We start from the raw sequence: 91,663 nt of genomic DNA, 5'->3' as shown, positions 1-91,663 counted from the left end.
GCGATTTCGTCAGCCTGGACGAGCGCCAGCTCATGCGTCCGCGCCAGGCCAACGGCGACCTACCCATCATCACCTTCGCCACCCTGGCACCGGGTAGCGCGTTGATCGACGCCGGCGCCGATACCGGTGAGGCCTTCAACGGGCGTGCACCGGACCTGGGGGCATTCGAGGCGCGTTGATCCGGACGATGGCGTTGACCGCCAGCCGCCTGGCCGGCGGTCAGCACCATGGTGCCCGGTGGCAGGGTTTGGTCGTTCTGTCGCTCAAAGCGTGGGAGCGGTCGTGCCGGTCATTGCACGCGGCCGCACCCGTAGCGGCTGGCAGGACGTATGCGTTGAGTGCATCATCGTGCTGCCGTGCGTCGCAATCGCCGGTCCAGTAGATAGCCCAGTGCCCCGCCCACCGCAATGGGCAGCAGTGCATAGATCGGGATGAAGATCAGCGCCAGCGCCGACTGCGCGTCGGCACGCAGATCCAGCGTGGCGTGCGCCCAGGCCAGCGCACCGAAGCCGAATGCGCAGGGGACAAGTAGCGAGATCGGACGCCGGTACAGGAAGCTGATGCCGAGCAGCGCGCCCCATGCAATCGCATTGAACGCGCCAAAGAACAGCCAGCCGCCGATAGCCGTGTCGGTGTATTGCGCAAGCCATTGCGCCCCGCGCGGCAGGCGCGCCGCATAGGGCAGCAATACGCCAACCAGCACAATAACGAAACGGGCACTCCGCATGGTCATTCGCACGCCATCCCTGCCTGTAGGAACGCGGTTGTTGGCTCTCAGCATCGCATCCGCGTGGTGAGACAAGTCACTTCTTGAACTCGGTCGGGCGTTCCAGCTGGTAGATCGACTCTCCCAGATCGTCCAGTTGCTTGGCGATGATCGCCTGGGCATCGTAGACGCCGCGGTTGTAAAAGTACGCTCCGACTTCCTCGGCAAGGAAATCGGGCAGGAACTCTGCATCGAAGCGTCCGATCTGCTGCTTCAGTTCTTCGCTGAAGTAAAGCTGGACCTTGCGGATGATCGCCGCCCGCTCGCCTTCGGTGAATGTGATGTCGGTCATGGAGGCTCGGCTCACCTACGGTTTCGGGACGATTTGCGTTCAGACACAGGCAGCTTGGGGCGACTGGTGCCTGTTGAACCCAATCGCTTGCCTGGCCGGTATCGAGATTGAGGCTCAGAGCGTGTTATGTACCTTGAGCTGAGTGCGAAGCGTCCCTGTGGCGCGTCGAGACAAGGCGTGCGCTGCGGCCCAGGCTGGCCGCCTGGGCAACAAGGCGCGCAACGCGGTATCGGCGCACCACAGGGCGCTTCCCGGAGGGTTGGCATCTCATCCCAGGTGCATAACACGCTCTAGGTGGCAACCGGCCAACGGGAAGGCCGGCCTGCCCGAATGTAGTCAAGGTATTCGGACTCGGCAATCCCGAGGTTGGTCCAGCGACTGGGATCCGCCGCCAGGAATGTGCTGGCATACGTCACGGCAGAGGCAGCGTCCGCAAAAATCGCAGCAGGGGCGTCCGGTCCATCCGGATCGACATATGTGAAGTCATGTAGATCCGAATAGTCTTCGCTGCCAATGTCCTCGACGTCATGGATCCACACCTCGATGGAATCGTTGGCCGCCCGCAACTCGATATGGCGGATGTATGTTGCATCGACTGGACTGCTTCCGAGGAACTGCTCGACCAACATGTTGCGCCGTAATGTGGCTGGAATATCAATCGGCAAAAGATGTCGCATACAGCCTCCCTGCGTTCGAACTACCGCTGCTCCAAAATACATCGAGCCGCGCCGCCGTGCGGCGTGGCTCGCCAGTGCTCACTTGGTCTGACTTGCCGCACGCTTGAAATACGCCGTGCGCATCACCGGGTTGCCGTCCTTGAAGTACGCTTCAATCTCGGTCATGACCTTGCCGTCGGCACTGACCGTATAGGTGCGTGTGGATGCCGGGACGCCCTGATACATCAACTGCATCACCAGCACGCCGGGCTCGGGCATTTTGACTGCGGCGCGATCGACCAGGTAGGTGCCCGAGGCCTTGCCCGGTGTGCCGTCCAGCAACAGCGTGGATTGCGCCTGCAGCGTCTTGTTGTCGTGGTCGACGATCTCGGCGCTGGTTGTCCATTTGTTGCCTGGAACCTGTTTGAACTCCAGGGCAACGCGTTTGGGTCGTACAGCCGGTGGCATCGGCAGGCTGCTGGTGTCCAGCAGCCAGGTTCCGACCAGTGGCGACGGCGCAGTTGGCGCGGAGACGGCGGGCGTGGCTTGCAACATGACGGCAGCCACCAGTGCAACACATGCGGTCTTCATGTGAACTCCCTGATCGATATGTGATCCCTGCGGGCAGTCAGGCGACTGCTTGCAAGGCATTGCGCGTAGAGATCGATTTCCCGTAGACCGTCCCACCCCGGCCCGAAGGCGATACTCACCGCCGAACGGTGGTGAGTCAACTCACGGCAGGATGTGGCTGCTGGGGCACTGCTCGTCGCTCTGCAGACCATCATTGACTGCGTAATCTGCCGTCGTCACAAACAAAGACACCCGCACGGGGCGGGTGTCTGGCGTGCGTCAGCGCGGCGTGTGGCTTGCGCCGAAAGTTCAGCCCTGCGCCTTGTCGAACTCCAGGTGATAGCGCGTGGCTTCGGCCACTTCGTTCTTCGAGCCCAGGAACACCGGCACGCGCTGGTGCAGCTGTTGCGGTTGGATGTCGAGAATGCGCTCGCGCCCGGTGGTGGCGGCGCCGCCGGCCTGTTCCACCAGCATGCTCATCGGGTTGGCTTCGTACATCAGGCGCAGCTTGCCGGGCTTGGACGCGTCCTTCTTGTCCCAGGGGTAGATGAAGATGCCGCCGCGGGTGAGGATGCGGTGCACGTCGGCCACCATGCTGGCGATCCAGCGCATGTTGAAGTCCTTGCCGCGGGTGCCGTCCTTGCCGGCCAGCAGGTCGCTGACATAGGACTGCATGGCCGGTTCCCAGTGGCGCTGGTTGGACATGTTGATGGCGTATTCGGCGGTGTCGTCGGGCACGCGCATGTTGGCCTGGGTCAGCAGGAAGCTGCCTTCCTCGCGCTCCAGCGTGAAGGCATGGGTGCCGTGGCCGAGCGTGAGCACCAGCATCGTGCTGGGGCCGTAGATGCAGTAGCCGGCGGCCACCTGTTGGGTGCCCGGCTGCAGGAAGTGTTCGTCGCCGGGCTTTTCGGTGCCCTTGGGCGCGCGCAGTACCGAGAAGATGGTGCCGACCGAGACGTTGACGTCGATGTTGGAGCTGCCGTCCAGCGGGTCGAACAGCAGCAGGAAATCGCCGCTGGGGTATTGGTCGGGCACCGGCTGGCTGTGATCCATTTCTTCCGACGCGCACGCGGCCAGGTGGCCGCCCCAGGCATTGGCTTCGAGCAGGATGTCGTTGCTGAGCACGTCGAGCTTCTTCTGCGCCTCGCCCTGCACGTTGCCGGTGCCGGCATCGCCGAGCACGCCGCCCAGGGCGCCCTTGCTCACGGCGATGGAAATGCGCTTGCAGGCGCGCGAGACGATGGTGATCAGCTGGCGCAATTCCGGGTCGATACGGCCGGCGTGTTGCTCTTCGATCAGGAAGCGGGTCAGCGAGGGACGAGTCATGAAAGGTGTGTCTTCGAGTCGGTGGTTCGAGTATAGCGAACCCGTATAGAGGCGTTACGAAGACGAAAGTCCATGGTGTAGCATAGGCAACGGAGGGTAAAATGAGGCGCGTTGACCGTCACTCCAACGCTGACACACTCGGATCATTAATGCGAAAGTTTTGCGTAAAAAAACTACTTGCATTCAAAGTGCATAGTTTTTTGTGCCGACAAAAATGGCAATTACTAGAATCGTAACGGCTGAGATCATTTCAAAGTGCCGGAGCCTACCTTTCTCTTGAATGCTTATCAATGCAATGGAAGCAATTGAGAAGAAGATAGGTAAAAAGTAATAGCTATTAAGTTGTTTGAACTGGGTGGCCCACAGTGAGACGAGGGAAAGTAGCACTGCTATGATGCAGAGACTCTGATTGTTCCTCAATGCCGGTTCTCCTGGCCGTCGCAGTCCTCGGCTTGGGCGGGACGCAGCGTACCATCTTCAAGCGTGGACATGAAAAGTTTTTCATAATTCAGTGGTTTGGTCCAGCGGCGCTGCAGATCACCTGCCATGACTGCGGAGGCACGGATCGACGATGCACTGAAGCTGGATTCCATCGCCTTAATAGATGTCAAAGCAAGTTCCCTGACGCGGTCCTCCGCTATGGAATGGATTGGTGTCCGGGACGGGACACCTTCAAGATAGTAGAAGATGGCCAGGGACTTGGTCGGGTCCTTCTTGACGACTTGAGATAGCTTCGGCCCAGCCGGCTTGGGGCCACTTTCATAAGCATGAGCCAAGGCAAGCACTGCATTAACATCACCTTGGTCTGCCAGCTTCCATGCAAAAACTTCTGCTGATTGAGAATATTCCTGAAAAGCTCTCCGGTATTCAGCGGCATCCGAAATGCCCAAAAAGGCAGATCCACTGACGTAGCCCCTCATGGCGTTGAAATTTCCTTTCTGCGCAGCGTCTTTCCATTTATCGACGGCATCGCTGGAATTTATCGATATACCAGCGCAGTAATCGGATCGCGAGCGAAGTGCCTCAAAGTATCCGGCAGCACCCTGATTTTTCGACTCAATCATTGCTACCACGTCGTCATATTGTCGTAGCAGCAGTAGGCATTTCTCATAAATAACTGCCACATGGCATGCTGCTGTAGCATCCCCCTGTTTGGAGCGCGCTTCCATATCGCTCAGAGACATCCTGGCGGGAACGCCACTGACTGGAGCATTGCTGGCATATGCGCCGTCTAACTTCAGCTTGGACCGTGCGTCAATGACTTGATGAGCGGGTGCTATCGATTTTTGTCCAAGAGCTGAATTTTTTGAACCGCGGAACAGAAAAAAAAGAAAGATAGCAGTAGCGCCCGATAAAAACAGCAGGAACTTCCAGGTCCCAGCTGATTTACTCGGAAGTCTCATTAAATTAATAAGCAACTATATGACAGGTGACGCCGTCTTTTGTACTCACGCAGGTTACGCCAGTTCTAGTTCCGGATCCCGTAGGCTGCGAGAAGCTGATGCCATTTCGAATTGCCCAGTTATAGAACTTATCCATATTTTCTTGGCTGTTAGTGAAATCATAAGTGCGTATGCTACCCTCGCCGCCTGAAAATTCAGATTTCTTTGTCGGCACTATGTTGCCGCTCGAGTCGCGTTGGCTGTCTTTAACGCGGTTCCATACGTTTGTCTGACTATCAAATGTATACGTTGCAATGCTCTTATCGTCAAAAACAAACTTAACAGTCAAATTGACACCGCCTGGATTGAAGCCAGGAAGGAGGGAAAGGGGGTTGATAACTTTCGCGGCATCCCCTGCTCTTTGAAAAAAGTCAGCCTTGGAATTCTCGATTGCGCTCACTACCTGTTGTTCGCGCGACGGGTTATCTATGACATCGTAAATAGAAGTTGGGCGATTTGAGTCAGCCAGACCTACAGAACTACTGGTTAGTATTCTTTCGCCATATGCGTCAGCTAGAGTACTAACAAATCCAAAAATCTGAGGCTCTACAGTGCCTGTGCTGACATTCTGAACGATAGTTTCACCATCTGCTTCATAATTCCAGCTATAAATTCCTTTTAGAACATACTTGGACTGAGGGTTTGCAACATAAGCGGGCTGGCGGGCATTCCTATAGCTCCCACTTTCGAAAACCAGTATGTTCCATATCATGGATTTCATTTCTGCCTCTGTACAACCATCACATGTCCTGGTCACTGCCATCGCAGGGGGCAATGAGAAGACAAGAGAGAAATAATGATGTTCTGAATCGCATTTTCGTATCCTTACGTTAGTTTACTTTCGTATTTTTAATAATCGCTGTGCTGAGATCAAGTGGGATTTTGGTTAAAATCACGCAAGAAAATTGCATCAAAACTTGTAAGGAAAGTCTGACACTCAGACCCGACTGACCGTGGCCACGGCCTGTGCCACGTAGTCCAGGTTGCGCTGGCTCAGCGCGGCCACGCAGATGCGGCCGGTGCCGACGGCGTAGATCGCGAATTCCTCGCGCAGGCGGTCCACCTGGGTCCTGGTCAGGCCCGAGTACGAGAACATGCCGGCCTGGCGCTGGATGAACGCAAACTCCGGCGCGCCCAATGTGTCCAGCTTGGCCACCAGGCCCGCACGCAGGGCGTGGATGCGCTCGCGCATCTCGGTCAGCTCCTGCTCCCACAGATCGCGCAGCTCCGGGCTGGTCAGCACGCCGGCCACCAAAGCGGCGCCATGCGTGGACGGGCTGGAGTAGATCGTGCGGATGATGCGCTTGACCTGCGATTGCACGGCCTTGGCTTCGGCCGCGGTGGCCGAGACCACCGACAGCGCGCCCACGCGCTCGCCATACAGCGAGAACGACTTGGAGTACGAGCTGGCGACCACGTAGCTGTCGATGCCTTCGGCAGCGAGCAGGCGTACCGCGTAGGCATCGGCCTCGATGCCCTTGTCGAAGCCCTGGTAGGCGATGTCGACGAACGGGAACAGGTTGCGTTCCTTCAACAGCCCGGCAACCTGCTTCCACTGCTCCTTGCTCAGGTCCGCGCCGGTCGGGTTGTGGCAGCAGGCGTGCAGCAGCACCACCGTGCCCGGTTCGAGTTTTGCCAGGTCGGCGAGCATGCCGTCGAAGTTCAGCCCATGGCTGGCGGCATCGAAATAGGTGTAGTCCACGACCTCGAAGCCGGCCGCGCCGAACACCGCGCGATGGTTTTCCCAGCTCGGGTTGCTGATGGCGATGGTGGAGGTGGGCAGCAGCTTCTTGAGCAGGTCCGCGCCCACGCGCAAGGCGCCGCTGCCGCCGACGGTCTGCGAGGTCGCCACGCGGCCGGAGGCCAGCAGCGCCGACTCGGCGCCGAACAGCAGCTCCTGGGTGGCCTTGTCGTAGGCGGCCAGGCCGTCGATGGGCAGGTAGCCGCGCGGTTTGGCGTCCTGCGCGAGCTGCTGCTCGATCTTGTGCACGGCGCGCAACAGCGGGATGCGCCCGTTTTCGTCGTAATAGATGCCCACGCCCAGGTTGACCTTGTTGGGGCGGCTGTCGGCGTTGTAGGCCTCGGTCAGGCCCAGGATGGGGTCGCCTGGAACCTGTTCCACGTTTGCAAAGAAGGACACGGCATGACTCGCTGAAGGACGAAAGAGTGAGGGACTTCCAGGATGCTCGGCCGCGGCTGGGCCAAACCACCTCATCGTAGCAGCCCATGGCCGGCGTAGCATGCTTCGTTCCGTACGCAACGATGCGGCCACAGTACGGATGAGGGACACTACGCCCATGTCCAGACTCACCTTGTTGGCCGCCGCCTGCGGCCTGTTCGCCACGAGCGCCGCGCCGCCCGTCCTGGCCGCCGATCCGGCGCCGCCTGCCGCCACACCGATCCAGCGCTTGCCCACCGTGCAGGTGGACGCCGCACGCGTGCGCGGGGTGGACGACTTCGACCTGCCGGCCTCCTTCACCGTGGTGGCGGCCGACGACGACAACCGCCGCGGCGCGCAGGTCTCCGAGTTGCTGGACGGCATTCCCGGGCTGGTGGCGCGCGACCGCCAGAACTACGCCCAGGACACCCAGCTGTCGATCCGCGGCTTCGGCGCGCGCTCCACCTTCGGCGTGCGCGGGGTGCGGCTGCTGGTCGACGGCATTCCGGCCAGCATGCCCGACGGCCAGGGCCAGCTGTCGCACTTCAACGTGCTGGGCGCCGAGCGGGTGGAAGTGCTGCGCGGGCCGTTTTCGGCGTTGTACGGCAACTCCTCCGGCGGCGTGCTGCAGCTGTGGAGCGCCGACGGCAAGCCGGGCGACCCGTGGCGGCTGCGCGCCACCTATGGCAGCAATGCCACCGTCAACACGGGTGCGCAATTGCTCGGCCAGCAGGGCGCGGTGCATTACAACCTGGCGGCCAATCATTTCGAAACCGATGGCTTCCGCGACCACAGCCGCGCCAAGCGCGACTCGGTCAATGCCAAGCTCGGCTTCGATCTGGCCGAAGGCAGCCGGTTGGATCTGATGCTCAATTATCTGGACGCACCGGATGCGCAAGACCCGCTCGGCCTGACCCGCGCCCAGTTCAATGCCGATCCGGCGCAGGCCACGTCGGTGGCGACCCAGTTCGATACCCGCAAGTCGGTGCGCCAGTCGCAGGCCGGCGCCATCTTCACCCAGCAATTCGACAGCCAGACGCTGCGGCTGATGGCCTACGGCGGGCAGCGCAGCGTGGAGCAGTTCCTGGCGATCCCGGTGGCGGTGCAGCGCAATCCGCTGCATTCGGGCGGGGTGATCGATCTGGACAGCAATTACGAAGGTGCCGATGCGCGCTGGGCCTGGCAGGGCGAGGCGCTGGGCCGGCCGTTGCAGCTGACCGTGGGCGCAAACGTCGATCGCCAGCGCCAGCACCGCACCGGCTATGAAAACTTCGTCGGCGACACGCTGGGCGTCAAGGGCGCGCTGCGCCGCAACCAGCGCGACCAGGCCGAGAACGTGGACCAGTTTGCGCAGCTGTGGTGGCAGTGGAGCGAGCGCTGGTCCGCCTTGTTGGGCGTGCGCCATAGCCAGGTGCGCTTCGACTCGGACGACCACTACATCCTCGGGCGCAATCCCGACGACAGCGGCCGGCGCGATTATTCGGCGACCACGCCGGTGGCCGGCATTGTGTTCCGTGCCGCCGAGGACCTGCGTTTCTACGCCTCGGTCGGGCGCGGTTTCGAAACGCCCACCTTCAACGAGCTGGGCTACCGCAGCGATGGCGGCGCTGGCCTGGCGCTGGATCTGGGCGCGGCGACCAGCCGCAACTACGAGATCGGCAGCAAGTGGCGCGCGCAGAGCGGCGCAGCGGTGGAGGTGGCGCTGTTCCGCGCCGATACCGACGACGAACTGGCCGTGGCCAGCAATACCAACGGCCGCAGCACCTATCGCAACATCGGCGCCACCCGCCGCCAGGGCGCGGAGCTGAGCTGGAATCAACCGGTGGGCACCACCCAGCAGCTGCAGCTGGCCTACACCTTCGTCGATGCCAGCGTGCGCGACGGCTACCTCACCTGCGCCAGCAGTGGCTGCGCCACGCCCACCGCGCCGGTGGCGAGCGGATCACGCCTGCCGGGCGTGCCGCGCCAGCAGCTGTTCGCGCGCTGGCAGTGGCAGCCGGCGCAATGGCAGTTCGCCGCCGAAACGCTGGCCTCCGACGCCACCGTGGTCAACGACCTGGCCACCGAGCGCGCCCCCGGTTACGCGCTGGTCAACCTGGAAGCCTCCCGGCGCTGGACCACCACGCTGGGTGGGCTGCGCACCTTCGCCCGCATCGACAATGCGCTGGACCGGCACTACATCGGCTCGGTGATCGTCAACGACGGCAACGGGCGCTATTACGAGCCGGGTCCGGACCGCACCTACACGATCGGTCTGCAATGGGATTTCGGCGGCTGATCCGGCCGCCGGCGGCGCGCAGTCAACGACACGCGCACCGCCCGTAGGAGCGCACCCGGGCGCGACAAAGCCATCCCGCCAACGCACGGTTTGCCACCGACACGCCACACCAGCAGTTCAAACGGGTCAAGCTGCAAGGTGCGCTCGTGTGGCATCGGCATGCCGATCCCGACGTCTTCAAGCCGGCCGCACCGCGCAGCTGAGGTGCGTGCTGCGCATGGCATGCAAGTCACCCATCGCGCGCTGTGGTTGCTCGCATATTGCGCCTGGCCGTGGTCGCAGGCGATGACGCGCCGCAGCGTGATTCCGCCGCTGCCGCATGCTGCGGCGGCAGCGCTGCAATGACGCAGCGCAACAGCGCGTGACATGACATTGCGCTGGCGCTTGCGCGGGTATACACGTGCGCATCGGACCACCTCCGCAGGAGACCATGATGAACGCGCTTGCCTCTGCAAAACCGCTCAACACCGATCCGCACTCCATCTTCAAGCCGCGCTATGACAACTTCATCGGCGGCAAGTGGGTGGCGCCGCACAGCGGCCAGTACTTCGACAACACCACGCCGATCAACGGCAAGGTGTTCACCTCGATCGCGCGCTCCAACGCGCAGGACATCGAAGCCGCACTGGATGCGGCGCACGCGGCCAAGGACGCCTGGGGCAAGACGTCCACCACCGAGCGCTCCAATGTGCTGCTCAGGATCGCCGACCGCATCGAGCAGAATCTGGAGCTGCTCGCCTATGCCGAGACCTGGGACAACGGCAAGCCGGTGCGCGAGACGCTCAATGCCGATGTACCGCTGTGCGTGGATCACTTCCGCTATTTCGCCGGCGCCATCCGCGCGCAGGAAGGCGGCATCTCCGAGATCGACGGCGACACCATCGCCTATCACTTCCACGAACCGCTCGGCGTGGTCGGGCAGATCATTCCGTGGAACTTTCCGCTGCTGATGGCGTGCTGGAAACTGGCACCGGCGCTGGCCGCCGGCAACTGCGTGGTGATGAAGCCGGCCGAGCAGACCCCGGCCTCGATCCTGGTGTTGATGGAAGTGATCGGCGACCTGTTGCCGCCGGGCGTGCTCAACGTGGTCAACGGCTTCGGCCTGGAGGCGGGCAAGCCGCTGGCCAGCAACCCGCGCATCGCCAAGATCGCCTTCACCGGAGAAACCACCACCGGCCGGCTGATCATGCAATACGCCAGCCAGAACCTGATCCCGGTGACGCTGGAGCTGGGCGGCAAATCGCCCAACATCTTCTTTGCCGATGTGATGGCCGAAGACGACGATTTTCTCGACAAGGCGGTGGAAGGCTTTGTGCTGTTCGCCTTCAATCAGGGCGAGGTGTGCACCTGCCCGTCGCGCGCGCTGATCCAGGAATCGATCTACGACAGGTTCATGGAAAAGGCGCTGGCGCGCGTGGCCGCGATCAAGCAGGGCAATCCGCTCGATCCCAACACCATGGTCGGCGCGCAGGCCTCCAGCGAGCAGCTGGAAAAGATCCTGTCGTACATCGACATCGGCAGGCAGGAAGGCGCGCAGGTGTTGATCGGCGGCGAGCGCAACACGCTCGATGGCGAGCTGGCCGAAGGCTTCTACGTCAAGCCGACGGTGTTCAAGGGCCACAACAAGATGCGCGTGTTCCAGGAAGAGATCTTCGGGCCGGTGGTGTCGGTGACCACCTTCAAGGACGAGGCCGAGGCACTGGCGATCGCCAACGACACGCTGTACGGCCTGGGTGCCGGTGTGTGGAGTCGCGATGCGTCGCGCCTGTACCGCATGGGCCGCGCGATCCAGGCCGGGCGCGTGTGGACCAACTGTTACCACGCCTATCCGGCGCATGCCGCGTTTGGCGGCTACAAGCAGTCGGGCATCGGCCGCGAGAATCACAAGATGATGCTCGACCATTACCAGCAGACCAAGAACCTGCTGGTGAGCTATTCGCCCAAGGCGCTGGGCTTCTTCTGACATGCTGCCGGGCCGCGTCGCTGCAGATTGATCTCGATCAAGGCGTCGCTGCCACGCCTCGCCCATCCTGGCCCAACCAGACACGCTGCGGGGACACCATGGACACGACGATGAAAGCCGCAGTGGTGCGCCAGTTCGGCGCACCACTGGTGATCGAGGAAGTACAGGTGCCACGGCCCCAGGCCGGCGATTTGCTGGTCGACATCCAGGCCTGCGGGGTCTGCCACACCGATCTGCACGCCGCGCAGGGGGACTGGCCGGTCAAGCCGAATCCTCCGTTCATCCCCGGCCATGAGGGCGTGGGCTATGTGGTGGCGGTGGGTGCGGGCGTGCGTCACGTCAAGGAAGGCGACCGGGTGGGTATTCCCTGGCTGTATTCGGCCTGCGGGCATTGCGAGCACTGCCTGGGCGGCTGGGAAACCCTGTGCGAGGCGCAGCAGAACAGCGGCTACTCGGTCAACGGCGGCTTTGCGCAGTACGCGCTGGCCAATGCCGATTACGTCGGGCATCTGCCCAAGGGCATCGGCTTCGTCGAGGTCGCGCCGATTCTGTGCGCGGGCGTCACCGTCTACAAGGGCCTGAAGGTCACCGATACCAAGCCGGGCCAGTGGGTGGTGATTTCCGGCATCGGCGGGCTCGGCCATATGGCAGTGCAATATGCCAAGGCGATGGGACTGAACGTGGCCGCCGTGGATGTGGACGACGCCAAGCTGGCGCTGGCCAGGCGCCTGGGCGCCACGGTGACGGTCAACGCGCGCACCACCGATCCGGTGGCGTACCTGAAGAAGGAAATCGGCGGCGCACACGGCGCCCTGGTCACCGCGGTATCGCCCAAGGCCTTCGAGCAGGCGATCGGCATGGTGCGCCGCGGCGGCACGGTGTCGCTCAACGGCCTGCCACCGGGCCAGTTCGCGCTGGACATCTTCGGCATGGTGCTCAATGGCGTGACCGTGCGCGGCTCGATCGTCGGCACCCGGCTGGACCTGCAGGAGTCGCTGGCCTTCGCCGAGCAGGGCAAGGTCGCCGCGACCGTGGCCACCGACACCCTGGACAACATCAACGACGTGTTCGCGCGCATGCACGCCGGAACGATCGAGGGGCGTATCGTGCTCGACATGGCGGCCTGACCGCGCCGCAGGAGGCAGACGATGCAGGGCACCACCACGCAGACAGACCCACCCTTGCAGGTGACGGCCACGCTGGCGGCGTTGCAGTTGATCGACACGCTGCGCGCACGCCACGGCGATGTGCTGTTCCATCAATCCGGCGGCTGCTGCGATGGCTCCTCGCCGATGTGTTTCCCGGTGGGCGACTTCATCGTTGGCGACCGCGACGTGCTGCTGGGCGAGATCGGCGGCGCGCCGTTCTACATCAGCCGCGCGCAGTTCGAATACTGGAAGCACACCCAGCTGATCATCGATGTGGTGCCGGGGCGCGGTGGCATGTTCTCGCTGGAAAACGGCGAGGGCGTGCGCTTTCTGGTGCGCTCGCGCCTGTTTGCCGATGAGGAATTTGCCCAGCTGCAGCGGGCGGGCCGGGCGTGACCCTGGCCCGCCTGGCGGTGCTGCGGGCGGGGAATCAGCCGGCCGGTTTCAGCGGTCTGCCACGGTGGACGGCGCGGTGCCCGGCGTCTTGGCCGGGGTGTCGCCATCGGCGGGAACCAGCGTGTCGGGCGCATCGCCGGCACCGCGGTCTTCGTAGTGTTCGGCATCGCGCTTGCCGTGCTGTTCGCCCGGCTGGGTCGGTTGGTCGCGCAGTGGGTCGCGGGACATGCGGTGCTCCTGGTCATCGGGATGGATGCGCAGTTCACCGCGCGCCGGGTGAAGGGGGCGCAGTGGCAGCTGCAGACGCACGGCTCACGCATGGATCACGGTGGCCGCGCTACAGCTATGGGGCAACCCACACAACACCCGGAGTCACCCGCCGATGGCACGACCGATCTGGACCGGAACGCTCTCGTTCGGCTTGCTCAATGTGCCGGTGTCGCTGATGTCGGGCGAGCGCAAGGTGGATCTGCATTTCCGCATGCTCGATTCGCGCGACAAGAAGCCGATCCGCTTCGAGCGCGTCAACGCCGACACTGGCGACGAGGTGCCGTGGAAGGAGATCGTCAAGGCGTTCGAGTACGACAAGGGCAGCTATGTGATCGTCGAGGAGCAGGACATCCGCTCGGCCTCGCCGGAAAGCCATGAAACGGTGGAGGTGGAAACCTTCGTCGACGCCGCCGACATCGACCCGCGCTATTTCGAAAAGCCCTACATCCTGGTGCCGGGCAAGAAGGCCGAAAAAGGCTATGTGCTGCTGCGCGAGACGCTGCGCGACACCGGCAAGGTGGGCATTGCCAAGGTGGTCATCCGCACGCGCGAATATCTGGCCGCGGTGATGCCGCAGGGCGATGCGTTGATCCTGCTGCTGCTGCGCTATCAGCAGGAAGTGGTGGACCCGCAGGACTTCAAGCTGCCGGCCGGCGCGGTGGGCGAGTACCGCATCACGCCCAAGGAACAGGAGATGGCCAGGCAGCTGATCGAGTCGATGTCCGGCACCTGGCAGCCGGAGGATTACCACGACGAGTTCCGCGGCAAGCTCGAGCAGATCCTGCGCAAGCGCATCCAGGCCAAGGGCGGCACCACCACCGTGGACGTCGAGCCGCCGCAGCACGAAGACGCCAGCACCAACGTGGTCGATTTCATGTCGCTGCTGCAGAAGAGCCTGCAGGCCAATACGCGCACGCCGGCCAAGAAGAGCAGCGCGCCGGCAACGGGGGCGGCCAAAAAGACCGCCGCCAACACCGCCGCCAAAAAAGTGACCAAGAAGGCCACCAAGAAGACCGCGGCCAAGACCGCCAAGACCACCGCCAGCAAGGCGGCACCGCGTCGCAAGGCCGGCTAGGCCCCGCCCATGTCATTGCACGACTACAACGCCAAGCGCCGCTTCGACCAGACCCCGGAACCGGCCGGCGGCAGGCCGGCGCGCGCCAGCAAGCAGCCGGTCTTCGTCGTGCAGTTGCACCACGCCAGCTCGCGCCATTACGACTTCCGTCTGGAGGTCGACGGCGTGCTCAAGAGTTGGGCCGTGCCCAAGGGCCCATCGTTGCGCGTGGGCGAAAAGCGCCTGGCGGTTCAGGTGGAGGACCACCCGCTGTCGTACGCCAGCTTCCACGGCGATATTCCGCAGGGCCATTACGGCGCCGGGCATGTGGAGGTGTTCGACCACGGGCATTGGCAGTGCGACGGCGATGCGTTGGCGGCACTGGAAGCTGGCAAGCTGGAATTCGAACTGCAGGGCACGCTGCTGCGCGGCGGTTTCGCATTGGTGCGCACGCAGATGCGCGGTGGCAAACCGCAATGGCTGCTGTTCAAGCGCAGCGATGCGTATGCGGCCGATCTGGATGCCGATGCGCTGGTGGCGCAGCAGGCCGCCGGCGCATCGGCTGCGGCGGCGCCGGCAACCCGTGCCAAGGCCAGCCGGGCGCGGCGCGCGCCGGCAGCAACGGCGAGGGCCGGGACGACTGCAGCCGGCAAGCGTACGCGCCCGGCGCACGCAGACACCAGGCAATGGCGTACCCGCGCCCTGGCGCTGGACGGTGCGCGCGATGCGCCATGCCCCACCGAGCTGCGCGCGCAACTGACCTTGCTGCGCGAGCAGGCGCCGGATGGCGAGCGCTGGTTGCACGAGATCAAGTGGGACGGCTACCGCCTGCTGGCCGACCTGGTCGATGGCCAGGTGCAGCTGCGCTCGCGTAACGACCAGGCCTGGACGCAGCGTTTCCCGGACGTGGTGCGTGCAGTGCAGGCCTTGCCGGTGCGCGATGCGCGCCTGGATGGCGAGCTGGTGGTGCTGGACGCGCAGGGGCGCAGCGATTTCTCGGCATTGCAACGCGCGCTCGATGGCAGCGTCACGCAACCGCTGCGCTACCTCGTGTTCGACCTGCTCGGCGTGGCCGGGGTGGATCTGCGCGACACCCCGCTGCTGCAACGCAAGCAGTTGCTGCACGACGTGCTGGGCGATGTGCCGGGCACGTTGGCGTTTAGCGACCATGTGATCGGCCACGGCCCGGAGGTTTTTGCGGCCAGCGCCGGCACCGGCTGGGAAGGTATCGTCAGCAAGCTCGCCGATGCGCGGTATCGCGAAGGGCGCAGCGCCGATTGGGTCAAGACCAAGCACGAAGACAGCGACGAGTTCGTGGTGGTGGGCTACACCGATCCCAAGGGCGCGCGCAGCGGCTTCGGCGCCTTGCTGATGGCGCAGCGCGAGGGCAAGACGCTGCGTTATGTCGGGCGCGTGGGCACCGGCTTCGACGATGCCCTGCTCGGCAAGATCAGCGCGCTGTTGCAGGCGCTGCATAGCGACACCGCCACGCTGGAATTGCCGACGCACATCCCCGGGCGGCCACGCGATGTGCATTGGGTACGGCCGGTCTTGATCGCCGAGGTCGCCTTCCGCGGCTGGGCGAAGCAAGGCCTGCTGCGGCAGGCCGCATTCAAGCGTCTGCGCGAGGACAAACCCATGAGCGAGTTGGGCGGCGACCGCGCCGCGCCAGGCAAGGCGCGTGCTGCAGGTATAGGCGGTGCTGCGGCCACGGCCGCCGCGCCTGCGCGCAAGGCGACGAGTAAAAAAACGTCGAAAACAACGGTCCAGGCATCCACCAGCACCGCCAGCAAGCGCGTGCGGTCGACGGCAGCGAAGACGGCCGCCAGATCCAGGGCTGCGGCGTCCACATCCACCGGACCGAAGTCCACCGCATCCAGATCCACTGCATCCAGATCCACCACATCCAAGTCCACCGCGTCCAAGTCCACTGCGTCCAAGTCCACAGTTACGTCGACGGACGGCATCACCATCACCCATCCCGAGCGGGTGGTGTTTCCCGCAGCGGGCATCAGCAAGGGCGATGTGGCCGACTATTACCGCGCAGTGGCGCCGCTGGTGCTGGCAGAGATCGCACGCCGCCCCTTGTCGCTGCTGCGCTGCCCCGATGGCGCCGGCGGCGACTGCTTCTTCCAGAAGCACGAAGGCCGCCACCTGGGCACGCATATCAAGGCGATTCCGCTGCAGCAGAGGAGCGGCACCGAGGACTACATCTACGTCGAGGATGCCGCCGGCCTGCTCGAGCTGGTGCAGATGAACACGCTGGAGCTGCATCCCTGGGGCGCGCAGGTCGACGACGCGGAGCATCCGGATCGGCTGGTGTTCGACCTGGACCCGGGCGACGGGGTGTCCTGGGCCGACGTGGTGGCGGCCGCGCGCGACATCCGCGCCAAGCTGCGCAGTGCCGGCCTGGAGAGCGTGGTGCGCCTGTCCGGCGGCAAGGGCCTGCACGTGGTGGTGCCGATCGTGCCGCAAGCGGACTGGGAACAGGCGCGCGATTTCTGCGAGGCCTTCGCCCAGGCGCTGGCGACGCACGCCCCGGACCGCTACGTGGCCACCATGAGCAAGGCCAAGCGCCACGGCGTGATCTTCGTCGACTGGCTGCGCAACGGGCGCGGCAATACCAGCGTGTGTTCGTGGTCGTTGCGCGCACGCGAAAAGGCCACCGTCGCCGTGCCGCTGCGCTGGGAAGAACTCGGCAAGATCAGCGGCCCGGACGCCTTCCCGATGGACAAGGCCCTGCAACGCGCCAGGCGTCAGCGTGCAGATCCCTGGGAATCGGTGCTGGCGTTGCAGCAATACGTGCCCACCGGCGACGATAACCACTAATAGCAGCCAACAAGACCACTGCGCCGCCACCAGGCGGGCGCGGCCGATGCCCGGAATCGGCATGTCCCCGCGTGCGCCGATGCTCCTCCCACGGGGCCCGCACCCACCCGACGACTGCTCGCTTATGCGATCAGATACGCATCACACATATAGCCTGACCAAACCCACCGACCATCTCGACAGGTCCTTGCCCGCTCACCGTCGCGGGACCTTACGCAGCGTGGATGCCGCGTAAGCGCCTACAAGGACGTACTTGCGGCCTGTCCTACGATGGTGAGCGGGCAAGGGCCGTGCAGCCAAGTCGCAGATCACCCGCTCTCTGCTACCAACGCATCCCGAATTCCGAATCCCGAATCCCATCAAGGCGAAACCGCGTTCTCCCGCGTCACCCGGCTCAAGGCATCGCTGCTGATCTCGGCAATCGAATGGGTGCCGGTCAGGGTCATCGCCACGCGCATCTCGCGCTCGATCAGGGTCAGCAGATTCTCCACGCCGGCCTGGCCACCGGCCGCCAGCGCGTAGACGAACGCGCGCCCCAGCAGCACCGCGTCGGCGCCCAGCGCCAGCATGCGCACCACATCCAGGCCGCTGCGGATGCCGGAGTCGGCCAGGATCTTCAGCTGCCCCTTCACCGCATCGGCAATGGCCGGCAACGCGCGCGCGCTGGACAGCACGCCGTCGAGCTGGCGGCCGCCATGGTTGGACACCACGATGCCGTCGGCGCCGAAGCGCACCGCATCGCGCGCATCGTCCGGATCCAGGATGCCCTTGATCACCATCGGCCCGGTCCAGAACTCGCGGATCCATTCCAGGTCCTTCCAGGCGATGGACGGGTCGAAGTTGGCGCCCAGCCAGCCGATGTAGTCCTGCAGGCCGGTCGGGCTGCCGCGGTAGGTCGAGATATTGCCCAGGTCGTGCGGGCGACCCCGCAGGCCCACGTCCCAGGCCCAGCGCGGATGCGTCACCGCCTGCAGCATGCGCCGCAGCGACGCATGGGGCCCGCTCATGCCCGAGTGCGCATCGCGGTAGCGCGCGCCCGGCGTGGGCATGTCCACGGTGAACACCAGCGTGGTTACCCCGGCGGCCCTGGCGCGCTCCAGCGCATTGCGCATGAAGCCGCGGTCCTTGAGCACGTACAGCTGGAACCACATCGGCCGCGCGATCGCCGGCGCCACTTCCTCGATCGGGCACACCGACACCGTGGACAGCGTGAACGGAATCCCGCGCGCGGCCGCCGCACGCGCGGCCTGCACTTCGCCACGCCGCGCGTACATGCCGGTCAGCCCGACCGGTGCCAACGCCACCGGCATCGCCAGCGTCTCGCCAAACAGTTCGGTGCCCAGGCGCAGGTCCGACATGTTGCGCAGCACCCGCTGGCGCAGCGCGATATCGGCCAGATCGGAGACATTGCGCCGCAAGGTGTGCTCGGCGTACGCGCCGCCATCGATGTAGTGGAACAGGAACGGCGGCAGGCGCGCCTGCGCAGCGGCACGGTAGTCGGAAGCGGCGGAAATGATCATCGAAGACGCACGGCAGCGGCGGGGTAGCCGCTGAGTGTAAGACCATCGGTGTGGCCGGTGGACCGCTGCGCGACCGGCGCGGCAGCAGGCCGCGAGCGCTGCACGCGGCGTTTCGTCGGGCGCACAGGCGGTTTGGTCGCATCGCGCTGGCATCGGCACGGATCGGTTGCAAGACTGCGTGCGCTGCCGCTGCCGCAGCGGCGCTGGCGCTTGCCGGTGCCGCCCACGCGGGGCATCTGCAGCAACCACATCACGGACGGAGGGCGCCATGCGTGCAGGCACAGCAGCGGGATGGACGGTAACGGTCGGGCTGGCGATCGGTGCGCTTTGCAGTGGTCAGGCGTGGGCGGGCGGGCCGGGTCAGCCGCCCGCGCCGGACGCCATCACACGCACGCTCCAGCAACACATGGACGCCGCCGGCGTCGTCGGCCTGGGCGCGGCGATCATCCGCGACCGCAAGGTGGTCTGGACCGGCGGCGTCGGCTTTGCCGACCGCGCGCGCGGCACGCCATTCACGCCCGACACCGTCATGAACATCGGCTCGATCAGCAAGACCGTGACCGGCGTGGCGCTGATGCAGGCGGTGCAGGACGGCAAGCTGGCGCTGGATGCAGACATCAACACCTATCTGCCGTTCGCGGTGCGCAACCCGCAGTTTCCGCAGGTGCCGATCACCCTGCGGCAACTGGCCACGCACACCTCCAGCCTGACCGACCGCTGGGAGGTCTACCGCGACACCTATCGCTGGCAAGGCCTGCCGGTCGCCCCGTTGGGCGACTTCTTGCGCGGCTATCTGGCGCCCGGCGGGCGCGACTACCAGGCGCAGAACTATCTGCCGGTCAAACCCGGCACGCATCGCGAATACTCCAACATCGGTGCCGGCCTGGTGGGCTACATCGTCGCGCGTGCGGTGGGCCAGTCGCTGGAGCGCTACACGCACACGCGCATCTTCGCGCCACTGGGCATGCAGCACACTGCCTGGCATGCGGCCGATCTGCCGGCCGCCGCGCAGGCCACGCTGTATGTGAGCCAGTTCGGCGTGAGCGTGCCGATCCCGCCGTACGAACTCACCACCTATCCCGACGGCGGCGTGCGCACCAGCGTCAACGACCTTTCCAGGCTGTTCATCGCCCTGCTCGATGGCGGGCAGTACCAGGGCGTGCGCATCCTGGACGCCACCACCACCGCGCAGATGCTGCGCTTCCAGTACACCGCCCCCAACACGCCCGATAACGTCGCCTTGAACGAGAAGAACTCCGGCATCTTCTGGTCCACCAAGTACAACGTCACCCGCATCGGCCACGGCGGCTCGGACCCGGGCGTGCACACCGAGATGCTGTCGGACCTGGCGCACGACACTGCGGTGGTGCTGATCAGCAACACCTCCCTGGACAGCAGCGATGCCAGGGTCAATGCGCAGCTGTTCGACGATCTGTGGGCGTATGCATTGGAACTCAGGCAGCAGGCGGCGCCCGCTGCCGGCCGTCACCGCCCCGCACCGGAGTGAGCGCAGGGCGCAGACCGGACGCGGGTAGGGCCTGGCCCGGGGCGATGGGGTGGGTTAGCCAATGGCGGACGCGCCGCATCGATGGCAGGGGCCGCAGGTCGCCGCACTCCACCTGCCGGAAGTCACTTTCTGCAGCCGCGGCATTGCCGAGTGGCCGCGCGGCCGTCAGCATCGCCGCATGCATTCTTCCCTGAGTCATCTCTCGCATCCGCTGCGCCTGGCCGGTGCGTTCACCATTGCGGCGGTGGCGTTGTCGTTCATGCCCGATGCGTCAGCGCAGGGCGCCTGGCGCTGGGGCGTGCTGGCCGGCTTCACCGCGTTGTTCCTGCTGCACACCGTGTTGCCGTCGCTGCACGCCTTGCGCACTGTCGCCACGCTGCTGCAGGCGGTCCTGGCCTTGCTGCTGGTGTGGATGGAGCCGCGTGCCGGCACCGCCCCGGTGCTGCTGGTCATGCTGGTGGCACAGGCGGGCATGAGCTGGCCGCCGGTGCGCGTGCTGTTGCTGGCGCTGGCGTTGAACGCGGGCATGTATGCGCTGCTGGTGCAGGCCGGGTTCGAGCGCCCGTGGTTGATCGTCGGCATCTACGCCGGTTTCCAGGCCTTCGCCGCGCTGACCGCGCATTACGCGCGCAGCGCCGAGCGCGCGCGCGATGCGCTGGCCTACGTCAATGCCGACCTGCTGGCCACCCGCGCGCTGCTGGCCGACAGCGCGCGCGATGCCGAGCGCCTGCGCCTGGCGCGCGAGCTGCACGACGTGGCCGGGCACAAGCTCACCGCCATGCGCATCAACCTGCGCCTGCTCGGCGCCGACCCGGTGCTGGCGCGACGCGACGAGGTCGCGGTGGTGGAGCAGCTGTCGGCCGAACTGCTGTCGGACATCCGCAACGTGGTGCAGTCGCTGCGCGACGATCAGGGCCTGGACCTGCACACCGCCTTGCGCGCGCTGGCCGCCCCGTTCCCGCGCCCGGCGCTGCGCCTGCAGATCGATGCCGATGTGCGCATCACCGACGCGCGCGTGGCCGAGCTGCTGCTGCGGCTGGTGCAGGAGGCGCTGACCAACGCGGTGCGGCATGCCGATGCCGACGAAGTGGCCGTGCACCTGCATTGCGAAGGCACGCGGCTGCAGGTGGAGATCTGCGACGATGGCCACCGCGCCGAACGCATCTGCGAAGGCAACGGCATCACCGGCATGCGCGAACGCCTGGCTGCGTTGCACGGCCAGCTGGACCTCGGCCGTACACCCACTGGCGGCATGCACCTGATCGCGAGACTCCCGGTATGAATTCACGTCGTATTGCCCTGGCCGACGACCAGGTCCTGGTCCGTGCCGGCCTGCGCGCGTTGCTGCAGCAACAGGGCGTGGAGGTGGTGTGCGAGGCCGACGACGGCCAGGGCCTGCTGGATACGCTGGTCGTCCACACGGTGGACGTGGTGCTCAGCGACATCCGCATGCCCGGCGTGGACGGCATCCAGGCGCTGCAGCAACTGCGCGCCCGCGGCGACCGCACTCCCGTGCTGCTGCTGACCACCTTCGACGACAGCGACCTGCTGCTGCGCGCCACCGAGGCCGGCGCGCAGGGTTTCCTGCTCAAGGACGCCGCCCCGGAAGACCTGCGCGAGGCGATCGAGCGGGTCGCCGCAGGCGAGACCCTGCTGCAGCCGGTCAGCACCGACCCGGTGCGGGCGCGCTACCAGTTCCGCGACCAGCAGCCGCCGCGCGAGACCTTCGGCGAGCGCGAGGTGGCGATCCTGCGCCTGCTCGCCGGGGGCTATTCCAACAAGGAGATCGCCCGCACCCTGTTCCTGGCCGAAGGCACGGTGAAGAACTACGTCTCCACCATCCTGGAAAAGCTCGGCACCCGCGACCGCACCCGGGCGGTGTTGAAGGCGATCACGTTGCGGGTGATCTGAGGGCGGGGAATCGGGATTGGGGAATCGTAAGGGCCGTTGGAGCGCTGCGCCGCAAGCGCGGACCCGGGCGCGCAGCGGGGTCTAAAAGCCCCTCTCCCCGCGGGGCGAGAAGGCACGGTTCGCGCGCCACCGGCGCGCGTGCCTTGGAGCGCCCGCGCCGCAAGCGCGGGCTGGGGCGCGGAGCGGGGGTTGGGGTGAGGGTACGGGGCGAAGCCACCGATGGCTTTGCAGTACTTCCTCACGATCTGCGTCGACGACAGGGTGCGCTCGACATGGCAGGCCTATGCAATTGTTCCATAGGGATTTTCCAGCATCCGTCAGGTTCGGCCAGCAACCGTAAGGTTGCCGTCAGGTCAGCCGCGCGGCCACGCACGAAGGTGATCCGGCGGCCACCGAGGCCGCCCGGGGACGCGCCGCGCTCCGGTCTGCTGCGGAGTCCGTCATGCGCCAATCCTTTCCCATCGCCCTGCGCGCCATTCTGCTTGCCATGGTGGCCTGGACGGGTCCAACGCAGGCCGAACTGCCCGCACCCTGGGTCCAGGCCGCGTTGCTGATCAAGCCGTCGGCGGTCGATCCGGTGCTGAGGATGGTCGTCGGGCCCGGCGAGCCGCAGCTGCAGCGAGCCGCAGTGCGGGCATGCGACAGGCATCCATGCACTGCGCTCGGCCCCGAAGTGCCCCCGGCCTGGCTGTGACCAACCGCGGGGCGAGCATCCATCCGCTGGCAGGCAGCGGCGCCTGCACTGCCGGGAGCGCCTGGGGCCGCTAAAACGTAACGAGCAGTCGCCAGGTGGGTGCGGACGGCACAGCAGTCGCCATGTACGCGTGTACATGCGGCACCGAGCGCCGGCCGCTCCCGCCTGACGGTAAGCGCAGGCGTGGTGTTATTTGCCCTTGTTGATCGGCGGTACTTCCTGCGGGTTGATCTTCGGATCGTTGCCGACCTGGGGATCACAGCTGAACCAGACTTTATTGCCCTTCTTGTCCGTGCGGGTCGGGTCTTCGACGATGATGGTCAGAAAGATCAGCGTGGGGACGCTATTGGCGTTGACGATTGTGACGCTGCGGCCGTCAGTGGCAATATCGGGGTCGCCGATTTGTTTGAATACATCGGTCGTCAGCAGGCTCTTGATGACGAAATGCTTCGGGACAACGTCTTCATCGAAGTAGTAGTGCAACGTCGAAACGCCGTCGTGCTTGTCGACAATCAGCAGATCCGGAGCAAAGCTGTAGAAATACTCGCCAGCACCCGTATTTCCTCCGAATCCCACCCGCGCGACTGTGAGCTTGATACTGAATTCCGTCATGACTTGTCCTGTTCCTTGAGCGGCGGGGCATAGAAGGAGACAAACCCCGGGTGGCGGTAGCCCGCCTGGTACAGCCATCCGAGCTGTTGCGTAACGGTAGAGCGCTGGCCCAGATGCACGTGGGCGCGAATCCAGGGGTCGAGCAGGTTCTTGTCGCGGCTGTTGCCGACGTCCTTGCCGAGCAGCGTCACCGCGCGCTCCCACGCTGCACGCGCGCCAGCGTGATCGCCGCTTGCAGCGCGTTGTTCGCCCTGCCAGACCAATGCAAGTGCCAGCGTCGAGGTGGCCGACAGATCGTCGGGTCTGGCGCGATGCAAGGCATCCACGCGCGCAACGATCTGGTCGAGTCCGCCCGCGTGACCGGCGTGAATGCGCTGCAGCCGCATCCCGATGATGGCATCCAGCAACTGCCAGTCCGGCAGCGGCTGCGCGTGTTGCAGCAGGCTGTCCATGGTGTGACGCGCCTGACCGAGTTGCTGCGTGGCCTGATCCGCATGCCCGTCCAGTGCGGCGATCCAGCCGGCCTGCGCATACGCATGCGCCAGATCGCTGCGCCAGGTCTGATTGTCCGGCTGCAGTGCGACCAGCGACTGCAGCATGCGCACGCTGTCCCGTGCGTCGCGCTGGGCCTGTATCAGTTGGCCCTGCACCAGCGCCAGATTGGAGACGCGGATCAACGACACCGCCAGACGCCGTCGCCAGGCATTGGCGTCGGGGTCTTTTTCCACCAGTACGCGCAACATCGCGATCTGGTCGCGGTAGCCCTGCTCGGCAGGCGCCAGCAAGCCCTGGTTCTCCTGCGCCAGGCTCAGCCACGACAAGCTGTCGATCAATTCATAGCGCAGCGATGCGTTGTCCGGCGAACGTGTGATCAGCACACGCTTGAGCGCGATGTCGCGCGCAAAAAAACCGATCGCCGTCGTGGTGTCGCCGCGGGTCGCGGCAAGCGTGCCGAGATTGTTGAGCGCGTACGACAACTCCAGTTGCCAGCGCGGGTCGTCCGGCGCGGCACGCACCAACCATTCACTGGCAGCCAGGTACTGCGACCAGTGCGTGTGCGCCAACGGAAACTGCTTGCCGCGATAGGCCATGTTGCCCAACCAAAAGGCCGCCTGACCTGTTTCCGCATGCGCCTCCAGCAGCGCGGGCGCCTGTGCGCGCGCCTGTTCGGCGGCAGCGGCGGCACGCGTGAAAGCGGCATGCGCCTCCTTCAGCTTGCCCTGGTTCATCAACACTTCGCCGGTGGTGCGCAGGGCGCGTGCGTGGTTGATCAGATCGCCGGTGTGCATGCTGGCGCTGGGCAGATCCTCAAGATAGCGCAGCGAGCGGCTGCCCACGCTGTCGAGCAATTTCAGGTTGCCCACCGTGCGCAACTGCTCGGCCAGATCGCCCAGCATGTAGCTCACCAGTTGCTGCGCCTGGTCGCGGCGTTGTTCGGCCACTTGCTGCGCCTGGCGTGCCTGCCAGCCCAGCAGCAGCGAGGCGCCGGCCAGCACCACCAGCAACGCCGCGGCGGCGGCGTACAGGCCGCGGCGCTGGCGTTGCGAGCGTTCGCACGCATGCAGGAAGGCGTGATCCAGCGCATCCAGATCCTGCGGCATGCGCCGCGCGGCTTCGCGTGCTTCGCTCAGCGGGCGCCCGCTGTTGAGCAGGTGATCGCTGCGCCGGCCTTCGGCGGCCCAGCGCTGTGCGGCCAGCTGCAACCGCTTGCGCGCCTGCAGCAGGCGGCGGTTTTCGTGGATCCACTCAGCCGCGCGTGGCCACTGCCGCAGCACCGCTTCGTGCGCGACCGCAAAGCCCGGCTCGCCGGCCACCAGCTCGCTGACGAACAGCCGCGCCTGCACGAAGGCATCCACCAGCACGCGCGCTGCGCCGTGCGCCGGCAGGGCCGACCACAGCGCACGCCGCGCGGTCACCGCATCGCTGTCGGGGTGGATCACGCTCAGCAAGCTGAGCACCTCGCCCAACGCCGCCTGTGCGGCAGCCGGCAGGGCACGGAAGGTGTGTTCGGCATGGTGCGCCAATGCGCCTTCCAGCCCGCCCAATGCGCGGTAGGCGGCGAAGGTCAACAGCCCGTCGTCGCTGCGTTGTGCGTGCAAGGCATGCAGCAGATGCTGCAGCAACGGCAGGGCATCGGGCTGGCGCGCGGTGGCATCGCGCAGCACATCGTCCAGCCGGCTGGCGTTGTCGCGGTCCTCTTCGAAGCGCAGCCCGGCCATGGCCGCCGGCACGCGGATGATCTGGCCGATCTCGCCATCGCGCGGCGCCAGCAGATCCACATGCCCGTCGCCGCGTTTGAGCTCGACGATGTCCGGCAATGCATCGATCAGGCGCGGATAGAAATCGCTGCGGGTGAGCACCAGCACCGCCACCTGCGCGCTGCTGCACAGCGCCTGCAGGGCCGCGGCCAGTGCGGCGCGGTCGGCATCGGTGATCCCGGGCGTGGCCACCAGCGCTTCTGCGTGATCGATCACCAGCAGCAGGTGGCGCTGGCTCTGTGCGTGATTGCGCGCGGGTGCGCGCTGACGCATCGCCTCGTCAATGGCCGCATGCAGCGGGGCAGGGCGCTGCAGCCACGCGGGCAACGCCGCCATCTGCGCCGGCGAAAACACCGCGCGCCCGCCGGCCGCCCAGTCGCCGAGTGCGCGCGCCAGCGTGTCGAGCACATCGCCGCCACGGCATTGCGCCAGATTGCAATACGCCACCGCGATGGCTTCCAGCCCATCCAGGCCGCCGGGCTGCGCCAGCACCGGCACCACGCCGGCGCGCAGCAACGAGGTCTTGCCGCAGCCGCTGGCGCCGCTCACCAGCACCAGCCCGCGCTGGCTGTGCAATTGCGCGCGCAGCGCGCCCAGCACCTGCGCGATCGCATGGCTGCGGCCGAAGAAGACCTCGGCGTGCGCGGGATCGAACGCCTGCAGCCCCACGTACGGGCTGCCGTGTGCCCACACCTGCGCGCCGATCACCGCGCCGCGGTAGTCATCCGGAAACACCACCTTCGGCAGCAACCGATACCCGCGCTTGCGGATCGTTTCGATGTAGCGCGGTTGGCGGCTGTCGTCGCCCAGCTTGCGGCGCAGTTGGGCGATGGTCTTGTGCACCGGATTGTCGCCGTAGAAGCCGCCGTGCCACACCTCGATCAGCAACTGCTCGGCGCTGACCACCTCGCCGGCACGCTCGGCCAGTGCGATCAGCACTTCCATCATGCGCGGTTCCAGCGCGATGGTCTGGCCGTCGTCGAGCAGCACCAGCCGTTCCGGCTCGACCAGCAAGGGCCCCAGCCGAAACCGCGGGACAGAGCCCAGCTGCGTGACGCGCTCGCTTCGAAGAAACATTCGCTCGGATACCGGTCGCACGGTGGGAGGAGCCTTGACGATCGCCATCAGGCGCGGCCAGGCACGGCACGGCAGGCGCAAACGTAGCACAGCCGCTGACGCAGGAAATCGATGGTGATCGCTGTTCGTTCGTGTCCGTGCGCGGAAGATGCCTGCCTGCCGGCGTGGCGGGCCAGACGCTTTCGGGGGCCTTCACGCAGGCCCATACAGCGGCGTGTGTTGTGCCGCAGGCTGTTTCGCCAGCAGGGCAGCGATTAAGATGCCGCCAGCATCTTGCTGACCAGGAGTCCACGTTGATCATCCATCCCAAAGTGCGCGGCTTCATCTGCACCACCACGCATCCGCTTGGCTGCGAGCGCAATGTGCTCGAGCAGATCGCCGCAACGCGTGCGCGTGGCGTGCGCAGCGACGGCCCGAAAAAAGTGCTGGTGATCGGCGCATCCAGCGGCTACGGCCTGGCCTCGCGCATCACCGCCGCGTTCGGGTTCGGTGCGGACACGCTGGGCGTGTTCTTCGAAAAGCCCGGCACCGCCACCAAGGCCGGCACGGCCGGCTGGTACAACTCCGCCGCGTTCGACAAGCACGCCAAGGCCGCGGGCCTGTACAGCAAGTCGATCAATGGCGATGCGTTTTCCGATGCCGCGCGCGAGAAGGTCATCGAGCTGATCAAGACCGAGATGGGCGGCCACGTCGACCTGGTGGTGTATTCGCTGGCCTCGCCGGTGCGCAAGCTGCCGGGCACGGGTGAAGTGAAGCGCTCGGCGCTCAAGCCGATCGGCAACACCTATACCGCCACCGCCATCGACACCAACAAGGACACCATCATCCAGGCCTCGATCGAGCCGGCCAACGCGCAGGAGATCGAAGACACCGTCACCGTGATGGGTGGGCAGGATTGGGAGCTGTGGATCGACGCGCTGGAAGGCGCCGGCGTGCTCGCCGACGGCGCGCGCAGCGTGGCTTTCAGCTACATCGGCACCGAGATTACTTGGCCGATCTACTGGCACGGCGCGCTGGGCAAGGCCAAGGTCGACCTGGACCGCACCGCGCAGCGCTTGAACGCGCGCCTGGCCACGCGCGGCGGCAGCGCCAACGTGGCGGTGCTCAAGTCGGTGGTCACCCAGGCCAGCGCGGCGATCCCGGTGATGCCGCTGTACATCTCCATGGTCTACAAGATCATGAAGGAAAAGGGCCTGCACGAAGGCACCATCGAGCAGCTCGACCGCCTGTTCCGCGAGCGCCTGTACCGCGAAGACGGCCAGCCCGCCGAGGTGGACGCCGAAAACCGCCTGCGCCTGGACGACTGGGAACTGCGCGACGACGTGCAGGATGCCTGCAAGGCGCTATGGCCGCAGGTCACCACCGAGAACCTGTTCCAGCTCACCGATTACGCCGGCTACAAGCACGAGTTCCTCAAGCTGTTCGGCTTCGAGCGCGACGATGTGGATTACGACGCCGATGTGGAGACGGACGTGAAGTTCGACTGCATCGAGTTGGGGTGATTGCCGGGATTGGGGATTGGAGATTAGGGATTCGCAAGAGCGGTGGGTGGCTGCATCGCTGATCTTCGGCGGATCCAAATGCGTTGCGGCAAGGACAATCGGCACCCGATGCCGGTTGCCCTTGCTGTTACGAAACGCGCTGCGCTCTGTGGGCAACCAATCCGGAAAGAACGAGGAAAGCCAGCGCTCTTAAGCTCTTACGATTCCCCAATCCCGACTCCCCAATCCCGGCGCGTCAGCGCCTCACATCAAACCGCGCATCCCCCACGCAGGCCTGGACATCGGCCACCGACAGCGGATTGAAATCGCCCGGAATCGAGTGCTTCAGGCAGCCGGCCGCCAGGCCGAAGCGCACCGTGTCGTCCAGCGACCAGCCTTCGATCAGGCCGTGCAGCACGCCGGCGGCGAAGGCGTCGCCGCCACCGATGCGGTCGATGATCGGGCTCAGTTCCTCGCTGGGCGCGCGCGCCACCGCACCACTGCGCGGCACCAGCATCGCGCCCAGGCTGTGGTGGTCCACGTTGTGCGCCACGCGCTGCGTGCAGGCCATCAGCTGCAGCTGCGGGAATGCGGCAAAGGCCTGCTGCGCGGCCGCTTCCACGCGCGCTTCCAGCGTGTCCTGCGGGAACTCGCCGCCCAGCACCACGCCGATGTCGCGGTAGTCGGCAAACACCACATCCGCACAGGCGAACAGCTGGTGCAGGATGCCGCGCGCATCGCCCTGCCAGCGCTGCCACAACTTCGGCCGGTAATTGCCGTCGAACGACACCTTGACCCCGGCCGCCCGCGCGGCACGTGCCGCCGCCAGCGTGGCCTGCGCAACCTCCGCGCCCAGGGCCGGGCTCACCCCGGACAGGTGCAGCCACTGCACCCCGTCCAGCAGGGCCGGCCAGTCGTAGGCATCGGCCGGGGCCAGCGCAAACGCCGAATCGGCGCGGTCGTAGACCACCTCGCTGGGGCGATGGATCGCGCCGGTGGTCAGGAAGTACAGCCCCATGCGTCCATCCACCCGCCGCACATGCCGGGTGTCCACGTCATGGCGGCGCAACTCGCCCAGCACCGCCGCGCCCAGCGGGTTGTCGGCCACCGTGCTGACCATGGCCACCGCGTGGCCGAAATGCGCCAGCGACACGCCGACATTGGCCTCGGCCCCGCCGCAATGCACGTCCAGCCGCAGTTGCTGCAGCAGCAGCTCGTGACCAGGCGCCCCCAGGCGCAGCAACAACTCTCCATAACACAGGATGCGGGCTCGACTCATGCGGCAGTACCTCGGCTGTGTGGTGCGTCACGGTGCGGGGGGACCGCTGCGCGTCAGGATGACCATCGGTGTCATTCTAGCCGACGCCAAACGCGCCCGGCGAGGCCCATGATGCGACGCGCAGTGATCGCTTGCACCCCTTTAAGGCAAATTGGCTGAGGTTTTCTGCTGCGCTGCAAGATGTTACGGGAGGATTCAGCTGGTAACGTCGTTTTGACCAGCGGTGTCATTGCCGCTCACAACCAGACTTTCATGTTGTTCATGGACCCTTGGGAGGGGAGGACATGCAATTTCGGACCACCAGCCGGAAGACACCGGTTACCTTGCTGGCGTTGTCGATCGGCCTTGCGCTGAGCGGCCACCTGGCAGCACAAGAAACCACCCAAGCGCCCGCAGAACCGGCCGTCGACCTGGACACCGTCACGGTGACCGGCTATCGCGCCTCGGTGGAAAAGGCCCTGGACATCAAGCGCGGCGAAGCCGGCGTGGTCGATGCCATTGTCGCCGAGGACATCGGCAAGTTCCCCGACCTCAACCTTGCCGAATCGCTGCAGCGCATCCCCGGCGTGGTGATCACCCGTGACGCCGGCGAAGGCCGCGCCATCACGGTGCGTGGCCTGGGCCCGGAGTTCACCCGCGTGCGCATCAACGGCATGGAAGCGCTCACCACCGTCGGCGCCGGCGACCAGAGCGGCGGCACCAACCGCGGCCGCGGCTTCGACTTCAACGTGTTCGCCTCGGACCTGTTCTCGCAGCTGATCGCGCGCAAGACCGCCTCGGCCGATGTGGAAGAAGGCTCGCTCGGCGCCACCGTCGACCTGCGCACCGCGCGTCCGTTCGACTACGAGGGCTTCACCTTCGCTGCGAATGGCCAGGCCGGATACAACGCCATGGCCGAAAAAGCCAATCCGCGTATCGCCGCACTGATTTCCAATACCTGGGCCGATAACACGTTCGGCGCGCTTTTCTCGGCGGCATACACCGAGCGAGAAGTGCTTGAAGAGGGTTCCAACACCGGCCGTTGGGCCAATGGGCCCAGCAACGGTGGTTTCAGTGCGGCCTCGCCGTTTGCCGCCGCGCGTTCGGCTGACGTGTACCACCCGCGATTCCCGCGCTATATCCAGCTGGAACACAAGCAAGAGCGTTTGGGTCTCACTGGTTCCTTGCAGTGGAAGCCATCCGATCGCACCACGGTGTCGCTGGACATGCTGTACTCCAAGATCGATGCCAAGCGCGACGAGCACTATATCGAAGCGATCTCCTTCAGCCGCGGCCGCGACAGCGGCATCCCGCGCCGTGCCGATCGCGACGGCAAGCCCGTCACCATCGTGCGCAACGGCGAGATCCGCAACAACGCGCTGGTCTATGGCGAGTTCGACAACGTCGACATCCGCTCGGAGAACCGCCACGACGAGTGGAATACCGAGTTCAAGCAGATCAGCTTCGACGTGGAGCATCGCTTCAACGATGCCTTCAGCGTCAATGCCCGGGTCGGCACCTCGCGCTCTGCGCACGAGAACCCGGTGCAGACCACCATCATCATGGACAAGTACGACGTCGACGGGTACAGCTACGACTATCGCGGCAACAGCCGCGCGCCGGTGCTGAACTACGGCATCGACCCGACCAATCCCGCCGGATGGGAACTGGCCGAGCTTCGCCTGCGTCCGCAGACGGTGGACAACGATTTCGATACGGCACAGATCGACTTCAACTGGAACATCAGTCCCGGGTTCCGCCTCAAGGGCGGCGCGCTGGCCAAGGATTACACCTTTGATACGGTGGAACTGCGTCGCGCAAGTGAAGTGGCGGTACCGACCTTCGCTGACGGCACACGCATCGTGCCGGTGGGCCTGACCGAACAGGCTGGTCTGAAGGGCATCAACGGCAGCCCTGGTGCATGGGTCGTCCCGAATCTGGATGCGGTGGCTGATCTTTTTGGCATCTACAGCAACAGCGGTACGTTTGCCGTGGCCCCGCGTGTCAACAACACGCGTAGCGTCGAAGAAAAAGATCGCGGCGTGTGGTTGATGGGCGAGTTTTCCACCGACCTGGGTTCCATCCCGCTGTCAGGCAACTTCGGCGTTCGCTATGTCCGGACCGAGCAGGAGTCCAATGGGTCACCTGTCATCAATGGCGTACCAACGCAGGTGACCGTCAGCCGCAAGTACAACAACACGCTGCCCTCGTTCAACCTGGTCGCCGAGCTGTCCCCTGACCTGTTGCTGCGTCTGGGTGCGGCCAAGGTCATGAGCCGTCCCGGCCTGGGCAGCCTCACTCCTGGCGTGACCGTGGCGGTGGCTGGCGGCGCGCGCACCGTGGCGGGTGGTAATCCGGACCTGGATCCGATCGAGGCCACCAATGTGGACCTGGGCCTGGAGTGGTACTTCAACGAAGGCGCCATGCTCGGTGTCGGCCTGTTCTACAAGGACATCGAAGGCTTCGTCCAGACGGCGCGGGAAGTGCGTCCGTATTCCACCAGCGGCCTGCCTGCCGAGTTGCTGGCCGGTACGGGCGCCAGTGTCAACGACGACTTCACTTTCAGCATCCCGCTCAACACCCCGGGAGGCGAGTTGAAGGGTGTCGAAGCCAACTACGTGCAGCCGTTTACCTTCCTGCCGGGCAAGTGGGCCAACCTGGGCGTGCAGCTCAACTACACCTGGGTCGATTCGCAGATTCAGTACCTGGGTAGCAACGGCGCGCCGGTGATGAAGAACGATCTGCTCGGGCTATCGCGTACGTCGTGGAACGCGACGCTGTTCTACGAAGGCGAGTCGTTTGCCGGCCGCGTGTCCGCCACCAACCGCGACGACTATCTCACCGCAGCGCCGGGCCAGGAGCAGGGATTCAACCTGGATGGCGTGCACGGTATGACTGGTACCACCATCCTCGACGCCTCGCTGCGCTACAAGATCAGCAAGCAGCTGGAGCTGAGCCTGGAAGGCATCAACCTCACCAACGAAGCCTCCGACGAGTGGGTATCGTCGCCGCGCACCGGCCAGCTGCCGCTGCAATACACCGAAACCGGCCGCCAGTACATGCTGGGCCTACGCTACAAGTATTGACCGTTTTCCGCCCGCTGCGCGCACGCGCAGCGGGCCTCATTTCAACGCCCGATCGCACTGCAGCCTGCGCCCGATATCCGTGAGCGCATGCAACGCGATGGGCGTACTTCAAGCAGCTGACACCGCATCGCGCGGCACATGAAAGTCGCGCAGCACGGTGGCCGGTTTGTCTATCGAGTCGACGCCGGTGGCCCGTGGGGAGGCTGAGCGCGTCATTGCAGCCAGTGCCATTGGAGTGAGTGCATCATGCAAGCCCGTTTGCGTCGTCCCGCCGCCGAGGCAGGCGTCAGCCTGTCCGCCGCACGTTTGTCGGTGGCCATCGTCCTGGCCTTGCACGGTGTGAGCGCTGCCGCGCAAACCGTCGTCCCGCCGGCCACGCCCACCGATGCGGTCGACCTGGACCGCGTGCAGGTCAAGGCCACCTACCGCGAAAGCCTGCAGCAATCGCTCGATGCCAAGCGCTACAGCGTGGAGCAGGTGGACGCGATCTATGCCGAAGACATCGGCAAGTTTCCCGATCTGAATCTGGCCGAATCGATGCAGCGCATCGCCGGTGTTTCCATCGACCGCGAAGGCGGCGAGGGCAAGCAGATTTCGGTGCGCGGCCTGGGGTCGGACTTCACCCGCGTGCGCATCAACGGGCTGGAAGCATTGGCCACCGCCGGCAGCGGCAGCGACGGCGTCAACCGCAGCCGCGGTTTCGACTTCAATACCTTTGCCTCGGAACTGTTCAGCCGCGTCACCATCAGCAAGACCCAGTCCGCGCAGATGGACGAAGGCTCGCTCGGCGCAACAGTCGATCTGCGTGGCTCGCGCCCGTTCGATTTCGACGGCTTCGAAGCGGCGACCTCCACGCAATACGGCTACAACGATCTCTCGCGCGAAAAAGACCCGCGGTTTTCCGGGCTGATCAGCAACATCTGGGCCGACGGCCGCGTCGGCGCGCTGATGTCGGTGTCCTACAGCGAGCGCCACCTGCGCGAAGAAGGCTACAACCCGGTGCGCTGGGAGCACGGCAACTACCGCAACTCCAACCAGAGCACCGCCACCAACAACGGCACCTACGGCTTCTGTTCGCCGGTGGGCTACAACCCGCAAACCCCGCGCAACCCGCTGGCCAACGAAACCCCTGCCGGGGTCGGCTCGCAGGCCAACCAGGACCGCAACAACGGCTGGGGCAGCTACGGCATCAGCGCCACCACTTGCGGCGCCGGCATCGCGCGTCCGGCCAATACGCCGGACAACATCCAGGCCTACGAAACCGCCACCAATGCCTGGATTCCGCGCTACCCGCGCTATATCCGCACCGATCACGAGATCAAACGGCTGGGCGTCACCGGCGCGCTGCAATTCAAGGTCAGCGACGACACCCTGCTGAACTTCGACATGCTGTATTCCAAGCTGGACAAGGACCAACGCGAAGACTCGGTCGGCGCCAACCTGCACCGCACCGCCAACTTCGGCGGCAAGACCCAGATCGCGGTGCGCGAGGCGCGGGTGGACGACCAGAACCGCCTCACCTACGGCGTGTTCGACAACGTCGACTTCCGCACCGAATCCAGCAACATCGAAGAATCCACCGAGTTCAAGCAATTCAGCCTGGACCTGCAGCACCGCTTCAACGACCAGGTGCGCGTCAATGCACTGGTCGGCCACTCGACCTCGGACTACGAACGCCCCGAGTTTTCGATGGTGAGTTTCGACAACACCAATCTCGATGGTTTCGTGCTCGATCGGCGCAACGGCGGCGATTACCCCAGCATGAGTTTCCCGTTCGATGCGGGCAACCCCAACAACTGGCAGTGGCTGGGCTACGGCGCAGTGCCGGTCAACAGCAACGGCACCGCGCGCGGCAGCAACATCAGCGAGGTGCGGCTCAACCCGCAGTCGGTGGGCAATACCTTCGACACCGCCAAGGTGGATCTGGAATTCAATATCAGCCCCACCTTCACCTTCCGCACCGGGCTGGCCTACAAGAACTACGACATGGACACGTCGGAGTCGCGCAACATCTCCTACGGGCGATTGGCGCAGGCCTTGCCGGCCGGCGTGGGCGTAGGTGATCTGAGCACCAACCTGGACGGCTTCGGCCGCAGCTTGAACGGCAGCTTCCCCACCACCTGGGCGATTCCGGATTTCCAGAAGGTCGCCGACCTGCTCAACATCAATTGCGACTGCGACACCGGCGTGCCCGGCGGCGACTACCGCCTGGCCGATGTCGGCCACTTCGGTTCGTCCAACAACAATTTCGCCGTCAACGAAAAGAGCCTGGGCACCTACCTGCAGCTGGACTTCAACACCGACCTGTGGGGGCGCGCGCTGCGTGGCAACCTGGGCGTGCGCTATGTGCAGACGCAGATCGCCGCCAGCGGCTACGCGCCATGCACGGCCACCGCGGCTGGCGCGATTTCGCCCAACTGCGAATCGTTCTTCGGCGTGGCCAGCGCCACTGCGGCGGCCGGCGAGCGACTGCTGGTGCCCACCACCGTCAACCACAATTACCGCGATGTGCTGCCGTCGTTGAACCTGTCCTGGGATGTCAGCGACGAGGTGGTGCTGCGCTTCGGTGCGGCCAAGACCATGGCGCGCCCCACGCTGGCGTATCTGTCGCCCAGCGTCAGTGGCGGCCCTACGCAATTCTTCGATGACGGGAGGTTTTTCTCGATCAACCTGGGCAACCCCAAGCTCGACCCGTTCCGCTCCACCAACTACGACCTCAGCGCCGAATGGTATTTCCGCGAAGGCTCGCTGCTGTCGGCAGCGGTGTTCTACAAGGACATCGACAGCTACGTGCAGCGCACCCGCGTGCTCAGCACCTGGGAAGCGATGGGCTACTCGCTGGACCTGCTCCCCGCAGGCTTCACGCCGGACACCATCTTCAACGTGCAGAGCTACTTCAACACGCCCGGCGGCCCGCTCAAGGGTTTCGAGCTGACCTACCAGCAGGCCTTCGATTTCCTGCCTGGGTTCTGGCGCAACTTCGGCGTGCAGCTCAACTACACCCAGGTCGATTCCAAGATCAATTACCTGTTCAGTACCGCAGGCAACAGCAATACCAGCATCACCACCACCGCCACCGAGCGCGACCTGCTCAATCTCTCGCCGCAGTCCTACAACGCCACCGTCTATTACGACGACGGCCGCTTCAGTGCGCGCGTGTCCACCAGTTACCGCGATGGCTACATCAACAACATCCTCGCCCAGGAAGACGTCTACGACCTGGATGGCAAGCGCCTGGTCACGGCCGACGTGACCGGCAAATACAGCGTTGAAAACGTCGATTTCAACATGTCCTACAAGCTCAACGACCAGCTGTCGCTGACCTTCGAGGCCATCAACCTGTTCGACACCCCCGACCGCCGCTACGTCGATTCCACGCTGGAACTGCCCGACAAGTACACCGTCACCGGGCGCCAGTACTACATCGGCGCGCGCTACAAGTTCTGACCAGGAGAGCGACATGCAACCGCATCGCAGAACCGTCTTACGTCAGTTGGCCGCCACCGCGTTGGTAGCCGTGGCAGGCCTGTGCAGCAACGCCGCCATCGCCGCCGACCCGGTCTACACCGTGGTCAAGCAGGGCAGTGCCAGCTACCGCACCGTGCAGGCCGCCATCGACGCCGCTGTGCAAGGTGGCAAACGCGCGCAGATCAAAGTGGGCGCGGGTGTGTTTCAGGAGCTGATCGTGGTGCCCGCCAATGCCCCCGCATTGAAGGTGACCGGCGCCGGCGCCACCCAGACCGTCATCACCTACGACAACTACGCCTCACGCATCGATCCGGCCGCCGGCACCGAGTACGGCACCTCCGGCTCGGCCAGCGTCATCATCGCCGGCAACGACTTCACTGCCGAGCAGCTGAGCTTCGGCAACCACGCCGGCCCGGTCGGGCAGGCGGTGGCGGTGCGCGTGGATGGCGATCGCGCCGCGTTCCGCAACGTGCGCTTTCTCGGCTACCAGGACACGCTGTACCTGCGCGGCGCCAAGCTCTCGTATTTTCTCGATTGCTATGTCGAAGGCACGGTGGATTTCGTGTTCGGCGCCGGCACCGCCTTGTTCGAGAACGTGCAGCTGCACTCGCTGGGCGACGGCTATCTCACTGCCGCCTCCACCCCGCAGGAGGCCGCACACGGTTTCGTGTTCCGCAATGCACGCGTCACCGCTGCCAGCGGCGTGACGCGCGTGTTGCTGGGCCGCCCATGGCGCCCGTATGCCAGCGTCAGCTTCATCGGCAGCCAGCTCGGCGCGCACATCGTGCCCGAGGGCTGGAACAACTGGGGCAACACCGCAAACGAGGCCACCGCCCGCTACAGCGAGTACCAGAGCAGCGGCGCCGGCGCCAACCCGTCGCGCCGCGTTGCGTGGTCGCGTCAGCTCAGCGCCGCGCCGCGCAAGCCGCCGAGCTGGACCGCACCACCATCCTCGGCAACTGGAAGCCATTCTGATGCGCACGCTCACCACATTCGCACTCACCACCGCCCTGTTGCTGGCGCCATTGTCCGCACTGGCCGACAAGATCGCCGACAACATGCTGCTGCTGCAGACCGCGTCGGGCGGTTGGTCCAAGCAGTACAAGGGCGTCGCCGTCGACTACAACCGCACCTTGACCGCTGCGGAAATCGCCGAGCTGCAGCAACCCGGGCGCAAGGACGACGCCACCATCGACAACAAGGCCACCACCTACGAAATCGGCTATCTCTCCACCCTCTACAAGACCGAGAAGAACGCCAGGTACGTGGCTGCCGCCAAGCGCGGCGTGGAGTATCTGCTCACCGCGCAATACGCCAACGGCGGCTGGCCGCAGTTCTACCCGGACCTGTCGTCCTACCATCACCAGATCACCTACAACGACGATGCGATGGTGCGCGTGCTCAACCTGCTGCAGGACATCAGCAAGGGCAAGAACGACACCGGCGCGCTGCTGCGTGCCAGCCACGGTGCACGCGCCCGCCAGGCGGTGACCAAGGGGCTGGAATGCGTGCTCGCTACCCAGGTCAGGATCGGCGGCACGCTCACCATCTGGGGCGCGCAGTACGACGAGGTCACGCTCAAGCCGGCCAAGGCGCGCGCGTATGAGCTGGCCTCGCTGGCCTCCGGCGAGTCGGTGAGCATCGTGCGCTTTTTGACGCGCCAGCCCAGCCAGTCCGCGCAGATCAAGACATCGGTCGAGGCCGCTGCACGCTGGTTCGACGCCCACCGCATGCGCGACCTGGCCACCAAGAAGGTCGACGACCCCACCCAGGAAACCGGCCAGGACGTGATCCTCGTCGCGCAACCGGGTGCCTCACTATGGGCGCGCTTCTACGACCTGCAGAATCAACGCCCGCTCTATGCCAATCGCGACGGTGTGGCCTTGACCGAGTACATGCAGGTGCCCAACGAACGCCGCGTCGGCTACGCCTGGCACGGCACCTGGCCGGACAAGCTGTTGAAGGACGACATTCCCAAGTGGCGTGCCGCCAACGGTCTGTAACAGTGAGAGCAGCTAACAAAACGACTGCGCAGCCGCCAGACGGGCGCGGCCGGTGCTCGGAATCGGCATGTACCACTCGTACACTGCGGTTCCTGCGCGCCGTCCACACCCGCCGGACGGCTGCTCGCTACGTTTTGGTAGCCGCTCTAAATACCCGCCGCGCGGTCACCCCGGGCGGCGATGCTTTTCGAGGAGTAAGGCAGTGAGCGTGTTGAAGTGTTGGATGGGTGTGCTGTTGTTGATCGCGTTGCCTGTGAGCGTGGCCGCTGCCGATGCACCGGAGTTGTTGTTCCGCGTCTCGGCCGACCGCGGCCTGGATGCCGATGTTGCCCGCGGCGACGGCGTGCCCAACTTCCGCGACAAGATCGCGCTGGTGCCCACCGGCAAACGCGGCAACGCCATCGAATGGGCCGACGACGGCGTGCTGTCGTGGAATGCGCCCGGCAACCTCTACACCCAGCGCGGCACGCTCAGCTTCTTCTGGCGCGCACGCTACCCGGTCGGCGAAGCGCCGTTCGTGATCTTCCGCGTCGGCTACGCCGACCACACCAGCTGGGACATGGCCTGGCTGCGCATCGACTGGAACGGCCACGGCTTCGATGCCTTCGTCACCGACGCCAACCTCGCGCGCACCCGCGTCTCCTTCAAGCTCGACAAGAATCCGGCCGCCAGCGATTGGACCCACATTGCGTTTGCCTGGGATGAAACCCGCGGCGTGCGCCTGTATGTGGATGGCAAGGAAGCCGCACGCGTGGATTGCGGTGCGCCCTGCGCCAACGGTGGCGCGCTCGACTTCGACGCCGCACTCGACCAGTTCGGCCTGGCCGGCCGCGTGATGTCGCCGCACCAGGTGCAGAGCCGCTACAACTTCCTGCGCGGCAGCGACTTCGACGAGATCCGCATCTACGACCGCATGCTCGACGCCAGCGCCGCCGCCGCGCTGGCACGCCTGCAGGAGCCCACCACCGCTGAAGCACCCACCGGCAACGCGCAGCACGCCGCCTTCCTGCACCGTTACGGCTGGGACAACGGCCACGCACCGCCGCTGCTGGACGCACCCATCACCCGCATCCGCAAGGTGGAGTTCGCCGACGCGCGCGACCTCAAGCAATGGATGTGGAAGGCCACCGACGGCATCGCCGAAACCACCTGGCCCGGCGTCTACAACCGCTCTCGCCTGCCCGGGCGCGACGACTACTTCCAGCTACCCGACTGGAACACCTATGTCGAAGGCGGCAAGGCGCTGGACCTCACCCTGCCGGACGAGCCGGTCAACCGCATCGAACTGCGCGGCGCCGCCTACGGCCAGGCCACTTACGCCGCGCCCAACGCACAGGCGCAGCCGCTGTTCGCACGCAGCCAGGGCGTGGTGCGCAGCGTGGACCAGTTCGCCCAGCGCCGCGGCGGCACGCTGCGCTTTGCCAACACCGCGCAGGAAACCCCCATCCAGGAAATCTGGGCCTACAACGTGCAGCCGGGCGAGGTGCCCAAGGGCAGCGCGCAACTCAGCTACACCGTGCGCAGCGACATCCAGCCCGACTACGACAACCTCGCCCCCTTGCGCGATGTCATCGCCGGCCGCTACCCGCCAGGCGAGCACCAGACCGTCATCGCGCTGCCCACCAAGGCACCGGCGCGCAAGCGCCCCAGCGACAAGGCCGCAGCAAGCGCGCAGCAACCCATCGTGCACATCCTGGTGCCGTCCAGCCTGGGCGACCCGCCGCCGGACCAGGCGCTGATGCGCAGCTGGTCCTACGGCTGGGAGAACATGCACGACGGCCTGGACGGCATCGCCATCACCCTGCCGGCACTCAACCTGCCGGCCACCCACAACGGCAGCATCCCGCTCAACATCCGCATCAAGGACCCCATCTGGCCCGCGCGCGACATGATCGATGTCTCGGTCGCGGTCGCCCCCGGCCAGGCCCGTACGCTGTGGCTGGACCTGCGCGACAGAATCCTCAGCAACGACAGCCTGATGCTCAGCATCGCCGCCGCCGCGCCCGGCTTCAACGCCAACGCGCTCGACGGCACCCAGCTGCAGCTGGTATTCAAGCCGCGCGCCGAGGCCCTCACCGAGCACGTCGCCGACCGCTTCAACCAGGTGAAAGACAACTGGGGCTTTCTGGTGGAAGAACACACCACCTCCAAGCGCCAACTGCTCTACAAGCGCCTGGACGCGGACATCACCGACCTGCTGCGCGTCGACCCGGACCACGCCCTCGGCCGCCAGTACTGGAACGACATCAGCTACGCCAACCAGGGCGCGTTGCCTGTCGAGCTGCCCAGCGTGCCCAAGGGCGTGCCCGCCTGGGCGTTCTGGCAGCTGCAAGACCTCAGCGCCACCCGCCGCTACATCCGCTGGTGGATCGAGCAGCGCCAGGTGGCCTACGGCGATTTCGGCGGCGGCATCTCCGACGATTCGGACCTGGTGCAGCAGTGGCCCGGCGTCGCCCTGATGGGCGTGGACCCGGACATGCTCAACGCCTCCATGCTGGCTTTGTCCGATGCCAACTACCGCAACGGCATGTTCACCAACGGCCTGTCCACCATCGAAACCGACGAGCTGCACTCGTATGAGGAGGGCATCAACCTCAACAGTGCCCTGCTGTACCTCAACTGGGGCGACCCGCGCACCGTCGAGCGCCTGATGCAGACCGTCAAAGCCTTCGACACCATCATCCAGGTCAACCCGCAAGGTCACCTGCTGTTTGCCAGCAACTGGTTCGGCGGCCGCAAGGTCTACCGCGAGCCCAACTGGCAATGGCAAAAACCGTACTCCTTCCCCATCGTGCACCCGGCCATCCTGCTGGGCGGCTATAACGCCGACCCCAACAGCCGCCGCATCGTCACCGGCCTGGCCGACGGCTATCTGGCCCACGCCTACACCAACGCCAAGGGCAACTGGGCGCTGCCCAACGAGATCAACTGGCAAACCGGCAAAACCCGCGGCGGCGAACTGTTCGAAGGCAGCGGCGGCGCCGACACCTTGCATACCTTCTGGGCCGCCTACCGCTTCACCGGCGAGCAGCGCTATCTCAAGGCCATTAACTACCGCGTCGCCAATAGCGGTCCCAACGGCCTCTCCCTGCTCAACGAAAACTTCCTCGATGTCATGGGCAAGCGCAGCGACTGGAGCGGCAAGCTCATCGACGCCGCAAATAAAGACGACGGCAGCGCCCCGGACTTCCCGCACCACGTGGCCTGGGAGCAGACCGGCGATCTGGATTATCTCGCCGCCATTTACCGCAGCGAGGCGCGGGAGAAACTGCAGAACCTCTACATGAACACCGAAGGCCACTGGTGGAGCGACCGCGTGGAATCCCCCACGGTCAACCTGCAACGCGCACGCCTTGGCGGCGTGGCCCTCAAGCGCAACCAGACCTACCCCGGCCACACCGTCAGCTGGCGCTTCAATGACCCAGAGGCCGCCACCCAGGTCGCCATCGCCATCCCCGCACCCCAGCAAGACCGCTTTACCGTCATCGCCTACAACACGTCGAATAAAAACCAGCGCGCCAGCATGACCGGCTGGAACGTCGCCCCGGGCCAATGGCGCATCACCCAAGGCGTGAGCAAAGGCAATGACGGCAAGCTCGACAGCAACGCCAAGACGCAAGAGCTCGCTTTCGAAAAAAGCGCGGCCATCGACATCGACTTCCCCGCAGGCCGCACCACCGTCCTGCAGCTCGAACGCATTGCAGAAAGCAGCCCAGTCGAACTGCGCCCGGACCTGGGCATCGGCCACGGCGACGTGCGCGTGATTGCAGATGGGGTCGAAGTGACCGTGCACAGCCTTGGCCATGCCGATGCACCGGCGGGATTTGTGGTGTTGGAGGATGCGCGCGGGAATGAGCTGGCAAGAGCCGCGTTCCCGGCACTCGCGGCCCCACGCAATCTGCAACCGATCACCACGCAGGTGCGCCTGCCGCTAACCAACGCCGCAAGCGCAAAAGCCGCGCAACTACGCGTCATCACCGATGGCAACACCGCAGAGATTACCGACCTCAACAATAAACTGCCGCTACCAAGCCCAACCAAAGCGCCAACGACAAAAAACAGCCCATAACCAAACCCACCAATCCCTTCTCCCGCACGCGGGAGAAGGTGCCCGCAGGGCGGATGAGGGCAAAGCCGACAAAGCCAACGATCACTCCCGCAAGCGCATTGACGCAACCCAAAAACTCGGCGAGGATCGAGGCACGCAGTAATTAATGAAGCCGCAAAGCCACACATTTCTTCAGGGGGAAGAAACAATGTTGAGCAAGGCATGGAGCATCGTGGCACTGTCTGTGGCCGCACTGGGATTGTTTACCGCATCCGCGCAAGCGCGCGTCAGGGCCGCCGGTTCGCACCACACCACCAGTCACGGCGGTCACTACAGCGCAGGCCACGGCGCCTCGCACAAGGGTGGCAGCTACCGCAGCACAAGTACCAACAACCACTATCGGCGTCACAAGTCCTAGCAGGCCTCAAGCCAACGCCACTCGGAAGTGCAGCGTAATGCCAGAACTAGGACGCAAAGAATGCGCTATCAAAAACTCCTGAAGCTGCTCGCCGGTCTTGCCGGTGTCATGCTCGCAGCGACAGGCGCATTGCTGGTGGCGCTGGTTGCAGCAGGCCAGGTACGTGAAGGACAGGCGGGCGCATTGATCAGCGGCATTGGATTTCTGGTGATGGCCGCTCCTGCGCTAGCAATGCCGTTTTCCTTACGCGCTGCCAAGCGATTGCTGATGCTGACACTGTGCTGCCTTGCCGCACTCGCGATCTGGCTTTGCTTCTGGCCGAAGGAGGGCGTTACGCCGACGCTACACCTGCGAGCCGCTGTACTTGCGTTTCCGTTGCTCTTGATGTTCCGGTTGCTTCTAGCTCGCCGCAGCAAGATGACGAAGCTTAGTACTGACAATTGATTCAAACAGCAGCCCCGATGTGGTCCCACTTAATTCAAGCGATAGGAAAATCGATGGATATGATTCGCGTAGCCTCGTCAGCCATCAGCGCTATTGGCTACGACCCGGCTGGTATGCGTATGAAAATTCAATTCGTGCAGGGTCACACATACGACTTCTGCGGTGTGCCCTCGCACGTTTTTCAGGGGCTTCGCGATGCGGGCTCAAAAGGCCGTTACTACAACGATCATATCCGTGACCACTATCAGTGCTAGCCGCTTGACTTTAAGACGTATCACATTAATTAATTCAAGCGGAATTTGCTTCGCGGATCGGTTTGATTCAGCCATAAATCAACGTGCCAAATTTACAGGGGCAATCCATGTACTTAACAAATGACGTCTTTGGCGTTCGCAGTAAGCTCATCGCGTCCTATATTGAGCGCGAGAAAGTTGACGAGCTTTTTACTGATGCGCTCCGACATGGGAACGAGCTCATTGTCTATGGGTCTTCAAAACAGGGGAAGACCTCCCTCTTGCTAAAAAACCTTAGAGAAGATCAATACGTCAAGGTCGAATGCTCTCCTCAAACGCAACCGATAGATATATATAAGTCAATTCTGCGCCAGCTTGATATTTCTTTTATTGAGAGTGAAACCGCCTCAAGTTCGTCAGAACAAGGCGCAAAAGTAGGTGCTGGTTTTAAGATCAAAATTCCGATGATCGGTGAAACAGGAATAAATGCTGAGACTGCCGATAAGTCTACAGCCGCTACAACTCAGGTTTCGCGATATATCGAATACAACTTAGCTCTTGCTCAGGACGTTGCGGAGATCGTGTTATCGAATAAGATACGTAAATATCTCGTCCTCGAAAATTTTCACTATTTGCCGACCGAAGTTCAAGAGTCGCTCGCATTTGATTTAAGAGCTTTTCAGGACCATGGTATTATTTTTATAATTCTCGGGATCTGGCGAGAAGCCAATAGGCTTGTTCAGTTCAATGGCGACCTGCTTGATCGTATTACAGAAATTCCAGTAGAACCATGGGATCCTGAGGACTTCAAGCGTGTTATACGGAAGGGTGCGTCACTTCTGAATGTTGATTTTTCTTCTGTTGAGGACGATTTAATAACTGCCGCATTTGATAGCATTGGCGTGGTTCAAGAATTATGTAAGCACGCTTGTCTTGCAGCTGGCGTTTTTTCAACCGCAAAGGATCGAGTGTCTATCACGCCTGCACACTTGTCGGAATCAATAAAGCGTAAAGCCAACGAGTATGGCGTTCGTCATATCCGCAATTTCGAATCTTTCTCAGATGTAATTAGAAAAACGAGTAACCAAAGTGGAAAGCCGTCATTGGCCTTCCCATATTACTTTATCAATGTTTTGCTGATAGCGGATTTTGACGCCTTGGAGCACGGGCTCTCCCGTGGCACTTTGTTAGAAGAAATAAGAAAGATTCATCATCGTCCAGAAGACGTTCGCTCTGCCGACTTGGGGGCATTTCTTCATAATTTGACGCAACATCAAATCAACAAAAAAATTCAGCCGCCATTTGTTGATTATGATCGGGGTGGTAAAATAATGAAGATAATTGATTCTTCACTATATTTCTTCTTAAAACATTGCGATCGGCAGCAAATTTTGGATGATTTGCCGGATCCTCTTCAAATTTCGGATTCCGATGGCAATAATGAGTAAAGGTGTAGTCATAAATGATGGCATAATTTCTTCTTAGACTAGAATGCGAGCAGTTTCATTATCGATTTAACTGGCTTGTCTCTCATGACGCTCAGAGGCTTAGACCGATATGAAGGTCAAGAACGACCTGGAAAAATTCCAAGAACTTTTGATCGATTGGATTTCGTCCGTGGTCAAGCCTGACGATGCATCGAATCCGGCCGCACATAACGCAGAAGAGCTGTTGCTTATCGACGCCGTCTTTCGCCGCTTCACCGAGCTAACTGATGCAATCGATCGCCTAGACCTTTGTCTGTCATTCATCAAAAGCCGCGCGCCTCGCAGGAGAGACCTGAAGCTATACGACTATCTTATGTACCACCTCACGTTCTACATTCAAGAGGTTTACATCTTGAACGAGCGGATGGATTCATACGCTAAGACCATACTTCGCCTGCGACAGAAACGAGGCCTGCCCACGGCAAAAGACCGATATGAAAAACTGCAAAAGAACGTTCGACTGCATCTGTCGCAAATTGTCTCTGAGCGTGGCAGTCACGTTCATGACCGCGCATTTAACGACGAGCGGATGCGTGAGTTATCCACCTTTTCTTTCTTAGCAGTCCACGCGACCAACAATCGCGAGTGGGTCAAGATGGCCGAAGACCTTTATCGGGCGTCTAAGGAAACCTGGATCGAACAGCTGACAATCAATCGCGATGCGATTTCCGTTTTAATGAATCAGTATTGCAAGGCGCTGCATTCGGATGTGGCGGCGTTGCTGCCTAAAATTTCATCCAAGCCGAAACCTATTCGCAGTTCGGCTTAACCCAATTGGTAGTCCCTAACATGTCTACATCTTCCTTCCTCTATAGAATCACAAGCTTCAGACACGTTGTCGACTTGTTCGATACGAAGGAACTTTATCTAGCATCTCCGGCGTCGTGGGATGACCCATACGAAAGAATCCTCAAACATCAGCGTTCAGATCGTTTCTTTGCTCAGTGCTGGTGCAAGAAGTCTGTGTCAGATGCCATGTGGCGGATTTACTCACAGGATCGCACAGGAATCCGTATACGCACTACAAAGCAGAAGTTATTTAAGTCCTTGCGGTCCTTCAAAGAAATAAGAGAGATTGGTTGGCTGGTCAAAGACGTTCGATACGCCTCCGCAAAAAAAATTAACAAAGAGATATCTAAAATTGCTGACGAATTGCGTGTGAATTACACAGCGCGGCGGGCGGCTGATGCGCTTCTAATTAAGCGCGACGCATTCGATCACGAATCTGAAGTAAGAATTGTGGTGGACGACAGGCGTGCCGATAATACACTAGTTTTAGACTCTCTTCGCGTGCCGGTAGACCCCCATGACCTTATAGAGAATGTTTTCTTTGATCCACGAGTTGACCCTACCTTCGAGAGAGTTTGTACTCATTTTCTCAAGACTAAGCTCAAATATCGCGGAAATATCGGCCGGTCATCACTTTACAAAGACCGTGACAGCTTGGTGGTCGAGTAAATGTGCAATAGTTGAGAAATAATGGGGTCAGGTTTACTTAAAAAGTCCACCTGCCCGCTCTCCTGGTTGTTACATAAAAACTAGCGCATGCGCAAGCAAGTAAGAGGTCTTTCAATCTATCGAAGCACAATCGAACGACTGCCACGGTTTCGTCTGCTTAGTGAAGAACGGGTCAGATTCACTTAGGAATCAGCGCCGTTCCTTGTTGATCAAGAGCTGCTAGCCTTTGATGATGACAAGTGCGGGCACGTCATCGCCTCAAAGCGACGGAACGGGGCCGCGCTGTTGTTGCTCCTGTGAGCGCTGCTGTTCGATCGCCATTTCTTGCGTGCGCTCATGCGCTAAGGAACCTCTGAACAACTCTTGGCGTTGCGAGCGAACTTGGGATTTCGCTTGATCACGACAATCTCCGTTGCTGAAAATCAATCACTTACGCGTGATGGCTCCAACCTCAGGCGTCGATCAGAAGTCTATCGAGGAGTTGTTCAGAGCTTCCCTAAGCGCTGGTTGACAGATTCCAGTTGCGTAAAGCTCTCTTGAACAGGCCGCTGCGCGGCGTCGGCCGTTGGCATATGGGCGCGCAGCATGGCCGGATCCTTTGGATCGCCTTGCACTACAAACAAGGTCTGCGCAGTGGGCGAGTCTTTGGTCTTTTCGCTGAGCAGCACGTGATCCACCCGGGTTAGGGAAGCTCTGAACAACTCCTCGATAGACTTCTGATCGACGCCTGAGGTTGGAGCCATCACGCGTAAGTGATTGATTTTCAGCAACGGAGATTGTCGTGATCAAGCGAAATCCCAAGTTCGCTCGCAACGCCAAGAGTTGTTCAGAGGTTCCTTAGCCCATTGTCTTTGGCTAGCGTCAGCAGACTGGCTGTCATTCGTTCACTGGTGGCGTCAAACGTGCGGCCGTTGGCGGCGTCTAGCTGCTCCACTTTGCTTCGGATCTGCTGATGCATGGCATGGTCCGGGTGCCCCGCTTCTGCAGGGGTCAATGTGCGGCTTGGCTCATTCGGTGTCGCAAGATTGGGAGAGCTAACGCCGCGTGCGCCAGTGTCCTTGAGCTGGACCATGCCATAGCCGTCCTTGCCAAGGTCAACGACGTTGAAGGTCTTCGCAGACCCGAGGTCCAGCCCGTTGCGCTCCAGCTGTCTTGGGTCCAGGCCCAAGGATTTGAGATCGATGCGGACTTCCGGAGGCTGGCGGTCATGCGCCAGATGCGCGTAGTTTTGCGCGATGTGACTGATCGGATTGACACCGTAGTAGTTCCGGTAATCGGAGTCGCTATGAGGGCCCAGCGTGCCGCGACTGTCGTAGAAGCACTCTTCCACCGACTTTGTCAGCGCATCATTACGTGAGAACGGGCGCGTGGTGAGCTCTTGATATGTCAATCCGTTGGCAAACTGCGGTGGAGCAACGTCTCTTTCCACACAACGCGTAGTCGAGCGCTGGAGCAGTCGAAGCTCGACCATTTTATCAGGCATGCCAGGGTTCTGATGCTTGATGCGGTCATGAAGTGCACGCATGCCTGAAATCTCTGAGAGCGCCTCATCCTCCCGGGTGCTATCCAGATAGACGCGTGTTGGCCCGGTAAGGTCGACCTGACCCTCGCGATTCTCGTGCGCCTCCTGCATCCGGTTGCCCATTGTCTTTGCGAACTCCGCCAGCGCTTGAGTCCGGTGCTCTGCCAGCACACCATGCATCGTTTCATGCCCAAGTACTTCAGTGATGTAGTCAATACGCTGCGCGCCCGTGAATTCGCTGAACGCTGCTGCGCTGATGTTGAGCGTGCCGGCGCTGCCATTCTTGCCATCTTGGAAATGACCGCCGTTGTTCTGGCCATGCGAGACCGCGATCGATCCGATATGCCCCTTCTCTATCGCATTACCAAGCAAACTCGATAGGTAGGGAGATTCCGATAGCGCTTGACGAATACTGGACTCGGCCTCTTTTGGAAGGCGCGGATCGTTTGCCATCTGTGCCAGCAGGGGCTCAATTCTTGGGTCGACACGTATCATGCGTTGCCCCCATCAATCTGCATGCCGTAGGCGCATTCGCGCGAACCACTGTCCTGACTGGTTCGGTAGATCAGCAACGCGACGGAGAAGCCTTGTTTTCCATTGTTGAGCGAGCGCCAGTGCTGACGCAGCCATCCTCCCTGGAAAGGCCTTTGCCCACCACGCTTGTAGCCCATCTCCTCCAGTTTTTGTGACAGGGTTGTTGCATCCCAAACGCAACGCGAGGTAGGCGTACGCGTTGGGTCGATACGTTCTGGTAGACCGACGGCGACTTCCATACTCGAGAAGATTTTTTCTGCGGGTACATGGGTTGCGTAAAAAGTGTACCCGTCACTCAGGGGAATATTCTTCATGATGTAAAAAGGATGCACAGAGTCTGAGGTCCCGCCGAACTTTGCGTCCAGTGCGGCCTCAAGGCGTATGTAATTCATGTCGGCCGGTGACTTGAATCCATCGACAAACCTAAGCAACCTAGCCTCTAGCTCTTGAGAGCTAATGCTGGGCATGTTTCGCTCCGAGCGATCGCCCGCAATCGTATCCTGGACAATGGCTGGTGCTGGTGCTGGTGCTGACGCAGATGACGTAGCGGAATCCGTTTTAGGATCGGCGCACGCGCCCTGAAGTCCAGCCGCAAGGAGCAGCAACAATAGGGGAAAAAATCTTCTTCCTGTTCTGGTCTGTTCGGTATTAACAAGCTCTACTCTTCGAGGGCCCCATTTCATGGCTTGCCTCCATCGATCTTCATGCTGTAAACGCACTCTTGGCGACTGCCTTGGTCATTGGTTCGATAAAGAAGCAATGAGACCGAAAGAATCTGATTTCCGCCGTTGATCGCGCGCCAATGCTGGCGTAGCCATCCACCCTGAAACGGCCGCTGGCCGCCGCGCGTGTATCCCATCCCTTCGAGCGCTTTGGAGAGTGCTTCTGCTTGCCAGATGCAGGTGGACGTAGGCACGCGCGTGGGGTCGCTATGGTCAGGTGGAGTCACTGCAACCTCTATTCGCGAGAATCCATCGTTTGTTGGGCGATGCGTCGCGTAGAGCTCATAGCCATCGGCCAGAGAAACCTCCTTTACTTCACGCCACGGGTATGCCGGATCAGACGGTGGTCCAAGTTTGATGCCAAGTGCTGACTCCATCTGGGGATAGTCCAGATCCGCTGGCACTGTCAGTCCATCAATGAAGCGCAGCAGCCGGCGCTGCAATTCTTGCAGAGTGGTGTTCGCAGAGACGAGGACGGCGCCGTTGTCGGTACCTCTGCTTTTCTCTTGAGGCGGCGGCGTCACTGTCGCAGCAGATGGCGTGCCTGCATCCCGCTTTGCTTCATGGGGCGTGCGAGCACATGCACTTGGCAGCGCTAGTGAAAGCAGCAACAAGGGAAGCAGGTTTCGGAAGCTAATTTTTATCATTGGAATCCTACTCACGCGACATCGCGCTGCTGGCCAATTCTCATTCGCGCCGTTCGTGTCATGCACTATCGCGCCCGAATCTGAGTGGCGCGATAGTGATGGATAGCGAGGGAACGTAAAGCTATTTGCGGGAGGGTGGGGATGCGCTTGGAGTAGCAATCTCTCTAGGTTCAATCCAACTCTGACCCTGCTGCTTCAAACGTTGACGCAAGGATCTTCCATCAACGCTTTCCAGATTGCCAGCATCAGCCAGTTGACATGTCACGCAGCGCGTAGCAGTCTTTTGGCCACGGAGCGTAGAAACTCCTAAGACAGCGGTACCCACCTCCGAAATCCCGGTGGGTTTTTTGTGCCTGCAGCTTCCTGCTGGCGCAGCCGACGCGTTGCCTGCGTCGGGAGGGCGGCTAATACAACACCCTTCGGGGAAATACGCCCGCCGTCTGTCTTCGGTTTCTAACCTCCCGACATCCCGTCGCCACCCGGCGGCGGGGCCTGTTCGTCAAGGAGGGCTTTGCCATGCGTCGACCCACGTCCAGTCCCAAGCCAGCGCGCAAGCGCGCCACCGTGCCACCACCCACCGAAATCGGCTGGCACTCGCTCGATCCCTCGATCCCGCCGCGGCCCTACCTCGAGCGCACCCCCATCCCCGAGCCCCGCCCCGATCCCAACAAGCCGCGCCGCCCAGGCCACCCGCGTGCCCCGCAACACTGCACCGTCGGCTACGGCTACTACCCCGACAGCCACCAACGCATCCCCACACTGCGCCTACGCGGCCGCTGGCTGGAACAACTCGGCTTCACCATCGGCAGCAAACTCAACATAAGCATGCGCAACGGCGAGTTGGTCGTCACCGTAGCACCTGCAAAGTGACCAACCCGCCGCGCCCCGCGCCGCGCAACGGACCTGCAGTTGGAGAACTCGCTTGGTGAATGACACCCTGGCTGGCACTTTCGCCAGATACCCGCGCTTCGGCAGCACATGGATGCCGCTGCCGGTCGAACGCGCGACCAATACCTGCACCACCCGGCATCGACGCAGCGCCTCAGACACCACCGCCATACGCACGGCGTACGTCGCACGTACCCGCGTCGCGCCGGGCCAGGCACGTGCAAGGTCGATCAGGGTCAGCCGACCTCCGTGCAACAGCGCTTCAACCGCGCGCAACAAGGCGCGTTGGCGTAATGCATGCATCCCGGAGAGTGAGTTGGACAGGCACTTCTGCAATACTTCGCTGGCGCGCATGGTCAGCACTCTTCTCTGGCTTAGTCACCTTGAAGCGTGCCCCATGCGCGCACCTTCTTCCACACCCTGGCGCACCAAGTGCTTCATCTCGCCGGAAAAAATGTGGGGAAACCTCAGGGTCAGATTTACCTAGCCACTATGTCGGTGCTGTTAAGCCCGCTCAGCGACCTTATAGCGGACACGACCATGCAGGACAAGCGTTTGCCATCGCTTGGTCCTGCGGAAGGATGTGTCGGATCAGAACCCGGTGGACCCAGAAACCTGGGCCCACGGTGTCTGGGTCAGAACTCCTGCCAGCCTGCGCCGTCCGTTGCGCCGGTGACGGACTCGAGTTTGCGGGCTGCCCTGTGCGGGACAACCTTTGCAGGTGTCTTCAGGGGCGCTGCCGTTTTCCTGCTTCCGGACTTGGCAATGGCTGATGTGCCAGCAGCTGCGCCGACCGGAACAGCTTTCTGTCCGTCGATCTTGAAAACCGCCACCGCCTCGGTCAGCTGCGTGGCTTGCTCTTCCATCGCACGGGCCGCCGCCGTCGCTTCCTCGACCAGGGCTGCGTTCTGCTGCGTCGTTTCGTCCATCTGCGTGACCGTGATGTTGACCTGCTCGATGCCTGCCGACTGTTCCTGGGAGGCTGCGGAGATCTCACCCATGATGTCGGTCACGCGCTGCACGCTGGAGACGATCTCGGCCATCGTGGTGCCTGCCGTATGCACCAGCGTCGAGCCTTCGGCGACGCGTTCGACCGAGTCGTCGATCAGGGTCTTGATCTCCTTGGCCGCGGCAGTGGAGCGCTGGGCCAGCGTGCGCACTTCCGAGGCAACCACGGCAAATCCGCGGCCCTGGTCCCCTGCGCGTGCTGCTTCCACTGCCGCATTCAACGCCAGGATGTTGGTCTGAAAAGAGATGCCGTCGATGACGCTGATGATGTCCGCAATCTTCTTGGACGATGCTTCAATCCCGGCCATGGTCCCCACGACCTTGCTCACGATCTCGCCGCCTTGGGACGCCACGCCTGCCGCGCCGATCGCCAGCTGGTTGGCTTGACGCGCATGTTCGGCGTTCCGGCGCACGGTGGAGGTCAGTTCTTCCATCGACGCGGCGGTTTCTTCCAGGTTGGCCGCCTGTTGTTCGGTGCGCTGCGACAGATCCTGGTTGCCGGCGGCAATCTCGCTGGCCGCCGAGTTGATCGACACCGCCGACTGCTGGATGCGGCCAACGATCTCGGCAAGCTGCGCGGCAGTGGTGTTGGCGTCATCGCGCATTTGCGCGAACACACCGTTAAACTCGCCGGTCATGCGTGCGGTCAGGTCTCCTGCGGCGATGAGCTGCAGCAGCGAAGACAGCGAATGCAGGTTGGTGTCGGCGGTGGCCATCAGCTGATTCAAGCTCTCCACCATGACGCGGAAATCGTATTGGAAACGTTCGGCATCGCCGCGCACGCTAAAGTCCCCTGCTGCTGCAGCTGAGGCGAGGTGACTTATCTCCTGATTGATTGCTTTCAGATTGTGCTTGACCTGGTCCATCGTTTCGGTGAGCACAGCTTTTTCGCCAGGTAGCCGATCCATATCCTCAGAGAGATCACCAACCGCGTAACGTCCTGTAATCTTTGCCAAGCGCATCATGATTTCAATGTGCGAGTTGGTCAAGGCATTGGCGTCGCGCACCATATGGCCATACTCGCCTGGAAACGCTTCTTCATCCATGCGATAGCTGACCTCACCAGCATCGTGCTGGCGTGCCATCTCTAGCTGCGCCGCAATGACTCCCTGCAGACGGTCACGTATGCGATAGACCGCTTCGGCCAGTTGCACGGTTTCATCCTTACCCGTGACCTTGACATCGACATTGAGCACTCCGTTTGACAAGTGTTCGACAGCTGTCACTGCCGTTCGAATCGAACGAGAAATTGTATTGCCAAGTATCAGGGCAATGCTGATACCAGCCAAGGTAATCAGCCCTAGCGCGATTGCGGAGAGTGTCATTGCACGCGTGTTGGCTTCCTGCTGCTGCTGATAACGTAGCTTGGCTGAATTGCCGAGCTCCTCACGAAGTGTGGCAAGCCCAGCGAAGGTAGCATCGGCATTGTCTTTGACCTGAGTCCGATTGACTTCGGCGCCTCCCGGAATATCGCCCGCTTCGATCAACTCAACTTGGCGCTGCATCCCTGCTTGCATCAACGCATAGCTCGCCGTGATTGCTTGCAACTTAGCCGTATGTTCCTTTTCCTGGCTTAGCAAATATTTTAGCTCAACGATGCTGGCAGCCACTTGAGTGAATCGCTTTTCGTTCTCCTGTTTCCACTGTGCGATCAGTTCGGGCGTGCCGATAGCAATCATGCGCAGGATATTGATGTCGACCCGGGTCAGTTGACCGTCGATGCTGCTGGCAAGCGCAGAGCCTGTGAAGTCTCGATTGTAGAGCGTGCCAACATTGTTCTTGGAAGTGTGAAGGCTATTCAATAGAAATAGGCAGAGCGCGATGCTCGGAATCAGCGTTCCGAACAATGCCAGTAAGAATTTGCTCTTTATCGTGGTTAGCATGGCGGGGCCTTGTGCTGCGGGTGGGGTGGGGATAGCCGATGGGAACGGGAGATTAGGCAGCCTGAAGCTACCTTGGCAGTCGATTCGTTCAGTCAGGTAAATTTGCTTGGTGCGGGTTACTGTTTAGCGGCACCCATCACGAAATCTTGACCGTGGTCCTGATGTGAGCGGCTTGATGCCTGGGCGGCACGTCTTGTGTTCGTCGACCAGATGTTTTGATAAAGCGCGGCCCGGAGTTCACAAGCTAGGTTACCAACCCGCAAACGACAGGCCTGGGAACTCGTGCCTTGGCGAGGCTCCTCCTGCAATGAGGGGGACGTCGCACCATCGGCAGCAAACTCAACATAAGCATGCGCAACGGCGAGCTGGTCGTCACCGTGGCACCTGCAGAGCGACCAACCCGCCGCATACCGTGCTCAGCGCGTGCCCCCGCAGTTGGAGAACCCGCATGGTGAATGACACCCTGGCCGGCAGCTTCGGCACATCCCCGCGCTTCGGCAGCACATGGATGCCGCTGCCGGTCGAACGCGCGACCAATACCTGCACCGCCTGGCATCGGCGCAGCGGCTCAGGCACAACCGCCACTACACGCACGGCGTACGTCGCACACCCACGCGCCGCAGTTATGCGCGGCTACACCCGCGTACGCCACACCACGCGTTGGCGTGTACGTGAGGAGCCGGCAGTGGGCAGGGCGCGTTTCGACCAGGCCATCGGCCTGTTGCATGCCGACCTGCTCGCCTACATGCGCCGGCGCCTGCGTGACCCCGACACGGCCAACGACCTCGCCCAGGAAACGCTGCTCCGCCTGCTGGGCTACCGCGACGCGCTCGACATCGGCGACTACGCACTGCTGATGTATCGCATCGCCCACAATGTTGTGCTGGAGCATTGGCGCACGCGCCACCGCCGCCACGCCCACGCCCACGTCGCACTGGACCTGATCGCACCATTGGCCGCAGACGGCGCCCACGTCGACCAGATCGCCGACGCCCGCCGCATCCTGCAGCACCTGCACATCCACACGCTGCCCGCACTACCGCCCAGATGCCGCCAGGCCTTCATCCTCAACCGCATCGACGGCCTCACCTACCCGCAAGTGGCCGCAGCCATGGGCATCTCGATCAAGATGGTGGAAAAGCACATCAGCCGCGCCTTGGCCGCATGCCGTGCCGCTATGCAGTGATCCGCCCGGGGTGCGTTGTCTGCCGGATGAGACACCAGGATGCATCCTCGCTGTGTCGTACACGCATGCCGGTGCGCGACGACCTGCAAGCATCGACGCAAAAAAACCCCTGCCGAGGCAGGGTTTGATGCATCAGTAACCGGATCCATAAGGATTGACGGCGTCAGCCCTCGATGGTCCGTAGGTTGGCTGTGGTGCTGGCTGGCGGTAAGTGTTCTGTTCTTTATACGGATCGACAGTTCCAAGTTTTCCGGTGTATGGATTCACGTTCCCACGTGTCGAATAATTGTCGAGCGTTGTGCTGTTGGCCGCACTGCGATAGTGAGGTTGCACATAAGTGCCATCAGCGCGGTGGTAACCATTGACACGGGTCTGCGCGTACACTGAAGCGGAGGCGAGTGCCACCACGATCGCCAAAACGATCTTTGCCTTTTTCATGGATGTTTCCTCGTAACTACTTGATGGTCTCTGCGTGGCCGTAGAAGACGAACGACGTGAGGACCGGTCTGGCCTGGGTGATGCGGCCAGCCTGGGCTATCGGCTTCACTGCGTTCCGGCCCGGTAGTCGGCAACCATTGCCTTGGTCACGTCTTTTGGGTAACACAGCGGAGCATAGCCACCGGCACGGCTATAGGCGCTTCTACCGCCGCAGCTGCTGCCATTGCGTGCCGCGTTGTACGGGCAGGGGCAGTTGCCGGGATATGCATTGATCGATTGTTGAATCAGCAACGTCCTGATGTTGGCATCAGACAACGCTGTGGAAGATCCTTTGGCAAGTACGTGTGGCGCAAATGTCATTGCCAACGCAAGCAAGCAGAACTGCAGTCGCATGGGTTCATCCTGATGGCGCACGTAAGGTGCGCACCAGAGGATGCAAGCCCTGTTCCCTGCGTCTTATCGAGCTCGCTCTCACATGCGCTATAAATGGCTGTGCTCGCTTTCTGCCATTATTTCTACGCCGATCCCGAGCAGGATATCGGCAGGCCCCTGTCCAAGGTAGGGACGTTGGCTGATACGCTTAACAGCGCAAAGAGCTTGTACCCGCAGGTCATTGCTTACTGACAATGCGTTCAAGCCGAACCCGCCTCTGCGGATGACCTCACACGCCTGCCGACGCAGCGGGTGAGTGGGATTGCCGAGTGTCACCACATAGATAAGGCTGCCTTTCATTAGCCTTGCCCTGACCTCAAGCCAATCTGAAGACGTTCGCCTCTCCAGACCTGGTGTCGTACACGACCAATGCCTCCTGGAAGGCATCAGCGCTGCAAACGAGGTCACCATCACTGCTCCAGATGGCAGACCGGCCCGCTCCTATGAAGGTGTCGGCGGGGCCTACACAATTCGCCATCAAGACAGTCATGGAATGCGTTCTTGCAATCATCGGATAATGACTGTAGGCCGATGCCACGCCTCTCTCGGATTTGGCCACGCTTGCCAGATACATGCCAGCACCTGACGCTGCAGCTTGTTCCGCATGGCTTGCCTGCAGTGACTCGTAGCAAATGGCAGGCGCCAGCACCCGATCTGCGTGCCTGAGCACAAGCTGCTCGGTACCGGCGGTGAAGAACGGTAACTCGTCGAGATGCAGCTGCTGTTTGGAGTAGCTTGTGCGCTCCAGCCCCGGCTGGAAGCAGAGCATGCTGATTTCGGTGCCTTTCGCCCCTTTCGTGGGTACGCCAACAGCGATGAGCATGCCGTGCCGGTCACTTGCCGACTGAAATCGATCAAAGCGCTGATCAGCCGGGTACACCGCCAGCGCCTGCGCCAGTCCTGGTTCGTAACCGGTGAGGGAAAGCTCGGGAAAGACCAGCACGTCCGCACCCTTGCTTGCCGCCAGGCGAATGACATCGAGGTGCTTACTGATGTTTTCTTCGAGTTCGCCAGGCGTCGAAAGGATTTGCGCAGCTGTCAGCTTCATTGCCTGTCTCGTGTCCACGTGTTGGGCTGAGCGTAGCGGATTCCGAAAGGCTGGTACCCAGAGTGCGCTTGAAAGCCCGGATATGCTGCTCGAACGCCTACACTTTCGAAAGCGAGACGTCTTGCCTGGATGCCTATCTTCAGCGCCGGTCTCAGGAGGATAGGTTGCCCGGATGGTTACCGGTCTTCTCCAGCGTGATTGGTTATAGATCAGGGTGCGCCGCACTGAAGCAGGGACTCATTTGTTGAGCACCGTGGTTGTCCACACCTGGTCGTAGTCGGCATTGTGTGCGTTGGTGAATCCGTTGGCATCGCTGCGTCCATCGTCGACTTTCTGGCCGTCCTTGTAGATCACGTAATGGCGCCCGCCGGCAGCCTGGTCGCCGTGGTACTGCAGCTGCATCCGGTACACCAGCCTGCTCTCTTCCGCTGCTGGCGTCGCCGGCTGCTGTTTATGCGCCTTCCTCTGCAGGAGCGCGGCGCATCGGGCGTAGGCTTGCGTTACTTCTTTCGATACACCCCGCCGAAGGAAACGTTCATTCCGCCGCATTGCAGGTTGTCGTCGGCCAGCAGCATATCGCCCAGCAATTGCAGGCGCACCTTGCACGTGTTCTCGTTGACCTCGACGCGGTTGCCTTCTGGATAGCCGCGCGCGGTGACCGAGCCCGTGTGCGGGCCGCCCGGCGTCTGTTCCGGGTCGGGAAAGGCGCTTGGCCAGTACGCATCGCCGTTGACCGTGATGCTGCCGTCTGCGTTGGGGGTCAACTGCAGCGTGTTGTCGCCGTCGTGCCAGTGGCCGTTCCACGCCTGTGGCGTGGGCGTGGCAGCGCTTGGCTGCATCTGCAGGCTGGACTGTGCAACCCAACCAGCACTGCCGCCTCCCTTGTTGGGATAGAGCACGCAGACGTAGGCATTGCGGCGTTGCGCCGTCAGGACGATATCGTTCTTGACCACGTAGGCGCGTCCCTGGCATGCGGCCCCGCCCGTGTCCGGGCAACCATCGGTGTCCTTGAGCAGGTACAGGCGCGGCAGGATGACCTTGCCGAGCGAGAACGCCACCGGTGCGCTGGTGAACAACCCATTGCGGCAGGCGGCATCGTCGTCGGCAGGCGCGGCGTAGACCAAAGGCGAAACGCCCAACAGGGCAAGCATCCAGGCCTTGTGCATGGCAATCACTCCAAATGTGGCGCGGTAGTGTGCGGCAAGACGGCCGGCCTTTCAGCAGGACGGTGTCACCGTACGCCATGCGCACCACAGCCGCGCTTGTTTGATTTTCGTCAATTCCACCGACACATGAAATTCGCAATGGGGGTGTTTGACTGCATCGGTCAAGAATCGTTGCGGAGTTGCGCATGAGTGCAGTCACGGTAGGAAGGGGCGACCAGGCCTTGAGTAGGCAGGGGTCGATCCGGACGGGAGTTGGACTGGCGCGTCGTGACCGAGCGCCGGTGGATCTGCGGGGTGGCTCGGCCCGTGTCGTTTCCTTCGTCACGGTGCGTACGCGCGCCGTGGTCTGCTGAGGGGGCGCCATGCGGATCTGTGTCCTCAATGAGGCAACCGGCGAGCAGGCCGGGCTGGAGCAGCGCTGCAAGTCGGCGCGCGAGGCGGGCTTTGACCATGTGGTGCTCGCGCCGCCGTTTGCACGCGACGCGGAAGGCCGGCTGAGCGAGGTCACCACCACCGGCGAGGAAGACGCGCAGCGTCTGCGCGAGGTGGTGCAGGCCGCGCACCGGGCCGGCGTGAAGCTGCTGCTCGATGTGCGCCTGGATGAAGTGGGCGGCGCCAGCGCCGTGGTGCGCGACAACCCGCAGTGGTTCCGCGCGCGCAGCACGGCGGTACCGGACCCGCGCCAGCCGCGCGCCACGCCCGAAGTGGCCGAGGCACGCTTTACCTATGCGCAGGAAGGTGCGGCGCTGGTGGAGTGGTGGAGCGCGCGCTTGCTGGACTGGGCCTCGCAGGGCGTGGCCGGCTTCCGCCTGCTGCAGCCGCAGCAGGTGCCGGCGCAGCGCTGGCGCGAGTTGATCGCCCGCGTGCATGCGCAGGCACCGGAGGTGGTGTTTGCGGCGTGGACGCCGGGCTTGGGGCTGGAGGCCTTGCAGCAGCTGGCCGGTGCCGGGTTCGATGTGGCGTTCTCCTCGCTCGCATGGTGGGACGGCCGCGGCAGCTGGTTCTTCGACGAAGACACGGCGCTGCGCGCGTTGGCGTCGCAGGTTGTCGCAGTGGTGGGCGCGCCCGATGGCAAATCTGCGGCCACTCCCGCGCAGCACTGGCAGCTGGCCCAGGCACTGGGCGGGGCGTGGCTGCTGGACGAAACCCAGCTGGAGACATTGCCCTTGTCGATCAGGGCCCGCGATGGCGTACCGCCCAGCAATGCCGGTTTGCGGTTGCGCCCGCTGCTGCGTGAAGCCACCGGCCTGACGGCGGTGGCCATCGAGCCCTTGGCCGGCGTGCCGTCGCTGTTGTTGATCAACGGCGATGCCGATCATGTGGTGCCGGTCCCGGCGCCGGATCTGCTGCGCCTGCTCGGCGATGCCGAAGCGCTGGTGGGCGAGGACGGCAGCACGCTCTCCGGCGCGACGCTGGAAGCATTGGAGCCGGGCGAGGTGCGGGTCTATCGCAGCGTGCCGGCCCGGCACGTGCTGGCGGTGCCGCGCATGCGCCCGCGCCCGCAGACCGCGGCCGCCTGGCCGCGCGTGTGCATCGAGTCGGTGACCCCGTCGGTCGATAACGGCCGCTTCCCGGTCAAGCGCACCGTGGGCGACCGCATCTGCGTGGAAGCCGATGCGTTCTGCGATGGGCACGACCGTATCGCGGTGGCGGTGCTGTGGCGCCCGGCCGATGCCAAGACCTGGGCCAGCGCGCCGATGCGTGCGTTGGGCAACGATCGCTGGCGTGCGGAGTTCCCGCTGGAGCGCATCGGCACCTATGAGTTCCGGGTGGAAGGCTGGCGCGATGTGTTCGCCACCTTGCATGCGGATCTGGAAAAGAAGCGCGCCGCCAACACGGTGCTGCCGGTGGACGTGCAGGAAGCGGTGGCCGTGGTGCAGGCCGCGCACGCACGCAGCAGCGGTGCCTTGGCCGGGCGCCTGCAGGCCGTCCTCACCCGCATCGGCGCGCAGAGCGAGCCGCTGCAGCAGCTGGCGATCGTGCTGGAGCCGGACACCGCGCAGGCGATGGCAGCGGCCGACGACAAGCCGTTCCGCTCCGAGACGCCGGTCACCTTCCGGGTCGAATCGGAGCGGCGCGCGGCGCATTTCGCCAGCTGGTACGAATTGTTCCCGCGCTCGCAAAGCGGCGATCCGCAACGGCACGGCACCTTCGACGATGTGATCAAGCGGCTGGCGCATATCCGCGCGATGAACTTCGACGTGCTGTACATGCCACCGATCCACCCGATCGGCGCGAAGAACCGCAAGGGCCGCAACAACTCGGTCACCGCGGTCGACGGTGAGCCGGGCAGCCCGTATGCGATCGGCGCGGCAGATGGCGGCCACACCGAGGTGCATGCCGAGCTCGGCGGGCTCGAAGGCTTCCGCCGCTTGATCCAGGCCGCACGTGCGCATGGGCTGGAAGTGGCGCTGGATTTCGCCATCCAGTGCGCGCCAGATCACCCGTGGTTGAAGGATCACCAGGACTGGTTCACCTGGCGCGCCGATGGCTCGATTCCGTATGCGGAGAATCCGCCGAAGAAGTACCAGGACATCGTCAACGTCGACTTTTACGCCAGCGGCGCGGTGCCAGACATGTGGAACACGTTGCGCGATGCGGTGCTGTTCTGGGTCAACGAGGGCGTGACGCTGTTCCGCGTCGACAACCCGCATACCAAGCCGTTCCCGTTCTGGGAGTGGTTGATTGCCGATATCCGCGGGCGCCGGCCGGATGTGGTGTTCCTGTCGGAGGCCTTCACCCGGCCGAAGATGATGTACCGCCTGGCCAAGTGCGGTTTCTCGCAGTCCTACACCTACTTCACCTGGCGCAACCACAAGCACGAGCTGCAGGAGTATGTGGAAGAGTTGAACCAGGGCGTGCCGCGCGAATGCTTCCGCCCGCACTTTTTCGTCAACACGCCGGACATCAATCCGCTGTTCCTGCAGACCAGTGGGCGCAACGGGCATCTGATCCGCGCCGCGCTGGCGACCACGCTTTCTGGCTTGTGGGGCATGTATCAGGGCTTCGAGCTCTGCGAAGCCACGCCGTTGGCGCCGGGCAAGGAAGAGTATCTGGACTCGGAGAAGTTCCAGCTGCGCGCCTGGCCCGAGCGTGCGCCCGGCGACATCGTCGATGAGATCACCCGCTTCAACCAGCTGCGCCGCATGCATCCGGAGCTGCAGTCGCACCTGGGTACGCGCTTCTACCAGGCGCACAACGACCAGGTGCTGTACTTCGGCAAGTTCCTGGATGCCGGCTACCTGTCGCGCAGCCGCAGCATGGTGTTGGTGGCGATCAACCTGGACCCCAACGCTGCGCAGGATGCCGCAATCGAAGTGCCATTGTGGGAGTTGGGCCTGCCCGATCACGCCAGCGTTGCGGTGGACGACCTGTGGGACGGCCACCGCTTCACATGGCAGGGAAAACAACAACACATCCGTTTAGAGGCGACGCGGCCGTTCGCGTTATGGCGCATCCGCGCAGGAGAGGTCGCATGAATGCAGTCCCATCGTTACAAGCCGACGCGGAACAGTCCGCGGTGGTTGCAGACCAGCTTTGGTACAAGGACGCGATCATCTATCAGGTGCACGTCAAGTCGTTCTTCGACTCCAACGACGATGGCATCGGCGATTTCCCGGGGCTGATTTCCAAGCTGGACTACATCGCCGAACTCGGCGTGGACACCATCTGGCTGCTGCCGTTCTACCCCAGCCCACGCCGCGACGACGGCTACGACATTGCCGAATACATGGCGGTGCATCCGGATTACGGCAGCATCGAAGATTTCGAGCAGCTGGTGGCGCAGGCGCATGCGCGTGGCATCCGCATCGTCACCGAGCTGGTGATCAACCACACCTCCGATCAGCACCCCTGGTTTCAACGTGCGCGCAACGCGCCGGCCGGCTCGCCGGAGCGCGACTTCTACGTGTGGTCGGATACCGACCAGGAATACGAAGGCACGCGGATCATCTTCTGCGATACCGAAAAATCCAACTGGACCTGGGACCCGGTGGCGGGGCAGTACTTCTGGCACCGCTTCTATTCGCACCAGCCGGACCTGAACTTCGACAACCCGGCGGTGCTGGAAGCGGTGCTGGAAGTGATGCGCTTCTGGCTGGACCGCGGTGTGGACGGCCTGCGCCTGGATGCGGTGCCCTACCTGATCGAACGTTCCGGCACCTCCAACGAAAACCTGCCGGAAACCCACGCGATCCTGCGCAAGATCCGCGCCACGCTGGATGCCGAATACCCGGATCGCATGCTGCTGGCCGAAGCCAACATGTGGCCGGAAGATACCCAGCAGTACTTCGGCCAGAACGCCGACGAATGCCATATGGCGTTCCACTTCCCGCTGATGCCGCGCATGTACATGGCGATCGCGCGCGAAGACCGCTTCCCCATCACCGACATCATGCGCCAGACCCCGGAGATTCCGGAGAGCTGCCAGTGGGCGATCTTCCTGCGTAACCACGACGAGTTGACGCTGGAAATGGTCACTGACTCGGAGCGCGATTACCTGTGGCAGACCTATGCGGCCGACCGTCGCGCGCGCATCAATCTGGGCATCCGGCGCCGGTTGGCGCCGCTGCTGGAGCGCGACCGCCGCCGCATCGAGTTGATGACCTCCCTGTTGCTGACCATGCCCGGCACGCCGGTGCTGTATTACGGCGACGAGATCGGCATGGGCGACAACATCCATCTGGGCGACCGCGATGGCGTGCGCACGCCGATGCAGTGGTCGATCGACCGCAATGGCGGCTTCTCGCGCGCCGACCCGGCGCAGCTGGTGCTGCCGCCGGTAATGGACCCGCTGTACGGCTTCCAGGCAGTGAATGTGGAAGCGCAGATCCGCGACCAGCATTCACTGCTGACCTGGACCCGCCGCGTGCTCAGCGTGCGCAAGCGCTACCAGGCCTTCGGCCGTGGCGCGCTGCGCTTTCTGTACCCGGGCAACCGCCGCATGCTGGCCTACCTGCGTTGCTATCAGGACGAGACGGTGCTGTGCGTGGCCAACCTGTCGCACACGCTGCAGGCGGTGGAACTGGACCTGTCCGAGTTCGAGGGCCGCGTGCCGGTGGACATCATCGGCGGCGGCAGCTTCCCGCCGGTCGGGAGGCTGACCTATCTGCTCACCGTGCCGCCGTTCGGCTTCTACGCGTTCCAGCTGGTCAGCGAAGGCACCTTGCCGGACTGGCACGTGCCCAGCCCGGTGCCGTTGCCGGACTACCGCACGCTGGTGTTGCGCAGCGATACCGACGAGAGCAATGCGCTGCTGCCGCATCTGCCCACGCTGGAAGCGGAGATCCTGCCGGCCTGGTTGTCGGCACGGCGCTGGTTCTCGGCCAAGGACCAGGCACTCAAGCACGTGCGCATCTCGCGCCGCACGCCGCTGCCGGGCGCCGAGCCGATGAGCCTGCTGGAGCTGGAGGTGGAGCTGGAAGACGGCCACCACGAGAGCTATATGCTGCCGATCGGCATCGTGTGGGAGCGCGACCACCCCAGCACGCTGGCCGAGCAGCTGGCGCTGGCACGCGTGCGCCAGGGCCGCGAGGTCGGCTACCTCACCGATGCCTTCGCGCTCAAGCCGATGGTGCGCGGGGTGATCGCCGCATTGCGCGACAACGCCGCGCTGGAGTTCTGCGATGGCGACGACGCCTCGCAGCAGGGACAGGTGCGCTTCGAGGCGACACCGGCGCTGGCCACGCTGGAAATACCGCAGGATCCGGAGATCCGCTGGCTGTCGGCCGAGCAGAGCAACAGCTCGCTGGTGGTGGCCGACAAGGCCGTATTCAAGCTGCTGCGGCACGTGGCCAACGGCGCCAATCCGGAGATCGAGATCGGCCGCCGTCTGACCGAGATGGGCTACGCCAACGCTGCGCCCTTGCTGGGCAGCATCAGCCGCATCGACGCGCAGGGCACCATCACCACCATCGCGTTGCTGCAGGGCTTCATCCGCAATCAAGGCGATGCGTGGCGCTGGACGCTGGACCATCTGGCGCGCAGCTTCGACGAATACGCCACCGCCCAAACCGATGAATCGCGTGCCGAAGCCATCGCAGGCTACGACGCCTTCGCCGCGGTGGTCGGCAAGCGCCTGGCCGAACTGCACGAAGCACTCTCGCGCGATACCGACGATGCCGACTTCGCGCCGCAACGCATCGACCTGCCCACCGCCAACGATGTGGTGGCTGGTGTCGGACGCCAGGTCGAGGAGATGTGGGACACCGTCAATGCGCGTCTGGCAAGCAGTGAGGACACTGCCGAGCGCGAGGCGCTGGAAGCAGTGCTGGCCGAGCGCCCGCAGCTGGATGCCTTGCTTGCCAAGGCGCCAAGCGTGCTGGCCGATTCCTTGCTCACGCGCGTGCATGGCGACTTCCACCTGGGCCAGATCCTGGTGGCCTTCGACGATGTGGTGCTGATCGACTTCGAAGGCGAGCCGGCCAAGCCGCTGTCCGAGCGGCGCGCCAAGGCCAGCCCGCTGCGCGATGTGGCCGGCTTCCTGCGCTCGCTCGATTACGCCAGCGAAGTGTCGGCACGTGGCGAGGAAGGCACCGCCGCCCGTGCGGGCGTGGGCGTGGACACGCATCTGGACGAGTTCCTGGTGCAGTTCCGTCGCCGCTCCACACAGGCGTTTCTGGACGCGTACCATGCCGTGCTCGACGCCAGTACGCACCCATGGATCGCACCGGCAGCGTTCAACGCGGCCACCTTGCTGTTCCTGGTGGAGAAGGCCTGTTACGAGGTGCGTTACGAGGCTGCCAACCGCCCCGGCTGGCTGATGGTGCCGATCGAGGGCTTGCGACGCATCCTGCACCGCGCGCGCGCTGGTGCGGGAGACACATGATGAGTGGAGTGATGACAGCAGTGACCAATCGATGGGATCCCGGCGCAACCCGCGCCCTGGCCGAGGCACGCCATGGCGACGCATTCGCCATCCTGGGCGCGCACCCGACCGACAGCGGTCGGCTGCTGCGCACCTATCAACCGGGTGCCGACTACGTCAATGCCGTGCTCGACGATGGCCAGGTCATCGCGCTGGAGGCAGGCCCGGAGCCGGGCCTGTTCGCCGGCGTGTTGCCGGCGCAGGGCGGCTACCGCCTGCGCATCGGCTGGCCCGGCGGCGAGCAGGACACCGCCGACCCGTATGCGTTCGGCCCGCAACTCAGCGACTTCGACCTGCACCTGATCAGCGAAGGCCATCACCTGCAATTGGCCGATGCACTCGGCGCCAACGCGATCGAAGTCGATGGCGTACGCGGCACGCGCTTTGCGGTGTGGGCGCCCAATGCCACGCGCGTGGCGGTGGTCGGCGATTTCAACAGTTGGGACGCGCGCCGGCATCCGATGCGGCTGCGGCACCAGTCCGGCGTGTGGGAGCTGTTCGTGCCCGACGTCGGCCCGGGCGCGCATTACAAGTACCAGCTACGCGGCCCGCATGGGAACGAGTTGCCGGCCAAGGCCGACCCGGTGGCGCGGCGTGCCGAGCTGGCGCCGGGCACCGCCTCCATCGTGGCCAACCCCACCCCGCACCAGTGGAGCGATGACGGCTGGATGGCCACGCGCGCGCGCCGCCAGGCGCACGACGCACCGATGAGCATCTACGAGATCCATGCCGGCTCCTGGTTGCGCGAGGAAGGCGTGGACCTGGACTGGGATGGCCTGGCCGACCGCTTGATTCCGTACGTGGCCGATATGGGCTTCACCCATGTCGAGCTGATGCCGGTGACCGAGCATCCGTTCGGTGGCTCGTGGGGTTATCAGCCGCTGGGCCTGTTCGCGCCGACCGCGCGCTTCGGCTCGCCGGATGGCTTTGCCCGCTTCGTCGATCGCTGCCACCGCGAAGGCATCGGCGTGATCGTTGACTGGGTGCCGGCGCATTTCCCCACCGACGCCCACGGCCTGGCGCATTTCGACGGCACCGCGCTGTACGAACATGCCGACCCGCGCGAAGGCTTCCACCGCGACTGGAATACGCTGATCTACAACCACGGGCGGCGCGAGGTGTCCGGGTTCCTGATCGCCAGTGCGCTGGAGTTCCTGCAGCGCTTCCACGTCGACGGCCTGCGCGTGGATGCGGTGGCCTCGATGCTGTACCGCGACTACAGCCGCAATGCCGGCGAGTGGGTACCCAACATCCACGGCGGGCGCGAGAACTACGAGACCATCGCCTTCCTGCGCCGGCTCAACGCGGTAGTGCGCGAGCACACCCCGGGTGCGGTGATGATTGCCGAGGAATCCACCGCGTTCCCCGGCGTCACTGCCGATGTGGCGCACGGCGGCCTGGGCTTCCACTACAAGTGGAACATGGGCTGGATGCACGACACCCTGCATTACGCGGCGCTGGATCCGATCTACCGCCGTTACCACCATGGCGAGCTGACCTTCAGCATGGTCTATGCGTATTCGGAGCGCTTCGTGCTGCCGATCTCGCACGACGAAGTGGTGCACGGCAAGGGCTCGTTGCTCGGCCGCATGCCGGGCGACGACTGGCAGCGCTTTGCCAACCTGCGCGCCTACCTGGGTTACATGTTCACCCACCCGGGGCGCAAGTTGCTGTTCATGGGCTGCGAATTCGGCCAGCCCACCGAGTGGAACCACGACGGCGGCATTCCCTGGCATCTGCTCGACGACCCGCGCCATCGCGGCGTGCAGACTCTGGTGCGCGATCTGAATCGGCTGTATGTCGAATACCCCGCGCTGCACGCGCAGGACGACGACCCGGCCGGGTTTGCCTGGGTGGTCGGCGATGACGCGGCCAACAGCGTCGTCGCGTTCCTGCGCAAGGCAAAGCGCGGCGATGCGCCGGTGTTGGTGGTGATCAACTTCACCCCGATCGTGCAGCACGGCTACCGCATCGGCGTGCCGCAAGGCGGCCAGTGGCGCGAGGTGTTCAATAGCGATGCCGGCATCTACGGCGGCGCGAACCTGGGCAATGGCGGTGTGGTGAGCGCCGAGCAGCAGTCCATGCACGGCCATGCGCAATCCCTGCCGTTGTTGTTGCCGCCGCTGGGCGTCATCGTGCTGACGCCGCAGGGCTGATGCAGCGCACACAGTGCCGGACCGCTGGTCCGGCGCTGTGGCACCTGTTAGATTGCGCGCCGTAGAGCGGCCAACACCTCGCTGCGCGCCCACCGGGCGGTGCAGCAGGGGTGCCACCCGCTACTTAGGCGGCCCGGGGAGGGCTGCCGGGCACAGCCGCCGCCATGCCTTCCGTCGACCGTGTGTACGGGAGTGTGGTGCGTGGGCGTCTTGATGGCGGTGGTTTCTTCGATGGTTGAGCCGTTTATCCATGGTGTGCGCATCGCTGGACGCGCGCATGCATTGGTGTGGGGTGCACGTTCGCCGTGTGTCGGCGCGCAAGGTCGCGGCGCGCGGCCAGCGCAGCTCGGTGTGTTGCGTTTCTCCGCTTCGGCGCAGGCGCAGGCATGAGCGGTTTGATGACCTGGTGCTACCTGCTCGGCGCTGCGGCGTCGGCGCTGGCGTTCTATCTGGCAACACGGCATCAGCGCCTGTGGCCGCAGCGCCGGCTGTCGGCGCGCGCGCTACGCATCGGCGCCAGCGCGTTGCTGCTGCTGGCGCTGGGTTGCGCCATACAGGCCTTGGGCACCTGGGCCGGCATCTTCGCCGCAGGGACGGCGCTGATGCTGGTAGCGGTGGCGCTGCCGTATCTGGATGCCTGGCAGCAGGCGCGTACGCAGCGCAGGCAGGTGCGCCATGTGGGCTAGGTGGCTGGCCGCAGTAATGCTGGGCCTGCCGCTTGCGGTCGGCGTGGTCGGCCTGTGCGCCCTGTTGCTGCCGGGGCCGCAGCAGAGCTACACGCTGGCATGGTTGCTGCTGCTGTTTCCGGCCTGGGTGGGCGCGATGGCGCTGCCGTTCGTGTTCCGTCGCGCATCGCGTGCCTGGGTCGTGCTCGGCGGGCTGACGCTGCTGTGCTACCTCGCACTTGCAGGCATCAAGGCATTGGGCTGGACGGAGCTGGGCGCATGAAGGCATCGACCTTGCGCGCGTTTCTGTCGGTCCACAGCTGGATGGGTCTGTTGGCGGGCATGGCCTTGTTCATCGCCTTCTACGCCGGCGCCATCACCGTGTTCACGCATGAATTGAGCGGCTGGCAGGCCACGCCGCCTGTCACACAGCCTGCGCCGGCAGATCCCGTCGCCGCCGCGCAGACCTTGCTGGATGCGGTGATCGCCCGGCATCCGCAGGTGGCCGACTCCTTCCTGGTGCTGCTGCCCGGCGAGCACGGGCCGACTCCGCGGCTGTACTGGTATGGGCCGCAGGCCGAGGCCAGTGGCGGCATGCGGCAGTATCAACAGGCCGCCGATGGCCGCCTGCTGGAATTGCCGCAGCGCGTGGGCTTTGCCGACTTCCTCTACGACCTGCACTTCACCGCCGGCCTGCCACGCGTGTTCGGCACCTATCTGTTCGGTGTGGTAAGCGTGCTGTACGGGCTGGCATTGCTCAGCGGGGTGGTGCTGTACGCGCCGGTGTTCTTCAAGGACCTGTTCGCGTTGCGGCCGGGGCATAACCTCAAGCGCCTGTGGCAGGACGCGCACAATGTGGTCGGCATGTTGTCGCTGCCGTTCCATGTGATCTTTGCCTGGTCCGGCGCGGTGTTGTGCCTGGGCGTGCTGTTGCTGGCGCCGTTCCAGTTCCTGGTGTTCGACGGCAAGCTGATGCAGATCCTGGCGCCGGAGTTCGAACTCACCCCGCATGTGCAAGCAGCCAGGCGTGCGGCACCGGTGTTGCCGCTGGCGGTGCTGCTGGACAAGGCGCGCGCGGCCAGCCCGGGCTTTGTACCGGAGAGCATCGGGTTCCATGATGCAGGCGATGCCAATGCACGCGCGGAAGTGTATGGCCACAACGATCAGCGCCGCCTCAACACACTCGGTGGCGTGGCATTGGACGCGGCAACCGGCCAGGTCCTGCGCGTGCTCGAACCAAGGACGATGTCGCCAGGCACCGCCGCCTTGCGCGGGCTGCAAGGGCTGCACTTCGGCAACTTCGGGCATGCGCCGGTGCAGTGGCTGTATTTCCTGCTCGGGTTGGGCGGTGCGTTCCTGTTCTACAGCGGCAACCTGTTGTGGATCGAAACACGCCGCAAGCGTCGGCTGGTGGATCAACCGCGCCGCACCCACGCGATGGCGCGCCTGACCATCGGCGTCTGCCTGGGTAGCGTCGCCGGCATCTCGGCCTTGTTCATCGCCGCACGCCTGCTTGCGCAAGGACAGGAGCGTTATGTCTATTACGCGGTCTTTGCGGCCGTGCTGGTGTGGGCGCTGGTCCGTCCTACCGCACGTGGTGCGTACGAGGCCTTGCTGGCCTGCGCTGGATTGACCGCGCTGATTCCGCTGGCCAGCTGTGTTTCGGCACATGGCGTGGTGCTGCCGTGGCAGGACGCGACGGTGCTGGTCGTGGACCTGATCGCCCTGGTGTTGGCATGGGCGTACTGGCAACTGGCGCGTGCGAGCAGGCGGCGCGGACTGCAGGGCGATCCCAACAGCGTCTGGGCGTGGAAGCGCGCAACGCGCTGAGTCGATGCACTGACGCGATTGATACCCGGCACGCGACGGTGCGCCAGGCATCAGCTGCAGCGGAGCGCCTGGTCGCTGACCATGCTGCGGGCTCGACAACCTGGCCCGTTGACGCGACGGCCTCACCCGGCAGTGCATCCTGATCGCCCGCCAACCTCACCCACACCCGATGACGGCTGCCGCCTTACGCATTGGCCTGATCTCCGACACGCACGGCGTGCTGCGGCCCGAGGCGGTGGCTGCATTGCAGGGCTGCGCGGCGATCATCCATGCCGGCGATGTAGGCAAGCCGGAGATCCTCGCCGCGCTGCAGGCATTGGCACCGCTGCATGTGATCGCCGGCAATATCGATAACAAGCCCTGGGCAGCGCAGCTTCCGCAAACGCTGGATCTGCTGATCGCAGGCGTGCGCATCCATGTGTTGCACGATCTGAAAACGCTGGCAGCGGATGTTGCTGCCGATGTGATCATCAGCGGGCATTCGCACAAGCCGTCGATACGCACGCACGACGGTGTGCTGTACATCAATCCGGGCAGTGCCGGCCCGCCTCGCTTCCGCTTGCCGATCAGTGTGGGTACGCTGTGGCTGGGCGATGGCCCGCCGCGTGCGCAGCTGCAGCTGCTGGAAATACGCTGATGGAAACTGGATTCCGTGCAACAGAGAATTGCGCAGGGATCTGGAGCGGCCAGCAAAACGACTGCGCGGGCGTCAGACGGACGCGGTCGCTGCCCGGAGGCGGAAATGCCACGCGTACACGGCAGTTCTGAGTGCGCCGTCTGCACCCACCTGATCGCTACGTTTTGTTAGCCGCTTTAGACAATGCCGTGCGCTGAAGTACATCGGCCCGGCACACCGGCCACTTCTGCATGTGCTGAGCATGCGGTGCATGCGATGACCGCCAGCAGCGACCGCTGACAGCCTGCGCTGACGTGCCTGCTTGCCCAAACCTGCACGCGAGTCGTTCGTTGCCTGCATGTGCAGGCTCTCGGTCCCTGCGCTGACCTTGTCTGCACGCAGGCGGGACCATCCTTGTGCCTCGCGTCGTTGCAAGGATTTCTCCATGAATACCCGTCGCCAGTTCCTCTCCGCCGCCGCTGCCGGCACCGCCGCATTGGCCGCAGCCCCGTTGTTGGCACAGACTTCCGCACCGGGCAGCGTGATGCCCACGCGCGGCAAGGCCGCCGCATCGGCGTTGCCGACCAATCCCGCAAGCAAGGGCGCACGCTATCGGCCCTCGAGTCGACTGGGCTTTGGTGGCGTGGCGATCGGCAATGGCTTTGCGCCGACCAGCGATGCGCAAAGCGAAGCGACCCTGGCCGCGGCGTGGGAGTCGGGCGTGCGGTATTTCGATACCTCGCCATGGTACGGCCTGGGCCTGTCCGAGCGCCGTACCGGTCACCACCTGCACAATCACGCTGCAGACGACTACGTGTTGTCGACCAAGGTCGGGCGCCTGCTGACCGCCACCGACAAACCGCCGAAGACGATGTGGCAGCAGCCGTCGCCCTTCGATTATCGCTACGACTACAGCGCCTTCGGCGTGCGTCGCTCGATCGAAGACAGCCTGCAGCGGCTGGGCGTGTCGCAGATCGATATCGCCTACATCCACGACCTGTCGCCGGACAACGAGGAAGACCTCGGCATGCCGTGGGAGCAGCGTTTTGCCGAAGCGGTAAAAGGCGCGATGCCCGAGCTGACCAGGATGCGCAAGGAGGGCCTGATCAAGGCCTGGGGCTTTGGCGTCAATCGCCCCGAGCCGGCCCTGCGTGCGATCGAGGAGGCCGACCCGGACATCTTCCTGCTGGCCTGCCAGTACTCGCTGCTCGACCACGCGCAGGCGCTGCACGACACCTTCGCGAAGATCGCAAAGCATGGCGCGTCGGTGGTGGTCGGTGCGCCGCTGTTGGCAGGCTATCTGGCCGGGCGCGAGCGTTATCTCTACGACGGAACCGTGCCGGAATGGGCGCCGGCCAAACGCCAGAAAGCGCTGGCCATCTGCGAGCGCCACGGCGTGGATCTGCGCACGGTCTCGCTGCAGTTTGCCGCTGCGCCGGAGGTGGTGTCCGCGGTGATTCCGGGTGCGCGCACGGCCGAGCAGGCGCATGCGAATGCGGCGTCGATGCGGGTAGCGATTCCTGCAGGCGTGTGGGAAGAACTCAAGCGCGAAGGTGTGATCGAGGCCGATGCGCCGGTCCCTGGTACGCGTTGATGTTCGCCCGTACCCTCATCCGCCCCTGCGGGGCACCTTCTCCCGGTGGGAGAAGGACGGGCGAAGCAGACCCGCGCGCTGTTAGATGCGTTGTCAGCGCTCAACGATGCGCTCTAAAGCCCCTCGCCCTGCGGGAGAGGGGTTGGGGTGAGGGGGACGCAACAGGCGATCCAGTCCCAGATCAGCAGCACAAAGCGCCTACGAATCCGCCAATCAGCCAATGTTGATCAGCAAGGCAACAAGCCGGTCCGCCAACGTAGACCAGCGGGTTCAGTTCACTAACCTGGATCACTCACGCAACAGCCAGTCCGTCAACGCTTGATCGGTAAGGCCGCATGCCAACCGAGCCTGAGCACGTCACCCTCGAATCTGCACGCGTGCGAACACCCACACGCCTTCGCAGGCGTAAAAGCGCTGACCGCGCCAAGCCTGCTTGGCGCGGTCAGCGCATCACGGAATCAACAGCGGCCGTAGTGCAGGCACTTGTCTTGCCAGTTCGTCAGCGACGATCGCCGCAACTACATCTGCACCCTCAGGGCCAAGATGTGTGTAATCGAACGCGAGTTTGGCCTGGCCCATCGGTTCTGCACTTGCATTGTCCTGTGCAGCGGTCGTCGCGCCTGCCGCCGTCGTCTTGGCGCTTTCCGGCACTTTCGACGATGGCGATGCCCCCGGCAGCGTCTGCGCCACCGTCTTGCCGATGGTGGTGCCCGATTGCGCAGCGATCACCTGCTCCGGATCGGCAGGTCGCTGGGCCAGCCGCATCGCCAGCACCGGCCCCATGCCTTGCACCAGGGCGCGGCTGCGCGCATGCAGATCGACCACAGGCACCTGCAACTCGCGTGCGACCGCACGCGTGGCCTCTGCCCATGGCGCCAGATCGTCCAGCAACTGGCCGCGCTCGAACTGCCGTCGCGTCAATGGCGTCACCAGCACCGGCACTGCACCTGCGGCGCGCGCCTCGGCCACATAACAGCGCAGATTGGCCGGAAATTCCGTCGCCAGGTCGGTCGATCGCCCCGGCTTGCCGGGCTGGTCGTTATGTCCGAACTGGATCAGCACGACCACCTGCCGGTAGCCACCGCTGCGCAATTCCTTCAGCGCGATGTCCCACGATCCTTCAGCGCGATAATTGGAGGTGCTACGCCCGCCGCGCGCCAGATTGAGGCAGCTCAGAAACGCGCTCACATGCTGCGCGCAAAAGCTCGGTCCCCAGCCGCCCTGCACGGCAGTGGTGGAGTCGCCGACCAGCACGATCTTGCTGGCCGCAAGCGCGGGCGCAGCGGCTGGCGTATTTCGCGCAGAGGCATTGGTGGTCGATGCCTTGGATCCGAGCGGCGTATCGCCCGGCGCGGCAGCAGCATCGGCAAACGTCAGGCAGGCAGCGGCCAGCGCGGTCAGCAGCATCGGTGCAACAAAAAAGTCCTTACGCATGCATCACCTCGAAAACGGCTGAACCACGGCTGCGCGCTCGCCGGAATAGGGGGCGGCCAGCGCTGCGGAATCGGCCTGTCCTGCGCAGACCTTCCGGTCTGGAACGTTCGTACCCGTGTGGCGACCGCACACCACGTGCTGATCGCCCCGCCGGAACGAAAGCGCTCAGAACGTACCGCGCTGGATGAAGGGCGCCTGCTGGTAAAGCCGCCGTTCGCCACCGCGCGGGTCGTTGTCCATCCGGCTCGGCACATCGAACAGCAACGTGTCGCGGTGCTGCAGCGAGTACTGGCGCCAGCGCGGCAGGCCGCGATGATTCGGGTCGCCACTGCGTGCGAAGGCGAGCAGCGCCTCGCTCATCTGCTCGGCCATGCGCTGCGCAGCGGCGCCGTCGCCGGTGCGCGAGCCGGGCTGCGCGATGGTGTCGAAGACCAGCGGGATGTCCAGCGTGTGGAAGGCGCCGAACTTGCCGCCCTCCAGCGGCGAGCCCCAGTCCAGCTGATACACCCAGGTCGGTGCACCCTGGCGTGCGCGCGCCTCGGCCTCCTCGACCGCGCCGCGCCACGAGCGGCCGGCGGTGGTGGCGGCAAAGAACACGTCCGAAGGCGAGTACTGCGGATACAACCGCCGGTATTCGGCGATGACCACCTGCGGCAACAGATCCACGTATTGCTGCGCTTCCAATTTGGCTGGCAGCTCATCCCAGCGCAACGCGAAGTTTTTTGCATCGTTGCCGAGAAAGCCGCGCGTTTCATCGCGCGTATTGCCGATCACCATCGGAATGCGCGCCGATTGCAGCGGCGCGGTGGGCCAGAACGGATGCACCGGCACATTGCGCGCATCCAGCACCGGGCCGAAGTACAGCGCGCTGTTTTCCACCCGCGAAGGGTCGCGTACTTGTGCGGCGGCCAGCAGTTGCGCCACCGGCAGCGTGCGCAGGCGCGCGATCTCGCCTGGCGAAGTTTTCAACGCATCCAGCAGCAGCTGCGCGCGCTGGGTGGCTGCACGCGGGCCGGCCACGGTGACCTGCTGCCCGCTCATCGTCCAGGCGCGGTGGAACAGGCCGCGCGCGGCCGGCATCGCCATCAGGGTGGCGATCTTGGCGCCGCCGCCGGACTGGCCGAACACGGTGACATTGCCGGCATCGCCACCGAATTCGGCCGCATGCTGGCGCACCCATTGCAGTGCCTGGATCAGGTCCAGCTGCCCGGCGTTGCCGGAGTCGGCAAAGCCGGCATCGCCCAGCTGCGCCAGCGACAGGTAGCCGAACAGGTTGAGCCGGTGATTGACCGTGATCACCACCACGTCGCCGCGTTTGCACAGGCGCACGCCGTCGTACAGCGGGTCGCTGCCGGAACCGGTGGTGTAGCCGCCGCCGTGCATATAGAACAGCACCGGCCGCTTGCCGGCATCGCGCAGGCCCGGCGTCCACACGTTGAGGAACAGGCAGTCCTCGCTGGTGGGTTCGCTGGCCTTGAGCTGTGGCGCAGCCGCACCGAAACCGCTGGCATCGCGCACGTCCTGCCACGGCGTTTCCTGCTGCGGTGCCTGGAAGCGCCGCGCGGCAGTATCGCCGCCATACGGGATGCCTTTAAATACGCAGATACCCTGGTCGCGGTAACCGCGCAGTGCGCCGCTACGCACGCGTGCCAGCGGCGCGCTGTCGTCGCGTTGTGGCGGGAGTGCGGCCGCCGCGACGAAGCTCGGCAGCGTTGCGGCAGCAGTGGCGAACAGGCCACCACGTAGCAGCGTGCGTCGGTGCGCGTCCGGCGTGGACTGGGCCGTCATCGCGCCACCTCCTGCGCAGGTGCAGGCGTTGCTGCGGGCTTAGATGCCGGCGTCTGTGGCTTGACGACATGCGCGATCCAGGCCTGCGCCAGTTGCGGCCATGCGGCTACGGTCAGGTCGCTGCCGCTGGCAGTGCCGAAGCCATGGCCGCCCTGCGGAAACACATGCAGCTCGCTCGGCACACCGGCGCGCAGCAGCGCGTCGTGCATCAGCAGGCTGTTGTGCACCGAGACCACGCTGTCGTCCTGCGCATGCAGCAGAAAAGTGGGCGGCGTGCCTGCATTCACATGCAGCTGCGGCGAATACGCGCGCACCTGCGCCTGGCTCGGGGTGCTGCCGAGCAGGCGCTCCCGCGAACCCATGTGCGCGTTGGCGCTGTCCATGTCGATGACCGGATAGATCAGCAGCGCAAAATCCGGCCGCGCGCTCAGCGCATCGGCCGCGTCCACTGCTGGATACACCTGCGCGGCGTAGCGGGTGCCCAGGCTGGCGGCGACATGGCCGCCGGCCGAGAAGCCCATCACCCCGACCCGCTGGGTGTCGAGGCCGTAGCGGGCGGCATTGGCGCGGATCAGCCGCAGCGCGCGCTGTGCATCGGCCAGCGGCACGTCGGCGCCGTTCGGGCGGCCTTCGCCGGGCAGCCGGTAGCGCAGCACGAACAGGGTGATGCCGGCCTGGTCGACGAAGCCGGGTACCAGTGCGCTGCCCTCGTTGTCGAGCACGATGCGCTGGTAGCCGCCGCCGGGGGTGACCAGCACGGCAGTGCCGTTGGGCCGCTTGGGTCGGTAGACCACCAGATAGGGCGCGCTGACCTGCTGGATGTAGCGATCGGGCCGGGCCGGGTCGCTGCTGCGTTGGACGATGCGCTGTGGCTGCTGCAGCGGCTTGTCTCCCGGTGCCAGCCCCTTGGGCCACAGCAGGATCCGGCTGGCCTGCTCGGCTGCGGTATCGGCGCCGGGCATCTCGGCCGCCGGCACCGGTCCGGCCAGCAGCGCTCCCACCACCACCGTCATGCACCGGCGCATGAGGCTTGAAAACGCGGCCAATACACGCGTCGGGCTTGTCTGTTGCATCCACCCCTCCCAGGGTTGCTTCGTTAGCGCGGCCAGTTTTGCCGCACTGCACATTGCCAATGACACCGGTTTACCATATACAGCACACCGTGCCGCTGTCGATTGGCAGTGCAACAAAAACACCTATCGGGGAGACACCCTTGAGCAACGACGCCGCCACCCCACCAGCATCCCCATCCGCGCTGTCACAGATCGCCCAGCGCTTTGTGGAGGCACGCCGTGCAGGGGCATCGCTGCCCGACTTTCCTGGGCAGATCCCCGACGATCTGCTCACCGCCTATCAGGTGCAGGACATCGCCATCAGCCAGTGGGACGACCGGGTGGTCGGCTGGAAGGTGGGCTATATCGCCGCCGAGCGCCGCGACGCATCGGGCGACGAGCGCCTGCTCGGCCCGATCTTCTCGCACAAGCTCTGGAATGCTACCGGTAGAACAACCGAATTCCCGATCTACGAGGGGGGCTTCGGCGCGGTCGAGGCCGAGTACGTGCTGCGCCTGGACGCGGACGCCCCGGCCGAGCAGACCCACTTCACCCCGGAGCAGGCCGCGCAGCTGCCGGCCACGCTGTTCATCGGCGTGGAAATCGCCAGCAGCCCGCTGGCGACCATCAACACGCTGGGCCCGCGCGTGGTGATTTCCGACTTCGGCAACAACAACGGCCTGATCCTGGGGCCGGAAGTGACCGATTGGCTGGCGCGCGACGAGGCAGCGCTGACCGCCGAAACCCTGATCGACGACCAGCTGGTCGGCACCGGCGGCGCCACCACGCTGCCGGGCGGGCTGCGCGCGGCCTACGCATTTGCGCTCAGCCGCTCGGCCCAGCGCGGGCGGCCGCTCAAGCGCGGTGATCTTATCGCCACCGGCAATGCCACCGGTATCCATGACATCGAAGTGGGACAGCATGCCCTGATTCGCTTCGCCGGCATCGGCGACATTTCCTGTACGGCTGTGTCCGCCAAGTAACGCCGGACCCAGTGACCAGACGCTTGGGAGGGCGCCAATGATCACACGCAGACATTTCCTCGGTGCCGGGCTCGGTGCCGCCGCGGCCGGCCCCTGGCTGGGCGCGGGTGCCACCATGCCGATTCCCGGCGGGCAACTGCTGACCGCCACCGACGTGCATGTCGGCGACTACCCCACCGTGGAGGCGGTGCGGTGGTTCGGCAAGCAGCTGGAGCAACGCAGCAACGGCCGGCTCAAGCTGCGCCAGTACCACTCCGGCCAGCTGGGCCGCGAGTCCGAGGCGATCGACATGGCGCGCTTTGGCGCCATCGACATCACCCGGGTGTATTCGGGCGCGTTGAACAACACCTTTCCGCTCACCCAGGCGCTGTGCCTGCCGTACGTGTTCGACTCGGTGCCGCATCTGCGCCGCGCCATCGACGGCCATGTCGGCGACAGCGTGCTGCGCAGCTTCGAGCAGCGCGACCTGGTGGGCCTGGCGATCTACGATTCCGGTGCGCGTTGCTTCTACAACACCAAGCACCCGCTGCACCGCCCGGAAGATCTCAAGGGCCTGAAACTGCGCGTGGCCTCGTCGGACATCTTCCTCAAGCTGATGCGCATGCTGGGTGCCAACCCCACCCCGATGTCGCTGGGCGAGACGTTCTCGGCGATGGAAACGCACATGATCGACGGTGCGGAAAACAACATGCGCAGCTTCCAGTCCAGCCGGCATTTCGAAGCCGCGCATTACTGGTCGCAGAGCGAGCATTCCTATGCGCCGGACATCCTGGTGATGTCGCGCCAGAGTTTCGAATCGCTGCGCCCGGACGATCGCGCCCTGGTGGTGGAACTGGCACGCGCCTCGGTGCCGGTGATGCGCAATCTGTGGGATGCCTCGGAGACCGTGGCGCGCAAGCAGGTGATCGATTACGGCGTCAAGCTCAATCAGGTCGATATGCCGGCGTTCCGCGCCGCCGCCGCGCCGCTGCTGGCCGACTACCGCAAGCAGCCGGAGATCGAAGCGCTGTACCGCCGCATCCGCGATTTTGCCTAGAGGTGACCCGATGACCGAACCCGAGACCGTCGCCGTCCCGGTCGCGCCGTTGCAGCGCGCGCTGGACCGCGTTTCCGATACCGCCGTTGGCGCGGCATCCATCGCGCTGCTGGGCCTGGTGGTCGTGCAGGGCTGGCAGGTATTCACCCGCTACGTGCTCAACGACTCGCCCAGCTGGACCGAGCCGGTGACCTTGTTGCTGCTGAGCACCGCGCTGAGCCTGGGCGCGGCCGCCGGCGTGCATACCAACCGCCACTTCGGCTTTTACCTGCTGGGCGAACACGTGCCGCCGCTGGTGCGCAAACTCTTCGAAGTGATTCGCCCGCTGATGATCATGTCCATCGGTGCGGTGCTGGCGTGGTGGAGCGCGGCGCTGCTGCTCGATGGCCTGGATATCAAGATGGCCGGCGCGCAGATGCCGCAGAGCATCAACTACCTGCCGCTGTCGATCGGCGGTGCGCTGATGGTGCTGTTCGCCTTGTTCAAGTTGTGGCGTGTGCTGCGCCCGGTCCATGTCGGAGGAGTGCGCTGATGGGCATCGCCATGTTGTTGGGAACCTTCGTGGTGCTGCTGCTGATCGGCGTGCCGGTGGCCTACGCCCTGGGCGCGGCGGCACTGGCCACGCTGCTGTATCTGGACCTGCCCACGGTGGTGCTGGTGCAGCAGATTTCCGCCGGCAGCGGCTCGGCCTCGTTGATTGCGATTCCACTGTTTATCTTCGCCGGCGAGCTGATGCTGCGCGGTGGCATTTCCGAACGCCTGATCGCCTTGGCCTCCTCGTTGGTGGGGCGCGTGCGTGGCGGCCTGGGCCAGGTCAGCGTGCTGTCGTCGCTGTTCTTCGGCGGCGTGTCCGGCTCGGCGATCGCCGACGTCTCGGCGGTCGGCGGCACCATGATCCCGCAGATGATCAAGCGCGGCTACGACCGCGATTACGCGGTGAACGTGAGCATGACCGCCGCCCTGGTGGCGTTGCTGGTGCCGCCCTCGCATAATCTGATCCTGTTCTCGGCCGCCGCCGGTGGTGGCCTGTCGATTGCCGATCTGTTTGCGGCCGGCATCTTCCCCGCGTTGCTGATGACCGCCGCGATGATGGTCACCGGCTATGCGGTGGCACGGCATCGCGGCTACGGCACCGAGCCGTTCCCCGGCTGGCGCGCAGTGGCGCTGCGCCTGATCGGCGCGTTGCCGGGTCTGGGCCTGGTCGCGCTGATCTTCATCGGGATCCGTGCCGGCATCTTCACCGCGGTGGAGAGCGCGGCGATCGCGGTGGTGTACGCCTTGATCATCACCGCGCTGCTGTATCGGCAGCTGCGGTGGGCCGAGTTCTTCGCCGCGGTGACGCATGCGGCGCGCACCACCGGCGTGATCCTGTTCGTGATCGCCACCGCGGCGGTGTTCGGCTGGTTGCTGGCCTATCTGCAGGTGCCTGCGGCAGCGGTGAAGTTCCTGCAGGCCATTGCCGACAGCAAGAAGATGGTGCTGTTGATGATCGTGGTGATGCTGCTGTTGCTGGGCATGTTCATGGACCTGGCGCCGAAGATCCTGATCTGCACGCCGATCTTCCTGCCGGTGGTCAAGGCCTACGGCATCGACCCGATCCACTTCGGTCTGGTGATGGTGCTGGCCGGCGGTATCGGCCTGATCACTCCGCCGATCGGCTCGGTGCTGTTCATCGGTACCTCGATCGGCCAGATCACCATCGCGCAAAGCATGCGCACCATCTGGCCGTTCTGGCTGGCGGCCCTGGGTGTGTTGCTGATCGTGGCGTTCTTCCCCGAACTGTCGCTGTGGTTGCCGCGCGCGCTGCGCGCGTAAGTGCCCGCGATCCCGACGGCGTCCGTCAGGCGGGCGTCATCGGTGCGTGGCAGCGGCCTGCACGGTGCGTGCAGTGCGATGTCCGCACGCCGCGCCTCGCTCGACAAACGCCTGGCGACGTTACCGGCGCGCTGCCCGGCGTCGCCGCTGGCAGGTGGTTCCGCCTCACCCAGGCGGCCGACGCTCCAGGCGCTGGCCGCCGCATCGCCCCGCCGTGCGGGGACTAGGAGCAAGCATGCGTGTGCGTATCGCTTCAACCCCGCTGCGTTGGCTGCTGGCCGGCGGCCTGCTGCTGTGTGCCGGGCTCGCTGCCGCGGCCGACTGGAAGCGCGGCCTCGAACACCAGCGCATTGCCGACCAGGGCGATGGCAGCTTCCTCAACCCGGTGCTGGCCGGCGACCATCCCGACCCGTCGGTGCTCAAGGACGGACAGGATTACTACCTCACGTTGTCCTCGTTCGATGCCTACCCGGGCCTGCCGATCTGGCATTCGCGCGATCTAGTCAACTGGCAGCCGCTGGGCCACGCCATCACCCGGAACGTCGGCGCGATCTGGGCGCCGGACCTGATCAAGCACGGCAAGCGCTACTACATCTACTTCCCGGCGCGCCGCGGCGACCAGGGCGAGCGCAGCAACTTCGTGGTCTGGGCCGACAACATCAAGGGCCCGTGGAGCGCGCCGATCGACATCGGCCTGGGCAAGTACATCGACCCCGGCCACGCAGTGGGCGAGGACGGCAAGCGCTATCTGTTCCTGAGCGGCGGCGATTACGTGCAGCTGTCCGACGACGGCTTGAAGGTGGTCGGCACGCCCAGACACGTCTACGACGGCTGGAAATACCCGGAAAGCTGGGACGTGGAAGGCTACGCGCAGGAAGGCCCCAAGATCACCCGCCACAACGGCTGGTACTACATGACCACCGCCGTCGGCGGCACCGCCGGCCCGCCGACCGGGCACATGGTGATCACCGCGCGTTCGCGCTCGATCCACGGCCCCTGGCAGAACGCGCCCAACAACCCGATCACCCGCACCAAGAGTGCGGACGAGCCGTGGTGGTCGCGCGGCCACGCCACGCTGGTGGAAGGCACCGACCAGCGCTGGTGGATGCTCTACCACGGCTACGAACACGGCTACTGGACGCTGGGCCGGCAGGCCTTGCTGGACCCGATCGAGTGGACTGCGGACGGTTGGTTCGTCGCCAAGGGCGGCGACCTGGGCACGCCGCTGAAAAAGCCCAGCGGGCAGGCCTTCCCGCATGGGCTGGCGCTGTCGGACGACTTCCGCGCCAGCACGCTGGGCCCGCAGTGGGCGTTCTTCAACCCGGCCGCCGACGAGGCCAAGCGGCTGCAGGTCGGCGATGGCGTGTTGCGCCTGCAGGGCAAGGGCAGCGCCCCGCGCAACGCCTCGCCGCTGACGGTGATCGCCACCGACCAGGCCTACCAGTTCGAGGTGCAGATGACCGTGGCGCCGGGCGGGCAGGGCGGGGCGCTGCTGTTCTACAGCGACAAGCTCTATGCCGGCGTGGGCAGCAATGGCGAGAACTTCGTCATGCACCGCTACGGCGAGGAACGCCCCGGCACGCTGGCCCCCAGTGCGACCGGTGGCACCCTGTGGCTGCGCGTCACCAACAACCGCCACATCGTCACCATCCGCAGCAGCACCGACGGCATCACCTGGACCAAGTACCCGGTGCAGATGGAAGTCTCCGGCTACCACCACAACGTGGCCGGCAAGTTCCTGGCCTTGAAGCCGGCGCTGTATGCCGCCGGGCAGGGCCAGGTGGAGTTCCGCAACTTCCGCTACCGCGCCCTGGACTGACCGTTCTGCATCGCCGGGTATGCCGCCGCGCTGCCGGCTGCGGCGTGTCCTGCACGGCGGGTCCGGGGTGGCGGCAGGCTTCGCTCAGGTCTGCCGGCCGTCTGGCCGGTAGAATCCAATCAACTTCACTGGTTGACCGCTATGCCCGCCCGCAAGATGCCTGAAGAGGGAATGCCCGGCCTGCCGAAGGGCAAGGTAGCCACGATCAACGACATCGCGCGGATGTCGGGCGTGTCCAAGAAGACCGTGTCGCGGATCATCAACAACTCGCCGCTGGTGCGGCAGGACACCCGCGAAAAGGTCGAGGCGCTGATGCGCGAGGTCGGTTACGCGCCCGACCCGCTCGCGCGCGGGCTGGCGTTCCGGCGCTCGTTCCTGATCGGCATGGTCTACGACAACCCCACCGCGCAGTACATCGTGGACATGCAGTACGGCGCGCTGGACGCGCTGCGCGGCTCCAGCTTCGAGCTGGTGGTGCACCCCTGCGACAGCCGCAGCCCCGGCTACATCGAAGGCGTGCGCCGCTTCGCCCAGGCGCAGAAGCTGCACGGGGTGATCCTGGTGCCGCGCGCCTCCGAGGACCAGGCGCTGGCCGACATGCTGGCCGAGATCGGCTGCCGCTACACGCGTATCGCCTCGGTCGCGCTGGACACCACCTCGCAGACGGTGATCACCCACGACCGCGACGGCGCCGCCGAGGCGGCCGATTACCTGCTCTCGCTCGGCCACCGCGACATCGCCCTGGTCACCGGCCCCAGCGCCTACCGCTCCTCGATCGAGCGCACCTCCGGCTTTGCCGACGCGCTGACCCGGCGCGGCATCGAATTGTCGCCCGAGCGCATCGTCGAAGCCGGTTACACCTTCGAATCGGGCGTGGCCGCCGCCGAAAAGCTGCTGCTGGGCAAGAAGCGCCCCACCGCCATCTTCACCGGTAACGACGAAATGGCCGCGGGTATCTACAAGGTCGCGCTGCGCGCCGGCATCAGCATCCCGCGCCAGCTCTCGGTGATCGGCTACGACGACAGCTCGCTGGCCTCGCGCCTGTGGCCGCCGCTGACCTCGGTGCGCCGCCACACCCGCGACACCGGCCGCACCGCCGCGGCGATGCTGATCCAGCCCGACAACGCCCCGCAACTGCCCACCGCCAGCGTGCGCCCGCACCTGATCGTGCGCGACTCCTGCCAACCGCCGGAAGATTGAGAGCGCGCTTCGCGCAGGCACCCTCATCCGGCGCTGCGCGCCACCTTCTCCCGCGCGCGGGAGAAGCAAACAAAGACCCCCTCCCGCGTGCGGGAGAAGCAAACAACGCCCCTCTCCCGCGTGCGGGAGAGGGGTTGGGGGTGAGGGTACGGCGGCAGACAGCCATCCGGGAAAACGCAGGTATGCGCTGAAAATGCAGTGAGCCAGTACCCGACCAAGCAAGCGGTGCTCTTCAACACAGCGCGCACCCTCGCAGCCTCGCACCCTCATCCGGCGCTGCGCGCCACCTTCTCCCGCGTGCGGGAGAAGCAAACAAAGACCCCCTCCCGCGTGCGGGAGAAGGAAACAACGCCCCTCTCCCGCGTGCGGGAGAGGGGTTGGGGTGAGGGTACGGCGGCAGATGCCCAGCCATTCCAACTTTCCCAACTTTCGTGCACTGCGCAATGACACCGGTTAACCAGAGTCGGTAGACTAGCCCCGTGCAAGCCCATGTTCCCCCTCGCTTGCCTCGGAGATGCGCCATGTCCCTGTACTGCAAAACGCACTACGCCACCCATCCTGACGCCATCAAGGGCGCCAGCAACGACGAGCTGCGCGAGCTCTACCTGCTCGACGGCCTGTTCGTGGACGATGCGGTGACGCTCAAATACACCCACTACGAGCGCTTCGTGCTCGGTGGCGCCGCGCCGCTCGGCACGACGCTGGAACTGCCCAGGCAGACCGAGCCCGCCTCGGCCGCCGGGCATCCGTTTCTGGAGCGTCGCGAGTTGGGCATTCTCAATGTCGGCGCAGGCACCGGCACGGTGACCGTGGACGGCACCGCCTACACGCTGGGGCCGAAGGACGGCCTGTATGTGGCGATGGGCAGCACCGATGTCAGTTTCGCGTCCGCAGACGCCGCCAACCCGGCCAAGTTCTATCTCGCCTCCACGCCGGCGCACGCGCGCTTCGAGACCAAGCAACTGTCGATCAAGGATGCGGTGGCGCTGGAGCGCGGCGCGCTGGAAACCAGCAACGAGCGCACCATTTACCAGTACATCGTGCCGGCCACCTGCCAGTCGTCGCAGTTGTTGCTGGGCCTGACCGTACTCAAGCCCGGCAGCGTCTGGAACACCATGCCGCCGCATCTGCACGACCGCCGCAGCGAGGTGTATTTCTATTTCGACCTCGGCGCCAACGACCGCGTCTATCACTTCATGGGCGAGCCCGAGGCGCAGCGCCACATCGTCATCCAGAACAACGAGGCGGTGGTGTCGCCGCCGTGGTCCATCCACATGGGCGCCGGCACCAGCAATTACGCCTTCATCTGGGCGATGGGCGGCGAAAACCTTGATTACACCGACATGCACGTGCTGGATATCTGCCAGCTCAAATAAGGCCTGCAGCAATGCGCCAGCACCCATCCGGCCGGCACGAATGAAGCCGGCTTGTTCGATGCCGGCGCCAACGACGCCGACACGATCCAGGTGGGCGCCGGCACTGCACCAATTCGGACAACGCACTCGTCCGCGCACTGCGCGGCTCACTCAGCACATCACGGCACATCCAGCAGGAGCGATAAGGTAATGAGCAATCCGTTCAGTCTCGAAGGCAAGGTCGCACTGGTCACCGGTGCCAACACCGGTTTGGGCCAGGGCATCGCATTGGCGTTGGCCGAGGCCGGCGCAGACATCGCCGCCGCCGGCATCCAGGCGCCCACCGAGACCGAAGCCAAGGTCAAGGCGCTGGGCCGTCGCTTCATCGCCATCGAAGCCAACCTGATCAGCATCGAGCCGGTGCAGCGCATCGTCGACGAGACCATCGCAAGCCTCGGCGGGCTGGATATCCTGGTCAATAACGCCGGCCTGATCCGTCGCACCGACGCGGTGGATTTCAGCGAGCAGGATTGGGACGACGTGATGAACGTCAACCTGAAGTCGGCGTTCTTCATGGCGCAGGCCGCCGGCCGTCACTTCATCGCGCAAGGCCGCGGCAAGATCATCAACATCGCCTCGATGCTGTCGTTCCAGGGCGGTATTCGCGTGCCTTCGTACACCGCCAGCAAGTCGGGCATCGCCGGCATCACCCGCCTGCTGGCCAACGAATGGGCCAGCAAGGGCGTCACCACCAACGCCATCGCGCCGGGCTACATGGCCACCGACAACACCGCGCAGCTGCGTGCCGACGAAGACCGCAACAAGGCCATCCTGGACCGCATTCCGGCCGCGCGCTGGGGCGTCCCGGCCGACCTGGGCGGCACCGCGGTGTTCCTGGCCAGCAGCGCCTCGGACTACGTCAACGGCGCGATCATTCCGGTCGATGGCGGCTGGCTGGCACGCTAACAGCTCGCTCACTCACAGCTGTTCCCTTCTCCCTCCGGGTGAAGGGGCCCGAAGGGCGGATGAGGGTCGGTCGACACGTACATCACGCAAACGCGTGCTGCCTGCCAAACGCTTTGCCTTTCTTGTTGCATCAGCGCAGTGATTGCTCAACAACGCGCCCGCAGTCCAAAAAGACCGGCAACCAGACGCACGCATCACCGCTATTTAGATGCAACTTCCTAAAAAACTCCCCAACCAATCGGAGCATTCCCATGAAAATCGCACTCATGAATGAGTTCAGCCAGGCCGCCAAGAATCCGGTGATCCTGCAGCAGCTCAACGACGTCGCCAGCGAGCAGGGCCACAGCGTGTTCAACGTCGGCATGGACGGCGACAACGACCATCGCCTGACCTACATCCACCTGGGCATCGTCGCCAGCCTGCTGTTGAACGCCAAGGCCGTGGACTTCGTGGTCGCCGGCTGCGGCACCGGCCAGGGCGCGATGATGTCGCTCAACGCGCACCCGGGCGTGTTCTGCGGCTACTGCATCGAGCCGACCGATGCCTACCTGTTCGCCCAGGTCAACAACGGCAACGCACTGTCGCTGGCATTCGCCAAGGGCTACGGCTGGGGCGCGGAAATCAACGTGCGCTACATCTTCGAAAAGGCCTTCAGCGGCGAGCGCGGTCTGGGCTACCCGGCCGAGCGTCGCGAATCGCAGGCCGCCAACGCCGGCATCCTGACCCAGGTCAAGCAGGCCACCGCCAGGTCGTACCTGGACGGCCTGCGCGCCATCGACCCGGAGCTGATCAAGCAGGCCATCGGCGGCGCGCGTTTCCAGCAGTGCTTCTTCGACAACGCCCAGGACGCGGAGATCCGCAACTTCGTCGCCGGCGTGCTGGGCAAGCCCGAAGCCACTGCAGCAGCAGCTGCGTAATTAGCCACTGCGTTTTAGCCCCTCTCCCGCCGGGAGAGGGGTTGGGGTGAGGGCACCTTCTCCCGATGGGAGAAGGGACAGCGTCGCGTCCTTAGCATTGTTCCCGGAGCCCACCATGCGTCTGCTGCTGTTCGCATTGCTGCTGCTCTGCGCAAATAGCGTCCGCGCCGAACCACACCACATCTTCATCGCCGGTGATTCCACCGCCGCCGAATACGCTGCCGAGCGTGCGCCGCAGGCCGGTTGGGGCCAACTGCTGCAGGAGTGGTTCGACCCGGCGCAATGGCAGGTGCGCAACCACGCCAAGGGCGGCCGCAGCACCCGCAGTTTCATCGCCGAAGGGCGCCTGGATGCCATCGCAAAAGAATTGCAACGCGGCGATGTGTTGCTGATCCAGTTCGGCCACAACGACGCCAAGCGCGAAGACCCCACGCGCTACACCGACCCAACCACCGACTACGTGCAGTTCCTGCGGCGCTATATCGCCACCGCGCGCGACAAGGGCGCCACGCCGATCCTGATCACGCCCGCCGCCCGTCTGCTCTACGACTTCGGCGCGCTGCTCGACACCCACGGCCGCTACACCCTGGCCATGCAGCAACTCGCCGCGCAGGAACACGTTGGCCTGATCGATCTCAATGCCAGTTCCAGCGACTGGATCCGCGCCCTTGGCGAACAGGCGGCCAGGCCGTACTTCCTGTTCGTTCCCGAACACGGCAAGGCCGACGGCACCCACTTCAGCCGCGCCGGCGCCACCGCCGTGGCGTGCCTGGTCGTGCATGGCTGGGTGCAGTTGCAACCCGCTCTCAAGCCACAGCTTCTCCGCGATGCCGATTGCGGCGCAGCCCCCGACACCGCCACCCAACGTGCTGCGCAGGCGCATCCCTCGCTGGTGGTGCACGAGCGCGATCTCGCCCGCCCGCAACCCGGCCCGCACGGCGGCGCCGGGCCGACCACGGCGTATCCGTTCTTCGCCGACGCAGCGCAACTGCCGCTCGTGCTGCGCAAGCGCGTGCTGCACAAGGGCGCCGGCATCGGCCTGCATCTGCACGACAAGGACGAGATCTATTACATCGTCAGCGGGCGTGGGCTGTACGCGCTGGATGGCAAGCAGTACCAGGTCACTGCCGGCGATGCGCTGCTGACGCGCCCGGGCAGCACCCATGCCTTGCAGCAGACCGGCGAGGAACCACTGGTGCTGCTATTGGCCTATCTCGCCAAGCCGGCAGGATGAGATAGGCCCGGTGCATCGGGAGCGCGTGGCGGGTGTGGACGATGCGCATGCCGGCGGTGAGCCATGCGCGTCATTGCACGCGTGCTTACGCCTTGTCGACCCCGTAGTGGCTCAGCCCCAGCCGCGCCAGTTCGCCGGAGCGGCGGTAATAGACCTCTTCCCAGCCATCCACGCGCTGGCGGTCGGTCTCGCTCATCGCATCGAGAATGTCTTCGATGCTGAGCAGGTTGGGGTCTTCTTCCAGGCGCTCGAACACCGCGCCCAGGCCTTCGATCGCCTGGCGCGCCTGCACCGCGCCCATCGCGCCCAGCCCCTGTACTGCGTCACGCCGGGTGGCAGCGTCCCAACGGTCGAAGTAGCGTGCATAGCCGCTCTCGCTCATGTCCGCATCCAGCCGCGCCAATGCCACCAGCTCGCGCTCGCCCGGCGACAGGGCATCCATGCGTCCGCGCAGCGCGGTCAGTTTGGTCTGCGCGCGTGCGCTGCGGCGGCGCCACAGCAACTCGGGCATGTTGAGCAGCCCTTCTTCCGTGGGCGGCGCCACCGCCGGCCAGTTCACTCCGAAGCCGTCGTCGGTGAGCTGCCATTGCGCGCGCTGCGGCGGCGTTGCCTTCAACAACAGCCGCTGCGCCTTGATCGGCTCGTCGATACGGATGCCGTTGGCCAGGGTGAACAGCAGGCGGGTGTCGTCCAGCTCCAAGCGCCGGATGCGAAGCTGCGTCAGGTCCATTGAGCGAAGGCAGTATGGGGAGGTTTGACCATAGTCCGGCTTGGCGGTGGTGTCGAGTCGGTGCAGCCTCACACGTCGCCGTCGCGGCTCCAGCCCTCGCCGCTGCCGCGCTGGATGACCCGGTCGGTCTCCAGCACCTCGCCGGCCGGCACCTGCGCCTGCTGCGCAAGATCGGCATAGATCGGGGTGAAATCCGGCGCGGTGGCGCTCATCAACTGCGCAAAGCTGTCGATGACGAAGTAGGTCTTCTGGAAGCTGTCGATGCGGTAGCGCGTGCGCATGATGCGTTGCAGGTCGAAGCCGATCCGGTTGGGTGCCGGCGATTCCAGCGAGTGCAGCGATTCGCCCTTCGACGACACGATGCCGGCACCAAAGATGCGCAGCCCCTGCGGCGTGGCGATCAGGCCGAATTCCACCGTGTACCAGTACAGGCGGGTGAGGTTCTGCAGCGCGTCCGCGCCGATGCCGTGTGCCTTGACCCCGCCCCGGCCATAGGCCTGCATGAAGTCGGCAAACAGCGGATTCATCAGCAGCGGCACGTGCCCGAACAGGTCATGGAACAGGTCCGGCTCGGCGATGTAGTCGATCTGATCGGGGCGGCGGATCCACCATGTCACCGGGAAGCGCTGGTTGGCCAGGTGCTCGAAGAAATCCAGCTCCGGCAGCAGGCCCTGCACGCCGACCAGGGTCCAGCCGGTGGCCGCCTGCAGCACCGCATTGAGCGCATCGAAACGCGGAATGTGGGTCTCGCCCATGCCCATCGCATCCTGCGCCTGCAGGAACTCGTTGCAGGCGCGGTCGACCAGCAGCGCGCGCTGGCGACGATACAGGGTGCCCCAGGTGGCATGGTCGTCGGCGCTGTAGCCATCCCACGGCTGCGCGACCACGGCGGTGGTGTAGACCGGCACATAGCCCTTGTCGGTGAGCTGATTCTCGACGCGTTGCGGTGCGATGTTCATGCGGCGGCGGTTCCCGATGATCAGCGCTCACCTTAGCCGGATGGTCGCGCAACGGGATTGCGAATCTTGCGTGTCCAGCGCTTCATGGCGCAAGATTCGTGCGTCATCTCATGCTGCTGCGCAACATATGGACCAGCCAATCGCCCTGGACCGCACCGATCTGCGCTTGCTCGCCCTGCTGCAGACGCAGGGCCGCAGCAGCAATGCGGAGCTGGCGGTGCAGGTCAATCTGTCGGCCTCGGCCTGCCTGCGCCGCACCCAGCGGCTGGAGGCGGCCGGCATCATCGCCGGCTACGGCGCACGCCTGGATGCCAAGGCGCTGGGGCTGGGGCTGCAGGCCTTCGTGCGGGTGCAGCTGGAGCAGCACGGCCAGGCCGATATCGAACATTTCGCCGAGGGCGTGCGCGGCTGGGACGAGGTGGTGGCCTGCTGGGCGCTCACCGGCGACATGGATTACCTGTTGCAGGTACAGGTGCGCGACCTGGAGCATTTCTCGCGCTTCCTGCTCGACCGCCTGCTCAATGCGACCGGCGTGTCGGATGTGAATTCCAGCTTCGTGCTGCGCACGGTGAAGGCGCCGGAAGGCTTGCCGCTGTCGCATCTGAGCTAACGCGCGGGCACGTGGGTGCAACTCGCGCAGTCGCTTTGCACGCGTGACGTAGCGCCGCACGTTGCGCAGCGCGTGCAGCGAAATCCTCCAGGCGCACACGTCCAAACGGCGAACCCGCTTGCCTCGGAAACGATAACGATTTACATTTACCTAACATCTTGGCCGCGTCCGGTCATGTCGTTCGTGTCGCATCGCCAGCCCATGCAGGGTCAGCCAGCCGGTTCGAGTGGACGCCCGCGTGTGCCTGTGCCTTTCCTGTTGCGCGACGCGATGCGTCCGCAGCGATCGACGAGAACGCCCCATGTCTGCTGCCATCGCTCCCCTTGGCCTGTTGTCTGCTGCGCTGCTGTGCGCGCTGTCTACCCTGACCCCCAGCGCGCATGCCGCCGCGGCTGCCGACGCGAGCGCGGCCAAGACGCTGGACCAGGTCAACGTCAACGGCGCGGTGAGCCGCGCGCAGCCGGCCACCACCACGCGCCTGCCGCTGACCCTGCAGGAAACGCCGCAATCGGTGAGCGTGATCGGGCTGCAGCGGCTGGAAGAGCAATCGCTGTTCAGCATCGACGATGTGATGCGCAACGTCACCGGCGTCAACGTGTCGTTCTACGACACCCAGCGCCCGCTGTACTTCGCGCGCGGCTTCCAGATCACCGACTTCCAGGTCGATGGCCTGCCCACCTACAGCGGTGCGACCAACCAGGAATACGACACGGTCTTCTACGACCGCATCGAGGTGATCCGCGGCGCCAACGGCCTGCTCACCGGCGCCGGCATTCCCTCGGCCACGGTCAACCTGCTGCGCAAGCGCCCGGGCAAGGACTTCGATGCCTCGTTTGCGGTGAGTGCCGGCAGCTGGGATTTCCGCCGCATGCAGGCCGACGTCAATGCGCCGCTGACCGACGACGGGCGCTGGCGCAGCCGCGTGGTCGCGGCCTGGCAGGACCGCGACTACTACTACGACCGCTACCACGACAACAAGATGTCGGGCATGGCGGTGCTGGAAGGCGACCTGACCGACAACAGCACGCTCACCGTCGGCTATCAGCGTCAGGACAATAGCCCGATCGGCTCGACCTGGGGCACGGTGCCGTTCTTCGCCGCCGATGGTTCGCCGGCCAACCTGCCGCGCTCGACCAACATGGCGCCCAAGTGGAGCCGCTGGCAGCGCGAGACCAGTACCGCCTTCGCCAACCTGGAACAGCGCTTCGGCGAGGACTGGCTGCTGCGCGTCAACTACGCGCACACCAAGGGCGATGTGCAGAGCCTGCGCGTGTACGGCACCGGCTATCCGGCCGCCGATGGCAGCGGCATGTTCCTGCGCGCCGCCGCCGGCGAAACCAGCGACGCGCGCGATGGCGTGGACGTGTACCTGTCCGGCGGTTTCTCGTTGTTCGGCCGCCGGCACGATGTGGTGGTCGGTGGCAGCTGGCAGGATCTGCAATCCACCGCCTATCCCACCGCGCAGACCTATCCGGCCGACTGGGCCAGCTGCGGCAGCGAACGTTGCTATTTCATCCCCGACATCCGCAACTGGGATGGCGATATTTCCGAAGTGACCTATGCGCGCAACGGCCGTCGCAACGAAGCGCGCACCACGCAGCGTGGTGTTTACGCCTCCACCCGGTTGCGTCTGGCCGAGCCGCTGTCGCTGATTGCCGGCGCACGCCTGAGTTCCTGGGAAACCCGCACCCAGGCTTTCGGCACCAGCGGCGCCTACACCGGCACCAGCGGCCGGTACGAGGTGAGCGACGAGGTCACCCCGTATGTGGGACTGGTCTACGACATCGTGCCGGATGTGTCGCTCTACGCCAGCTATACCGAGATCTTCAACCCGCAGAATTACCGCGACAAGGACAACAACCTGCTCGCCCCGGTGGAAGGTTCCAACCTGGAAGCCGGCATCAAGGCGCAGGTGTTCGACGGCCGTGCGATGGCCACCGCCGCCGTGTTCGAGGCCAAGCAGGACAACTTCGCCGTGCGCGACATGACCCAGCCGGAATCCTCGCTGCCGGACGGCAATTCGGCCTACATCGGCATCAACGGCACCAAGAGCCGTGGCTGGGAAATGGATTTCAACGGCGAACTCCTGCCCGGCTGGACCGTCAATGCCGGCTTTACCCACGTCAAGGTGACGCGCCCGCCCACCGATGCGATCTACGCCAACCTGCCCAAGGATTACCTGCAGCTGTCCACCCAGCTGCGCCTGCCCGGCGCCTGGGAGCGCCTGAGCATCGGCGGCGGCGTCAGCTGGCAGAGCGCGGTGCGCGGTTTCAATATCGCGCGCCCCACCGGCGACGGCAGCGGTGCCACCACGCCGGTGACGGTGGTGCAGAACCCGTATGCACTGGTGCACTTCAACGCCAACTAGGGCCTGTTAACACATCCGAAGCCCATCAACGACCAGGACGAAGTTGAGGAATCCAAGGAACATGACGTCCAACTTCTCGAAGCGCG

68 protein-coding genes, 2 other RNA genes and 6 pseudogenes are annotated in these 91,663 nt (G+C 64.4%); 46 read left to right on the top strand and 30 right to left on the bottom strand.

The window, feature by feature from the left end; genetic code table 11:
* Positions 1-343: 343 nt before the first annotated feature.
* From XarbCFBP7408_RS13835 to XarbCFBP7408_RS13800, 8 genes are all read right to left on the bottom strand, one after another.
* On the bottom strand, positions 344-733 hold the full coding sequence (locus XarbCFBP7408_RS13835; protein ID WP_104563443.1) for a hypothetical protein: 390 nt from the start codon (positions 731-733) through the stop codon (positions 344-346).
* 70 nt (positions 734-803) lie between these two features.
* The gene (locus tag XarbCFBP7408_RS13830) at positions 804-1,058 is read right to left on the bottom strand and encodes a DUF2164 domain-containing protein (RefSeq protein WP_104563442.1); all 255 of its coding nucleotides are present in this window, start codon (positions 1,056-1,058) and stop codon (positions 804-806) included.
* A 290-nt stretch (positions 1,059-1,348) separates the two neighbouring features.
* On the bottom strand, positions 1,349-1,735 hold the full coding sequence (locus tag XarbCFBP7408_RS13825; RefSeq protein WP_104563441.1) for a hypothetical protein: 387 nt from the start codon (positions 1,733-1,735) through the stop codon (positions 1,349-1,351).
* A 78-nt stretch (positions 1,736-1,813) separates the two neighbouring features.
* Positions 1,814-2,281 carry a LuxR family transcriptional regulator gene (locus tag XarbCFBP7408_RS13820; RefSeq protein WP_104563451.1) on the bottom strand — a complete coding sequence of 156 codons (468 nt, stop codon included), beginning with the start codon at positions 2,279-2,281 and terminating at the stop codon, positions 1,814-1,816.
* 312 nt (positions 2,282-2,593) lie between these two features.
* Entirely contained in the window at positions 2,594-3,610 is a 1,017-nt protein-coding gene (locus XarbCFBP7408_RS13815) for a class 1 fructose-bisphosphatase (RefSeq protein ID WP_104563440.1), read from the bottom strand.
* Positions 3,611-4,026: 416 nt separating this feature from the next.
* A complete protein-coding gene (locus XarbCFBP7408_RS13810; protein ID WP_258072128.1) occupies positions 4,027-5,013 on the bottom strand; it encodes a hypothetical protein in 987 nt (328 codons plus the stop codon).
* A 4-nt stretch (positions 5,014-5,017) separates the two neighbouring features.
* A complete protein-coding gene (locus XarbCFBP7408_RS13805; protein WP_104563438.1) occupies positions 5,018-5,773 on the bottom strand; it encodes a hypothetical protein in 756 nt (251 codons plus the stop codon).
* Positions 5,774-5,989: 216 nt separating this feature from the next.
* Positions 5,990-7,192, bottom strand: coding sequence for an aromatic amino acid transaminase (locus tag XarbCFBP7408_RS13800; protein ID WP_104563437.1), 1,203 nt, complete (start codon positions 7,190-7,192; stop codon positions 5,990-5,992).
* A 157-nt stretch (positions 7,193-7,349) separates the two neighbouring features.
* Between XarbCFBP7408_RS13800 and XarbCFBP7408_RS13795 the strand changes: the two genes are divergently transcribed.
* The 5 genes from XarbCFBP7408_RS13795 to XarbCFBP7408_RS13775 all read left to right on the top strand — a co-directional run bounded on the left by XarbCFBP7408_RS13795 (position 7,350) and on the right by XarbCFBP7408_RS13775 (position 12,995).
* Positions 7,350-9,488: a TonB-dependent receptor family protein gene (locus XarbCFBP7408_RS13795; RefSeq protein WP_181106933.1), complete on the top strand. Its 2,139-nt coding sequence runs from the start codon at positions 7,350-7,352 to the stop codon at positions 9,486-9,488.
* A gap of 222 nt (positions 9,489-9,710) precedes the next feature.
* On the top strand, positions 9,711-9,833 hold the full coding sequence (locus XarbCFBP7408_RS23180) for a hypothetical protein (protein WP_258072127.1): 123 nt from the start codon (positions 9,711-9,713) through the stop codon (positions 9,831-9,833).
* 88 nt (positions 9,834-9,921) lie between these two features.
* Entirely contained in the window at positions 9,922-11,451 is a 1,530-nt protein-coding gene (adh, locus tag XarbCFBP7408_RS13785; RefSeq protein WP_104563434.1) for an aldehyde dehydrogenase, read from the top strand.
* A gap of 98 nt (positions 11,452-11,549) precedes the next feature.
* Positions 11,550-12,578 (top strand): alcohol dehydrogenase AdhP, encoded by a 1,029-nt coding sequence (gene adhP / locus XarbCFBP7408_RS13780; protein ID WP_104563433.1) that lies wholly within the window; start codon positions 11,550-11,552, stop codon positions 12,576-12,578.
* A 21-nt stretch (positions 12,579-12,599) separates the two neighbouring features.
* Positions 12,600-12,995: a DUF779 domain-containing protein gene (locus tag XarbCFBP7408_RS13775; RefSeq protein WP_104563432.1), complete on the top strand. Its 396-nt coding sequence runs from the start codon at positions 12,600-12,602 to the stop codon at positions 12,993-12,995.
* Between the two features lie 48 nt (positions 12,996-13,043).
* Here XarbCFBP7408_RS13775 and XarbCFBP7408_RS13770 read toward each other — a convergent pair whose 3' ends face one another.
* Positions 13,044-13,223 carry a hypothetical protein gene (locus XarbCFBP7408_RS13770; protein ID WP_024940466.1) on the bottom strand — a complete coding sequence of 60 codons (180 nt, stop codon included), beginning with the start codon at positions 13,221-13,223 and terminating at the stop codon, positions 13,044-13,046.
* A 154-nt stretch (positions 13,224-13,377) separates the two neighbouring features.
* On the opposite strand from XarbCFBP7408_RS13770, the gene XarbCFBP7408_RS13765 reads away from it, so the two are divergent.
* On the top strand, positions 13,378-14,340 hold the full coding sequence (locus tag XarbCFBP7408_RS13765; protein ID WP_104563431.1) for a Ku protein: 963 nt from the start codon (positions 13,378-13,380) through the stop codon (positions 14,338-14,340).
* 9 nt (positions 14,341-14,349) lie between these two features.
* The gene (gene ligD / locus XarbCFBP7408_RS13760; RefSeq protein WP_104563430.1) at positions 14,350-17,148 is read left to right on the top strand and encodes a DNA ligase D; all 2,799 of its coding nucleotides are present in this window, start codon (positions 14,350-14,352) and stop codon (positions 17,146-17,148) included.
* Between the two features lie 359 nt (positions 17,149-17,507).
* Here ligD and lldD read toward each other — a convergent pair whose 3' ends face one another.
* A complete protein-coding gene (gene lldD, locus XarbCFBP7408_RS13755; protein WP_104563429.1) occupies positions 17,508-18,668 on the bottom strand; it encodes an FMN-dependent L-lactate dehydrogenase LldD in 1,161 nt (386 codons plus the stop codon).
* A gap of 268 nt (positions 18,669-18,936) precedes the next feature.
* Between lldD and XarbCFBP7408_RS13745 the strand changes: the two genes are divergently transcribed.
* The 4 genes and pseudogenes from XarbCFBP7408_RS13745 (at position 18,937) to XarbCFBP7408_RS13725 (ending at position 22,780) form a co-directional block, all read left to right on the top strand.
* Positions 18,937-20,175: a serine hydrolase domain-containing protein gene (locus XarbCFBP7408_RS13745; RefSeq protein ID WP_104563428.1), complete on the top strand. Its 1,239-nt coding sequence runs from the start codon at positions 18,937-18,939 to the stop codon at positions 20,173-20,175.
* Between the two features lie 81 nt (positions 20,176-20,256).
* Positions 20,257-21,457, top strand: a pseudogene (locus XarbCFBP7408_RS13740) (sensor histidine kinase).
* On the top strand, positions 21,454-22,086 hold the full coding sequence (locus XarbCFBP7408_RS13735) for a response regulator transcription factor (protein ID WP_104563427.1): 633 nt from the start codon (positions 21,454-21,456) through the stop codon (positions 22,084-22,086). The pseudogene XarbCFBP7408_RS13740 and the gene XarbCFBP7408_RS13735 overlap by 4 nt, the downstream one beginning before the upstream one ends.
* A gap of 442 nt (positions 22,087-22,528) precedes the next feature.
* Complete coding sequence (locus tag XarbCFBP7408_RS13725) at positions 22,529-22,780, top strand: hypothetical protein (RefSeq protein WP_104563425.1); 252 nt, start codon at positions 22,529-22,531, stop codon at positions 22,778-22,780.
* Between the two features lie 65 nt (positions 22,781-22,845).
* Here the strand turns inward: XarbCFBP7408_RS13725 and XarbCFBP7408_RS13720 are convergent.
* From XarbCFBP7408_RS13720 to XarbCFBP7408_RS13710, 3 genes are all read right to left on the bottom strand, one after another.
* Positions 22,846-22,918, bottom strand: a non-coding RNA gene (locus tag XarbCFBP7408_RS13720) — sX9 sRNA.
* 51 nt (positions 22,919-22,969) lie between these two features.
* The gene (locus XarbCFBP7408_RS13715; RefSeq protein WP_104563424.1) at positions 22,970-23,392 is read right to left on the bottom strand and encodes a hypothetical protein; all 423 of its coding nucleotides are present in this window, start codon (positions 23,390-23,392) and stop codon (positions 22,970-22,972) included.
* Entirely contained in the window at positions 23,389-26,727 is a 3,339-nt protein-coding gene (locus XarbCFBP7408_RS13710) for a winged helix-turn-helix domain-containing protein (RefSeq protein WP_104563423.1), read from the bottom strand. Before XarbCFBP7408_RS13710 ends, XarbCFBP7408_RS13715 begins: the two co-directional genes overlap by 4 nt.
* 293 nt (positions 26,728-27,020) lie before the next feature.
* Here XarbCFBP7408_RS13710 and fabV point away from each other — a divergent pair, with 293 nt between their 5' ends.
* Positions 27,021-28,229 (top strand): enoyl-ACP reductase FabV, encoded by a 1,209-nt coding sequence (gene fabV, locus XarbCFBP7408_RS13705; RefSeq protein ID WP_104563422.1) that lies wholly within the window; start codon positions 27,021-27,023, stop codon positions 28,227-28,229.
* Between the two features lie 235 nt (positions 28,230-28,464).
* Here the strand turns inward: fabV and XarbCFBP7408_RS13700 are convergent, their stop codons facing one another.
* Positions 28,465-29,487 carry a sugar kinase gene (locus XarbCFBP7408_RS13700; RefSeq protein WP_104563421.1) on the bottom strand — a complete coding sequence of 341 codons (1,023 nt, stop codon included), beginning with the start codon at positions 29,485-29,487 and terminating at the stop codon, positions 28,465-28,467.
* Positions 29,488-29,771: 284 nt separating this feature from the next.
* On the opposite strand from XarbCFBP7408_RS13700, the gene XarbCFBP7408_RS13695 reads away from it, so the two are divergent.
* The 12 genes and pseudogenes from XarbCFBP7408_RS13695 to XarbCFBP7408_RS13645 all read left to right on the top strand — a co-directional run bounded on the left by XarbCFBP7408_RS13695 (position 29,772) and on the right by XarbCFBP7408_RS13645 (position 46,111).
* Complete coding sequence (locus XarbCFBP7408_RS13695) at positions 29,772-32,552, top strand: TonB-dependent receptor (protein WP_104563420.1); 2,781 nt, start codon at positions 29,772-29,774, stop codon at positions 32,550-32,552.
* Between the two features lie 246 nt (positions 32,553-32,798).
* Positions 32,799-35,999, top strand: coding sequence for a TonB-dependent receptor (locus tag XarbCFBP7408_RS13690; RefSeq protein ID WP_104563419.1), 3,201 nt, complete (start codon positions 32,799-32,801; stop codon positions 35,997-35,999).
* 13 nt (positions 36,000-36,012) lie between these two features.
* Positions 36,013-36,861 (top strand): annotated as a pseudogene (locus XarbCFBP7408_RS13685) (pectinesterase family protein); the annotation flags it as partial.
* A gap of 133 nt (positions 36,862-36,994) precedes the next feature.
* On the top strand, positions 36,995-38,023 hold the full coding sequence (gene pelA, locus XarbCFBP7408_RS13680; RefSeq protein WP_104563418.1) for a pectate lyase: 1,029 nt from the start codon (positions 36,995-36,997) through the stop codon (positions 38,021-38,023).
* A 67-nt stretch (positions 38,024-38,090) separates the two neighbouring features.
* A non-coding RNA gene (locus tag XarbCFBP7408_RS13675) (sX9 sRNA) lies at positions 38,091-38,166 on the top strand.
* 80 nt (positions 38,167-38,246) lie between these two features.
* Positions 38,247-42,092, top strand: coding sequence for a LamG-like jellyroll fold domain-containing protein (locus XarbCFBP7408_RS13670; protein WP_181106938.1), 3,846 nt, complete (start codon positions 38,247-38,249; stop codon positions 42,090-42,092).
* A gap of 187 nt (positions 42,093-42,279) precedes the next feature.
* Positions 42,280-42,489 (top strand): hypothetical protein, encoded by a 210-nt coding sequence (locus XarbCFBP7408_RS13665; protein ID WP_181106940.1) that lies wholly within the window; start codon positions 42,280-42,282, stop codon positions 42,487-42,489.
* Between the two features lie 60 nt (positions 42,490-42,549).
* Positions 42,550-42,933 carry a hypothetical protein gene (locus XarbCFBP7408_RS13660; protein ID WP_104563416.1) on the top strand — a complete coding sequence of 128 codons (384 nt, stop codon included), beginning with the start codon at positions 42,550-42,552 and terminating at the stop codon, positions 42,931-42,933.
* Between the two features lie 17 nt (positions 42,934-42,950).
* Positions 42,951-43,187 carry a KTSC domain-containing protein gene (locus XarbCFBP7408_RS13655; RefSeq protein WP_219820275.1) on the top strand — a complete coding sequence of 79 codons (237 nt, stop codon included), beginning with the start codon at positions 42,951-42,953 and terminating at the stop codon, positions 43,185-43,187.
* 107 nt (positions 43,188-43,294) lie between these two features.
* Positions 43,295-44,614, top strand: coding sequence for a hypothetical protein (locus tag XarbCFBP7408_RS22400; RefSeq protein ID WP_146093770.1), 1,320 nt, complete (start codon positions 43,295-43,297; stop codon positions 44,612-44,614).
* 109 nt (positions 44,615-44,723) lie between these two features.
* Complete coding sequence (locus tag XarbCFBP7408_RS13650; protein WP_104563414.1) at positions 44,724-45,422, top strand: hypothetical protein; 699 nt, start codon at positions 44,724-44,726, stop codon at positions 45,420-45,422.
* Between the two features lie 74 nt (positions 45,423-45,496).
* Positions 45,497-46,111: a DUF2971 domain-containing protein gene (locus tag XarbCFBP7408_RS13645; protein ID WP_181123305.1), complete on the top strand. Its 615-nt coding sequence runs from the start codon at positions 45,497-45,499 to the stop codon at positions 46,109-46,111.
* Positions 46,112-46,602: 491 nt separating this feature from the next.
* Here XarbCFBP7408_RS13645 and XarbCFBP7408_RS13640 read toward each other — a convergent pair.
* The 4 genes and pseudogenes from XarbCFBP7408_RS13640 to XarbCFBP7408_RS13625 all read right to left on the bottom strand — a co-directional run.
* Positions 46,603-46,797: pseudogene (locus XarbCFBP7408_RS13640) on the bottom strand (XVIPCD domain-containing protein); the annotation flags it as partial.
* A gap of 155 nt (positions 46,798-46,952) precedes the next feature.
* Positions 46,953-48,128: pseudogene (locus XarbCFBP7408_RS23385) on the bottom strand (XVIPCD domain-containing protein); the annotation flags it as partial.
* The gene (locus XarbCFBP7408_RS23380; RefSeq protein ID WP_308673549.1) at positions 48,125-48,559 is read right to left on the bottom strand and encodes a hypothetical protein; all 435 of its coding nucleotides are present in this window, start codon (positions 48,557-48,559) and stop codon (positions 48,125-48,127) included. The gene XarbCFBP7408_RS23380 and the pseudogene XarbCFBP7408_RS23385, both read right to left, overlap by 4 nt.
* 287 nt (positions 48,560-48,846) lie before the next feature.
* A complete protein-coding gene (locus XarbCFBP7408_RS13625; protein ID WP_104563411.1) occupies positions 48,847-49,536 on the bottom strand; it encodes a hypothetical protein in 690 nt (229 codons plus the stop codon).
* A 516-nt stretch (positions 49,537-50,052) separates the two neighbouring features.
* On the opposite strand from XarbCFBP7408_RS13625, the gene XarbCFBP7408_RS13620 reads away from it, so the two are divergent.
* Positions 50,053-50,406 (top strand): SymE family type I addiction module toxin, encoded by a 354-nt coding sequence (locus tag XarbCFBP7408_RS13620; RefSeq protein ID WP_104563410.1) that lies wholly within the window; start codon positions 50,053-50,055, stop codon positions 50,404-50,406.
* A gap of 204 nt (positions 50,407-50,610) precedes the next feature.
* On the opposite strand, the pseudogene XarbCFBP7408_RS13615 reads toward XarbCFBP7408_RS13620, so the two are convergent.
* Together XarbCFBP7408_RS13615 and XarbCFBP7408_RS13605 are read right to left on the bottom strand one after the other, a co-directional pair.
* A pseudogene (locus XarbCFBP7408_RS13615) lies at positions 50,611-50,778 on the bottom strand (IS4 family transposase); the annotation flags it as partial.
* A 281-nt stretch (positions 50,779-51,059) separates the two neighbouring features.
* On the bottom strand, positions 51,060-53,315 hold the full coding sequence (locus XarbCFBP7408_RS13605; protein WP_104563409.1) for a methyl-accepting chemotaxis protein: 2,256 nt from the start codon (positions 53,313-53,315) through the stop codon (positions 51,060-51,062).
* Between the two features lie 448 nt (positions 53,316-53,763).
* Between XarbCFBP7408_RS13605 and XarbCFBP7408_RS13600 the strand changes: the two genes are divergently transcribed.
* The gene (locus XarbCFBP7408_RS13600; RefSeq protein WP_258072126.1) at positions 53,764-54,501 is read left to right on the top strand and encodes an RNA polymerase sigma factor; all 738 of its coding nucleotides are present in this window, start codon (positions 53,764-53,766) and stop codon (positions 54,499-54,501) included.
* A 132-nt stretch (positions 54,502-54,633) separates the two neighbouring features.
* On the opposite strand, the gene XarbCFBP7408_RS13595 is transcribed toward XarbCFBP7408_RS13600, so the two are convergent.
* The 5 genes from XarbCFBP7408_RS13595 to XarbCFBP7408_RS13580 form a co-directional block, all read right to left on the bottom strand.
* On the bottom strand, positions 54,634-54,939 hold the full coding sequence (locus XarbCFBP7408_RS13595) for a hypothetical protein (RefSeq protein ID WP_181106232.1): 306 nt from the start codon (positions 54,937-54,939) through the stop codon (positions 54,634-54,636).
* Positions 54,940-55,044: 105 nt separating this feature from the next.
* Entirely contained in the window at positions 55,045-55,332 is a 288-nt protein-coding gene (locus XarbCFBP7408_RS13590; protein WP_219820274.1) for a hypothetical protein, read from the bottom strand.
* A gap of 355 nt (positions 55,333-55,687) precedes the next feature.
* A complete protein-coding gene (locus XarbCFBP7408_RS13585; protein WP_181106234.1) occupies positions 55,688-56,419 on the bottom strand; it encodes a carbon-nitrogen hydrolase family protein in 732 nt (243 codons plus the stop codon).
* A 237-nt stretch (positions 56,420-56,656) separates the two neighbouring features.
* A complete protein-coding gene (locus XarbCFBP7408_RS22780) occupies positions 56,657-56,830 on the bottom strand; it encodes a hypothetical protein (RefSeq protein ID WP_181106236.1) in 174 nt (57 codons plus the stop codon).
* Positions 56,831-56,919: 89 nt separating this feature from the next.
* The gene (locus tag XarbCFBP7408_RS13580; RefSeq protein WP_104563407.1) at positions 56,920-57,585 is read right to left on the bottom strand and encodes a hypothetical protein; all 666 of its coding nucleotides are present in this window, start codon (positions 57,583-57,585) and stop codon (positions 56,920-56,922) included.
* A gap of 362 nt (positions 57,586-57,947) precedes the next feature.
* Between XarbCFBP7408_RS13580 and XarbCFBP7408_RS13575 the strand changes: the two genes are divergently transcribed.
* From XarbCFBP7408_RS13575 to XarbCFBP7408_RS13540, 8 genes are all read left to right on the top strand, one after another.
* The gene (locus tag XarbCFBP7408_RS13575) at positions 57,948-61,064 is read left to right on the top strand and encodes a maltotransferase domain-containing protein (protein WP_104563406.1); all 3,117 of its coding nucleotides are present in this window, start codon (positions 57,948-57,950) and stop codon (positions 61,062-61,064) included.
* The gene (gene treS, locus XarbCFBP7408_RS13570; protein WP_104563405.1) at positions 61,061-64,411 is read left to right on the top strand and encodes a maltose alpha-D-glucosyltransferase; all 3,351 of its coding nucleotides are present in this window, start codon (positions 61,061-61,063) and stop codon (positions 64,409-64,411) included. The genes XarbCFBP7408_RS13575 and treS overlap by 4 nt, the downstream gene beginning before the upstream one ends.
* Before the next feature lie 11 nt (positions 64,412-64,422).
* Entirely contained in the window at positions 64,423-66,606 is a 2,184-nt protein-coding gene (gene glgB / locus XarbCFBP7408_RS13565; protein ID WP_104563446.1) for a 1,4-alpha-glucan branching protein GlgB, read from the top strand.
* A 386-nt stretch (positions 66,607-66,992) separates the two neighbouring features.
* Positions 66,993-67,292 carry a hypothetical protein gene (locus XarbCFBP7408_RS13560; RefSeq protein ID WP_104563404.1) on the top strand — a complete coding sequence of 100 codons (300 nt, stop codon included), beginning with the start codon at positions 66,993-66,995 and terminating at the stop codon, positions 67,290-67,292.
* Positions 67,282-67,554, top strand: coding sequence for a hypothetical protein (locus XarbCFBP7408_RS13555; RefSeq protein ID WP_104563403.1), 273 nt, complete (start codon positions 67,282-67,284; stop codon positions 67,552-67,554). The genes XarbCFBP7408_RS13560 and XarbCFBP7408_RS13555 overlap by 11 nt, the downstream gene beginning before the upstream one ends.
* Positions 67,551-69,101, top strand: coding sequence for a PepSY-associated TM helix domain-containing protein (locus tag XarbCFBP7408_RS13550; RefSeq protein WP_104563402.1), 1,551 nt, complete (start codon positions 67,551-67,553; stop codon positions 69,099-69,101). Before XarbCFBP7408_RS13555 ends, XarbCFBP7408_RS13550 begins: the two co-directional genes overlap by 4 nt.
* Positions 69,102-69,270: 169 nt before the next feature.
* The gene (locus tag XarbCFBP7408_RS13545) at positions 69,271-69,738 is read left to right on the top strand and encodes a metallophosphoesterase family protein (protein WP_104563401.1); all 468 of its coding nucleotides are present in this window, start codon (positions 69,271-69,273) and stop codon (positions 69,736-69,738) included.
* Between the two features lie 424 nt (positions 69,739-70,162).
* On the top strand, positions 70,163-71,311 hold the full coding sequence (locus tag XarbCFBP7408_RS13540; protein WP_104563400.1) for an aldo/keto reductase: 1,149 nt from the start codon (positions 70,163-70,165) through the stop codon (positions 71,309-71,311).
* Positions 71,312-71,761: 450 nt separating this feature from the next.
* On the opposite strand, the gene XarbCFBP7408_RS13535 is transcribed toward XarbCFBP7408_RS13540, so the two are convergent.
* The 3 genes from XarbCFBP7408_RS13535 to XarbCFBP7408_RS13525 form a co-directional block, all read right to left on the bottom strand.
* Positions 71,762-72,745: a rhamnogalacturonan acetylesterase gene (locus tag XarbCFBP7408_RS13535; RefSeq protein ID WP_181106240.1), complete on the bottom strand. Its 984-nt coding sequence runs from the start codon at positions 72,743-72,745 to the stop codon at positions 71,762-71,764.
* Between the two features lie 165 nt (positions 72,746-72,910).
* Positions 72,911-74,533, bottom strand: coding sequence for a carboxylesterase/lipase family protein (locus XarbCFBP7408_RS13530; RefSeq protein WP_181106242.1), 1,623 nt, complete (start codon positions 74,531-74,533; stop codon positions 72,911-72,913).
* Positions 74,530-75,606 carry an alpha/beta hydrolase gene (locus tag XarbCFBP7408_RS13525; protein WP_181106244.1) on the bottom strand — a complete coding sequence of 359 codons (1,077 nt, stop codon included), beginning with the start codon at positions 75,604-75,606 and terminating at the stop codon, positions 74,530-74,532. The genes XarbCFBP7408_RS13530 and XarbCFBP7408_RS13525 overlap by 4 nt, the downstream gene beginning before the upstream one ends.
* Before the next feature lie 140 nt (positions 75,607-75,746).
* Between XarbCFBP7408_RS13525 and XarbCFBP7408_RS13520 the strand changes: the two genes are divergently transcribed.
* The 10 genes from XarbCFBP7408_RS13520 (at position 75,747) to XarbCFBP7408_RS13475 (ending at position 86,910) form a co-directional block, all read left to right on the top strand.
* Positions 75,747-76,568, top strand: coding sequence for a 2-keto-4-pentenoate hydratase (locus tag XarbCFBP7408_RS13520; protein ID WP_104563397.1), 822 nt, complete (start codon positions 75,747-75,749; stop codon positions 76,566-76,568).
* Positions 76,569-76,605: 37 nt separating this feature from the next.
* Positions 76,606-77,604 carry a TRAP transporter substrate-binding protein gene (locus XarbCFBP7408_RS13515; RefSeq protein WP_104563396.1) on the top strand — a complete coding sequence of 333 codons (999 nt, stop codon included), beginning with the start codon at positions 76,606-76,608 and terminating at the stop codon, positions 77,602-77,604.
* Positions 77,605-77,614: 10 nt separating this feature from the next.
* Positions 77,615-78,136, top strand: coding sequence for a TRAP transporter small permease (locus tag XarbCFBP7408_RS13510; protein ID WP_181106246.1), 522 nt, complete (start codon positions 77,615-77,617; stop codon positions 78,134-78,136).
* The gene (locus XarbCFBP7408_RS13505; RefSeq protein WP_104563395.1) at positions 78,136-79,419 is read left to right on the top strand and encodes a TRAP transporter large permease; all 1,284 of its coding nucleotides are present in this window, start codon (positions 78,136-78,138) and stop codon (positions 79,417-79,419) included. Before XarbCFBP7408_RS13510 ends, XarbCFBP7408_RS13505 begins: the two co-directional genes overlap by 1 nt.
* A gap of 235 nt (positions 79,420-79,654) precedes the next feature.
* Complete coding sequence (locus tag XarbCFBP7408_RS13500) at positions 79,655-81,238, top strand: family 43 glycosylhydrolase (RefSeq protein ID WP_104563394.1); 1,584 nt, start codon at positions 79,655-79,657, stop codon at positions 81,236-81,238.
* 141 nt (positions 81,239-81,379) lie between these two features.
* On the top strand, positions 81,380-82,438 hold the full coding sequence (locus XarbCFBP7408_RS13495) for a LacI family DNA-binding transcriptional regulator (protein ID WP_181106248.1): 1,059 nt from the start codon (positions 81,380-81,382) through the stop codon (positions 82,436-82,438).
* Between the two features lie 521 nt (positions 82,439-82,959).
* On the top strand, positions 82,960-83,814 hold the full coding sequence (gene kduI, locus XarbCFBP7408_RS13490) for a 5-dehydro-4-deoxy-D-glucuronate isomerase (RefSeq protein WP_104563392.1): 855 nt from the start codon (positions 82,960-82,962) through the stop codon (positions 83,812-83,814).
* Between the two features lie 189 nt (positions 83,815-84,003).
* Positions 84,004-84,759: a 2-dehydro-3-deoxy-D-gluconate 5-dehydrogenase KduD gene (gene kduD / locus XarbCFBP7408_RS13485; RefSeq protein WP_104563391.1), complete on the top strand. Its 756-nt coding sequence runs from the start codon at positions 84,004-84,006 to the stop codon at positions 84,757-84,759.
* A gap of 251 nt (positions 84,760-85,010) precedes the next feature.
* Positions 85,011-85,676, top strand: a complete 666-nt coding sequence (locus XarbCFBP7408_RS13480; RefSeq protein WP_104563390.1) for an RpiB/LacA/LacB family sugar-phosphate isomerase — start codon at positions 85,011-85,013, stop codon at positions 85,674-85,676.
* A 115-nt stretch (positions 85,677-85,791) separates the two neighbouring features.
* Positions 85,792-86,910 carry a GDSL-type esterase/lipase family protein gene (locus XarbCFBP7408_RS13475; RefSeq protein ID WP_181106250.1) on the top strand — a complete coding sequence of 373 codons (1,119 nt, stop codon included), beginning with the start codon at positions 85,792-85,794 and terminating at the stop codon, positions 86,908-86,910.
* Between the two features lie 85 nt (positions 86,911-86,995).
* Here the strand turns inward: XarbCFBP7408_RS13475 and XarbCFBP7408_RS13470 are convergent, their stop codons facing one another.
* Both XarbCFBP7408_RS13470 and phhA read right to left on the bottom strand, forming a co-directional pair.
* Positions 86,996-87,640 (bottom strand): DMP19 family protein, encoded by a 645-nt coding sequence (locus XarbCFBP7408_RS13470; protein ID WP_104563389.1) that lies wholly within the window; start codon positions 87,638-87,640, stop codon positions 86,996-86,998.
* Positions 87,641-87,708: 68 nt separating this feature from the next.
* Positions 87,709-88,599, bottom strand: a complete 891-nt coding sequence (gene phhA, locus XarbCFBP7408_RS13465) for a phenylalanine 4-monooxygenase (RefSeq protein WP_104563388.1) — start codon at positions 88,597-88,599, stop codon at positions 87,709-87,711.
* A gap of 127 nt (positions 88,600-88,726) precedes the next feature.
* On the opposite strand from phhA, the gene XarbCFBP7408_RS13460 reads away from it, so the two are divergent.
* Both XarbCFBP7408_RS13460 and XarbCFBP7408_RS13455 read left to right on the top strand, forming a co-directional pair.
* Positions 88,727-89,209 (top strand): Lrp/AsnC family transcriptional regulator, encoded by a 483-nt coding sequence (locus XarbCFBP7408_RS13460; protein ID WP_104563387.1) that lies wholly within the window; start codon positions 88,727-88,729, stop codon positions 89,207-89,209.
* A 301-nt stretch (positions 89,210-89,510) separates the two neighbouring features.
* Positions 89,511-91,574, top strand: a pseudogene (locus XarbCFBP7408_RS13455) (TonB-dependent siderophore receptor); the annotation flags it as partial.
* Positions 91,575-91,663: the final 89 nt, after the last annotated feature.

The organism is Xanthomonas arboricola pv. guizotiae, from assembly GCF_002940205.1.
GTDB lineage: Bacteria > Pseudomonadota > Gammaproteobacteria > Xanthomonadales > Xanthomonadaceae > Xanthomonas > Xanthomonas arboricola_C.
The sequence above is the reverse complement of the archived record's forward strand: the minus strand, read 5'-3'. Positions and strand labels throughout refer to the sequence as shown.

What these genes read in the sequence shown, in the direction of transcription:
- XarbCFBP7408_RS13835 (WP_104563443.1), bottom strand. Translation starts at nt 733, where the DNA reads ATGACCATGCGGAGTGCCCGTTTCGTTATTGTGCTGGTTGGCGTATTG.
- XarbCFBP7408_RS13830 (WP_104563442.1), bottom strand. Translation starts at nt 1,058, where the DNA reads ATGACCGACATCACATTCACCGAAGGCGAGCGGGCGGCGATCATCCGC.
- XarbCFBP7408_RS13825 (WP_104563441.1), bottom strand. Translation starts at nt 1,735, where the DNA reads ATGCGACATCTTTTGCCGATTGATATTCCAGCCACATTACGGCGCAAC.
- XarbCFBP7408_RS13815 (WP_104563440.1), bottom strand. Translation starts at nt 3,610, where the DNA reads ATGACTCGTCCCTCGCTGACCCGCTTCCTGATCGAAGAGCAACACGCC.
- XarbCFBP7408_RS13810 (WP_258072128.1), bottom strand. Translation starts at nt 5,013, where the DNA reads ATGAGACTTCCGAGTAAATCAGCTGGGACCTGGAAGTTCCTGCTGTTT.
- XarbCFBP7408_RS13805 (WP_104563438.1), bottom strand. Translation starts at nt 5,773, where the DNA reads ATGAAATCCATGATATGGAACATACTGGTTTTCGAAAGTGGGAGCTAT.
- XarbCFBP7408_RS13795 (WP_181106933.1), top strand. Translation starts at nt 7,350, where the DNA reads ATGTCCAGACTCACCTTGTTGGCCGCCGCCTGCGGCCTGTTCGCCACG.
- XarbCFBP7408_RS23180 (WP_258072127.1), top strand. Translation starts at nt 9,711, where the DNA reads ATGCAAGTCACCCATCGCGCGCTGTGGTTGCTCGCATATTGCGCCTGG.
- adh (WP_104563434.1), top strand. Translation starts at nt 9,922, where the DNA reads ATGAACGCGCTTGCCTCTGCAAAACCGCTCAACACCGATCCGCACTCC.
- adhP (WP_104563433.1), top strand. Translation starts at nt 11,550, where the DNA reads ATGGACACGACGATGAAAGCCGCAGTGGTGCGCCAGTTCGGCGCACCA.
- XarbCFBP7408_RS13775 (WP_104563432.1), top strand. Translation starts at nt 12,600, where the DNA reads ATGCAGGGCACCACCACGCAGACAGACCCACCCTTGCAGGTGACGGCC.
- XarbCFBP7408_RS13770 (WP_024940466.1), bottom strand. Translation starts at nt 13,223, where the DNA reads ATGTCCCGCGACCCACTGCGCGACCAACCGACCCAGCCGGGCGAACAG.
- XarbCFBP7408_RS13765 (WP_104563431.1), top strand. Translation starts at nt 13,378, where the DNA reads ATGGCACGACCGATCTGGACCGGAACGCTCTCGTTCGGCTTGCTCAAT.
- ligD (WP_104563430.1), top strand. Translation starts at nt 14,350, where the DNA reads ATGTCATTGCACGACTACAACGCCAAGCGCCGCTTCGACCAGACCCCG.
- lldD (WP_104563429.1), bottom strand. Translation starts at nt 18,668, where the DNA reads ATGATCATTTCCGCCGCTTCCGACTACCGTGCCGCTGCGCAGGCGCGC.
- XarbCFBP7408_RS13745 (WP_104563428.1), top strand. Translation starts at nt 18,937, where the DNA reads ATGCGTGCAGGCACAGCAGCGGGATGGACGGTAACGGTCGGGCTGGCG.
- XarbCFBP7408_RS13735 (WP_104563427.1), top strand. Translation starts at nt 21,454, where the DNA reads ATGAATTCACGTCGTATTGCCCTGGCCGACGACCAGGTCCTGGTCCGT.
- XarbCFBP7408_RS13725 (WP_104563425.1), top strand. Translation starts at nt 22,529, where the DNA reads ATGCGCCAATCCTTTCCCATCGCCCTGCGCGCCATTCTGCTTGCCATG.
- XarbCFBP7408_RS13715 (WP_104563424.1), bottom strand. Translation starts at nt 23,392, where the DNA reads ATGACGGAATTCAGTATCAAGCTCACAGTCGCGCGGGTGGGATTCGGA.
- XarbCFBP7408_RS13710 (WP_104563423.1), bottom strand. Translation starts at nt 26,727, where the DNA reads ATGTTTCTTCGAAGCGAGCGCGTCACGCAGCTGGGCTCTGTCCCGCGG.
- XarbCFBP7408_RS13700 (WP_104563421.1), bottom strand. Translation starts at nt 29,487, where the DNA reads ATGAGTCGAGCCCGCATCCTGTGTTATGGAGAGTTGTTGCTGCGCCTG.
- XarbCFBP7408_RS13695 (WP_104563420.1), top strand. Translation starts at nt 29,772, where the DNA reads ATGCAATTTCGGACCACCAGCCGGAAGACACCGGTTACCTTGCTGGCG.
- XarbCFBP7408_RS13690 (WP_104563419.1), top strand. Translation starts at nt 32,799, where the DNA reads ATGCAAGCCCGTTTGCGTCGTCCCGCCGCCGAGGCAGGCGTCAGCCTG.
- pelA (WP_104563418.1), top strand. Translation starts at nt 36,995, where the DNA reads ATGCGCACGCTCACCACATTCGCACTCACCACCGCCCTGTTGCTGGCG.
- XarbCFBP7408_RS13670 (WP_181106938.1), top strand. Translation starts at nt 38,247, where the DNA reads ATGGGTGTGCTGTTGTTGATCGCGTTGCCTGTGAGCGTGGCCGCTGCC.
- XarbCFBP7408_RS13665 (WP_181106940.1), top strand. Translation starts at nt 42,280, where the DNA reads ATGTTGAGCAAGGCATGGAGCATCGTGGCACTGTCTGTGGCCGCACTG.
- XarbCFBP7408_RS13660 (WP_104563416.1), top strand. Translation starts at nt 42,550, where the DNA reads ATGCGCTATCAAAAACTCCTGAAGCTGCTCGCCGGTCTTGCCGGTGTC.
- XarbCFBP7408_RS13655 (WP_219820275.1), top strand. Translation starts at nt 42,951, where the DNA reads ATGTGGTCCCACTTAATTCAAGCGATAGGAAAATCGATGGATATGATT.
- XarbCFBP7408_RS22400 (WP_146093770.1), top strand. Translation starts at nt 43,295, where the DNA reads ATGTACTTAACAAATGACGTCTTTGGCGTTCGCAGTAAGCTCATCGCG.
- XarbCFBP7408_RS13650 (WP_104563414.1), top strand. Translation starts at nt 44,724, where the DNA reads ATGAAGGTCAAGAACGACCTGGAAAAATTCCAAGAACTTTTGATCGAT.
- XarbCFBP7408_RS23380 (WP_308673549.1), bottom strand. Translation starts at nt 48,559, where the DNA reads ATGAATTACATACGCCTTGAGGCCGCACTGGACGCAAAGTTCGGCGGG.
- XarbCFBP7408_RS13625 (WP_104563411.1), bottom strand. Translation starts at nt 49,536, where the DNA reads ATGATAAAAATTAGCTTCCGAAACCTGCTTCCCTTGTTGCTGCTTTCA.
- XarbCFBP7408_RS13620 (WP_104563410.1), top strand. Translation starts at nt 50,053, where the DNA reads ATGCGTCGACCCACGTCCAGTCCCAAGCCAGCGCGCAAGCGCGCCACC.
- XarbCFBP7408_RS13605 (WP_104563409.1), bottom strand. Translation starts at nt 53,315, where the DNA reads ATGCTAACCACGATAAAGAGCAAATTCTTACTGGCATTGTTCGGAACG.
- XarbCFBP7408_RS13600 (WP_258072126.1), top strand. Translation starts at nt 53,764, where the DNA reads ATGGTGAATGACACCCTGGCCGGCAGCTTCGGCACATCCCCGCGCTTC.
- XarbCFBP7408_RS13595 (WP_181106232.1), bottom strand. Translation starts at nt 54,939, where the DNA reads ATGAAAAAGGCAAAGATCGTTTTGGCGATCGTGGTGGCACTCGCCTCC.
- XarbCFBP7408_RS13590 (WP_219820274.1), bottom strand. Translation starts at nt 55,332, where the DNA reads ATGCGACTGCAGTTCTGCTTGCTTGCGTTGGCAATGACATTTGCGCCA.
- XarbCFBP7408_RS13585 (WP_181106234.1), bottom strand. Translation starts at nt 56,419, where the DNA reads ATGAAGCTGACAGCTGCGCAAATCCTTTCGACGCCTGGCGAACTCGAA.
- XarbCFBP7408_RS13580 (WP_104563407.1), bottom strand. Translation starts at nt 57,585, where the DNA reads ATGCACAAGGCCTGGATGCTTGCCCTGTTGGGCGTTTCGCCTTTGGTC.
- XarbCFBP7408_RS13575 (WP_104563406.1), top strand. Translation starts at nt 57,948, where the DNA reads ATGCGGATCTGTGTCCTCAATGAGGCAACCGGCGAGCAGGCCGGGCTG.
- treS (WP_104563405.1), top strand. Translation starts at nt 61,061, where the DNA reads ATGAATGCAGTCCCATCGTTACAAGCCGACGCGGAACAGTCCGCGGTG.
- glgB (WP_104563446.1), top strand. Translation starts at nt 64,423, where the DNA reads ATGACAGCAGTGACCAATCGATGGGATCCCGGCGCAACCCGCGCCCTG.
- XarbCFBP7408_RS13560 (WP_104563404.1), top strand. Translation starts at nt 66,993, where the DNA reads ATGAGCGGTTTGATGACCTGGTGCTACCTGCTCGGCGCTGCGGCGTCG.
- XarbCFBP7408_RS13555 (WP_104563403.1), top strand. Translation starts at nt 67,282, where the DNA reads ATGTGGGCTAGGTGGCTGGCCGCAGTAATGCTGGGCCTGCCGCTTGCG.
- XarbCFBP7408_RS13550 (WP_104563402.1), top strand. Translation starts at nt 67,551, where the DNA reads ATGAAGGCATCGACCTTGCGCGCGTTTCTGTCGGTCCACAGCTGGATG.
- XarbCFBP7408_RS13545 (WP_104563401.1), top strand. Translation starts at nt 69,271, where the DNA reads ATGACGGCTGCCGCCTTACGCATTGGCCTGATCTCCGACACGCACGGC.
- XarbCFBP7408_RS13540 (WP_104563400.1), top strand. Translation starts at nt 70,163, where the DNA reads ATGAATACCCGTCGCCAGTTCCTCTCCGCCGCCGCTGCCGGCACCGCC.
- XarbCFBP7408_RS13535 (WP_181106240.1), bottom strand. Translation starts at nt 72,745, where the DNA reads ATGCGTAAGGACTTTTTTGTTGCACCGATGCTGCTGACCGCGCTGGCC.
- XarbCFBP7408_RS13530 (WP_181106242.1), bottom strand. Translation starts at nt 74,533, where the DNA reads ATGACGGCCCAGTCCACGCCGGACGCGCACCGACGCACGCTGCTACGT.
- XarbCFBP7408_RS13525 (WP_181106244.1), bottom strand. Translation starts at nt 75,606, where the DNA reads ATGCAACAGACAAGCCCGACGCGTGTATTGGCCGCGTTTTCAAGCCTC.
- XarbCFBP7408_RS13515 (WP_104563396.1), top strand. Translation starts at nt 76,606, where the DNA reads ATGATCACACGCAGACATTTCCTCGGTGCCGGGCTCGGTGCCGCCGCG.
- XarbCFBP7408_RS13510 (WP_181106246.1), top strand. Translation starts at nt 77,615, where the DNA reads ATGACCGAACCCGAGACCGTCGCCGTCCCGGTCGCGCCGTTGCAGCGC.
- XarbCFBP7408_RS13505 (WP_104563395.1), top strand. Translation starts at nt 78,136, where the DNA reads ATGGGCATCGCCATGTTGTTGGGAACCTTCGTGGTGCTGCTGCTGATC.
- XarbCFBP7408_RS13500 (WP_104563394.1), top strand. Translation starts at nt 79,655, where the DNA reads ATGCGTGTGCGTATCGCTTCAACCCCGCTGCGTTGGCTGCTGGCCGGC.
- XarbCFBP7408_RS13495 (WP_181106248.1), top strand. Translation starts at nt 81,380, where the DNA reads ATGCCCGCCCGCAAGATGCCTGAAGAGGGAATGCCCGGCCTGCCGAAG.
- kduI (WP_104563392.1), top strand. Translation starts at nt 82,960, where the DNA reads ATGTCCCTGTACTGCAAAACGCACTACGCCACCCATCCTGACGCCATC.
- kduD (WP_104563391.1), top strand. Translation starts at nt 84,004, where the DNA reads ATGAGCAATCCGTTCAGTCTCGAAGGCAAGGTCGCACTGGTCACCGGT.
- XarbCFBP7408_RS13480 (WP_104563390.1), top strand. Translation starts at nt 85,011, where the DNA reads ATGAAAATCGCACTCATGAATGAGTTCAGCCAGGCCGCCAAGAATCCG.
- XarbCFBP7408_RS13475 (WP_181106250.1), top strand. Translation starts at nt 85,792, where the DNA reads ATGCGTCTGCTGCTGTTCGCATTGCTGCTGCTCTGCGCAAATAGCGTC.
- XarbCFBP7408_RS13470 (WP_104563389.1), bottom strand. Translation starts at nt 87,640, where the DNA reads ATGGACCTGACGCAGCTTCGCATCCGGCGCTTGGAGCTGGACGACACC.
- phhA (WP_104563388.1), bottom strand. Translation starts at nt 88,599, where the DNA reads ATGAACATCGCACCGCAACGCGTCGAGAATCAGCTCACCGACAAGGGC.
- XarbCFBP7408_RS13460 (WP_104563387.1), top strand. Translation starts at nt 88,727, where the DNA reads ATGGACCAGCCAATCGCCCTGGACCGCACCGATCTGCGCTTGCTCGCC.